Source organism: Sphaerisporangium dianthi (assembly GCF_042654065.1).
Classification (GTDB): domain Bacteria; phylum Actinomycetota; class Actinomycetes; order Streptosporangiales; family Streptosporangiaceae; genus Sphaerisporangium; species Sphaerisporangium dianthi.
The window spans coordinates 1-112,480 of the sequence record NZ_JBHSFP010000002.1; the positions used below are offsets into that span (position 1 = coordinate 1).

Annotated in this window: 110 protein-coding genes and 1 tRNA gene (1 of these 111 cut by a window edge); 67 read left to right on the top strand and 44 right to left on the bottom strand. The window is 70.3% G+C overall.

Features of this window, described 5'->3' with window-relative positions; translation table 11 throughout:
• Window positions 1-497: 497 nt before the first annotated feature.
• The gene (locus ACFO60_RS03005) at window positions 498-1,541 is read left to right on the top strand and encodes an acyltransferase family protein (RefSeq protein ID WP_380836475.1); all 1,044 of its coding nucleotides are present in this window, start codon (window positions 498-500) and stop codon (window positions 1,539-1,541) included.
• Here the strand turns inward: ACFO60_RS03005 and ACFO60_RS03010 are convergent.
• Complete coding sequence (locus ACFO60_RS03010; RefSeq protein ID WP_380836478.1) at window positions 1,520-2,212, bottom strand: polysaccharide deacetylase family protein; 693 nt, start codon at window positions 2,210-2,212, stop codon at window positions 1,520-1,522. The genes ACFO60_RS03005 and ACFO60_RS03010 overlap by 22 nt on opposite strands.
• A gap of 126 nt (window positions 2,213-2,338) precedes the next feature.
• Complete coding sequence (locus ACFO60_RS03015) at window positions 2,339-3,358, bottom strand: acyl-CoA desaturase (protein WP_380836481.1); 1,020 nt, start codon at window positions 3,356-3,358, stop codon at window positions 2,339-2,341.
• 252 nt (window positions 3,359-3,610) lie between these two features.
• On the opposite strand from ACFO60_RS03015, the gene ACFO60_RS03020 reads away from it, so the two are divergent.
• The 4 genes from ACFO60_RS03020 (at window position 3,611) to ACFO60_RS03035 (ending at window position 9,328) form a co-directional block, all read left to right on the top strand.
• Window positions 3,611-4,921 (top strand): cytochrome P450, encoded by a 1,311-nt coding sequence (locus tag ACFO60_RS03020; RefSeq protein ID WP_380836484.1) that lies wholly within the window; start codon window positions 3,611-3,613, stop codon window positions 4,919-4,921.
• Between the two features lie 2 nt (window positions 4,922-4,923).
• Entirely contained in the window at window positions 4,924-6,507 is a 1,584-nt protein-coding gene (locus ACFO60_RS03025; protein WP_380836487.1) for a peroxidase family protein, read from the top strand.
• 248 nt (window positions 6,508-6,755) lie between these two features.
• Window positions 6,756-8,870 (top strand): alpha/beta hydrolase family protein, encoded by a 2,115-nt coding sequence (locus tag ACFO60_RS03030; protein ID WP_380836490.1) that lies wholly within the window; start codon window positions 6,756-6,758, stop codon window positions 8,868-8,870.
• 209 nt (window positions 8,871-9,079) lie between these two features.
• A complete protein-coding gene (locus tag ACFO60_RS03035; protein ID WP_380836493.1) occupies window positions 9,080-9,328 on the top strand; it encodes a hypothetical protein in 249 nt (82 codons plus the stop codon).
• A gap of 69 nt (window positions 9,329-9,397) precedes the next feature.
• Here the strand turns inward: ACFO60_RS03035 and ACFO60_RS03040 are convergent, their stop codons facing one another.
• From ACFO60_RS03040 to ACFO60_RS03050, 3 genes are all read right to left on the bottom strand, one after another.
• Window positions 9,398-9,856, bottom strand: coding sequence for a hypothetical protein (locus tag ACFO60_RS03040; RefSeq protein WP_380836496.1), 459 nt, complete (start codon window positions 9,854-9,856; stop codon window positions 9,398-9,400).
• 185 nt (window positions 9,857-10,041) lie between these two features.
• The gene (locus ACFO60_RS03045) at window positions 10,042-11,154 is read right to left on the bottom strand and encodes a winged helix DNA-binding domain-containing protein (protein WP_380836498.1); all 1,113 of its coding nucleotides are present in this window, start codon (window positions 11,152-11,154) and stop codon (window positions 10,042-10,044) included.
• 181 nt (window positions 11,155-11,335) lie between these two features.
• Window positions 11,336-11,956 (bottom strand): TIGR03086 family metal-binding protein, encoded by a 621-nt coding sequence (locus ACFO60_RS03050; RefSeq protein WP_380836501.1) that lies wholly within the window; start codon window positions 11,954-11,956, stop codon window positions 11,336-11,338.
• Window positions 11,957-12,052: 96 nt separating this feature from the next.
• Between ACFO60_RS03050 and ACFO60_RS03055 the strand changes: the two genes are divergently transcribed.
• The 3 genes from ACFO60_RS03055 to ACFO60_RS03065 all read left to right on the top strand — a co-directional run bounded on the left by ACFO60_RS03055 (window position 12,053) and on the right by ACFO60_RS03065 (window position 16,604).
• Window positions 12,053-13,015, top strand: coding sequence for a helix-turn-helix transcriptional regulator (locus ACFO60_RS03055; protein WP_380836503.1), 963 nt, complete (start codon window positions 12,053-12,055; stop codon window positions 13,013-13,015).
• 899 nt (window positions 13,016-13,914) lie between these two features.
• Entirely contained in the window at window positions 13,915-15,423 is a 1,509-nt protein-coding gene (locus ACFO60_RS03060) for a non-reducing end alpha-L-arabinofuranosidase family hydrolase (protein WP_380836506.1), read from the top strand.
• 833 nt (window positions 15,424-16,256) lie between these two features.
• Window positions 16,257-16,604, top strand: coding sequence for a DUF6221 family protein (locus ACFO60_RS03065; RefSeq protein ID WP_380836509.1), 348 nt, complete (start codon window positions 16,257-16,259; stop codon window positions 16,602-16,604).
• A 619-nt stretch (window positions 16,605-17,223) separates the two neighbouring features.
• Here the strand turns inward: ACFO60_RS03065 and ACFO60_RS03070 are convergent.
• Window positions 17,224-18,468 (bottom strand): XRE family transcriptional regulator, encoded by a 1,245-nt coding sequence (locus ACFO60_RS03070; protein WP_380836512.1) that lies wholly within the window; start codon window positions 18,466-18,468, stop codon window positions 17,224-17,226.
• Between the two features lie 139 nt (window positions 18,469-18,607).
• Here ACFO60_RS03070 and ACFO60_RS03075 point away from each other — a divergent pair, with 139 nt between their 5' ends.
• The 6 genes from ACFO60_RS03075 (at window position 18,608) to ACFO60_RS03100 (ending at window position 23,506) form a co-directional block, all read left to right on the top strand.
• The gene (locus ACFO60_RS03075) at window positions 18,608-18,970 is read left to right on the top strand and encodes a hypothetical protein (RefSeq protein WP_380836515.1); all 363 of its coding nucleotides are present in this window, start codon (window positions 18,608-18,610) and stop codon (window positions 18,968-18,970) included.
• 2,105 nt (window positions 18,971-21,075) lie between these two features.
• Window positions 21,076-21,372, top strand: coding sequence for a replication initiator (locus ACFO60_RS03080; RefSeq protein ID WP_380836518.1), 297 nt, complete (start codon window positions 21,076-21,078; stop codon window positions 21,370-21,372).
• A gap of 163 nt (window positions 21,373-21,535) precedes the next feature.
• The gene (locus tag ACFO60_RS03085; RefSeq protein WP_380836521.1) at window positions 21,536-22,153 is read left to right on the top strand and encodes a replication initiator; all 618 of its coding nucleotides are present in this window, start codon (window positions 21,536-21,538) and stop codon (window positions 22,151-22,153) included.
• Window positions 22,150-22,356: a helix-turn-helix domain-containing protein gene (locus tag ACFO60_RS03090; protein ID WP_380836524.1), complete on the top strand. Its 207-nt coding sequence runs from the start codon at window positions 22,150-22,152 to the stop codon at window positions 22,354-22,356. Before ACFO60_RS03085 ends, ACFO60_RS03090 begins: the two co-directional genes overlap by 4 nt.
• Entirely contained in the window at window positions 22,353-22,778 is a 426-nt protein-coding gene (locus tag ACFO60_RS03095; protein WP_380836526.1) for an Arm DNA-binding domain-containing protein, read from the top strand. Before ACFO60_RS03090 ends, ACFO60_RS03095 begins: the two co-directional genes overlap by 4 nt.
• A 20-nt stretch (window positions 22,779-22,798) precedes the next feature.
• Window positions 22,799-23,506 (top strand): tyrosine-type recombinase/integrase, encoded by a 708-nt coding sequence (locus tag ACFO60_RS03100; protein ID WP_380836528.1) that lies wholly within the window; start codon window positions 22,799-22,801, stop codon window positions 23,504-23,506.
• A gap of 103 nt (window positions 23,507-23,609) precedes the next feature.
• Here ACFO60_RS03100 and ACFO60_RS03105 read toward each other — a convergent pair.
• Window positions 23,610-23,683 (bottom strand) — tRNA-Pro (locus ACFO60_RS03105).
• 89 nt (window positions 23,684-23,772) lie between these two features.
• Window positions 23,773-24,675 (bottom strand): metallophosphoesterase, encoded by a 903-nt coding sequence (locus ACFO60_RS03110; protein ID WP_380836530.1) that lies wholly within the window; start codon window positions 24,673-24,675, stop codon window positions 23,773-23,775.
• Window positions 24,676-24,786: 111 nt separating this feature from the next.
• On the opposite strand from ACFO60_RS03110, the gene ACFO60_RS03115 reads away from it, so the two are divergent.
• On the top strand, window positions 24,787-25,242 hold the full coding sequence (locus ACFO60_RS03115; protein ID WP_380836533.1) for a GatB/YqeY domain-containing protein: 456 nt from the start codon (window positions 24,787-24,789) through the stop codon (window positions 25,240-25,242).
• Between the two features lie 282 nt (window positions 25,243-25,524).
• Here ACFO60_RS03115 and ACFO60_RS03120 read toward each other — a convergent pair whose 3' ends face one another.
• Window positions 25,525-27,804: a transglycosylase domain-containing protein gene (locus ACFO60_RS03120; protein WP_380836535.1), complete on the bottom strand. Its 2,280-nt coding sequence runs from the start codon at window positions 27,802-27,804 to the stop codon at window positions 25,525-25,527.
• A gap of 271 nt (window positions 27,805-28,075) precedes the next feature.
• Here ACFO60_RS03120 and ACFO60_RS03125 point away from each other — a divergent pair, with 271 nt between their 5' ends.
• The gene (locus ACFO60_RS03125) at window positions 28,076-28,372 is read left to right on the top strand and encodes a WhiB family transcriptional regulator (RefSeq protein ID WP_114029663.1); all 297 of its coding nucleotides are present in this window, start codon (window positions 28,076-28,078) and stop codon (window positions 28,370-28,372) included.
• Between the two features lie 125 nt (window positions 28,373-28,497).
• Here ACFO60_RS03125 and bagB read toward each other — a convergent pair whose 3' ends face one another.
• Together bagB and bagA are read right to left on the bottom strand one after the other, a co-directional pair.
• Window positions 28,498-29,670, bottom strand: a complete 1,173-nt coding sequence (gene bagB / locus ACFO60_RS03130) for an ATPase BagB (protein WP_380836538.1) — start codon at window positions 29,668-29,670, stop codon at window positions 28,498-28,500.
• A gap of 58 nt (window positions 29,671-29,728) precedes the next feature.
• Window positions 29,729-30,733, bottom strand: coding sequence for an ATPase BagA (bagA, locus tag ACFO60_RS03135; RefSeq protein ID WP_380836541.1), 1,005 nt, complete (start codon window positions 30,731-30,733; stop codon window positions 29,729-29,731).
• A 184-nt stretch (window positions 30,734-30,917) separates the two neighbouring features.
• Here bagA and ACFO60_RS03140 point away from each other — a divergent pair, with 184 nt between their 5' ends.
• The 4 genes from ACFO60_RS03140 (at window position 30,918) to ACFO60_RS03155 (ending at window position 33,267) form a co-directional block, all read left to right on the top strand.
• The gene (locus tag ACFO60_RS03140) at window positions 30,918-31,073 is read left to right on the top strand and encodes a DUF4177 domain-containing protein (protein WP_248962398.1); all 156 of its coding nucleotides are present in this window, start codon (window positions 30,918-30,920) and stop codon (window positions 31,071-31,073) included.
• A complete protein-coding gene (locus ACFO60_RS03145) occupies window positions 31,070-31,531 on the top strand; it encodes a RidA family protein (protein ID WP_380836544.1) in 462 nt (153 codons plus the stop codon). The genes ACFO60_RS03140 and ACFO60_RS03145 overlap by 4 nt, the downstream gene beginning before the upstream one ends.
• 72 nt (window positions 31,532-31,603) lie before the next feature.
• Window positions 31,604-32,467 carry an NUDIX hydrolase gene (locus tag ACFO60_RS03150; protein WP_380836547.1) on the top strand — a complete coding sequence of 288 codons (864 nt, stop codon included), beginning with the start codon at window positions 31,604-31,606 and terminating at the stop codon, window positions 32,465-32,467.
• Window positions 32,464-33,267 carry an MBL fold metallo-hydrolase gene (locus ACFO60_RS03155; protein WP_380836550.1) on the top strand — a complete coding sequence of 268 codons (804 nt, stop codon included), beginning with the start codon at window positions 32,464-32,466 and terminating at the stop codon, window positions 33,265-33,267. Before ACFO60_RS03150 ends, ACFO60_RS03155 begins: the two co-directional genes overlap by 4 nt.
• 28 nt (window positions 33,268-33,295) lie before the next feature.
• Here the strand turns inward: ACFO60_RS03155 and ACFO60_RS03160 are convergent, their stop codons facing one another.
• The gene (locus tag ACFO60_RS03160; RefSeq protein ID WP_248962393.1) at window positions 33,296-33,976 is read right to left on the bottom strand and encodes a Crp/Fnr family transcriptional regulator; all 681 of its coding nucleotides are present in this window, start codon (window positions 33,974-33,976) and stop codon (window positions 33,296-33,298) included.
• Between the two features lie 192 nt (window positions 33,977-34,168).
• Here ACFO60_RS03160 and nth point away from each other — a divergent pair, with 192 nt between their 5' ends.
• Both nth and ACFO60_RS03170 read left to right on the top strand, forming a co-directional pair.
• Window positions 34,169-34,825: an endonuclease III gene (nth, locus tag ACFO60_RS03165; RefSeq protein ID WP_380838068.1), complete on the top strand. Its 657-nt coding sequence runs from the start codon at window positions 34,169-34,171 to the stop codon at window positions 34,823-34,825.
• Window positions 34,826-35,024: 199 nt separating this feature from the next.
• Window positions 35,025-35,672: an NUDIX hydrolase gene (locus tag ACFO60_RS03170; RefSeq protein WP_380836554.1), complete on the top strand. Its 648-nt coding sequence runs from the start codon at window positions 35,025-35,027 to the stop codon at window positions 35,670-35,672.
• 62 nt (window positions 35,673-35,734) lie between these two features.
• Here ACFO60_RS03170 and ACFO60_RS03175 read toward each other — a convergent pair whose 3' ends face one another.
• Window positions 35,735-36,385 (bottom strand): HEAT repeat domain-containing protein, encoded by a 651-nt coding sequence (locus ACFO60_RS03175; RefSeq protein ID WP_380836557.1) that lies wholly within the window; start codon window positions 36,383-36,385, stop codon window positions 35,735-35,737.
• 61 nt (window positions 36,386-36,446) lie between these two features.
• Between ACFO60_RS03175 and ACFO60_RS03180 the strand changes: the two genes are divergently transcribed.
• Entirely contained in the window at window positions 36,447-37,637 is a 1,191-nt protein-coding gene (locus ACFO60_RS03180) for a MarP family serine protease (RefSeq protein ID WP_380836560.1), read from the top strand.
• Window positions 37,638-37,750: 113 nt separating this feature from the next.
• Here ACFO60_RS03180 and ACFO60_RS03185 read toward each other — a convergent pair whose 3' ends face one another.
• From ACFO60_RS03185 to acs, 4 genes are all read right to left on the bottom strand, one after another.
• Window positions 37,751-38,413: a DUF309 domain-containing protein gene (locus ACFO60_RS03185; protein ID WP_380836563.1), complete on the bottom strand. Its 663-nt coding sequence runs from the start codon at window positions 38,411-38,413 to the stop codon at window positions 37,751-37,753.
• 72 nt (window positions 38,414-38,485) lie between these two features.
• Window positions 38,486-39,412: an alpha/beta fold hydrolase gene (locus tag ACFO60_RS03190; protein WP_380836566.1), complete on the bottom strand. Its 927-nt coding sequence runs from the start codon at window positions 39,410-39,412 to the stop codon at window positions 38,486-38,488.
• A gap of 8 nt (window positions 39,413-39,420) precedes the next feature.
• Complete coding sequence (locus tag ACFO60_RS03195; protein WP_380836569.1) at window positions 39,421-40,020, bottom strand: phage holin family protein; 600 nt, start codon at window positions 40,018-40,020, stop codon at window positions 39,421-39,423.
• A gap of 254 nt (window positions 40,021-40,274) precedes the next feature.
• The gene (gene acs / locus ACFO60_RS03200; RefSeq protein WP_380836572.1) at window positions 40,275-42,251 is read right to left on the bottom strand and encodes an acetate--CoA ligase; all 1,977 of its coding nucleotides are present in this window, start codon (window positions 42,249-42,251) and stop codon (window positions 40,275-40,277) included.
• 409 nt (window positions 42,252-42,660) lie between these two features.
• Here acs and ACFO60_RS03205 point away from each other — a divergent pair, with 409 nt between their 5' ends.
• From ACFO60_RS03205 to ACFO60_RS03240, 8 genes are all read left to right on the top strand, one after another.
• Window positions 42,661-43,596: a Fic family protein gene (locus ACFO60_RS03205; protein WP_380836575.1), complete on the top strand. Its 936-nt coding sequence runs from the start codon at window positions 42,661-42,663 to the stop codon at window positions 43,594-43,596.
• Window positions 43,597-44,671: 1,075 nt separating this feature from the next.
• The gene (gene ssd, locus ACFO60_RS03210) at window positions 44,672-45,712 is read left to right on the top strand and encodes a septum site-determining protein Ssd (protein WP_380836578.1); all 1,041 of its coding nucleotides are present in this window, start codon (window positions 44,672-44,674) and stop codon (window positions 45,710-45,712) included.
• Between the two features lie 292 nt (window positions 45,713-46,004).
• On the top strand, window positions 46,005-47,162 hold the full coding sequence (locus tag ACFO60_RS03215; RefSeq protein ID WP_380836581.1) for a TadA family conjugal transfer-associated ATPase: 1,158 nt from the start codon (window positions 46,005-46,007) through the stop codon (window positions 47,160-47,162).
• Window positions 47,163-47,428: 266 nt separating this feature from the next.
• Entirely contained in the window at window positions 47,429-48,148 is a 720-nt protein-coding gene (locus tag ACFO60_RS03220; RefSeq protein WP_380836584.1) for a type II secretion system F family protein, read from the top strand.
• Window positions 48,149-48,594: 446 nt separating this feature from the next.
• Window positions 48,595-49,164 (top strand): type II secretion system F family protein, encoded by a 570-nt coding sequence (locus ACFO60_RS03225; RefSeq protein WP_380836587.1) that lies wholly within the window; start codon window positions 48,595-48,597, stop codon window positions 49,162-49,164.
• A 355-nt stretch (window positions 49,165-49,519) separates the two neighbouring features.
• Window positions 49,520-49,750, top strand: a complete 231-nt coding sequence (locus ACFO60_RS03230; protein WP_380836590.1) for a DUF4244 domain-containing protein — start codon at window positions 49,520-49,522, stop codon at window positions 49,748-49,750.
• Between the two features lie 340 nt (window positions 49,751-50,090).
• Window positions 50,091-50,474, top strand: coding sequence for a TadE family type IV pilus minor pilin (locus tag ACFO60_RS03235; protein WP_380836593.1), 384 nt, complete (start codon window positions 50,091-50,093; stop codon window positions 50,472-50,474).
• Window positions 50,475-50,594: 120 nt separating this feature from the next.
• Window positions 50,595-50,951: an Rv3654c family TadE-like protein gene (locus ACFO60_RS03240; RefSeq protein WP_380836596.1), complete on the top strand. Its 357-nt coding sequence runs from the start codon at window positions 50,595-50,597 to the stop codon at window positions 50,949-50,951.
• A 50-nt stretch (window positions 50,952-51,001) separates the two neighbouring features.
• Here ACFO60_RS03240 and ACFO60_RS03245 read toward each other — a convergent pair whose 3' ends face one another.
• Complete coding sequence (locus ACFO60_RS03245) at window positions 51,002-53,323, bottom strand: DEAD/DEAH box helicase (RefSeq protein ID WP_380836599.1); 2,322 nt, start codon at window positions 53,321-53,323, stop codon at window positions 51,002-51,004.
• A gap of 155 nt (window positions 53,324-53,478) precedes the next feature.
• Here ACFO60_RS03245 and ACFO60_RS03250 point away from each other — a divergent pair, with 155 nt between their 5' ends.
• From ACFO60_RS03250 to ACFO60_RS03265, 4 genes are all read left to right on the top strand, one after another.
• Window positions 53,479-53,829 carry an STAS domain-containing protein gene (locus ACFO60_RS03250; RefSeq protein WP_114029683.1) on the top strand — a complete coding sequence of 117 codons (351 nt, stop codon included), beginning with the start codon at window positions 53,479-53,481 and terminating at the stop codon, window positions 53,827-53,829.
• A 2-nt stretch (window positions 53,830-53,831) separates the two neighbouring features.
• Window positions 53,832-54,302 carry an ATP-binding protein gene (locus ACFO60_RS03255; RefSeq protein ID WP_380836602.1) on the top strand — a complete coding sequence of 157 codons (471 nt, stop codon included), beginning with the start codon at window positions 53,832-53,834 and terminating at the stop codon, window positions 54,300-54,302.
• A gap of 718 nt (window positions 54,303-55,020) precedes the next feature.
• The gene (locus ACFO60_RS03260; RefSeq protein WP_380836605.1) at window positions 55,021-57,357 is read left to right on the top strand and encodes a sodium-translocating pyrophosphatase; all 2,337 of its coding nucleotides are present in this window, start codon (window positions 55,021-55,023) and stop codon (window positions 57,355-57,357) included.
• Window positions 57,358-57,512: 155 nt separating this feature from the next.
• Window positions 57,513-57,995: a SixA phosphatase family protein gene (locus tag ACFO60_RS03265; RefSeq protein WP_380836608.1), complete on the top strand. Its 483-nt coding sequence runs from the start codon at window positions 57,513-57,515 to the stop codon at window positions 57,993-57,995.
• A gap of 60 nt (window positions 57,996-58,055) precedes the next feature.
• On the opposite strand, the gene serB is transcribed toward ACFO60_RS03265, so the two are convergent.
• Window positions 58,056-59,282: a phosphoserine phosphatase SerB gene (gene serB / locus ACFO60_RS03270; RefSeq protein ID WP_380836611.1), complete on the bottom strand. Its 1,227-nt coding sequence runs from the start codon at window positions 59,280-59,282 to the stop codon at window positions 58,056-58,058.
• 346 nt (window positions 59,283-59,628) lie between these two features.
• Between serB and ACFO60_RS03275 the strand changes: the two genes are divergently transcribed.
• Both ACFO60_RS03275 and ACFO60_RS03280 read left to right on the top strand, forming a co-directional pair.
• Entirely contained in the window at window positions 59,629-60,552 is a 924-nt protein-coding gene (locus tag ACFO60_RS03275; protein WP_380836614.1) for a GNAT family N-acetyltransferase, read from the top strand.
• Window positions 60,549-61,448, top strand: coding sequence for a lysophospholipid acyltransferase family protein (locus tag ACFO60_RS03280; RefSeq protein WP_380836618.1), 900 nt, complete (start codon window positions 60,549-60,551; stop codon window positions 61,446-61,448). The genes ACFO60_RS03275 and ACFO60_RS03280 overlap by 4 nt, the downstream gene beginning before the upstream one ends.
• 378 nt (window positions 61,449-61,826) lie before the next feature.
• On the opposite strand, the gene ACFO60_RS03285 is transcribed toward ACFO60_RS03280, so the two are convergent.
• From ACFO60_RS03285 to ACFO60_RS03295, 3 genes are all read right to left on the bottom strand, one after another.
• Window positions 61,827-62,390, bottom strand: coding sequence for a hypothetical protein (locus tag ACFO60_RS03285; protein ID WP_380836621.1), 564 nt, complete (start codon window positions 62,388-62,390; stop codon window positions 61,827-61,829).
• 74 nt (window positions 62,391-62,464) lie between these two features.
• Window positions 62,465-63,475 (bottom strand): S-adenosylmethionine:tRNA ribosyltransferase-isomerase, encoded by a 1,011-nt coding sequence (locus tag ACFO60_RS03290; protein ID WP_380836624.1) that lies wholly within the window; start codon window positions 63,473-63,475, stop codon window positions 62,465-62,467.
• On the bottom strand, window positions 63,472-64,200 hold the full coding sequence (locus ACFO60_RS03295) for an SDR family NAD(P)-dependent oxidoreductase (protein ID WP_380836627.1): 729 nt from the start codon (window positions 64,198-64,200) through the stop codon (window positions 63,472-63,474). The genes ACFO60_RS03290 and ACFO60_RS03295 overlap by 4 nt, the downstream gene beginning before the upstream one ends.
• Before the next feature lie 124 nt (window positions 64,201-64,324).
• Between ACFO60_RS03295 and ACFO60_RS03300 the strand changes: the two genes are divergently transcribed.
• Entirely contained in the window at window positions 64,325-65,482 is a 1,158-nt protein-coding gene (locus ACFO60_RS03300; RefSeq protein ID WP_380836630.1) for a GAF domain-containing sensor histidine kinase, read from the top strand.
• 23 nt (window positions 65,483-65,505) lie between these two features.
• Complete coding sequence (locus ACFO60_RS03305; protein ID WP_380838070.1) at window positions 65,506-66,150, top strand: response regulator; 645 nt, start codon at window positions 65,506-65,508, stop codon at window positions 66,148-66,150.
• Here the strand turns inward: ACFO60_RS03305 and ACFO60_RS03310 are convergent.
• Window positions 66,135-66,752 carry a hypothetical protein gene (locus ACFO60_RS03310; RefSeq protein ID WP_380836633.1) on the bottom strand — a complete coding sequence of 206 codons (618 nt, stop codon included), beginning with the start codon at window positions 66,750-66,752 and terminating at the stop codon, window positions 66,135-66,137. The genes ACFO60_RS03305 and ACFO60_RS03310 overlap by 16 nt on opposite strands.
• 265 nt (window positions 66,753-67,017) lie before the next feature.
• Between ACFO60_RS03310 and ACFO60_RS03315 the strand changes: the two genes are divergently transcribed.
• From ACFO60_RS03315 to ACFO60_RS03330, 4 genes are all read left to right on the top strand, one after another.
• Window positions 67,018-67,812 (top strand): ABC transporter ATP-binding protein, encoded by a 795-nt coding sequence (locus ACFO60_RS03315; protein WP_380836636.1) that lies wholly within the window; start codon window positions 67,018-67,020, stop codon window positions 67,810-67,812.
• Window positions 67,813-67,956: 144 nt separating this feature from the next.
• Window positions 67,957-68,898: an SPFH domain-containing protein gene (locus tag ACFO60_RS03320; protein ID WP_380836639.1), complete on the top strand. Its 942-nt coding sequence runs from the start codon at window positions 67,957-67,959 to the stop codon at window positions 68,896-68,898.
• A gap of 115 nt (window positions 68,899-69,013) precedes the next feature.
• The gene (locus ACFO60_RS03325) at window positions 69,014-69,769 is read left to right on the top strand and encodes a sulfite exporter TauE/SafE family protein (RefSeq protein WP_380836641.1); all 756 of its coding nucleotides are present in this window, start codon (window positions 69,014-69,016) and stop codon (window positions 69,767-69,769) included.
• A gap of 12 nt (window positions 69,770-69,781) precedes the next feature.
• Window positions 69,782-70,027, top strand: coding sequence for a hypothetical protein (locus ACFO60_RS03330; RefSeq protein WP_380836643.1), 246 nt, complete (start codon window positions 69,782-69,784; stop codon window positions 70,025-70,027).
• An 18-nt stretch (window positions 70,028-70,045) separates the two neighbouring features.
• Here ACFO60_RS03330 and ACFO60_RS03335 read toward each other — a convergent pair whose 3' ends face one another.
• The 5 genes from ACFO60_RS03335 to ACFO60_RS03355 form a co-directional block, all read right to left on the bottom strand.
• Window positions 70,046-70,921, bottom strand: a complete 876-nt coding sequence (locus tag ACFO60_RS03335; protein ID WP_380836646.1) for a Rieske (2Fe-2S) protein — start codon at window positions 70,919-70,921, stop codon at window positions 70,046-70,048.
• Between the two features lie 135 nt (window positions 70,922-71,056).
• The gene (locus tag ACFO60_RS03340) at window positions 71,057-71,668 is read right to left on the bottom strand and encodes an HD domain-containing protein (RefSeq protein ID WP_380836648.1); all 612 of its coding nucleotides are present in this window, start codon (window positions 71,666-71,668) and stop codon (window positions 71,057-71,059) included.
• A 71-nt stretch (window positions 71,669-71,739) separates the two neighbouring features.
• On the bottom strand, window positions 71,740-73,929 hold the full coding sequence (locus tag ACFO60_RS03345; RefSeq protein ID WP_380836651.1) for a molybdopterin-dependent oxidoreductase: 2,190 nt from the start codon (window positions 73,927-73,929) through the stop codon (window positions 71,740-71,742).
• Between the two features lie 256 nt (window positions 73,930-74,185).
• Window positions 74,186-74,890, bottom strand: a complete 705-nt coding sequence (locus ACFO60_RS03350) for a hypothetical protein (RefSeq protein WP_380836654.1) — start codon at window positions 74,888-74,890, stop codon at window positions 74,186-74,188.
• A 4-nt stretch (window positions 74,891-74,894) separates the two neighbouring features.
• Complete coding sequence (locus ACFO60_RS03355) at window positions 74,895-75,146, bottom strand: hypothetical protein (protein WP_380836657.1); 252 nt, start codon at window positions 75,144-75,146, stop codon at window positions 74,895-74,897.
• Window positions 75,147-75,607: 461 nt separating this feature from the next.
• Between ACFO60_RS03355 and ACFO60_RS03360 the strand changes: the two genes are divergently transcribed.
• The 5 genes from ACFO60_RS03360 (at window position 75,608) to ACFO60_RS03380 (ending at window position 78,856) form a co-directional block, all read left to right on the top strand.
• Window positions 75,608-76,465 carry a helix-turn-helix domain-containing protein gene (locus ACFO60_RS03360; protein WP_380836660.1) on the top strand — a complete coding sequence of 286 codons (858 nt, stop codon included), beginning with the start codon at window positions 75,608-75,610 and terminating at the stop codon, window positions 76,463-76,465.
• Between the two features lie 44 nt (window positions 76,466-76,509).
• Entirely contained in the window at window positions 76,510-76,722 is a 213-nt protein-coding gene (locus ACFO60_RS03365; RefSeq protein ID WP_380836663.1) for a DUF397 domain-containing protein, read from the top strand.
• 83 nt (window positions 76,723-76,805) lie between these two features.
• Window positions 76,806-76,997: a DUF397 domain-containing protein gene (locus ACFO60_RS03370; RefSeq protein ID WP_380836666.1), complete on the top strand. Its 192-nt coding sequence runs from the start codon at window positions 76,806-76,808 to the stop codon at window positions 76,995-76,997.
• Between the two features lie 532 nt (window positions 76,998-77,529).
• Window positions 77,530-78,354: a helix-turn-helix domain-containing protein gene (locus ACFO60_RS03375; protein ID WP_380836669.1), complete on the top strand. Its 825-nt coding sequence runs from the start codon at window positions 77,530-77,532 to the stop codon at window positions 78,352-78,354.
• Between the two features lie 109 nt (window positions 78,355-78,463).
• Window positions 78,464-78,856: a hypothetical protein gene (locus ACFO60_RS03380; protein ID WP_380836672.1), complete on the top strand. Its 393-nt coding sequence runs from the start codon at window positions 78,464-78,466 to the stop codon at window positions 78,854-78,856.
• A 95-nt stretch (window positions 78,857-78,951) separates the two neighbouring features.
• Here the strand turns inward: ACFO60_RS03380 and ACFO60_RS03385 are convergent, their stop codons facing one another.
• Window positions 78,952-80,400 carry a catalase gene (locus tag ACFO60_RS03385; RefSeq protein ID WP_380836675.1) on the bottom strand — a complete coding sequence of 483 codons (1,449 nt, stop codon included), beginning with the start codon at window positions 80,398-80,400 and terminating at the stop codon, window positions 78,952-78,954.
• A 75-nt stretch (window positions 80,401-80,475) separates the two neighbouring features.
• Entirely contained in the window at window positions 80,476-80,904 is a 429-nt protein-coding gene (locus tag ACFO60_RS03390) for a Fur family transcriptional regulator (protein ID WP_380836678.1), read from the bottom strand.
• 170 nt (window positions 80,905-81,074) lie between these two features.
• On the opposite strand from ACFO60_RS03390, the gene ACFO60_RS03395 reads away from it, so the two are divergent.
• The 3 genes from ACFO60_RS03395 (at window position 81,075) to ACFO60_RS03405 (ending at window position 83,852) form a co-directional block, all read left to right on the top strand.
• A complete protein-coding gene (locus ACFO60_RS03395; protein ID WP_380836681.1) occupies window positions 81,075-82,172 on the top strand; it encodes a CapA family protein in 1,098 nt (365 codons plus the stop codon).
• Window positions 82,173-82,237: 65 nt separating this feature from the next.
• Window positions 82,238-83,131 carry an SDR family NAD(P)-dependent oxidoreductase gene (locus ACFO60_RS03400; protein ID WP_380836684.1) on the top strand — a complete coding sequence of 298 codons (894 nt, stop codon included), beginning with the start codon at window positions 82,238-82,240 and terminating at the stop codon, window positions 83,129-83,131.
• A 76-nt stretch (window positions 83,132-83,207) separates the two neighbouring features.
• The gene (locus ACFO60_RS03405) at window positions 83,208-83,852 is read left to right on the top strand and encodes a TetR/AcrR family transcriptional regulator (RefSeq protein ID WP_380838072.1); all 645 of its coding nucleotides are present in this window, start codon (window positions 83,208-83,210) and stop codon (window positions 83,850-83,852) included.
• A 24-nt stretch (window positions 83,853-83,876) separates the two neighbouring features.
• Here ACFO60_RS03405 and ACFO60_RS03410 read toward each other — a convergent pair whose 3' ends face one another.
• Window positions 83,877-84,236 carry a hypothetical protein gene (locus ACFO60_RS03410; RefSeq protein WP_380836687.1) on the bottom strand — a complete coding sequence of 120 codons (360 nt, stop codon included), beginning with the start codon at window positions 84,234-84,236 and terminating at the stop codon, window positions 83,877-83,879.
• Between the two features lie 167 nt (window positions 84,237-84,403).
• Between ACFO60_RS03410 and ACFO60_RS03415 the strand changes: the two genes are divergently transcribed.
• Window positions 84,404-84,934 carry a tetratricopeptide repeat protein gene (locus ACFO60_RS03415; protein ID WP_380836690.1) on the top strand — a complete coding sequence of 177 codons (531 nt, stop codon included), beginning with the start codon at window positions 84,404-84,406 and terminating at the stop codon, window positions 84,932-84,934.
• A 156-nt stretch (window positions 84,935-85,090) separates the two neighbouring features.
• On the opposite strand, the gene ACFO60_RS03420 is transcribed toward ACFO60_RS03415, so the two are convergent.
• The 8 genes from ACFO60_RS03420 to ACFO60_RS03455 all read right to left on the bottom strand — a co-directional run bounded on the left by ACFO60_RS03420 (window position 85,091) and on the right by ACFO60_RS03455 (window position 95,006).
• A complete protein-coding gene (locus tag ACFO60_RS03420; protein WP_380836693.1) occupies window positions 85,091-85,690 on the bottom strand; it encodes a hypothetical protein in 600 nt (199 codons plus the stop codon).
• A 98-nt stretch (window positions 85,691-85,788) separates the two neighbouring features.
• A complete protein-coding gene (clpB, locus tag ACFO60_RS03425) occupies window positions 85,789-88,368 on the bottom strand; it encodes an ATP-dependent chaperone ClpB (RefSeq protein WP_380836695.1) in 2,580 nt (859 codons plus the stop codon).
• Window positions 88,369-88,549: 181 nt separating this feature from the next.
• The gene (locus ACFO60_RS03430) at window positions 88,550-88,897 is read right to left on the bottom strand and encodes a heat shock protein transcriptional repressor HspR (protein ID WP_380836698.1); all 348 of its coding nucleotides are present in this window, start codon (window positions 88,895-88,897) and stop codon (window positions 88,550-88,552) included.
• Between the two features lie 21 nt (window positions 88,898-88,918).
• The gene (dnaJ, locus tag ACFO60_RS03435) at window positions 88,919-90,106 is read right to left on the bottom strand and encodes a molecular chaperone DnaJ (RefSeq protein ID WP_380836701.1); all 1,188 of its coding nucleotides are present in this window, start codon (window positions 90,104-90,106) and stop codon (window positions 88,919-88,921) included.
• A gap of 35 nt (window positions 90,107-90,141) precedes the next feature.
• Entirely contained in the window at window positions 90,142-90,780 is a 639-nt protein-coding gene (grpE, locus tag ACFO60_RS03440) for a nucleotide exchange factor GrpE (RefSeq protein ID WP_380836704.1), read from the bottom strand.
• Window positions 90,777-92,660, bottom strand: coding sequence for a molecular chaperone DnaK (dnaK, locus tag ACFO60_RS03445; RefSeq protein ID WP_380836707.1), 1,884 nt, complete (start codon window positions 92,658-92,660; stop codon window positions 90,777-90,779). The genes grpE and dnaK overlap by 4 nt, the downstream gene beginning before the upstream one ends.
• A 183-nt stretch (window positions 92,661-92,843) precedes the next feature.
• Window positions 92,844-93,314 (bottom strand): hypothetical protein, encoded by a 471-nt coding sequence (locus ACFO60_RS03450; RefSeq protein ID WP_380836710.1) that lies wholly within the window; start codon window positions 93,312-93,314, stop codon window positions 92,844-92,846.
• Window positions 93,315-93,443: 129 nt separating this feature from the next.
• Window positions 93,444-95,006, bottom strand: coding sequence for an alpha/beta hydrolase (locus ACFO60_RS03455; protein WP_380836713.1), 1,563 nt, complete (start codon window positions 95,004-95,006; stop codon window positions 93,444-93,446).
• A 218-nt stretch (window positions 95,007-95,224) separates the two neighbouring features.
• On the opposite strand from ACFO60_RS03455, the gene ACFO60_RS03460 reads away from it, so the two are divergent.
• Both ACFO60_RS03460 and proC read left to right on the top strand, forming a co-directional pair.
• Window positions 95,225-96,139 (top strand): proline dehydrogenase family protein, encoded by a 915-nt coding sequence (locus ACFO60_RS03460; protein ID WP_380836716.1) that lies wholly within the window; start codon window positions 95,225-95,227, stop codon window positions 96,137-96,139.
• 58 nt (window positions 96,140-96,197) lie between these two features.
• Window positions 96,198-96,992, top strand: a complete 795-nt coding sequence (gene proC, locus ACFO60_RS03465) for a pyrroline-5-carboxylate reductase (RefSeq protein WP_380836719.1) — start codon at window positions 96,198-96,200, stop codon at window positions 96,990-96,992.
• 7 nt (window positions 96,993-96,999) lie between these two features.
• Here the strand turns inward: proC and ACFO60_RS03470 are convergent, their stop codons facing one another.
• Complete coding sequence (locus ACFO60_RS03470; RefSeq protein ID WP_380836722.1) at window positions 97,000-97,221, bottom strand: EF-hand domain-containing protein; 222 nt, start codon at window positions 97,219-97,221, stop codon at window positions 97,000-97,002.
• A 229-nt stretch (window positions 97,222-97,450) separates the two neighbouring features.
• Here ACFO60_RS03470 and ACFO60_RS03475 point away from each other — a divergent pair, with 229 nt between their 5' ends.
• From ACFO60_RS03475 to ACFO60_RS03530, 12 genes are all read left to right on the top strand, one after another.
• Window positions 97,451-98,686 (top strand): MFS transporter, encoded by a 1,236-nt coding sequence (locus ACFO60_RS03475; protein ID WP_380836725.1) that lies wholly within the window; start codon window positions 97,451-97,453, stop codon window positions 98,684-98,686.
• A 68-nt stretch (window positions 98,687-98,754) separates the two neighbouring features.
• Complete coding sequence (locus tag ACFO60_RS03480) at window positions 98,755-100,164, top strand: efflux RND transporter periplasmic adaptor subunit (RefSeq protein WP_380836728.1); 1,410 nt, start codon at window positions 98,755-98,757, stop codon at window positions 100,162-100,164.
• Entirely contained in the window at window positions 100,164-101,018 is an 855-nt protein-coding gene (locus tag ACFO60_RS03485; RefSeq protein ID WP_380836731.1) for an ABC transporter ATP-binding protein, read from the top strand. Before ACFO60_RS03480 ends, ACFO60_RS03485 begins: the two co-directional genes overlap by 1 nt.
• Window positions 101,015-102,199, top strand: coding sequence for an ABC transporter permease (locus ACFO60_RS03490; protein WP_380836734.1), 1,185 nt, complete (start codon window positions 101,015-101,017; stop codon window positions 102,197-102,199). The genes ACFO60_RS03485 and ACFO60_RS03490 overlap by 4 nt, the downstream gene beginning before the upstream one ends.
• Window positions 102,200-102,257: 58 nt before the next feature.
• Complete coding sequence (locus ACFO60_RS03495; RefSeq protein ID WP_380836737.1) at window positions 102,258-103,421, top strand: acetoin utilization protein AcuC; 1,164 nt, start codon at window positions 102,258-102,260, stop codon at window positions 103,419-103,421.
• Window positions 103,422-103,688: 267 nt separating this feature from the next.
• Window positions 103,689-104,486, top strand: coding sequence for a phosphatase (locus ACFO60_RS03500; RefSeq protein WP_380836740.1), 798 nt, complete (start codon window positions 103,689-103,691; stop codon window positions 104,484-104,486).
• A 320-nt stretch (window positions 104,487-104,806) separates the two neighbouring features.
• Entirely contained in the window at window positions 104,807-105,010 is a 204-nt protein-coding gene (locus tag ACFO60_RS03505; RefSeq protein ID WP_030456159.1) for a helix-turn-helix domain-containing protein, read from the top strand.
• Window positions 105,011-105,345: 335 nt separating this feature from the next.
• Window positions 105,346-105,444: a 30S ribosomal protein bS22 gene (locus ACFO60_RS03510; RefSeq protein ID WP_018654693.1), complete on the top strand. Its 99-nt coding sequence runs from the start codon at window positions 105,346-105,348 to the stop codon at window positions 105,442-105,444.
• Window positions 105,445-105,558: 114 nt separating this feature from the next.
• Window positions 105,559-106,599, top strand: a complete 1,041-nt coding sequence (locus ACFO60_RS03515) for an NAD-dependent epimerase/dehydratase family protein (RefSeq protein ID WP_380836743.1) — start codon at window positions 105,559-105,561, stop codon at window positions 106,597-106,599.
• An 11-nt stretch (window positions 106,600-106,610) separates the two neighbouring features.
• Window positions 106,611-107,549 (top strand): lysophospholipid acyltransferase family protein, encoded by a 939-nt coding sequence (locus tag ACFO60_RS03520; RefSeq protein WP_380836746.1) that lies wholly within the window; start codon window positions 106,611-106,613, stop codon window positions 107,547-107,549.
• 77 nt (window positions 107,550-107,626) lie between these two features.
• Window positions 107,627-107,860 carry a hypothetical protein gene (locus tag ACFO60_RS03525; RefSeq protein WP_380836749.1) on the top strand — a complete coding sequence of 78 codons (234 nt, stop codon included), beginning with the start codon at window positions 107,627-107,629 and terminating at the stop codon, window positions 107,858-107,860.
• Window positions 107,857-108,186 carry a hypothetical protein gene (locus ACFO60_RS03530; protein ID WP_380836752.1) on the top strand — a complete coding sequence of 110 codons (330 nt, stop codon included), beginning with the start codon at window positions 107,857-107,859 and terminating at the stop codon, window positions 108,184-108,186. Before ACFO60_RS03525 ends, ACFO60_RS03530 begins: the two co-directional genes overlap by 4 nt.
• 62 nt (window positions 108,187-108,248) lie before the next feature.
• Here ACFO60_RS03530 and thyX read toward each other — a convergent pair whose 3' ends face one another.
• The 4 genes from thyX to ACFO60_RS03550 all read right to left on the bottom strand — a co-directional run bounded on the left by thyX (window position 108,249) and on the right by ACFO60_RS03550 (window position 111,638).
• On the bottom strand, window positions 108,249-109,034 hold the full coding sequence (gene thyX, locus ACFO60_RS03535; protein ID WP_380836755.1) for an FAD-dependent thymidylate synthase: 786 nt from the start codon (window positions 109,032-109,034) through the stop codon (window positions 108,249-108,251).
• A 155-nt stretch (window positions 109,035-109,189) separates the two neighbouring features.
• Complete coding sequence (locus tag ACFO60_RS03540) at window positions 109,190-110,056, bottom strand: HAD family hydrolase (protein ID WP_380836758.1); 867 nt, start codon at window positions 110,054-110,056, stop codon at window positions 109,190-109,192.
• A gap of 118 nt (window positions 110,057-110,174) precedes the next feature.
• Window positions 110,175-110,864 (bottom strand): DUF5667 domain-containing protein, encoded by a 690-nt coding sequence (locus ACFO60_RS03545; protein ID WP_380836761.1) that lies wholly within the window; start codon window positions 110,862-110,864, stop codon window positions 110,175-110,177.
• Window positions 110,865-110,984: 120 nt separating this feature from the next.
• Window positions 110,985-111,638, bottom strand: coding sequence for a sigma-70 family RNA polymerase sigma factor (locus tag ACFO60_RS03550; RefSeq protein ID WP_380836764.1), 654 nt, complete (start codon window positions 111,636-111,638; stop codon window positions 110,985-110,987).
• Window positions 111,639-111,814: 176 nt separating this feature from the next.
• Here ACFO60_RS03550 and ACFO60_RS03555 point away from each other — a divergent pair, with 176 nt between their 5' ends.
• On the top strand, window positions 111,815-112,480 hold the start of the coding sequence (locus tag ACFO60_RS03555; RefSeq protein ID WP_380836767.1) for a hypothetical protein. It continues 990 nt past the right edge of the window; only the first 666 of its 1,656 coding nucleotides appear in the window; its start codon is at window positions 111,815-111,817; the stop codon falls past the right edge of the window.

Genomic DNA, 112,480 nt, shown 5'->3' on the forward strand with positions numbered 1-112,480 from the left:
GGTTCCGGCTCGGGGCCGGGTGTTTCGGGTCGTCCGGCGGGTGGTTCGGGTTGCCGCTCGCCGGCGACGTCGCTCACAGTAGGAGTGGGGCAAGGGCTCGTTCTGCGTAGCAATGCACACTCACCCCCGAGCGTGCAAAACGCCACACACCAGCACAAGTCACCGGTTGAGCCCCAGGGGAGACGCGCGTCCCGGCCGGAGCCGGACTCCCTGGGACATGGCGCGCCACCGGCACAGCCGGCGTACGGTTCATCCGGTATGCGCGACGGGTCGAGGACGGTGTGCCACTCCTCGTCCCGCCGACGCGGCTCCCGCCGACGCGGTGCTCGGTGCTCGGTGCTCGGCGCGGGCGGTCGCGGGCTGCGGCGCCACCGGATTCGTGCTCTGTCCAGCAGGTGGAGGCCTCAGCGAAGATCTTCGCCGCTATATTTCATGCCATGCTGGCCTCAGCCCCCCAGATTTCCGACTTGCCGGTCATGCCTCCTGACCGGCGACGCTTGCGCGTTCTCGACCTGCTCCGGTTCTGCGCGGCGTTCTCGGTGGTGCTCTTCCACTACGGGCAAACCCGGGCGTGGGGGACCCCCAACGCCTTCCCCGCCCTCAGCGCGGTGACCATGTTCGGCGTCTACGGCGTCCGCATGTTCTTCATGATCAGTGGATTCGTGATCCTGATGAGCGCGTGGGGCAGGACCCCCGGCGAGTTCGCCGCCTCGCGCATCTCCCGGCTCTACCCGGCGTACTGGGCCAGCGTCATCGTCCTCGGGGCGCTGGCGGTCATGGGCTTCATCACCGACCACCGGCCCACCCTGAGCGAACTGCTCGCCAACCTCACCATGCTCCAGCACGGGTTCAGGGTCCGCGACCTGGAGATCGTGTACTGGACGCTCTGGCAGGAACTGATCTTCTACGCGCTCATCGCGGTATTCGCGGCGATCGGCATCACCTACCGTCGCTGCCTGGCCTTCCTCGGGGGCTGGCTGGTGCTCCTGGCCATCGCCGAGCGGGTGAACGCCGACCTGCTCCAGGCGGTCCTGGTCCCGTTCAGCGCCCCCTACTTCATCGCGGGGATGGCCCTGTACCTCGTCCACCGCTTCGGCGGGTCGCTGTTCCCCTGGCTGTTCGTGGGCGCCGGCTGGGCGGTCGCCCTCGTCCAGGTGCTGGGCGCGAACTCCGCGGTCGTGCAGAGGTTCGGCCAGGCGTTCGGATCCGCCCTGCTGGTCGGCGTGATCTCCCTCATCTTTCTAGTGATGATCGTGGTGGCGCTGGGCGCCTTCGACGAGATCGACTGGCGCTGGCTCACCGTGCTAGGTGCGCTGACCTACCCGCTCTACCTGTTCCACCACCACATCGGGTATCTGCTCATCGGCTGGTGGCACGGGCCGCTGGGCAGATGGCCCACCCTGGCCCTGGTCATCGTCGTGGTCCTGGCCCTGTCCTACGCCGTGTACCGGCTGGTGGAGGTGCCCGTGCAGCGCAGGCTGCGGGCCGCCCTCGACCGCTCGCTCCGCGCCGGCGACGGCTACTTGGACCGCGCCGGGTAGACCTCGCCGCCCTCCAGCGCGCGCTCCTCCAGCAGGGTAGTCACCGTCACGAAGTGGTAGCCCTGCTTCTCCAGGGTCTTGAGCACGATCGGCATGGCCTTGACGGTCTGCGGGACGATGTCGTGCAGGAGGATGACCGCGTTGCGCTTGGCGAGCTTGAGCGTCCGCTGGGCGATGACCTTGGTGTCGCGGGCCTGCCAGTCGAGAGTGGACCCGGTCCACAGGATCTGCGGCAGGGCGAGTTCGGCCATCAACCGGCCGACCCGGGCGTCGGTGGCGCCGTTCGGCGGGCGCATCATCGTCGGCCGCTCGCCGATCGCCTGCTCGATGGCGTCGGAGGTCGACGTCATCTCCTCCATGACCTCATCGTCGGACAGCTTGGTCAGGTCCGGATGGTTCCAGGTGTGGTTGCCGACCTCGTGGCCCTCCTGCACGATGCGCTGCGTCAGCTCGGGCCGGTTCACGACCTTCCTGCCGAGGAGGAAGAAGCTGGCCTTGGCCTTGTACTTCTTCAGCGTGTCGAGCAACTCGGGGGTGTAGGGCCAAGGCCCGTCGTCGAAGGTCAGGGCGATGCACTTGTAGCGAGCGCAGTATGGCTTGGGCGGATCGTCCGCCTTCTTCTTCTCCGCATCGGCGGCCGCCGGAGCGACCAGGAGACCTATCGCGCACACGCTGGCAACAAGGAGCCGGACTTTCCACCACATGACACCGCATCTTAGTGAAGGCCCAGACGCGTAGCGATCTATACAGAGATGCTGATATCTCCTCGACACCCTTGAGGGAGGCGCTCGGCCGGGTCATCCGGGAGGGACGCCGCCTTCGCCGCCCTCGGCCGGGCTCCCGGCACTTGGGGGGACCGCCGGGTCCCGGAGGGCTTCGGCGCGGCGGGCGGCCAGGCGTTCGGGGGACGGCCAGCGGACGGCGTACGCCCAGCCCGCCCGCTCGAACCAGCGGATCAGCCGCGCGCTCGGATCGGGCTGGCCTTTCAGCACCCCGTGACGGGCGCAGGCCGGGTCGACATGGTGCCAGTTGTGCCAGCCCTCCCCGAGCGTCAGCAGCGCCACCCAGCGGACGTTCGAGGACCGGTCCCTCGTCCTGAAGGGGCGGTCGCCGAAGGTGTGCGCGATGGAGTTGACCGACCAGGTCACGTGGTGCACCACGGCGTAGCGCACCAGCCCGCCCCAGACCAGGGCGGTCCAGGCGCCCGCCCACGACATCGCCCACAGCCCGCCCACCACGGCGGGCAGCAGGAACGACAGCGCCACGACGGCGGGGTAGGCGGCGTCGAACCGCCGGACGTCCGGATCGGCCAGCAGGTCGGGCACCCAATGCCGCCGGTCGGAGCGACGCCGCGCGGTGTAGAACCAGCCGACGTGGGCGTGCGCCATGCCGCGCAGCAGGGCGGCGCCACCGTCGCCGTACCGCCACGGCGAGTGCGGATCGCCGGGCCGGTCGGCGTACTTGTGGTGGCGGCGGTGCTCGGCCGCCCACAGCGTGACCGGGCCTTCGACCGCCATGCCGCCCGCCAGCATGAGCGCGACGCGCAGCGGCCTCCCGCACTGGAAGGCGCGGTGGGTGAAGTGCCGGTGGTAGCCGACGGCGATGCCGAAGATGCTGATCAGGTACATGACCACGGCGATGAACGCGTCGCGCGGGCCGATGCCCCACCCCCAGGCGGCGGGGATCGCGGCGGCGAGCACCAGCAGGGGCAGCACGACGAGCGCGATCAGATAGGCCGTGCGGCGCCCGGTCGTGACCGCCACCGTCTCGGCGGTGCCCGGCTCCGGCCGGCCTCGCGAGAAGGCGGATGTCGTCATGCTCGCTCCTTGGGGTCGGTGCGGGCCAACGGCCGGCCGCCCATTCGACGGTTTCGGCGGCCGGACGGCCCGGCGGCGGGAGTCGTCGGGAATTGATACATCGATCACGATACGGAGTCAAGCCGATGCGTTGTGTAGTTATCCTGAGAGTCATGCACGGCCGGTCCCGGGTCGCCGTCGCGCATAGCGCCGGCCTGCGGCCCGCCGTGGCTTCGATGACCGGTTCACGCGCGAGACGGAGGGTCCTACGGCATGAGTGCTGTCGATCAGGCGACTGCGGGCGATCATCTCGAGAGGTACGACGCGGCCATGGCCCGCGATCCGATGTCCGCGTTCGCCCTGGTCCGAGAGTGGATGCGCACCGACTGGCGCGCGTTCTTCGCGGTGCTCCGCGACCAGCGCCCGATCTTCGTCACCCCCGCCTTCACCGTGGTGACCCGCTTCGCCGACGTGACCGAGGTGCTCTCGCGAGAGGAGACCTTCACGGTCCGGGCCTTCGGGCCGCGCCTGGACGCCGCCCTGGGCGGCCCGTTCATGCTGGCCAGGGACGCCACGCCGATGAACTGGCGCGAGAAGGGGCTGATGCGGGTCATGCTCGCCCCCGAGGACGCCGCGCACCTGCGGGTGCTGGCGGGACGCGTCGCGGACGAGGCACTGGACGCCGCGTCACGGCGAGGGCGCGTCGAGGCCGTCGGCGAACTGTTCCGGCACGTCGCCCTGCGCGTGTGCGCCGAGTACTTCGGCCTCCCCGGGCCCGCGCCCGAGACCCTGTCGAGATGGACCCGAGCCGTGATCACCGACGGTTTCGCCAACTTCCACGGCGACCCGGCGATCCGGGCCGAGTCCGTCCGCGCGGGTGAAGAGATGATGGCCTACCTGCGCGGCCTGCTCGCCGAGCGCCGGGCCGCCATGGCCGCCGGGCGGGAGCCGCCGCCGCGGGACGTCTTCGCGCGCCTCCTGCGCACCACCCTGGCCGCCGAGGTCGCGCTCGGCGACGACCGCATCCTGATCAACATGGCGGGGCTTCCCCTCGGGTTCGTCGAGAGCGGGCCGGGGGCCATGGTGGAGGCCGTCGAGCAGATAATGCTCCGCCCGCGGGTCCGGGCGGAGGTCGTGGGCGCCGCCGCGGATCCCGACCCCGAGCGTTTCGACCGCTATGTCTGGGAGGCCCTGCGGTTCAGCCCGTTCTTCAAGCTGCTTCCCCGGGTATGCGAGCGCGACCACGTCCTCGCCGCGGGCACCACGCGCCGCACGGTCGTCCCCGCGGGCACCCTTGTGCTCGCCGCGCCGGCGTCCGCGATGTTCGATCGGGACATCGTGGACGAGCCGGACGAGTTCCGTCCCGACCGGCCCGAGCACCACCGGTTGTTCTTCGGCCTCGGGCACCACGCCTGCCTCGGCGTCCACCCCGCCAAGGTCGTGATCTGCGAGGTCGTGCGCCGCCTGTTCCTGCGCCCCGGCCTGCGCGCCCTCCCGAGCCCCGAGGGGGCGGTCGTCCGCGACCACGGCATCTTCCCCGACCGTTACCTGCTCGGGCTCGGCACCGCGGCGAAGGAGGCGTGAGGGTGGCGCCCACGACGAAGGCGAGAAGCATCGCGACCGACGGCGCCGCCAACCGTCTCAGGTTCCTGGCGCTGACCCACGGGCGCCCGCTCTGGGAGCTCGCCCAGCGCCTCGGCCCGGTGCGGCGGCACCTCAACGCCTCGCTGATCGACCACGCGGTCCGCGAGATGCCGCCGAGGCCCGAGCCGCTGAGCACCATGGCCGACTACACGTCGTGGTCCTCCCTGACCGACCGCACGTTCGGCGGACGGCACATGCCGCCGGTGGCCGGCGCCGGCCACGGCAGGCCCACGCCCGAACGCGCCGCCGGCCTCTTCGCCCGCGGCGACACCATGATCCCCTGCCCGCGGTCGACCGTGCTGTTCGCGTACTTCGCCCAGTGGTTCACCGACGGGTTCCTGCGCGGCGACACGAACGTCCCCCGCGACCCGCGCAGGAGCACCTCCAACCACCACATCGACCTGAACCAGCTCTACGGGCTCGACGCCGCGGCGACCGCGGCGCTGCGGACGTTCGAAGGCGGACTGCTCAAGAGCCGGCTCGTCAACGGCGCCGAATTCCCTCCCCGGCTCTGCGAGAACGGCGAGATCAAGCCTGAGTTCTCCGCGCTGAGCGTGATCCGCTTCGCCGAGCTCACCGTCGCGCAGCGCGACACCCTGTTCGCCACGGGCAGCGACCGCGGCAACATCCAGGTCGGCTTCACCATGCTCACGGTGCTGTTCCTGCGCGAGCACAACAGGGTGGCGCGCCTGCTGGCCCGCCACCATCCCGGCTGGGACGACGAGCGCCTGTTCCAGACGGCGCGCAACGTCCTCATCGTGCTTCTGATCAAGCTGGTCGTCGAGGAGTACATCAACCACATCACGCCGTACCACTTCCGCTTCACCCTCGACCCGCGGCTGTCGGCCATGCTGGCCCGCGCGCCATGGCACCGCGAGAACTGGGCCTCGGTCGAGTTCAACCTGGTGTACCGCTGGCACAGCCTGATCCCCTCCACCCTGTCGGTCGGCGGCCGTGAGCTGCCGATGACGGACACGATGATCGGTGGGGCGCTCATCCCCGGGCCTGGGCTCGGCCGGCTCTTCGAGGAGGCGTCCCGGCAGCGCGCGGGCCGCATCGGCCTGTTCAACACCGATCCCGTCCTGCGGGAGGTCGACGTGGCGAGCATCGCCGAGTCGCGCGCGCTGAGGCTGGCCGCCTACAACGACTACCGCGAGCACTGCCGCTTCCCCCGGGTGCGGCGCTTCGACCAGGTCTCCGGCGACCCCAAGGTGATCGAGGCACTGCGCGGGCTGTACCGCGGCGTGGACGACCTCGACCTGTACGTCGGCCTGTTCGCCGAGGAGCCCGGCGCCCCCGACGCCATTCTGCCCCCGCTCCTCACCAAGATCATCGCTATTGACGCCTTCTCGCAGGCGCTGACCAACCCGCTGCTGTCGCCCCGGGTGTTCACCGCGGCGACGTTCTCCCCGACCGGCATGCAGATCATCGCCACCACGCGCACGCTGTCGGAGGTGCTCCAGCGCAACGTCCCCGAAGACCCGCGGCCGCGCTTCGTGAGCATGGCCTGGACGGAGGCGCGATGAACGACGATCCCCACTCCGCCGAGAACGCAGGCACAGCCGAGAACGGGGGCTCCATCGAGAACGCGGGCACAGCCAGGGATGCAGGCCCCGTCGAGAACGCGGACACAGCCAAGGATGCAGGTCCCGTCGAGAACGCGGACACAGCCAAGGATGCAGGCCCCGTCGAGAACGCGGACACAGTCGGTGACGCGAGCTCCGCTGACGATGCGGGCTCCGCCGGTGACCTGGGCTCGGCCGACGCGGCAAGGATGCTGCGCGCCGCGGCGCGTGAGCTGGCCGACGTCGGGGTGACCATACGTGAGACCTCCGTCCACGTCACGGCCGCGCTCACCGACCGCGCCGTCCTGCGCGGGCTGCGGCGCGCGCCGTCGCACGGGTGGCGCGCTCAGCGCGCCCTGCTTCGCGCGGTCACCCGCGGCGAGGGCCTCGGCCACGCCCTCACCGGCGGCCGGCTGGGCGGCGCCGCGTCCATGCTCGGCGGCATGGCGGGGGCCGAGAGCCTGGCCGTCCGAGTGCTGGCGACCTCGCTGCGGCTGCGCATCACCGCCGTGACCCTGGACCACCCAGAGTTGCTCACCGACCCGCTGCTGAGCCGGCTCATCGACGCGGTCGCCGCCGACCGCGACCTCGCGTCACTGCGAGCGCTGCGCGCCCTGATGAAGGACCGCGGCGCGGTACGCGTGCTCAGTGGGCTCGCCCCGGTCTTCGGCGAGGTCCTCGCCCTGCGCGCCCTCCTCGACGAGAACCCTCTGAACGACACCGCCGCGTGGCTGATCGCCACCGGGAAGGGGTATGCCAGCGCCGACCCGATCACCGGGCTGAGCAACCGTGCCATCGCGCGGCTCGACACCGGCGAGGGCGCCGCGCGCCGCACCGGCCTCGACCCCGCCGAGGCCGCGCGGCTGGCCCCTCGAGGGTCCCTGCTCGGCTTTCTTGACAACATCGGCGCCCTCGGCACCACGGGACGGGTGCTCATCCAGAGCGTGTCAGGCCCGGACTGCGTGGTGCGCCACGTCGTCCAGGTTCCCGGCATGAGAGCCGGCCTGCCGGACAACGAGTCCCCGCAGGACCTGCTCGGCGCGTTCAGCAGCGCCGTGCTCGCCGGCGGCCCCTACAGCCGCGCGCTGGTCAAGGCCATCGGCGACTACGGTGTCCCGCCCGGAGCCGAGATCGCGCTGGTCGGGCACAGCGCGGGGGGCGCCGCCATCATGAACCTCGTGCAGGACGCGGCCTTCTGCGCCCGTTTCACCGTCACGCACGCCGTGGCGATCGGATCGCCGATCGACTTCAAACGGCCCGCGGACCCGCGCACCTGGGTCGCCAGCGTCACCAACCAGCACGACATCATCCCGACCCTCGACGGGCAGGGAGCGGGCGGCTGCTTCGACCTGCACCCCGGCTGGTACGTCGTGGACTACTCCGACTCCACCCACCTGTTCCCGATCTGCCACGGCATCGAGCACTACACCGCCAAGATCGCCGACGACCTGCACGAGGCCCGCGAGGTGATCGACGAACGGCTCACGCCCTACAGGGGACCGGTCACCCGCTCACAGGCCTATCTGCTCTTCGACCGCGTCCCCCACCCCCGCGGCTTCCCCTTCCTGACCGTGCCCACCTACCTGGTGACCACATCCCAAGGGGAGATCGAGCTGCCGGTCAGGTGCGAGGACGGCGCGGCCCTCACCGCCTACTTCGCCGCCGACCTGGACGCGGCGGCGGCCCTGCTGGAAGGCACGGGGCTCGGGCCGCCCGTCCGCGTCGCGGGGCGGGCCCTTGTTGCCGTGCACGCCTTCGGCAACCGGCGGACCGGCCTGGGGAGCTATCGCGAGGTCGGCCTCGGCATCGTCGTACACGACCCGTGGCGGCAGCGGCCGTTGCGGGTCTGGCCGGACCTGGCCGCCTCGGCGCGCCGACGGCGCTCCGGCAGCTACCTCGTCGGCTCGGTGGTCGACACCGAGACCGTGGCGGCCGTGGCGCCGGAGATCTGGGGATGCGAACCGTCCGTCGCGGACGTCGGCTTCGCCCTCACGGCGAGGGCCGCCCGCGTCGTGGTGGGCGGCCTGGACGGCGAGTGGCTCGCCCTGCGCGGGCCCCTCGGCCCCGCGATCCCCGCCGCGTCCCCCGACCTGGTGGCCTACACCTCTCGGGGAGGCGCCACGATGCGGTCGTGCGTCGAGACCCGCGGCAGGGGCCGGGCCCATCCGATGCCGCGGGCCCGGCTCACGGTCGGACCCGCGGACCATCCCATGGCGCGGCGCCTGCGGACACTGGGCCTCGACGGGGCCCGCCCCGTGCTGTGCCTGGCCACCCTCGCCCACCAGACCCTCCGAGGCGCCGGTGTCCCCGTGCCGACCACCTGACCGAAGCAGATGCCGGCCATCTGCCCGAAGTGCCGGTATCCCGCTTCCGGTCACCCGGCCGAGGCGCCGGCATCCCGATGCCGGTCACCCGGCCGAGGCGCTGATATCCCGATGCCGGCCATCTGCCAGAGGCGCCGGTGTCCCGACGTCACCACCTGCCCGAAGCGCCGATGTTCCAGTGCGCGCCTTCTGATCGAAGGAGTTTCCAGATGTCCACCGTTCCCGAGGCGGTCGCGGGCCGCGCCGAGGTCCTGCGGGACGACGCCCGCGTGCTCGCCGAGTGCGCTGAACGCCTGCGTGACATCGGAGACCGGATGCGCGCGGAGGGCGCCGCGCCCGAGTGGCTGCGGGACACGTTGGACTCCCACATCAGGGCCTGCCTCACGGCCTCGGGCGATGTCGCCGAGGCCGCGTCCCGCCTGGAGAGCTACGCCGCCCGGTCGCGGGAGCACCTGTGACACTCGCATGGAACAGGCGGCCGACCGCGGTTCGAGGTCGGCGGTCTCGCTGGAAGGGTGGCGCACCGGTCACGGCATGGCCGCTCGGGCGGACGCCCGCGCATACTGTTCGTCGGTCATGCCGCTTGTGGCGCCGGGATGGTTCTGGTGCAGGTCGTGCCGGTCGTCAGCCCACACCTGGTAATCCCGGCGCGCGTCCGGCTCTTCCCGGCCGGTCGCCGTGGCCACCTGCTGCCAGGTCACGCCCGCCTGGAGCGCCCGATCGACGTGGGCGGGGTTCCGGACGCTCCTCGCGATGGACTCTCCGAGCACCAGCAGTTCGACATGCTCGCCCGCGCTCAGCGGCGGGTACTCGTCGGCGTCGCCGTAGCGGCCGGGATCGTAGTCACCCCGGGCCTTCAACGTCGCGATCGCCTGTACGTGCAGGTCACGGCCGGACAGCTCGAGCCAGCGCTCCAACCGCGCCGGGATCGGGACATCGGACAGCTCATGCGGGCCGGTAGGGCTGTCGGGGAGGGGATTGGGCATGTCACTTCTCCTGCGGTGGGCGGGAAAGCGCCGACTCGACACCGCTTCCCACTACGTGCTCCGTACGGCAGTATGTCGCCACCAGCCACCCTGACGCACCTCAGAGCCTTCAGCGGTCCCGGCGCGGGGCGGTGTCGTCGCCCCGCACCGCATCGCCGATCTCGACTGCCGGAAACCGCGGCGGGTCATGGCCAGCGAACCTCCGGGGTGCGTTCCACGAACCGCGCGTACTGCTCGAACGCCCGCTCGACCTCCGCCCGGTCGCGTCCGTGGAGCGGTACGAGCGGCTGAACGGCGATGCGAGCCCGGCTCGTCGCGAGGGTCCGTTTCCAGGTGGCCACGACCCGGCCGGCGCGCACCACGGTGGACTGGAAGATCCCGTTGTTGCCGGGGATGATGGCCGCCTTGTGCTCGTCGGCGACCATGAGCGAGCGGTCCTTGTAGCCCAGCAGGTATTCGTCGAACCCCGGCAGCACGAGCACCTCGTCGTTGCCGGGCGGGGGAGGAGCGGTGTCGAGGAGCGCGGCGTCGAGGTACACCTCCACTCCGTTGACGGTCACGCGGGCCAGGGCGTCGCCGGCGACGGCGATGCCGCGTTTCGCGTCGGCGGCGGTAAGGCCGGTCCAGCCCGCGAAGTCGTGCCGGGTGGTCGGACCGCGTCCGCGGAAGTAACGCAGGGCGATGGTGCCCAGAGCCTCGTCGCGCTCCGGCCGGTGCGGGTCGGGGACCCATTCGTCGAGCAGCACGAAGCTCTGCTCGTTGCCGAGGTTGGGGGCGATGCACAGCAGGCCCCGCTGGCTGGCGTACCACAGCAGGTGGTAGCCGCGCTGACCGCTGGTGTCGATGCCCTTGCCGGCGAGCGCGGCCAGGCATTCCGACCGGCTCAGCCGCCCGCCGCCGGCCAGGGCCGCGCCCAGCACCTCCATGGCCTCGACGGCGGTCTGCTCCGAGAGGCCGAGTTGTTCGCGCCGCCGCGCCGCGCCGTTCAGCACCCGGACGCCCATCAGTTCGAGCATCCAGTGGGCGTCGCGAGACGGGACGAAATGGATGGTGCCGCGCATCGGCCACGTGCGCAGCGCCTCACGCCGCTCCAGCGCGGCGGTGACGTCGGCGGCGGTGTGTCCGGGCAGTCGCGCGCCGAACGACCACAGACCGCTGGCCAGGTCTTGCGCCTGCATCGCCCCGAGCCAGGTCACCACCTCGGACACGCCCGTCGCCCGGCCACCGCCGCCGGGCGACGCTCGTAGCAGCAGGCTGGACATCCGCAGGCCGAGCACCTGTCGCGGGGTGAGTTCCACTGCTGATCGCCTCCTGTCCGTCACCGTAGCCTCCGCCGCCGACAATCCGCCGATGTGGTCGCCCGCTGGTGAGCCGCGGTGGGCCGGGCGCTCAGGACTCCCGGCGAAGCTCAGCGTACGAGGCGACGTCGGCGGATGATCGCGAGCGCCAAGGTCATGAGGGCGTCGTGGGTGTCGATCGTCAGCGCGGGGTGCGGCCGAGGTAGCGGAGCAGGTCGTCGGCGACCGGGGTGGTGGAAGGACCGTCGGCGGCCTCGACCACGGGAGCGTAGGCGCCCCACTGGCGCAGCGGTTCGACGATGCCCCGCGCGGCGGCGAGAAGGTGGCCCGCGAGCTCGTCGTCGAGCGGGGACGGCCGGCCAGTGGCGATCGCGATGTCCCAAGCGTGCACGGCGGCGTCGAGCGCGCACATCACCGCGGCGACCGGAGTGGGCAGGTCACCGTGCGGCAGCGGGGTCGGGACCGTCTCGGTGTCGTCGGCGACCGTCGCCCACGCCGCGGCGGTCTGCTCGATGGCGTCTTTCACCAGCGCCGCCGCGGTGCCGTCGACGGATCCTGAAGGCGAGAAGGGGTCGTAGGCCGGACCGGTTCCGATGCCGAGCACCTTCGCGTAGGCGAGCTGGTCGCCTGCGGCGTGCTGGATCACCTGGGTGACCGTCCATTCCGCGCACGGGGTGGCGTTGTCCCACTGGCCGTCCCGCACACCCGCGACGCTGTTCTCCAGCGCCCGGTACGAGGCGGCCAGCACCTCGCGCCAGACCGGCCGCAGGGAGGTGACGGTGGCGGTGTCGGTCGTGTTCATGGTTTCGCCTTTCGATCTCTTCTTTGCTTGTGACACCAGCCTATGGGCCTATTAGGCTAATTTCGTTCCTAATAATTTCCGGATGGTGAGAATTCGATGGCTCCGACGACAAGCCGAGTGCTGCGCCTGCTGTCCCTGCTGCAGGACCGCTCTCACACCGGCCGCGAGCTCGCCGAGCGCCTCGGCGTCACCGGGCGCACACTGCGGCAGGACATTCAGCGGCTTCGTGAACTCGGCTATCCGGTGCACGCCGCGCGCGGGGCGGTAGGCGGTTACCGGCTCGGACAGGGCACGAAGATGCCCCCGCTGCTGCTCGACGACGACGAGGCGGTGGCCGTGGCGCTGGCCGTCGGCCTGGCCGAGGACGGCTCCACCGGGATCGCGGACATCGACGCCAGCCTCACCCGGGCGCTCGCCAAACTCCAGCAGATCCTCCCGAAACGCCTCCAGCGCAAAGTGACCGCGCTGCGTTCGGCCACCGCGGTCGGACCGGCCACGGTCGGCTCCCGCGAGCCGGACGCCCCGGTGCCCGCCGCCACCCTCACTGTCGTCGCAGGTGCGATCCGCGACGGCGCGACCCTGTTCGTGACCCGCGACGACACCGAAACCGAGGTGGAGCCCTACCGCCTGATCAGCTGGCGCCGCCGCTGGTTCCTGGTGGCCTACGACCTTGGCACGCACGCCTGGCGGGCGCTGCCCGTCGCCGACCTGACCCGTGTCCGGTCCGCGTCCCGGCGCTTCGCCGCCCGCTCCCTGCCCGACGACGACCTCGTCGCCTTCGTCCTGCGCGAAGTCGCGCAGACCGGCTGGAAAGTCCACGCCCGCGTCACCGTCCTCGCCCCCGCCGAAACCGTGATCGCCCGCATCAACCCCGCCGTCGGCGTCGTCGAAGCCGTCGACTCCCAGACCTGCATCCTGGTCACCGGCGCCGACGCCCTGGAGACCATCGCCATCTACCTCAGCATGCTGATGATGGACTTCCGCGTCGACGGCCCACCTGAACTGGTCGCCCACATCCGCACTCTTGCGCGCCGCTACACCGAAGCCCTCGACGGGTAGGCCGGCCGGCATTTCCGCCGACGATCTCCGGTCGAGGCCCGCTTCGACCCCCGCCGTTCCCGGCCGACGCCGGGGCCTCCGGCGAGGCGGCGGACGGGTGACGGAATCCAGGTCGGGAAGGGTTCGCGGCGAACCGGGCCGCGCACGGCAGAAGAGCATCATCAGCACTGAACGTTTCATCACAGAGCCGGTCTCGCTCGGTGCGATCGGATGCCCGTAAGGGCAGATGAAAGCCCACCGAGGGGCGGGAGCACTGGGGAAAGGGCAAGGGACCGTGCCTTGACGCGGATCGGCCGCATCGGATTGGCTCCGCGCACTACCACCTCCCGCCAGAGAAACGGAGCAGTCCGCCAGCGGACTTCTTGTGAGCGCTAACAACAATCGTGGCCCCGCGTGCACGTCTGGGCCGAACCCCCGGGCACGCCATCCGCGGGGGGACGGGACGACGCCGAGCCGGCGCCTCCCCCTCGCCTCGGACACGAGGTCGGCCTCTGGAACCGGCTCGATCACGGATCTTCGCCGTGGAGGTTTTCAGTGTTGACGTGGAATGTTTCACGGCCGCCTGCCGACGCCTCGCCGCGGTGGCACGGCTTCCGCACGCCACCGGGTGCGCGTGCCGCGGCCGCGCGCCGACGCGCCTCGGCCGACCGCGGGACACCGGGCGTCCAAGGCTTGGATCGCTCTCCCACGGGGATGGAGCGCCGCGCCAGGTTAGCGCTCACCCGGCGAATCCAGCGCGACAGGTTCCACCGTGACCGTCCGCGACGCCTCCTGCGACCGCGTCCGCCCGGCGTTCTCCACGACCTTCGGCTTCACCAAGAACGGCAACGCCGCCACATCGCCACCACCACCACTTGCACCAGTCCCTGACAGCTGGACGAAAGATGAGGAGCAGACACATGCGCCTACCCTGGCGAACGCGGACACCGCGCCGCTCCGCCGTCACACCGACGGCGCCGTCCCGATCGGCCGTGCGCCGCGGCTTCACGATCGCCGCGATCCCGATCCTGCTGGCGGGTGCCGGGCTTTTGGCCACGCAGCCCGCGCAGGCGGCCGTCGCCTGCCGGGTCGACTACAGCGTCAGTTCGTCGTGGCCGGGTGGCTTCGGCGCCAGCGTCACCATCAACAACCTCGGTGACGCGGTCAACGGCTGGCGGCTGACCTGGTCCTTCGACGGCGGCCAGCAGATCACCCAGATCTGGAACGCCACCGAGACCCATTCCGGCTCGTCGTTCACCGCGACCAACGTCGCCTACAACGCCTCCATCCCCTCTGGCGGCAGCGTCAACTTCGGGTTCAACGGCTCGTGGAACGGCAGCAACCCGGCGCCCGCGTCGTTCTCCCTGAACGGCGTGGAGTGCACCGGCACTCCTGGCACCCCCACGCCGACTCCCACCCCCACGCCGACCATCACCCCGACGGTCACCCCGACTCCGACGCCGACCCCCACGCCGACGCCGACCCCCACACCGACCCCCACGCCGACGCCGACCGGCACGTGCCCGCTTCCGTCGTCGTACCGCTGGACCTCGACCGGCGCGCTGGCGACCCCGAAGTCGGGCTGGGTCTCGCTCAAGGACTTCACCAACGTCGTCTACAACGGCAAGCACCTGGTCTACGCCACGACGCACGACAACGGATCAAGCTGGGGTTCGATGAACTTCGGCCTGTTCACCAACTGGTCGGACATGGCCTCGGCTCCCCAGACCAAGATGAACTCGGGCACGGTCGCGCCGACGCTGTTCTACTTCGCGCCCAAGAACATCTGGGTGCTGGCCTACCAGTGGGGCGGCACCGCGTTCTCCTACCGCACCTCCAGCGACCCCACCAACGCCAACGGCTGGTCGGCGCAGCAGACCCTGTCCACCGCGAGCATCTCCGGCTCGGGAACCGGGCCCATCGACCAGACGCTCATCGGTGACGGCCAGAACATGTACCTGTTCTTCGCCGGCGACAACGGCAAGATCTACCGGCAGAGCATGCCCATCGGCAACTTCCCGAGCAGCTTCGGCTCGAACTACACGCAGATCATGAGCGACACGACCAACAACCTGTTCGAAGGGGTCGAGGTCTACAAGATCCAGGGCCAGAACCTGTACCTCATGCTCGTGGAGTCGATCGGCTCGCGGGGCCGCTACTTCCGCTCCTACACCTCCACCAGCCTGGGCGGCTCGTGGACTCCGCAGGCCACCAACGAGAACAGCCCCTTCGCCGGCAAGGCCAACAGCGGCGCCACCTGGACCAACGACATCAGCCACGGTGACCTGGTCCGCAGCAACGCAGACCAGACCAAGACCGTCGACCCGTGCAACCTGCAGCTGCTCTACCAGGGTCGTTCCCCCAGCTCCGACGGCGTCGACTACGGCCTGCTGCCCTACCGGCCGGGCGTGCTGACACTGCAGCGCTGACGGCGTGACGCGGGTCCGGCCCGGGTGTCCTGACGTTCGGGGCGAAGGCGTACGCCGAATCGGGTGTCCGCCATCACGGCGAGCGATCAGGACCGGACGGAACTGAAAGGCGGGCTCGGTCTTAGGCCGAGCCCGCCGGGTCACGCGGAGAGCCCCGAACATCCCGCTGTCCGAGCGAGGGAGTTCGCCTAGGCGATCACGACGCGGGCGGGGCTCATAAGCGGCCGTCACCGTACTTCGCCGCCACACGGAGATCAGAAGACCACCCGCGATGAACGCGGGTGGTCTTCTTTCCGGGTTCTTGGGCCGGCGCCAGCGGATTCCTCATGCTCACGTCTAGAGAGTCTCAAAGGCTGACGTTATGTAGTCCTGTCGTCGCGGATAGAGAGCTTTGAAGCCTGAGGTTAGGGTGGCTGGAAGTCCAAGCCGGTCTTGGCGATGAAATGGATCAGTCCGGGTCGGTACTGCATCCGTTCGAGCCGGTTCTTGACCGTGCGGGCGAGTTGGTCGACGGCGTATGGCGTGACCGATTACAAGGTGTACGCGACGAAAGCGGCCCCGGTCCTCCGAAGACTGCCAGGGCCGTGAGCGCCCACGCAGACAGAAGTCGGGGAAGTCCCTTCTCTTGGTAGGAGAAGGGACCGCCCTCTGTCTCTCCCCTCGCAGGGACGATGAGAACCCGGACTTCACCGAGCCCGGCGCCGTCAAGACCGGGTTGCGACCCCTCGAAGGGCGTGCCCAGCCAGTCTGCCCCCCGCCACACCAACACCCGCAACCACCTACCCCACCCAGCCACCGAACCGTACCCTGACCACAACCCTCGAGGAGGACCCGTGGACGACCTGATCGCGTTCCTGCACGCCCGCCTCGACGAAGACGAACACATAGCACGCACCGCAGGCGGGGACGACGAGTGCAGCACCTGGACGCCAACCAGCGACGGCGTGGACTTCGACCAGTACGAGATCGGAGGATTCCACCCGTCGACCGCCGCACACGTCGCGCGCCACCACCCAGCCCGTGTGCTGCGCGACGTTCAAGCCCGGCAGCACACTCTTGTGCGCTGCCAGAAAGAGATGCTGTCCGGCATCCCCCGCTTAGTGCACTTCGCCAAGCGGACTCTTTGGGAGATGGCCCAGCCGTACACCGACCACCCCGACTACCGGCAGAAGTGGAAGTGAACCGCGCCGGGTTTCGTGGAGTGATTCATGTTCCCCGGCTTTCGTGGAGTCACTTTGGTTGAGTTGCATGCCTGGACTCCCAGAAGAGGTCAGCATGCCGAGGAGCTATCCCCCCGAGTTCCGTCGTAAGGTCCTGGACCTGCTCAAACCGGTCGGCCGCCTGTAATCGCACCTGCTCCCGCCGCTGCCGCTCCGCGGCGGTAAGCCCACCGTTATCCGCACACCTCATGCACCGGGCATAGACCCAGACCAGCCACCGGTCAGCCCTCGAAGCAGAGACACTTACGTAACTTCAGCTGTTAAAGCTCTCTACTGCCACCCATGCGATACGTCCCCCGAAGCGGCGGCGGCGCATGGGCAGATCCTCGACGGGTCGTAGGGCGGCGTTGCTGTACTCGCTGCTTTAAGGACAGCAGAAGAGCCACTTGCGGTGATCGCAAGTGGCCCCTTACCTGGGTCGGGGTGGCCGGATTTGAACCCCACGGCCTCTTCGTCCCGAAGCAATCCCGGAGAGATTCCTAGATGCGGTGAAAACCCGCCTGACCTGCGTTTACCGTGTCTCGATGTTCGCGGCCGTCCGGGCTTGTACGGGGTGGTTGTCACTCAGTTCGTCACTCGGCTATCGGGCTGCCGCAAGGGCATCGCGCAAGGTCACGGCGTGCGGCGCGCCTCGGCTGCCGAGTTCGCCGGCGGTCTCGGCGAGTTCCTTGACCGCATGGCGGTTGAGTTGAACGGCGTCGGTCACGACGGGCAGTGCCGTGCTCAAGCTCGCCTCGGCGTCTCCGGCCTTCGCGTGTGCGCGTGCCAGGCATGAGGCGTACCACGCGCGGTCCCGCCGATAGGACTCCGGCAGCCGGACGAGTCCGGAGGCGAGGAGTTCAACCGCCTGCGCCCAGTTGCTCAGGTGCAGCTCGGCCATCCCGCGCTGGAGCGTGAACCACGTCTCGTCGTAGAAGTACATCCATGCGGGCTCGTCTTCACTGTGCTCGGCCGCTCCGCTGATCAGGTTCTCGGCCTCGTCCAACAGGGCGTGTGCTTGGTCGGCGGTGCCGGCGAGTGCGTGTCCTCGCGCTGCCATCTGCGCTGCCATCCCTCGTACACCTGGCGTGACTTGGCCGCTGTGGGAGCGGGCGGCCTCGGCCAGGCCGACGCATCGACGGGCGTTGCCCGCGCTCCATGCCTGGTGAGCCTTCATGCTCAAGGTCGTGGTGGCCATGTTGGCGTCGCCGATCTCCAGTGCCCAGTCGTGTGCGCGGTCGTACCAGGCCAGGGCGGCGGGTTGGTCGTCGATGTCCAGGGACATCCATGCGATGAACTGGGCGTACTGGGCGGCGAGATCGACAATGCGTTCCGCCAGGGGGCCTCTCGCGCTGTTAGCGAAGTCGGCCACAACGCCGAGTTGCTGGCGCACCACGCCGATCAGTGGCCGGCTACCAATGCTGTCCTCGACCTTGCGGTGTTCGGCAAGGCAGGTCGCGAGCCAATCGAGGGTTACGGCGTCCACGCGGGTCGGCTGCTCAACCGCCTTGGTGATCCGCCGGAACAGGTCCGGGTCGGGAGCTATGGACGTCAGCGGGAACGCGGGGACCGGAACAACGGTGGCGTGCTCGGGCGGGAACAGGTCGGCTTCCGTCATCTCCAGCGCTCGGGCGCACAACAGACGGTAACGCTCGCTGGGATAGTGATCACCACGCTCCCACCCTCGGATGGTCCGCGTAAGGTCGGCGAGCGTCGGAAGTTGCACCCCCTGCTCGTGGGCGATGCCCCGCAGTCTTCGAGCCATGTCCGCGACGCTCCCGACGCGAGCTTTGCGCTCGGCACGCAGGATCGCGGCCCACTCAGGCGTACTCGCTGCGGTGCTCATCGGCTACCCCCGGATATTCGCGGATACGACCGTGCCTGCTGCTATCCCCAATTCTCATCCTGCGCCCGCTGATCGCGAGGGGTTAGCTGAAGGTGACACGCATCAGTTACCAACCGTGCACGGAGAGGAACCGGCAACCATGGCCGTCAGCCGAGGCGCCGCCCGCATCGACAAGCACAGCGCACAGCTCGGCGAGCTGGCACGCCACCTCCGGGAGCGTGGCGTGCCCAACCTGGTGAGCAAGCGCATCACGCTCAAGGTCCACACAACACCTCATGGCACGAGATCTTCGGTGAACTACGACTCTCCCGAACTGGCCGTATGGTCCGAGGACGGCACAACCGTCGCCATCGTCGTGGTCGATGACGACCAGAAGGAAACAGCCTTCTCGCTGCGTCCCCCTGGGCAGGCTGCCCAAGTGCTGTGCTCTGTGAATGCTCCCGACGAAGGAGCCGCGATCATCGCGGGGATGGTCCGCCTTGACCCCAGCGGAACATCATGATCTATCCCCACTACGATCCCGCCGACTTACCGGACAGCCGGCGCCACGCTAATCCCGAAACGATCAAGCGCGTTCTCGCGGCAGTGGCGGAGATTCTGGAGAGCGAACGCCGGCGGTGCCAGGCGGCGGGATTGATCCAGACGTGGCAACTATCGCGGGACGATCTCGATAGGGCCGCCGTCTCCTTGGGCCTTCCGCCGATCTCCGACGGGGAATGGAGCGCCATCCAGGCATGGCACATGTGCGCCGCGCTCGCTCCGGTGATCGCTGTCGTCCGCGCGCAGCGCAGCGCCATGAAGGCCGAGTACCACCGTCGTTGTCGTAACCGCAAGAGGAGCCGATCACCACACCGAGGCAGTCTCCCGGGGATGAGACTTCTATGAGGCGGGGCATGACTCGGGTAGATCCTTGTTACGGCCGCAGAAGTAGTACGCCATGGCTATTCGCAAGGTTCGGTCGTGTTCGTTGGTGACATAGTCGACCAGAAAGGCCGAACTGTAACCACTGGCGTCACCCCCCCGGTAGGAAAGCTGTAACACTAGTTCGGTTCGTGGCTGCATCGATGAGTCTGTGGACGAACACACCTGGGTGACTTGACGGTTAGTTTGAGACAGGTTTTTGCGCTGGAGAGTTGTGGAATCTCCGCCGTTTCCGATGGAGTCATCGTTCGACGAACCGTCGTGCGGGATAAGTGCAAATTCTTCGAGGCGTATCCCTCCTCGCGGATTCTCTAGGCGCACACTCTTTACCGTGATCGATCCAGGTCGATCCAAGCATAGACGGAGACCACCGTATAAGTAGGGTCGCCCGGGTATGCTTGTGTGCATACCCTCGCCGGTGATAATCCCTCCATCGCCCAGCCACTTGAGTTCAGGTCCTCCCTGGATAACGTCCGCACAGCCTGACGCTGCGATCAGCGCGATGCATGCCAAGACCGTGCGGACGTTTCCCATGTTCGATAACTCCTGTGGCTGTTCTTCGTGGGTATTATACCGGGGATTCAGTCGTCACGGCTTGTGTCTTCGATCCTCGCGGAGTGGACGACGCCGTTAGGGTTTGACCCGCAGATCTTGGTTTGCGCCTTGATTGTCAGCGTCAGTTTTGATTCGGAAGTATAGCCACTTTGCGCGGATAGGCTGATCCAGAAACGTCGATTCCGACGGCCAAGGTCATATTCTTGGATTGTGACATGGTCACGCTCGAACCATTGCACCGCTCAATGCGTGCGCCAGTCAGGACCGGATGCAGAGCACGCTTGAACTTCTTGATCGGATCCCCAAACTGGTGGGCTTGATCCGCTGGCCTCGGCCGCAGATGTTTTCGAAGCGCGCGTAGTTGACAGTTCCAATCGCCCAGGCGTCCTGTAAGTTACTGATCGAATCTTCGAATGAGCTTGATAGGGACAGTGTGGCGCTTCCACTCGCTGTCCATTTGCCGGAGGCGCTAGACGCCTTAGCTGCGATCCCCACCGTGTGATCCGAGCCCGTCCTTTGAGTGAGAGTTCCCTTAGCAGATTTCCAGTTGTGAAATCCCATGTACTGCTCTTCGCGTCCTGGGAAGCGCTGCCTGAGGAACCAGCCACAAGGGACCCGTTTGGCAGCCGCGGAGACCTGCCCTGCCGACATCTGAGCCGTAGTTATGGTATTGGCTTGCACGGCCTGGTCGACGAAAGAGAAGTCTGTGGTGCGGGGTGCGGTCTCCGATGTCCGCAGAGCCTCGGCCGCCGCAGCACTGATAGGTGCGGCCGGCGCAGGTTCAGTTGTCGCTGGGGGAGGGTCTTGTCCGTCCGGGACCAGTTGCATCTCCTCGCCAGCTGGAGCGGTCATCCAGGTGGAAGGATTGTCGTTGACGTCGTATAGCTTCGGCTGGGTGCCGAGGTCTACGACGAGTTGCTGAGGAGCCGAGGCACCATTTCCATCGGTCTTGGCAGTAGACCAGAGTGGCGTGATGGTTGCCCCGCCTGCGGTGCCCACGAGGATGTTGATGGGAGAGGAACCTGCGGTATATATACCGGCTCACCCAGATCGCATCATTGGTGACGTCTACTCCGCACAGTTCCTCATCCCCTCCGATTGGCGTCGGATATTGGGCCGGTACGGCGGCGGGTGTTCCATCGCACTTCTGCTCGCCCGTGCCGTCCACGTCGGCGCGACAAGCTCTGTGAGCATGGGCGGCCGATCGGCTGCCATATCCGCCACGAACCGCACGATCCCGTGCTCGGTCAACCGGTCTGCCAGGACTGCTACGACTACGTGGGCGCGGTGCTGTGGCAGGCGCACGCGGGCGTGCTGCGGCACCGCTTCACTCTCGAAGTCCGCCGGGAACTGGCCAAGCAAGCGGGCATGAGCCGCCGCGCGTTCGGCAAGATCGTCCGGGTCTCCTTTGCGAAAGTCGCCGAGTAGCAGCGGCGGGGCCTGGTCCACTTTCACGCAGTGGTCGTCTGGACGGCCCCGAGGGTGGCACCGACCTTCCCCCTGACTGGACTGATCACGGCATGCTGGTCCGAGCCATCCCTGCTGCCATCCGGCGTGTGGAGGCCACCTCAGCCAGAAGTGAGCTGGGCCGGTGGCGGTGGTCTGGGGCGATCAGCTCGACCTCCGGCCGATCCTTCTCAGCGCCTCCCTCAATGGGGTCAGCGAACAGGCGGTAGCGGGCTACATCGCCAAGTACGCCACCAAGGGCGCCGAAGCTTCCGGCACCATCGATCACCGTGTCTCCTGCTCGGCCTGCCGGGGCAGGGGACGACTCGGCCCGTCCTCTTCCTGCACACGTTGCCAGGGCACTGGGCTCAAGCCGGGCTTGCTGCTGGACCTGCTGCCGGTGACCGAACATGCACGGTGCATGATCCGCACCTGTTGGGAGTTGGGCTCACGTGGCGAGTACGCGCACCTGAAACTACGGCCCTGGGCGCACATGCTGGGCTTTCGCGGCCACTTCGCGACCAAGTCGCGCCGCTACTCCACCACCATGGGCACACTACGCCAGACGCGCGCCGACCACCGTGCAGCCGAAGCACGCGTCCGCAACGGACTGCCCACACTCGGGGACGGCTCCACCTTCGTGCTCGGCCACTGGCGGTTCGTCGGCAGCGGCCATTCCCCCGGCGAGGCGATCTTGGCTGAGCGCATCCGGCAACAGGTGCAGTCCGCTCGCGCCATCTCCTCCCAGCGGGCGGCCGAATGAGCCCAACTCCGCCATCCGACAGTCTGCGGCTGTACCGCGTCACTGACGCCATGAACCTGCTCAGCCTGAGCCGCACCGTCATCTACGAGCAGATCAGAGCCGGGCGCCTGCGCTCGGTCACCCAAGGCCGTACCCGGCTCATCCCCGCCTCGGCCATCACCGACTACATCGCGCTACTGGAACAGGAAGCGAGCGCAGCATGACCATACGACGCAGCAAAGGAGACGGCGGCCTCCACTGGGACGAAGCACGTCAACGCTGGATCGCCTCGGTAACCGTGGGCTACACCCCCGCCGGAAAGCGCATCGTCAAGAAGGCCAGCGGCAAGACCAAGACGGAAGCCAAGGCCAAGTTGAAAGAGATCATCCGCGATTACGAAGACGGCCTGGCCATCGCGCCGGCGGACTACACGGTTGAACGCGCGGTCAATGACTGGCTGGCCTACGGGCTCAACGGACGCCACAGCGGCACCCTTGCCGCGTGCACCATCCTCTGCAGCACCCACGTCATCCCCTCGGTGCCCGGAAGCTCCGAGACCTCAGCGCGGAAGACGTGGACAAATGGCTCGCCGACAAGGCGAAGACGCTCAGCACTCGCACTCTGCAAGGACTTCACTCGTGCCTGACCCGGGCGATCAAGCGGGCCATGGCACGCGACAAGGTGAAGCGGAACGTGGTGGCACTGTGCTCGGTGCCGCAGGGCAAGGCCGGCCGTCCCTCGAAGGCGCTCACCCTCGTCCAGGCCGAATCCGTGCTCAAGGCGGCGGAGGGCTCACGGATGTACGCCTACATCGTCCTGTCCCTGCTCACCGGTGCCCGGACTGAAGAACTACGGGCCTTAACCTGGGATCACGAGGACTTGCAAGGTGATCCGGACGCGAACCCCTCCGTCCCGCCTCATCTGGCCGTGTGGAGGTCGGTGCGTGCGGGCGGCGACACCAAGACGCGCAAATCCCGGCGCACCCTCGCCCTGTCCAGGCGGTGCCTGGACGCGCTACAGCGGCAGCGAGAGCAACAGGAACGGGAGAGGCAGGCCGCAGGGGCGAAGTGGCAGGAGAACGGCCTCGTGTTCGCGTCCAAGGTCGGCACTCCGCTCGATCCGTCACACGTCCGGCGCGACTTCCGCAACGCCATCAGGGACGCGCAGGGCATCGATCCGTCGCAGTGGACCCCACGAGAACTTCGCCACAGCTTCGTCTCATTGCTCTCGGACAACGGCATCCCGTTGGAGGAGATCTCTCGGCTTGTGGGGCATAGCAGCACGGCGGTTACGGAGGCGGTGTACCGGAAGCAGATCCGGCCGGTGCTTCAGGCGGGCGCCGTCGCTATGGATCAGATCTTCGGGGAGCAGTAGCGCCCCTGTGAGCTTGTCGCGGGTAGTCACTCAGTTAGTCACCCAGCAACGCAGAAGGCCGGGTCCGAAGATCGGAACCGGCCTCTGGGCTGGTCTTACTGGGTCGGGGTGGCGGGATTTGAACCCACGGCCTCTTCGTCCCGAACGAAGCGCGCTGCCAAGCTGCGCTACACCCCGGTGCACAGGCGCTTTGCTTGTGCTCGCACGAGTCTAGCGGACTTTGGTGGTGCTCGCGTCATCCAGCCGAGGGGACAGTGGATCGTGAATCAGGCGGCGCTGGGGCGGCGGGGAACGAGGGTCAGCAGGGTGGCCTCAGGGGGGCAGGAGAAGCGGACCGGAGAGTAGGGAGAGGTGCCGAGGCCGGCGGAGACGTGCAGCCAGGCGGAGTCGTGGCGGTGGAGGCCCTTCACGCGCGCGCGGTCGATGCCGCAGTTGGTCACCAGAGCGCCGTAGAAGGGGATGCAGAGCTGGCCGCCGTGGGTGTGGCCCGCCAGCAGGAGCTGGTAGCCGTCGGCGGCGAAGCGCGACATGTTGGCGGGCTCTGGGGAGTGCATGACGCCCAGGCGCAGATCGGCGTCCGCCGGAGCGGGGCCGGCGATCTCGTCGTACCGGTCGCGGTTGATGTGGGAGTCGTGGATGCCGCCCACGTGGATGTCGAGCTCGCCGACCTTGACCCGCGCCGTGGTGTTGTTCATGTCGAGCCAGCCCGCGGCGGTCATGCCGGCGCCCAGCTCGGTCCACGGAAGGTTGGGGATGGTCTGCGTGGGGCCCTTGGAGGAGCTCCAGAGGTAGCGTGCGGGGTTCTTGGGCCTTGGGGCGTACAAGTCGTTGGATCCGTAGACGAACAGCCCGGGACGGGACAGCAGGGGCTCGACGGCGCGCAGGTAGGCGGGGACCGCGTCGGGGTGGGCGAGGGTGTCGCCGGTGTTCACCACGAGGTCGGGGTTGAGCGCGTCCAGTGACCGCACCCAGTTGATCAGGCGGGTGCGCCCGGGGGTGAGGTGCAGATCGGAGATCTGGAGGATGCGTATCGGCCGCTGGCCGGGGGCGAGCACGGGCACGTCGAAACGACGGAGCCGAAACCAGTTGCGCTCGATCACCGAGGCGTAGCCGAGCCCGGCGACGCCGGCACCGAGCAAGGACAGGGGTATCGCGGCAGCTTTCCTCACCCCTTCATCATGCCCGAGCGCGGAGCCCGCCGCTCGGCCGATGGCCCCGGTGTGGCCTCGCCGGGGGAAATGGCGGTGATCGGGGTGCGGGGACACGGCAAGATGGTGGCCATGAGCGCTTTGAAGGACAAGCTGAAGGCCGACCTCACGACGTCGATGAAGGCCCGTGACGAGGTGCGCACCCGGACGCTGCGCATGGCCCTCGCCGCCGTCAGCACCGAGGAGGTCGCGGGCAGGTCGGCGCGCGAGCTCACCGACGACGAAGTGGTGAAGGTGCTGACCAAGGAGGCCAAGAAGCGCCGGGAGGCGGCGGAGGCGTTCGCCGGCGCGGGGCGGGCCGAGCAGGCGCAGGCCGAGCAGGACGAGCAGGCCGTGCTGGACGAGTACCTTCCCGCGCAGCTGAGCGACGAGGAGCTCGACCGGCTCGTCCGGGAGGCCATCGCCGAGAGCGGCGCCGAAGGCCCGAGGGCGATGGGCCAGGTCATGAAGGTCCTGAACCCGAAGGTCGCCGGGCGGGCGGAAGGCGGCCGCGTGGCGCAGGCGGTCCGTGCCCACCTGTCCGCCTGATCATCTCTGGGCTGGCCGGGGCCGGATTCATCGCCGCCGGGCCTGGAGGCTCTGGCACGGGGTGTGCTCGTGGCCGCCGCGGTCCGGCCGAGGCGCAGATCGCGGGTGTCCTCGCGCGGGGGCGTGAGGTGAGGCGACGGTGGACGCCTGCGACGGCACCGTTCGAGTCGTGTCTCGCGCGCAGAGGCTGAGATGTGAAGTGCCCTCTCCCGAAGTCGGGGAGGGCACTTCTTCGTGGTCCCTTTGGCGGTGGACGGGGGTCAGCTTGGTGGTGGACGGGGGTCAGCGGCCGGGGATGACGGGAGCCACCTTGGTGGTGTCGGCTCCGCGGTCGTTTCCGCCGCGGTTGCCGCGGTTGCCGTTGCCCCGGTTGTTGTCCGGACCTCCGAGGTCTCCGTCCGGGCCGCCGTGATCGTCCGGAACCGGGAAGCCGGTGCCGTCGTTCTCGATCGGGTCCTTGGGAGGCTTGGGCGCGCAGCCGCCGCTGCAGCCGCCGAAGCGGCTCATGTCCGGCGCGGTGAACGACGAGGGGTCGATGCCGGAAAGGGCGTCGAGCATCGTCGCCTTCCAGATCTGACCTGAGATCGTGGCGCCGAACACCTCGCCGTAGTAGCGGCCGCCGATGGTGACGCCGCGCAGCGGGTGGGTGTAGGACCCGCGCGGGTCGCCGAGGCTGACGGCGCCGGCGAGGTCGGGGGTGTAGCCGGCGAACCAGGCGGTCATCGACCCGTCGGTGGTGCCGGTCTTGCCCGCGGCGTCCCGGCCGATGCCGCCGACGCCCCTCATCGTGCCCTTGGTGAACACGCCTTCGAGGATGGCGGACACCGCGTCGGCGACCTTCTCGTCGATGGCCTGCTTGCAGGAGGGCTTGAACTCGGTCGTCTCGCCGTTGCGGTTGGTGATCGAGGTGATCGCCATCGGCTTGCAGTACTTGCCGCGGGCGCCGAACGTCGCGTAGGCGCTGGCAACGGTGACCGGGTCCATCTCGTTGACGCCGAGGGTGAAGGTCTCGACCTCCTGCAGCTTGCGGCCGTCGGAGCGCTTGATGCCGAGGTCCTTGGCGGTCTTGACGACGTCGCAGAGCCCGACCTTGCGCTCGAGAGCGAGGAAGAAGGTGTTGACCGACCCCCAGGTGCCGGTCTGGAGGGTCCTGAAGGCGCCGCTGCCGCCCTCGGAGTTGTGCGCGACGTGGGTGGGGTCGCCGACGTTCTCGCCCTTGCAGTTCTTGAAGTCGCTGTAGCCGCCGGCCTGGAAGCTGCTGCCGGAGTTGAGGCCGTCGCCGAACTTCATGCCCTCCTTGAGCGCCGTCGCGAGGGTGAAGACCTTGAACGTCGATCCGGCCTGGAAACCGGTGCCGCCGCCGTGCGCGGCGTCGGCGACCAGGTTGTAGGTGGACTGGTTCTTCTTCTTGCTCCGCCCGTACTTGCGGCTCGCGGCCATGGCCTTGATCTCGCCGGTGCCCGGCTCGACCAGCGCCTCGGCGGCCACGGGCTTGTCCGAGGCGTGGACCCACTTCTTGATGGCCTTGTCGGCGGCCTTCTGCATCTTGGTGTCGAGCGTGGTCCTGATGGTCAGGCCGCCCCGGTTGAGGAACTCCTCGCGGGCCTTCTGGGTCTTGCCGAACTGCGTGTCGTTGCGGATCTCGTTCTGCACGTACATGCAGAAGTAGGGGTAGTCGCTCTCTTCGCAGCCGCCGGGGATGTCGATGTCCTTGAAGACGAGCTTCTTGGCCTTGGCCTCCGCCGCCTGCTCGGTCGTGATCTTCTTCAGCTCGGCCATGCGGTCGAGCACGGTGTTGCGGCGGGCCAGCAGGGCCGCCTTGTGCCGCTTGCCGAGGTTGGGGTCGGTGGCGTTGGGGTTCTGCACGGCTCCGGCCAGCGTGGCAGCCTCTTCGAGGTTCAGCTTGGACGCCGGCTTGTCGAAGAAGCGCCGGCTCGCGGCCTGGATGCCGTACGCGCTGGCGCCGAAATAGGCGATGTTGAGATAGCGCTCGAGGATGTCGTCCTTGGAGTACTTGTTCTCGATGCCCATGGCGTACCGCAGCTCGTTGAGCTTGCGCGAGACCGTCGGCGCGATGGCCGCCAGTTGTTCTTCCTTGGTCTCCGCCTTGTTCAGCAGGACCTGCTTCACGTACTGCTGGGTGATCGAGGAGCCGCCCTGCGAGACGGCGCCCGACTGGAAGTTCTTCATCATCGCGCGGGCGAAGCCCTCCAGGTCGAGGGCGCCGTGCTCGTAGAAGCGGAAGTCCTCGATGGAGATGATCGCCTGCTGCATGACCGGGGCGACCTTGTCCAGCGGCACCGATTCGCGGTTCTGGTAGTAGAACTGCGCGATCAGTTTGCCCTTGGCGTCCCGGATCTCGGTCTTCTCTGGAAGATCGGGCTCTTTGAGGTCCTCCGGGTTGAGGTTGAGCACGTCAGAGGCGCTCTTGATGCCGACGCCGGCCCCGCCGACGGTGGGCAGCGCGATGGCCGCGGCAAGCACGCCCGCGGCGACGGCGGCCGCGATGAGCCGCACCAGGTTCGCTACTACGGATCCCAGACCCTTGCCTTGAGCTCGCACGAGACCAAGGGTATGTCGAACCGCTGACTCAATAGGTACCCAAAGTCCATTTCGCATTGACTCGCGGACTACCCGCGGAGGGGATGACTAGTCATTCCCGGCCACATGGCCTGACATGACCATGCGGGAAATTGACCCGCCCGGGGTCTGTCGGTGCGAACGTCTGGTTGCGTACGTTCTCCTCTGCGGCAACTGAATAAGAGGAGGCTCGACGCCCGCGCCCGTCGGCCGCCAAGTGACGACTGACCACCTATAGGGGAGTGGGGTCGAAATGTGGATCACGGATTGGACCTCCCGTGCCGCCTGTCGAGGTGCGGATCCTGACGCGTTGTTCGTGCAGGGTGCCGCCCAGAACAGGGCGAAGCTCATCTGCCGAGGATGCCCGGTCCGTACCGAATGCCTCGCGGATGCACTGGACAATCGCATCGAGTTCGGGGTGTGGGGCGGGATGACCGAGCGAGAGCGGCGTGCGCTGCTCAGGCGTCGGCCGGATGTCACCTCTTGGCGTGATCTCCTGGAGGTCGCCAAGGAAGAGTACGAGCGGACCAACGAGTTGATCGCCGGCTGAGTCCGGGGGGCCGAGGCGGTCGCCTCGGGCCCACCAGGCGCCGGGGGGCTGATCACGGCCCCCTGAGTCGTGTCATCAGAGTGAAAGACGCGTCCGGTGGTCGTGAACCGCGCCACCGGGCGAAATCAGGAGGCGAGAAGTTCGCCGATCTCGCGCAGACCGGCGAGATCGTGCACGTCCTCCGGCATGGCGAGCACTTCGGCGATCGGCACAGTGGGGTGGGCCGATGCGAAGTGCTCCTGTTCCCGATGCTCGCGCGCGGCGAGCAGCATACGTCCGGCGTGAAGCCGCAACACGGCGGCCGTGAGCTCATGCTCGCCACGCGCTTCCAGGTCCTCTGCGGCCGCCGTGCTGCGGGCGGCCGAGAGGGCCGGCGCAGGCGAGCGATGAACTCTGTTGATCACCAGACCGGCCAAGGGCATGCTCTCTTCGGCCAGTCGCTCCACGAAGTACGAGGCCTCCCGCATCGCGTCCCTCTCGGGCGCGGCCACGACGAGGAACGCGGTGCCGGGAGCCTGGAGCAGGCGGTAGGTCTGCTCGGCCCGCTGCCTGAACCCTCCGAAGACGGCGTCCAGAGCGGCGACGAAGGTCTGGATGTCCTTGAGGAACTGCGCGCCCAAGATCTTGGTCAGCGCGCCGGCCACCAGACTGAAACCCGCGTTGAGCAGCTTGAACGCGCTCCTGCCCCCGGCTTTGGCGGGCGCCATGAGGATCCTGATGAGGCGTCCGTCGAGGAAGCGGCCGAGCCGCTCAGGGGCGTCGAGGAAGTCCAGCGCCGACCGGGACGGGGGCGTGTCGACGATGATCAGGTCCCAGTCGTCCGACCGGCGGAGCTGGCCGAGCTTCTCCATCGCCATGTACTCCTGCGTGCCGGAGAAACTGGACGACAGCGACTGGTAGAAGGGGTTGGTCAAGATCTGCCGGGCGCGCTCGGGGTCGGCGTGCGCCTCGATGATCTCGTCGAACGTCCGCTTCATGTCGAGCATCATCGCGTGCAACTCGCCCGTGCCCTCCACCCCGTCCACCAGGCGCGGGGTGTTGTCCAGCTCGGTGAGCCCCATCGACTGCGCCAGACGGCGCGCCGGGTCGACGGTGAGGACGACGACGCGCCGGCCGCGCTCGGCCGCCCGCAGGCCGATGGCCGCCGCCGTGGTGGTCTTCCCCACGCCGCCCGAGCCGCAGCACACCACGATGCGCGTGTGCGGGTCGTCCAGGACGGCGTCCATGTGGAGAACCGGTGAGGTGCGGCGCGGGCCGTCCCCGGGATGACCCGCGGTAGCCGTGGCGGAGGCGGTCATGCGAGCGTTTCCCTTGAGCGAGAGTTCGTGTGGCGGGGGCCGTTCACGGGGCGAGATCTCATGCGGCCCCTTGGGAGCGCATCGCCTCGGCCAGCTCGTACAGGCCGGAGAGGTCGGCGCCGTCGGGCAGGAGCGGCAGTTCGTACTGCGGAGTCTTGGCCCGGGCGAGCGACTGCCGCTCGCGGCGCTCAAGGACGGTGCGCCGCGCGTGCTCGGTGATCTCCTCGGCCAGCGCCTCGGCGATCTCGGACGCGCCGGCCGCGCCCTCGGCCAGGCCGGCGGCCTTGAGCCCGAGGGCGAGCTCGCCGGGGTCGAAGCCGCCGTCGACCGCGGCGTCCAGGGCGGCCTCGGGCAGCAGCTCGGGCCGCACCATGTTGATGAAGACGCCGCCGACGGGCAGCTTGGCCTCGTGGAGGCTCTCGATGCCGTCCAGCGTCTCCTGTACCGGCATCTCCTCCAGCAGCGTGACGAAGTGCACGGCGGTCTCGGGCGAGGCGACGACCCCGCGGACCAGGTCGGCGTGGTTCTTCACCGGCCCGATGCGCGCGAGCCCGGCCACCTCGCTGGTGACGTTGAGAAAGCGGGTGATGCGCCCCGTGGGCGGGGCGTCCATGACGACGGCGTCGTAGGCGCGTCTGCCGGCCTTGTCGCGGCGGCGCACGGCCTCGCTGGTCTTGCCGGTGACGAGCACGTCACGCAGGCCCGGGGCGATGGTCGTGGCGAAGTCGACCAGCCCGATCTTGTTGAGGGCCTTGCCGGCCCGGCGCATCCCGTAGAACATCTCGACGTACTCGAGCATGGCCTCTTCGGGGTCGATGGCCAGGGCGTACACGTCGCCGCCGCCCGGCGCCACGGCGATCTTGCGTTCCTCGTACGGCAGGGGCGGGATGTCGAAGACCTGGGCGATGCCTTGGCGTCCCTCCACCTCGACGAGCAGCACTTTCCGGCCGCCCGCCGCGAGGGCGAGGGCCAGCGCGGCGGCCACGGTCGTCTTGCCCGTGCCGCCCTTGCCGGTCACGACGTGGAGTCGTACGCCGTCCCAATCGGTGTCGCGAGCACTCACCCTTCGAAGGCTACCCAACAGTCACTTTCCGATTCGCCGTCCGCCCTCTTCAGAGCGCACCTGGGACGCAGGTCACACCCGCCGCGCGGCCGGTCGTCCACAGGGCGGGGCGTTCGGGACGGAGTTGTCCACAACCGTGGCGGCCGGGCCGCCTGGAGCCGTCCGGCCCGTCTACAGTTCCACCATGAAGCGCTACGAATATGCGACGGTCCCTCTGCTGACCCACGCCACCAAGCAGATCCTCGACAACTGGGGGCAGGACGGCTGGGAGCTCGTCACGGTCATCCCGGGGCCCAACCCCGAGCAGCTCGTCGCCTACATGAAGCGGGAGAAGGCATGAGCTCGCCTGAGGAACGCCTGAAGGAGCTGGGGCTCACTCTGCCCGAGGTCGTCAAGCCGCTGGCCTCGTACGTGCCCGCCGTCCGCACCGGCGACCACGTGTACGTGTCGGGCCAGATCCCGATGGAGAACGGCAAGCTCGGGGCCACGGGCAAGGTCGGCGCCGAGGTGACGCTCGAAGAGGCCAAGCGGCAGGCGAGGGTGTGCGCGCTCAACGGCATCGCCGCCGCCGCCCAGGCCGCGGGCGGCCTGGGGAACATCGTGCGCATCGTCAAGGTCGTCGGCTTCGTGGCGAGCGCCCCCGGGTTCACCGACCAGCCGAAGGTCGTCAACGGGGCCAGCGAGCTGTTCGGCGAGGTCTTCGGCGACGCGGGCATCCACGCGCGCAGCGCCGTCGGGGTGGCCGCCCTCCCGCTGGACGTCCCGGTCGAGGTGGAGCTCATCGCCGAAGTCCGATAGCCCATGACACCATGGTCCGGCCGAGTCCCGTTCGGTTGGACCATGGAGCGGGCCGCGTACCACGGAGGTCGCATGAACGGCATCCCGCTCCCCGGAGCGCTGGGCGTGCGCGCCCGCGAGATCCTCGCCGGGCAGATCGAGCCCGTGCCCGCGAGGGACGCCGCCACCGTGGTGCTCCTTCGCCCGAACGGCCCGGTTCCCGCCGATCCGCCCTCCGGAGCCGCAGGGGTCGAGGTCTACATGCTCCGGCGGGCGGCCAGCATGGCCTTCGCGGCGGGCGCGTACGTCTTCCCGGGCGGGTCGGTGGACCCGCGTGACGCCGACCAGGACGTCGCCTGGGCCGGGCCGCCGCCCGAGATCTGGGGCCGGGTGTTCGGCGCCGACGCCACCACCGCACGCGGCCTGGTCTGCGCGGCCGTGCGCGAGACCTTCGAGGAGTCCGGGGTCCTGCTGGCCGGCCCGAGCCCGGAGACGGTGGTCGCCGACACCACGGGGGACGACTGGGAGGCCGACCGCGAGGGGCTGATCGAGCGGCGCCTGTCTCTGGCGGAGTTCCTGCACAAGCGCGCCCTGGTCCTGCGCGCCGATCTGCTCCGGCCGTGGGCCCACTGGATCACGCCGGACGTCGAGCACAAGCGGTTCGACACGCGCTTCTTCGTGGCCGCGATGCCTCCGGGCCAGCGCACCCGCGACGTGGGAGGCGAGGCCGACGAGGTCGCATGGCTGCGCCCGGCGCAGGCGATCGAGCGGGCCGAGAACGGCGAGATCCTGCTGATGCCCCCGACCTTCCGCACCTTGACCGAATTATCGCAGTATGACGATGTGGGTGCCGTCCTGGCGTGCGAGCGAGAGATCGTGACCTTCAAACCGCACGCCGCCGAGGTGGACGGCGAGATGTGGCTGGTCATACCCGATGAGGATTATCGTCTGCCATGAGCGGTCTCCGAATCCCCGTGGACGGCCTGGACGGAGCCGGTACGGCCCGGGCCACCAACCTCCTGGCGCCCAACGCCTCTCCCATGACGCTCGACGGCACCAACACCTGGGTCATCGGCGAGCCCGGCGCGCGGTCCGTCCTGGTGGTCGATCCCGGCCCTGACGACGAGGGGCACCTGCGGCGGGTGGCCGGTCACCTCGCCGGGCGGCGGGTGGAGGCGATCCTGCTCACCCACGGCCACGACGACCACAGCGGCGGAGCCCGGCGCTTCGCCGAGATGGTGGGCGCGCGCGTACGCGCCCTCGACCCCGGGCACGTCCTCGGGGACGAAGGGCTCGGGGACGGCGACGTCGTCACGGCCGGCGATCTCGAACTGCGGGTCATCGGCACGCCGGGCCACTCGTTCGACTCGCTGTGCTTCTGGCTGCCGGGCGACGAGGCCATGCTGACCGGCGACACCGTCCTCGGCCGGGGCACCACCGTGATCGCGCCCGACGGCGATCTGGGCGATTACCTGCGCAGCCTCGACCGGCTGCGGGCCAGTGCCGAGATCGTGGCGGCGCGGGCGCTGCTGCCCGGCCACGGGCCGCTGCTGCCGGAGCCGATCACCGCGCTGGACGGTTACATCGCCCACAGACGCGAGCGCCTGCATCAGATCAGGCGAGCCCGTGACGAGGGCGCGAGGACTCCGGAGGAGATCGTCAGAGTCGTCTACGCGGAGGTCCCCGAAGATCTGTGGCCGGCGGCCGAGATGTCAGTGCGGGCGCAGCTGTCCTACCTGGACGGCCTGAACGCCTGACCCCCGCAGGGCGCCACGCCGGGCCTGCCTATCGCGAGCGGGCGTAGAGGCGGTCGGCGTCCATGATGACGACGGCTTTGGCCTCGATGCGGAGCCAGCCGCGCTGCGCGAAGTCGGCGAGAGCCTTGTTCACCGTCTCGCGGGAGGCGCCCACGTACTGCGCCAGCTCCTCCTGGGTGAGGTCGTGATGGACCCGCAGGCCCTCCTCGGTGCGCTGGCCGAACCGCTCGGCGAGGTCAAGCAGCGCCTTGCCGACGCGGCCGGGCACGTCGGTGAACACCAGGTCGGCCATGACGTCGTTGGTGCGGCGGAGCCGCTGGGCCAGGGCGCGGAGCAGGTGCAGGGCGACCTCGGGGCGTCCGGTCAGCCAGGGGCGCAGGTCGTCATGCCCCAACCCGGCCAGCCTGACGTCGGTCAGGGCGATGGCGCTCGCCGTGCGGGGCCTTGGGTCGAACAGGGAGAGCTCGCCGAACATTTCGCTCGGCCCGAGCACGCTCAGGAGGTTCTCGCGGCCGTCGGGTGCGGTGCGGATCAGCTTGATCTTGCCGTCCAGCACGACATAGAGCCGGTCACCCGTCTCGCCCTCGCTGAAGAGCGTCTGTCCCTTGTGGAGCTCCACCTCGGAGATGCCCGTGCGGAGTGCGGCGGCGCTCTCACGGTCGAGCGCGGAGAACAAAGGGGCCTTACCCAGCACGTCGTCGGTATTCACGGTGCCTCCTCGTCCAGTGGTCGCGCCACCACGCCTGCGCGCCACATCTGGGGATCGCGCTCGCTGCTAGACATTGTGACGTACTGCATCAAGGGGGTCGCATGGAGCCTGTCCGCGTAGGCTGTCGGGGTGCCTCGCAAAGTGACCTCCGCAGGGGAGTCCCGGCTCGCCCTGGTGCGCCGAGCTCGACGAATGACCCGAATCCTCGCGGAAACGTATCCCGACGCCCACTGCGAGCTCGACTTCGACAACCCGCTTGAGTTGCTGGTCGCGACGATCCTCTCAGCGCAGTGTACGGACAAACGGGTCAATATGGTTACTCCGGTACTCTTTGCCAAATACAGGTCCGCAGTTGACTATGCCGGCGCCGACCGGGCGGAGCTGGAGGAGATCATCCGGTCGACCGGGTTCTTCCGCGCCAAGACCAACAGCATCATCGGCATGGCCCAGGCCGTCTGCGAGCGTTACGGCGGCGAGGTGCCCGGCAAGCTCAAAGACCTCGTCACGCTCCCCGGGGTCGGCAGGAAGACCGCCAACGTGGTCCTCGGCAATGCCTTCAACGTGCCGGGCATCACGGTCGACACCCACTTCCAGCGCCTCACCCGCCGCTTCGCGTGGACCACCGAGACCGACCCGGTGAAGATCGAGCACGCGGTGGGCGAGCTCATCCCCAAGAGCCAGTGGACCGACATGTCGCACTATCTGATCTGGCACGGGCGTCGCATCTGCCACGCCCGCAAGCCCGCGTGCGGCGTGTGCCCGCTGGCGAGCCTCTGCCCGTCCTTCGGCGAGGGCCCGACCGATCCGGAGCAGGCCGCCAAGCTCGTCCGCACCGGCCCCTTCTCCTAGCCTCTCTCCCGTCTTCCCCTAGCCTGTCCGTTCTTGTCCTAAGTCTTCCCCGTTCTCCCGACCTTTCCCGCCGACCCGCGAACCGGCGCCCCTGGCCACGTGCCCGGCGAGCGCTCCGGCTTCCCGCCCGGCGACCGTTCGTCTCAGGCGCGGGAAGCTGCCGGATACGGCCGATGTTGCTCCCCGCAGGAGGTGTGGCATGACTGCTCCCGTGCCCGGCTGGCTGAACGATCTCGCGGCGAACGCCGTCCACCGTCCCGTTCCCGCGGCGTTGCGCCCCCCGGCCGCCGGAGGACGCGCCGCGGCCGTCCTGCTGCTGTTCGGCGAGTCCGAGCAGGGCCCCGACGTCCTGCTGATCCAGCGCAGCGCCAAGGGGCGCAACCACGCCGGGCAGCCCGCCTTCCCCGGCGGAGGCGTGGACCCCGGCGACGGCGGCCCCGTCGGCGCGGCACTGCGCGAGGCCGAGGAGGAGACCGGCCTCGACCCCGGCGGCGTGCGCGTGGTGGGCACGCTCCCTGAGCTTTACGTCTGGCGGAGCGACAACAGGGTCACCCCGGTGCTCGGCTGGTGGCACACGCCATGCGCCGTCCACGCGGCCTCTCCCGACGAGGTCGACGCGGTGGCCCGCGTGCCGGTCGGCGAGTTGGCCGACCCGCGCAACCGCCTGCGGCTGCGCCTCCCCGGCGGCTTCGCGGGGCCGGCGTTCAAGGTGCGCGGCATGCTGGTCTGGGGGTTCACCGCCGGCATCCTGAACGACGTGCTGGCGGCCACCGGGTTCGAGCGGCCCTGGGACGACGAGCGCGTCGAGGAACTGCCCCCCGAGATGCTCCGCCTGGCCCGCCGATAGCGACATACGGCGCACATCCCGACGTCGCGGCCTCTCCGGCTCTGCCGCCCCTCAGCGGGCGATCACGGGAGGATGAGGCCGAGCGCCGCCCAGTCGGCCACGTCCTCGTCCGGGTCGGTGGCCAGCCGGCGCAGCGCCGCGAGGCCGGCCGGGTCCGGAGGGCGGCCGACCACGTGCGACAGCGCGTACGCGGCGCCGTAGCGCACGGTGGGGTCGGGATGCGTGGACAGCTCGATCACCGACGGCAGGGCCCGCTGATCGCGCAGGTGCCCGAAAGCGATCAGCACCGCGTGGAGCACGCGGACGTCGTCGTCCGAGGCGGCGAGATAGCGCAGGACCGAGAGGGTCTTGTCGACGAACGGCCGCTGAGGCGTGCCCAGCTCGCCCAGGATGTCGACGCCCAGGACGCGTTCGGCGCGCGAATCGCTCGCGCACAGCCGCCTGGCCTCGGTGAAGGTCTCGAGATCACCTCGCGCGTGCAGCGCGTCCACGGCCTTCCACCTGGCGGGGCCGTCCGGGTCGTCGTCCTCCAGGGCGACGGCGATCAACTCGCCGACGCCGAGCCTCGCCAACTCGGGGGACACGCCCGCGTCCGCGTGCACCCAGCGGAGGTTGCGTATCCAGGACCGCGGCCTGCCTTCGGGCACGGTGGCACCACCCGTCGCGGGGTTGCCGTCCGCGCGCCCGTCGTTCGACCCCCCGATCGATACCATGCCGCAACGATATCGAGCCAACGAGTGCACGGCTCGTGGCCGCGCTGGATACCGTTGAGGCGTGAGCGGCGATCTCCTCGATTTCATCCTGATTGTTCTCGTGATCGCCTTTGCCGTGTCCGGCTACCGGCAAGGGTTCATCATCGGGGCTTTCAGCTTCCTCGGCTTCGTCGGCGGAGGTGTCCTCGGGGTGCTGATCGCCCCGCCGATCGCCCATGCCGTCGTCAGCGGGTCCACCGAGCAGGCACTGCTCGCCATAGTGATCGTCTTCCTGGCCGCGGTGATCGGGCAGTTCGCCTCCTCCACGATCGGCGCGGTCGTCCGCAGCCACGTCACCTGGGAGCCCGCCCGCACTGTGGACGCGCTCGGCGGCACCTTCACCAGCGCGCTGTCCGTCCTGATCATCGCCTGGCTGATCGGCTCGCTGCTCTCCGTCGCCCCCTTCCCCTGGCTGAGCCAGCAGACCAACGGCTCGCTGCTCCTGCGCACCGTCGACCGGGCGATGCCCGAGAAGGCCAAGGAATGGCAGCTCTCCTTCAAGGAGTTCGTCGACAGCTCCGAGTTCCCGCAGGTGTTCAACGCCATCGGGGGCGGGACGTTCGTCGACGTGCCGCCGCCGGACGCCAGCGTCCTCCAGGAGCCGCAGCTCAAGCGGGCCCGCCGGGCGATCGTCAAGGTCCAGGGGACGGCGCCCGCCTGCCGCAAGCTCATCGAGGGCACCGGCTTCGTCTTCGCCCCGCACCGCATCCTGACCAACGCGCACGTGGTCGCCGGAGTCACCCAGGCGCTGCGGGTCACCGACGACAAGCGCGTCGGGCATGACGCCCAGGTGGTGCTCTACAACCCCGACCGCGACATCGCCGTCCTGTACGTCCCCGACCTTGACGTGACGCCGCTGAAGTTCGACTACACCGCGGAGAGCCAGGACGACGCGATCATCGCCGGGTTCCCCAAGGGCAAGGGCTTCACGACAAGGCCGGCGCGGATCCGCGTCAAGCAGAACGCCAAGGCGTCGGACATCTACTCGCGCAAGACGGTCACCCGCGAGGTGTACGCCATCCGAGGGCTGGTCCAGGCCGGCAACTCCGGCGGCCCGCTGCTCACCCCGACCGGCCAGGTGTACGGCGTGATCTTCGCCGCGGCGACCGACCAGTCGGACGTCGGGTACGCGCTCACCGCCGCCGAGATACGGCCTGACACCGACGAGGGCAGCGCGGCCGTGGCCCGCGTGGACACCCAGGACTGCGACTGATCTCCGCAGGCCGCGCGGTCGTGCGATGCCGCGGCCGGTCTTCCTCGTCCGCGCGGCCATGCGCTGCCTGATCCCCATCGCCTCGCGCTCCGGGCCTCCGTACGCCGCCCGGGTCAGCTCGGGCGTGCGGCCCTGAACGCGTCCGCGACCCGGGCGACGGCCACGGAGGGCGGGGTCGCCGGGTGCTCGGCGAGATCACGGGCGGCGCGAACCGCCGCCGCCACATCGATGGGACGCGCCGCGCCGCCGCTCCCGGCGTCGTACCGGGCGACCCGGTCGGCGCCCCGGCCGAGCAGCGTGGCCGCGCCTCGGGTGTTGCCCCGCTGGAGGTGCGTGAGACCCACGCAGATCTGGGCCAGCCCCTGCCACAGCTCGCGCTCGTCGTCCGGCCCCGTCTTCCACCGCGCCTCCAGCACCTCGTGGGCGTGGAACGGGCGTTCTTCCGCGAGGTAGGCGAGCGCGTCGGCGACGGCCTGCCCGGTGCCTGGAGCGTACTCGTCCGGGACGCGTTCGACGCCCTGCGCTCCCTTGGGGAGGGGACGGCCCAGCGCGTCACGCGGGCGCGCGTTGCGCGGCCGTCCCGCCGGATCGCGGTCCCGTCTCGTCGAATCGGTGCCCCGTCCCGCCGGATCCTGGTCCCGGCCCGCCGGATCGGTGCCCCGGCCCGCCGGATCCTCATCTCTCCGGCGCGGATCCGGATCCCGTCCCGCGGAGGTTCCTGCCCGTCCGGTCCGCTGCCCGTCCTGCCCGTCCTGGCTCGCCTGGTGGCCGCTCATCGTCCGTCCCTCCTGGGTACTCCCATCCTCCTCCAGGCTCGCGACGCCGTGGGCCGGCGGCTGGAGACGTCGTCACCTGTCGGGTTCGGGGTCGCCCAGCCAGCCCAGCAGCTCGGCGTCGAACTGCTCCGGCTGCTCCTCGTGCGGGAAATGCCCGACGCCCTCGAAGAGCCGCCACCGGTACGGCGCGGCGACGTACCTGCTCGACCCCTGCGCGGTGCGCGGCAGCACGCAGGTGTCCAGCGAGCCGTGCAACTGCAACACCGGCATCTCGAGCTCGGTGCGCACGAGCCTGCGGTAGCGCATGCCGTCCGGCCGGAGCTGCGAGCGGACGAACCACCGGTGGTACTCCAGCGCACAGTGGGCGACGGTGGGGATGCTGAAGGCGCCGCGGTAGGTCGCGGCGACATCCTCCTCCAACCCGCCCGGCCCCGACCAGGCGTCGAGCAGCCGCCCCACCTGCGCGGCGCCGTCCTTGGTCAGACGCCGCTCAGGAATCCAGGGAAGCTGGTACCCCAGCATGTGCCCGCTGGCCTTGAGCTGGCCGAACGGGCTGCCGATGATGGCCTGGCGCAGCCGCAGCGGGTGCGCGGCGGACACGATGACCAGGCGCCGCACGACCTTCGGGTCCGTCGCGCCCATGGTCCACGCCACCAGGCCGCCCCAGTCGTGGCCGACGACCACGGCGCTCGTCTCGCCGAGCGCGCGGACCAGGCCGGCCATGCTCCCCGCGAGCGACGGCAGGTCGTACCCCCGGGGCGGCTTGTCGCTCGCCCCGTACCCTCGCAGGTCCACGGCGACGGCCCGGTAGCCGGCGGCCGCCAGGGACTCGAGCTGGTGCCGCCACGTCCACCAGAACTGCGGGAAGCCGTGCAGCAGCAGCACCAGCGGCCCGTCGCCGGCCTCCACGACGTGGAACATGCCGTTTCCCGCATGGACGGACCGGTGGGTCCAGGGCCCGGGGATGTGGGCCAGCGACTCGTCGGGGCGCGCGCTCATGGGGCGGCTCACGGGCTGGGGCTCGTGCGCCCGGAGTCGGGGTCACCGGCGCCCGTGGCCCCGGAGGGACCCGCGGTCGGCCCGCCGGCCGAGCCGGCCGGGGCCGAGGCGGACGAGCCGGCCAGCGGCACGCGGTGGTGGCCGACCTGTCCCGCGGTCGGTCCGCGGTACGGCTCGGGAGCCGGGCGCGGTGAGGGAGTGGGAAGGGCGACGGGCTCCTCCTCACCGGGCCTTGCGACGTCCTTGAGGTTCTTCAGGCTGCGGGCGGTGCGCTTCATCCCGGCGAGCCCTTTGAGGCGGCGGTAGCCGACGAACGCGAGCAGCAGCGCCATGACCAAGTAGAACGCCGTCACGATCGTGAACGCCAGCCACGGCATCATGCCGAGCTGTACCAGGCCGTAGGCGATGGCGAACGAGGCAAGGATCAGGCACAGGTGCAGCATGAACGCGGCCACACCGAACAGCCCGACGGCCGTGCCGACACGTTTGGCGTCGAACTTCAGCTCGGCCTTCGCCAGCTCGATCTCGGAGCGGACCAGAGTCGATATGTGGTGGCTCGCCTGGGCGACGAGTGCGCCGAGCGATTCCTCCTCGGTTGGAGCGGCCATGTGTGCTCTCCTATCGGGTGTTGCGGTCACATTCATCCTGCGTGGTGTCCATCGTTCCGCCTCGCCACCCGGTTCGCCGCATCGGACTCGCGCATCGATGCGGGCGGCCATGCGCCACCGGACATGCCCGGTACTTCTCCGATCAAGGCGGCCGGAACGCCGCGAGTGCGGATCCGGGGCCTCTCCGGCCGGATCCGCACCCTTCAGCGATCACCCGCGGGCGACCCGCGTCCTGGAAGACCTCCAGATCTGGATCAGTCGTCGCTCGACGTGGAGGGGAGCTTCTCGGAGATCAGCGTCATCACGGAGCTGTCGGCCAGGGTGGTGACGTCGCCGATGCTGCGGTTCTCCGCCACGTCGCGGAGCAGGCGGCGCATGATCTTGCCTGACCGGGTCTTCGGCAGCTCCGGGACGACCAGGATCTGACGGGGCTTGGCGATCGGGCCGAGCGCCTTGGACACGTGGTCGCGCAGCTCCTTGGCGATGTCCGTGCCCTCCTCGGCGTTGCCGCGGAGGATCACGAAGGACACGATGGCCTGGCCGGTGATCGGGTCGGTGGCGCCCACGACCGCGGCCTCGGCCACCTTGGGGTGCGACACCAGTGCCGACTCCACCTCGGTGGTGGAGATGTTGTGCCCGGACACCAGCATGACGTCGTCGACCCGGCCGAGCAGCCACAGGTCGCCGTCCTCGTCGCGCTTGGCGCCGTCCCCGGGGAAGTACATGCCCTCGAAGCGCGACCAGTAGGTGTCGGCGTAGCGCTTGTCGTCGCCCCAGATGCCGCGCAGCATGGACGGCCAGGGCTCGCGGACGACGAGGAAACCGCCGCCGCCGTCGGGCACCGACTTGGCCTGGTCGTCGACGACGTCGGCCACGATGCCCGGAAGCGGCCGCATGGCGGCGCCCGGCTTGCCCGACGTCACGCCCGGCAGGGGGCTGATCATGATGGCGCCGGTCTCGGTCTGCCACCAGGTGTCCACGACGGGGCAGCGGTCGCCGCCGATGTGCTCGCGATACCAGACGTAGGCCTCGGGGTTGATCGGCTCGCCGACGGACCCCAGGACCCGCAGGGACGACATGTCGTACTTGGCGGGGATGTCGTCCCCCCACTTCATGAACGTGCGGATCGCGGTGGGCGCGGTGTACAGGATCGTCACGCCGTACTTCTGCACGATCTCCCAGAAGCGGCCTCTGTGCGGAGTGTCCGGCGTGCCCTCGTAGATCACGCTCGTCGCGCCGTTGGCCAGCGGCCCGTACACGATGTAGGAGTGCCCGGTCACCCAGCCGATGTCGGCCGTGCACCAGTAGACGTCCGACTCGGGCTTCAGGTCGAACACCGCGTGGTGGGTCCAGGCGGTCTGGGTCAGGTAGCCGCCCGTGGTGTGCAGGATGCCCTTCGGCTTACCGGTCGTGCCGCTGGTGTACAGGATGTACAGCGGGTGCTCGGCGTCGTGCTGCGCCGGCTTGTGCTCCTCGCTCTGGCGGTCGACGACGTCGTGCCACCAGACGTCCTTGTCGGTCACCTGGACGTCCTGGCCGGTACGGCGGACGACGAGCACGTGCTCGATGCCGGGGCACTCGGCGACGGCCTCGTCCACGGTCGGCTTGAGCGCGCTCGGGGCCCCGCGCCGGTAGCCGCCGTCCGCGGTGATGACCAGCTTCGCGTCGGCGTCCTTGATGCGCCCGCTGAGCGCGGAGGCGGAGAACCCGCCGAAGACGACCGAGTGGACCGCGCCGATGCGCGCGCACGCGAGCATGGCGATCGGCAGCTCGGGGATCATCGGCATGTAGATCGCGACCCGGTCGCCCTCGCCGACGCCCAGCTCGGTCAGGGCGTTGGCCGCCTTGCTCACCTCGCGCTGCAGGTCGGCGTAGGTGAGCGTGCGGGTGTCACCCTCTGGTTCGCCTTCCCAGTGGTAGGCCACCTTGTCGCCTCGGCCGGCCTCGACATGCCGGTCGACGCAGTTGTAGGCGACGTTCAGCGTGCCGCCCAGGAACCACTTGGCGAAGGGCGGGTTCCACTCAAGAGTCGTCTCCCAGCGCCGCCCCCAACTCAGCCGGTCCGCCGCCCGCTCCCAGAAGCCGAGCCGGTCGTTCGCCGCCTCGTCGTAGGCGTCGGCCGTGACGTTCGCAGCCGCGGCGAGATCTTGCGGCGGCGCGAAGCGCCGGCTCTCGCGCAGCAGGTTCGACAGAGTCTCCTGGGTCTCACGACCAGGGGTTTCCGGGGCCACAACGTACTCCTTCACATGGCCTGTCTCGATTGGGCTGGGTCCCACTTCACCAGTCTCGCGGTGGCGGGACAAGGGGGGACCGACCGGTTACGCCCGTCGGCCGTCACATCCGCGGATGTTCACAACGGGCTTTACATGCGGTCACAAAAGCGGCGGATTCGTTGTGGAAATGATATCCAACGATAAAAGCCGCGAGCACAGAAGGCCCATTCGCGGTGTGCTCGTTGAACGGTGTGAACCGCGCGCCGAACGGTGCCTCCATTCCCCGGCCGGTGCGCTCTGGAGGCGTCTTTGGCGACGCGGTGAACCCGCGGCCCGTCCTGCCGGTACGCCCGTGAACTTCTCTTGACCTGCCGTTGAACTCCGCTGCCGTATGTCAGCATCGTACTCGCGGGTAGGGTCTGGAGGCGTGAGCGACCCACTGGCTGTCATCGCCGGGCTTCCCGGCGTTCCGGAGGCCGTCCAGAACGCCCGGGCGGCGGTCGACCGGCTGTACGGGCATCGCGTCCTGCGCCGCCGCGGCCCGGAGGTGTCCGCCGAGTCCGCACTGCGCGGCGCGCGCGCCTCGGCAGCCCTCGAAGGCGCCGACGTCGCGCTGGAGGTGCTGCGGTCAGGGGAGGCGGGGTCGACGGTCGCCGCCGGGGCGCTGCGCGCGTCCGCCGAGATCGGGCGGCTCGGCGTCACCTGGCGCACGGCGCCGAGGCAGGTGCTCGCCCGCCTGCACGCCCTGGCCGCCGCGGGGCTCCTGCCCGGCCCTCTGCTCGGCCGCCCCCGCACGGAGACCCCACTCGGCGACCGGCCGTCGACGGGCGAGGCATCCCGCCGCGGGACGGCCGAGGGGGCCGACCCCGGCCCGCTGGTGACGGCCGAGGGGTCCGAGCCCGGCAGGTCGCCGACGGGCGAGGGGGGCGACGCCGACCTCGGCACCCTCGCCGGAGGGCCCGGCTTCCTCGATCTCGGCCCCGCTCCCGACGCCGCGGCGGCGGCCGTGCGCGTCGCTTCCCTGGTGACGCTGATCACGACGCCGACGAAGGCCCCGGCGCTGGTACTCGCCGCCATCGTGCACGCCGAGCTGATCGCCGTCCGCTCCTTCGGAACCGTGGACGGCGTGGTGGCGCGGGCCGCCGAGCGGCTCACGCTCGTGGAGTTCGGGCTGGACCCCAAATCGCTCGTGGCGGTAGAGGTCGGCCACCATGACCTCGGCGACGCGTACGCGGAGAGCCTGCGGGGGTACCTCAAGGGCACCGGCGAGGGGGTCGCGGGCTGGGTGCGGCACTGCGCCGCCGCCGTCGAACTCGGCGTCCGCGAGGCGACGGCCATCTGCGAGGCCCTGCAACGAGGCTGAGCCCGCGCCTGTGCGGCCGTGACCGCCGCCACGGACCAAAGACGCCGAGATCACGCCGACAGGGGGCCGAACGGGGGCCGGCGCCGTCCGGGAGTGAAAGCCTTGTCCCTGAACGGACACCCTTGAGGGAGATTTACGGTCGGCGCCTCAGGAGTGATATCGGCTCCGGACACAAGCGAACGGCGCCCCTGGTCTGGGGCGCCGTCGCCAGTGCGCCACACCGGGTTACCAAGCGTGCACCTCAAATCGTCGGAGCGGGACAAGCCCGTCTCGACGCGCCTCCCGCGGCTGGTCGCGCGTGGGTACCCGGTGGTCGCACTCGAACACTCAGTCCGTGCAACCTTTCTACGTCGGATCCCGCCTGATGGGAACCCCTTGGAGCAAGACCTTTACCGACTTCTGCGTGTCGCGTGCACCGAACGCTCGCTCGCTCGCATGTCGTCCCTGGGGGCTCCTCGGGCCGCGCTCGGGGCCTTCGCGCGCCTTCTCGGCGATCCTGACAGCCCGGCGTGAACCTCTTTCGATCACCGACGGTGATCGGCCTCCGCGGGGCGTTTTTCGCATACTTGTAGTAGCCGATCCGCTACGGCGGAAAAAAACTCGCGGAAATCAGAGTTTGCTTCTCGACGGAACTTGAGTTCATCGGGCACCATACGTTGGTGTCCACATGACTGTGGCGTTGGTTCCTGGGTAAGATTTTTGCAGACCCTTGCCGCGCCGCAGCGGGCGATGAAGGCTTTCTTCTAAAACGGGACCGGCTCTACCCCCCCGGAGCCGGACCGGTTGGCGACCCCCGCTCTCCCCCCCCCGGCGGGGGTCGCCCTTTTCTCGAAACACCATCCCTGCCGCCGCGCAGACGCACCACCGGGCGACCCGTGATCCTCTCCTGAACGCCACGCCACGCCACGCCAGGCCGCCGAGCCGGCGTACTTCATGGGCGTCGCGTCCCGGCACCCCACGGCCCAGGCCCCCGCCGCCTCCCGTGTCGTCGTTATCCACAGAACGCCGTTCGCCGCCATGGGCCGAGCGGGAGATCGTGCAAGGTGAGGGCTCCCGACGACAGGGAGGCCACCACATGCACCGCCCTCTGGTGATCACTGAAGATCAAGACCTGCTCGACGATCTCCTGCGGGTCGCCGCCGCCGCGGGTGTCGAGATCGACGTCGCGCACGCACCCGCGCACGCCAGGCCCTACTGGCAGCGTGCGCCGCTCGTCGTCGTGGGCGCCGACTCGGCCGATGCCCTCGCCGCGGCCGGGCCACCGCCCCGCCAGGGGGTGCTCCTGGTCACCAGGGCGTCCGATGATCCCGCCGTCTGGCGAAGATGCGTGGCCGTGGGCGCCAAAGCGGTCCTCGAACTGCCGGAGGCCGAAAGGCGACTGGTGGACGAGTTCGCCGAGGCGTCCGAACCGGTGATCAGGGCGGGTGAGACCGTCTGCGTCATCGGAGGCAGCGGCGGCGCCGGGGCGAGTGTGCTCGCGGCGTCCCTGGCCCTCACCGGGGCGCGGCGAGGTCTGCGCACGCTCCTGGTGGACGCCGACCCGCTCGGCGGCGGCATAGACGTCATCCTCGGCCAAGAGCACGCCATCGGGGCACGATGGCCCGACATCGTCGAGCGAGAAGGCCGGGTGAGTTTCACGGCGCTCCAAGCCGCCCTGCCGACGATGGGCGAGCTCACGGTGCTGTCATGGCATCGAGGAGAGTCCCCGCCCATCCCTCCCGAAGCGATGCGGGCCGTTCTCGAGGCGGCGCACAGGGGGTGCGATCTCATCGTCGTCGACTTACCGCGGCACGTCGGCCCCGCGTCGGGCGAGGCCCTTTCGCGGGCGGTCTCCACTCTGCTGCTCGTGCCCGCGGATGTGCGGGGGGTGCTTTCGGCGTCACAGCTGTTGATCGACGTCAGCCGGCACACCTCCGCTCTCGGCGTCGTGGTCCGCGCCGGCGCGCTGCTCCCAGAGGTGATCACGCACTCGCTGGGGGTGCCCTGCGTCGGAGTCCTCGAAGATCAGCGAGGCCTCGCCGACGTCCTCAACCGCGGTGACGCGCCACCACTGGGCGACCGCACGCCGCTCGGCCGCTTCTGCGCCGACTTCCTGGCGACCCTGGAGACCCGATGACCTACCGGCCCCACCACACCCTCACCCTCCCTGCGGCCACGACCACAGCGGCCGTCCGCGCACCAGGTCACAGCACGCCGGCCCCGACCCGTCCCGCCACGTCCCCACGGGGTCCCGCCGCGTCCCCACGGGGTCCCGCCGCGTCCCCACGGGGTCCCGCCGCGTCGCCACGGGGTCCCGCCGCGTCGCCACGGACCTTCGCCGCGCCGAGGGCCGCAGACGCGAGCCGAAGTGTCAGCGCACCCTCGCCGGGCGGACGTTCCTGTCCGCCTCATGGCACGGTGGTTCGCCGATGAACCGCGCCGTGGTGTCCCCTGACCTGGTGGAAGCCGTACGGGTGCGCCTGGCTCGCACCGGCGCCGACCCCTCGGCCGCCCAGGTGGCCGCCGCTCTCCGCGCCGAACGTGCGGTGCTCGGCGACGCCGAGGTCCTCGCCGTCGCCCGTGCCCTGCGCGCCGACCTGATCGGCGCAGGGCCGCTCGAACCCCTGCTGGCCGAGCCAGATGTCACCGATGTGCTGGTCAACGGCGCCCGTGAGGTCTGGGTCGACACCGGCGACGGCCTGAGGCGCACCTCTGTGGTGTTCTCAGGTGACGACGAGGTGCGGCGGCTCGCCCAGAGGCTGGCCGCGGCCGCGGGCAGGCGTCTCGACGACGCCTGCCCCTACGTCGACGCCCGGCTGCCGGGCGGGGTGCGCCTGCACGCGATCCTGCCGCCGGTCGCCTCCGAGGGCACCTGCCTGTCCCTGCGGCTACCACCACGAAGATCCTTCACATTGGACGAACTGGTTCCCGGCCCGGGGGCCGCGGCGGTACGCGCGATGGTCGTCTCACGGCTGGCGTTCCTGGTGACCGGCGGCACAGGCACTGGAAAAACCACACTTTTGTCCGGAATGCTGTCGCTCGCCCACCCAGGTGAGCGGCTGGTCCTCGTGGAGGACTCCTCAGAGCTCCGCCCGATCCATCCGCATGTCGTCCGCCTGGAGACCAGGCCGTCCAACCTGGAAGGGGCCGGCGGGGTGGGACTGCGCGATCTCGTCCGGCAGGCGCTCCGCATGCGACCGGACCGGCTTGTCGTCGGAGAAGTGCGCGGAGCGGAAGTTGTGGACCTCCTGGCCGCTCTCAACACCGGTCACGACGGTGGGTGCGGCACTCTGCACGCGAACAATCCCGCCGACGTGCCCGCACGGCTCGAGGCACTCGCCTGCGCCGCGGGTCTGTCCAGAGAAGCCGTCCACAGCCAGCTCGCCGCGGCGCTCGACGCGGTGATCCATGTGGTCCGCGATCCCGGCGGCGGCCGGCGCAGAGTCGCTGAGATATGCCTCATGGAACGCGAGCCGTCCGGTTTCGTCCGCGTGGTTCCCGCGCTCACCTTCCCCGCCGCCGGTGCACCCCGGCCCGGCCCGGCCCTCCCCGCCCTCCTCGCCAGAGCCCCCGGCGCTCTCCCATGACCCGGGCCCGTGATGGCGAACACGTGATGGCAGGCACGTCCTGACGGTGCGTGGTGGCGGGCACGTGGTGAGGGGCGCGTGGTGGCAGGCGCCCTTGGGGCCCTGCCTCGGTGAGGGTCGCTCACACCGCCGAGGCGGCTCTCGGCGCCTGACCACGCGGGCGGCCGAGAAGCGCCCTGCCACCGGACGGGGCGGATGTAGGTGGACGGTGCGCTATCAGGCGGCCACCGGCCGCGGCCGGGGTTGTGCCCGGGAAGGAGCGTCGAGTGCTGGCCGTTGGTGTGATCTTGATCGCTGTCGCGGCAGGGGTGTGGTCCGGCCCCGATGCCGCGACCGTCCGGCTGGCCGCCTTGACGCGCGCCGAAAATCATGTGCGATGGCCGTTCGTCGATCACTTGTCGCGTGTCGTCCGTCGGCAGAGCCGGGCTCGTCGGGCCGCCGCCTGGCGAAGGGCGTCGATCGAACTGTGCCGGGCCCTCGTCGCCGAGCTGGCGAGCGGGCGGACACCAGGGGACGCCCTGGCGCGAGCCGTGTCGTGTGTCGATCTTCCCGATCCCGCGGTCCTCCGCCCGGTCGTCGCCATCGCCCGCGACGGTGGAGACGTGGCCTCGGCCCTGGAGCGAGCCGCTCCCGAGCATGGAGGTGAGGGCTTGAGGCGCCTCGCGGCCTGCTGGCGTGTCAGCCTGGCCTCGGGCGCGAGTTTGACGGCCTTGGTGGAACGCGTGGGTCGCTCCCTGAGGGAGGCCGAGGCCCACCGCTCCGAGGTGGCGGCCCAGTTGGCAGGGCCTCGTTCGACGGCCCGGTTGCTTGCGGGGCTTCCCCTGCTCGGTGTCCTGCTCGCGGCCGGTCTCGGCCTGCGCCCGCTGCACTTCCTGCTCGGGGGGCCGGCCGGGGTGGTGTGCCTCGGTGCCGGTGTGCTGCTCGATGTGGCCGGTGTCTGGTGGATGAACCGGCTCGTGTCGCACGCTCAAGAGGCAGGCGCGTGAGGCAAGCGGCGCGCGCGGAAGTCGTCGAGGCATGGACGTGAGACCGGCCCCGATGGCAGGCGCGTGAGGTCGAGGCGGCGCCTGCCTCCGTTTCCGTCATGACCTTGCCGGTCTGTCTCGTCCGCGATCCGGGGCGACCGGGCTCGGCCGGTCCGCGAACGAGACGAATGATCGGATGGCTTATGAGCATCCTGCTCGCTGTGGGGTTGGCCGCGCTCTCCGCGTGGCTCTGGTTCACTCCTTGGGACGCGCGAGAACGGCTCGCCAAGATCTCCGTGTTCCGGCTGCCGCTTGAGCCGGATGAACGCCGAGGGTGGCGCGGCTCGGGCTTGCCGGTGCCCGGCCGCAACAGCACCCAACGGTCTCGCGGGCCGGGCCGGCCCGGGCCGGCCCAAGGGGCGGCCGGCCGCAGGCCGTACACGCTTCGGGATGCGATTCCGCCGATCGTGGCGGCAGCGGGTGGCATCGCGCTCATCGGTGGCGTGCCAGGAGTGGTCTGCGGGGCGGGCGCGGGTGGCCTGGTGCTGGTGATCGGCCGTCGCGGACAACCCGGCGAGGTTCGCCGGAGGCAGGCGCGGATCACGGTCGATCTTCCTTTCGCGGCCGACCTCATGGTCGCCTGTCTTCGGGCAGGTCAGCCGGTGGGCGCTGCGGTGCAGGCCGCCGCGGCGGGGGTCGGCGGTCCTCTCGGTGAGCGTCTGACGTGGGTGACCGGCCAGCTGCGGCTCGGCGCGCGCCCTGAGGACGCCTGGTCGGCGCTCGAAGGCGACCGGCCGCTCGCCGCCATGGCGCGCGGCATGCTGCGCGCCGCACTCAGCGGCGCCCCGGTCGCGGATGTGCTGTCCCGGCTCGCCGATGACGCCCGCCAGGACGCTCGGGCCGCCTCCTCCGCCGCGGCACGGCGGGTGGGCGTCCAGGTGGTCGCACCTCTCGGACTGTGTTTCCTGCCGGCGTTCGTGCTCCTGGGGGTCGTCCCGGTGGTCGCGGGCCTGGCAGGCCAGGTCTTCGGCGACTGACATCCATGGATGCATCCGGCACGTCCGGCCAGATCAGCGCGGGCGGCGTCGACGGGTGTCCTCCTCCACGCGTGGTCCACAGGCGTTCGCCGGGCTCGGCGGACCATCCACAGGGACTCGCCGTCATCGGCGAACTGTCCACAGGGACTCGCCGTTCTCGGCGAACTGTCCACAGAACGTCGTTCGGCCAGGAATCGTGCCGCCCTGCTCGGCGAAGCTGTCCTCGCTGGTCAGGGTCGATGCGGGTCACACCCCTCACGGCCACGAAGACGACTCAAGGGGAGGTCCGATGCGCAAGTTGATCCGTCGGTGGGGGCGGCGTGCGCTGCGATCGATGCGGGGCGGGAAGGAGGCGGTGACGCATCGCCGGCCGCAGCGCCTGCGGGCCGGCGTCCAGGCATCCGCGTGGGCGCTCGTCCGGATGGCCCGCCTGAGGGCGCAGGCCGGCATGTCCACCGCGGAGTACGCGGTGGGCACGATCGCCGCGTGTGCCTTCGCCGGGTTGCTCTTCAAGATCGTAAGCAGTCCCGAGGTGAGGAAGATGCTGTCCGACCTCATCGGCCGGGCCCTGAAGATCGCCGGGTGAACCGCCGGCCGCCATGGCAACCCCACCACGAAGACTCCACCGCAAGAAAGGCGTGAACGTGAATGCGGTGGCGGCCGCCGCCGCCCTTGATCCGGTCCCTTCTCATCGCCTTCCTCGGGTGAGCGCCAGGCCGAGCGGCGAGATGACGGGCCGGAGAAGGGCATCGCGCACGACCCCGGGAGAACTGGAGCCCTCCATCTCCGGCGCATGCAAGAGGGCGATCTGCATCCAGCGCAGATCAAGATCCTGCGCTCAGCGCGGTCCAGCCGGTTCGACGTGGTGGCGGAGGTCCATGCGGTGGAGATGGTGTGCACCTCGCCCGCGATCGGAGTCCGGTTCGGTGACGGCCGAGACGGCGGTCGCACTCCCCTCGCTGGCGCTGGTGCTGGGAGCGGCGTTGTGGGCCATCACGGCGGTGGGGGCTCATCTCGAATGTGTCGACGCCGCCCGGGCGGGGGCCAGGGCGGCGGCCCGCGGTGAGGCGCTGGAAGCCGTCCGGCAGGCCGCCGGCAGCGCCGCCCCGCCTGGTGCGGCCGTCTCGGTCACCCTCGACGCACGGCAGAGCCGCGTGACGATCACGGCTTCCATCCGGCCGAGTTGGGCCATCGGAATGCCGCCGGTGCGTGTGGGCGCGTCGGCGGTCTCGGCCACCGAGTGGGGAGTGGAGGCCGCTGTCACGAAGGAGGCGCAGGCATCAGCCGACGGTCTGGCGGGCCGGCCTTGATCACCATGCGAGGAACAGGCATGTACGACGGTCCGGCCGGATGGCCTTGATCGCCCTGGGAGGGGCGGGCATGTGCGACGGTCCGGCCGGATGGCCTTGATCACCGTGGGAGGAGCGGGCATGCACGAGCGAACAGGGGCGCGTGATCGTGGGTCGGGCACCATCTGGGTGGTCGCGTCCATGGCGTTGATCTGGTTCACGGCCGGGACGTTGGTGCTGGCAGGGGCGGCACGCATAGCCCGGCATCGAGCCCGGTCCGCCGCCGATCTCAGCGCTCTGGCAGGGGCGAGCCGTGTCCTTATCGCTCCCGAGACCGCGTGCCGGCACGCCCGCGACCTCGCTGTCGCCAATCACGCCTCGATCACCAGATGCCAGGTCCGGGGAACGGTCGTCGTCGTCCGCGTCGAGGTCCCCCTGCGGCTTCCATGGTTCGGCGATCACCACGCCACCGCTGAAGCGCGTGCGGGTCCCCGATAGCCCGATCCGCGTGTCCTCTAGCCCGATCCGCGTGTTCCTCAGATCCGTCGTCAGGAGGAGGGAAGGAGGGTGGTGAGGAGGTGGATGGCTCCTTGTTTGTCGAGGGGATCGTTGCCGTTGCCGCATTTGGGAGACTGGATGCAGGAAGGGCATCCGCGCTCGCACTCGCAGGAGGCGATCGCCTCGCGGGTGGCCGTGAGCCAGTCGAAGGCGCGGGCGTAGCCGCGTTCGGCGAAGCCCGCTCCGCCCTCGTGGCCGTCGTACACGAAGACCGTGAGCAGGCCGGTGTCGGGGTGCAACTCGGTGGAGACCCCGCCGATGTCCCAGCGGTCGCAGGTGGCGAACAGCGGCAGCAGGCCGATGGAGGCGTGTTCGGCCGCGTGCGCCGCGCCGCCGAGGTCGAGGCCCTCGGCCAGCAGGGGGGCCACGACGGTGCTGGGCAGGGTCCACCACACGGCACGGGTGCGCAGGGTGCGGGGCGGCAGGTCGAGGGGTTCCTCGCCGAGCACCTCGCCCGTCTGGACGCGGCGCTTGAGGAAGGACACGACCTGCCGGGTGACCTCCACCGTCCCGAAATGCAACTCGCCCGGTCCGAAGGCGTGCGACCGCAGCGACTCCAGCACCGAGATGTCGGTGACGTCCCTGGCGAACGTGGAGTAGTCCGGCTCGGCCGCCGACACCAGGGCGACGCCGGCGTCCAGGTCCAGCTCGTCCACGAGGTAGGTGTCGCCCTGGTGGATGTGGACGGCGCCGGTGTGGACGGCGGTGTGGGCCGACGGCTCGTCGACGGTGCCGAGCAGTCGCCCTGTGGAGGACTCCACGACCTCGATCGGAGGCCCGCCGGAGCCTCTGATGTCGGCCAGGTCCGCCGCGCGTTCGCGACGCGTCCAGAACCACCCCTGGGGGCGGCGCCGGAGCATGCCGCGCCGGACGAGGTCGTCGAGCACCTCTTCCGACGCCGGGCCGAACACGGCCAGGTCGGCCTCGGTCAGCGGGATCTCGGCCGCGGCCGCGCACAGGTGCGGGCCGAGGACGTACGGGTTGTCGGGGTCGAGCACGATGGCCTCCACCGGCTGACCGAACAGGGCCTGCGGGTGGTGGACGAGGTAGGTGTCCAGCGGGTCGTCTCGCGCGATCAGCACGGCGAGGGCGTCCTGGCCGTCGCGCCCGGCGCGGCCGGCCTGCTGCCACAGGGAGGCGCGGGTGCCGGGCCATCCCGCGATGAGCACGGCGTCCAGTCCCGACACGTCGATGCCGAGCTCCAGCGCGTTCGTCGTCGCCAGGCCGGTGATCTCACCAGACCGCAGCGCCCGCTCCAGGGCGCGCCTGTCCTCGGCGAGATATCCGGCCCGGTAGGCCGCCACCCTGGCCGGGAGCTCGGGTGAGATCTCCTCCAGGTTCCCCCGGGCGATGAGCGAGATCGTCTCCGCTGCGCGGCGCGAGCGGACGAACGCCAGGGTGCGGACGTCCTCGATGACCAGATCGGTGAGGAGGTCGGCCGCCTCGGCCGTCACCGTGCGCCTGACGGGGGCGCCCCCCTCGCCCCGCAGGTCCGTCAGGGGCGGCTCCCACAGCGCGAAGGTCGTAGAACCCCTGGGAGAGGCGTCGGCGGCCACCTCGGCCATCTCAAGGCCTGTCAGGCGCATCGCGGCCGCGGCGGGGTCGCTCACGGTCGCGGAGACCAGCACGAACACCGGACTGGAGCCGTATTTGCCGCATATCCGGCGAAGGCGCCGCAGGATCTGGGCCACGTGGGACCCGAAGACACCGCGGTACCCATGGCACTCGTCCACGACCACCATCCGCAGCCGCCGCCAGAACGACGACCACGACGCGTGACGCGGCAACATCGACCGGTGGAGCATGTCGGGGTTGGTCAGCACGTAGTTGGCGTGCCGGCGCACCCACTGGCGTTCGTCCGGCGGCGTGTCCCCGTCGTAGGTCGCGGCGCGCACCTGAGCGATCTTGAGGTCACGCACCGACCGCAGCTGGTCGGCGGCGAGGGCCTTGGTCGGCGTCAGGTACAGAACCGAGCCGCCGGACAGGATCTCGGACACGGCCGGCACCAGGTAAGCCAAAGATTTTCCTGAGGCCGTCCCTGTCGCGATGATCACGTTTTGGCCACGATGTGCCAGCTCAGCGGCGGTTGCCTGGTGCTCCCAGAGGCCCTCGACGCCCAGATTTCGCAGACGGCTGACAAGCAACTCGTCGACCCAGGACGGCCATTGGGCCTTACCTGCCTGACGTGCGGGAACGTACTCTACATGTGTGATGCGCTCACGACGCGCGGGTGCGCCGAGCAGGCGAGCGATGATCGGGTCCGCTCGCCGCGAGGATGATGTAGTCGGAGTCACTGGTTTCCAGTTTGGCATCTTGGGGGAGAGTCGCCCGGAGTCGTGATTTCGTATAGACACGAAGACGGGGCGTGGTTGAATGCCGCGCGTCAGGGTATTGCGCGCTGGGACTTGGGGTCCCAGCATGTCAGACCCCTCGTCGTGGACTCAGCAGGCAAGGCGCTGGAGGATCTGTGGATCTGAAGTTGGACCACCACACTGAAGACCGACTCACCATCGTGGAAGTCGAGGGTGAGATCGATGTCTATACCGCGCCGAGGCTGCGAGAGCTGCTGATCGACCTGGTCAACAAGGGGAACTTCCACCTTCTCGTCAACATGGAGAAGGTGGACTTCCTGGACTCCACCGGACTCGGTGTCCTGGTCGGCGGGCTCAAGCGCGTTCGTGCGCACGACGGCTCCCTGGAGCTCGTCTGCACGCAGGAGCGCATCCTGAAGATCTTCCGGATCACCGGTCTGACGAAGGTCTTCGGGATTTACGCCTCGGTCGAAGAGGCCAAGGAAGCTCACGGCCGAGACAAGTAGTCATGGCCACCGTCGAGCTGACGTTCAGTGCACTTCCGGCTCATGTGCGCACCGCGCGGCTGGTCGCAACGGCCATCGCGCGCCGCACCGGAGTCGCGGAGGCCCTGCTGGACGAGGTGCGGCTCGCTGTGGGTGAGGCCTGCTCGCGGGCAGTGGAGGCACATCGCGTCCACTGCCCGGGCGAGCCGATCCGCATCGAGCTGTGCGACGACTCAGGGCGCTTCGAGGTCACTGTCACCGACTCGGCACCGAGCGACGATCTCGAACAGGCATACAAGGACGAGGACGAGTTGCCGACGGCCGTCAACGGCACCGCGTTGGCCAGCCTGCTCCCCGCCGACACGCTGATGTCCGGGTTCGGCATCGCCGTCATCGCCGCGCTGGCCGATGACGTCGAGGTGTATCCGAGTGCCAAAGGACTGCGGATCAGGATGAGCTGGCCCGCCGCCGCCACCGGGTTCGCCACCACCTGAGTGGTGGACCCCGGAGACTGCTTCCCGCTCGTAGCGGCCACCTGAGGCTCCCCTCAGGCGGCCCGCCGGGTGTCTTCCTCCCGGCCGTTCGCCGAGCCGCTCACCCCGCGACCGCGTCCGAGCGTCCGCGCGCCCTTAGCCGGGCGCCGGAGTGTCCTTCGCGCGATCGTGGCCGAGTCCGCGTGCCCTCCCGGTGGTGTCGCCGAGCGTCCGAGCCCCCTTCCCGCGACCGTCGCCGAGCGTCCGCGCGCTCTCAGCCGGGCGTCCGAGCGCCGTTCTCGCGATCGTGGCCGAGTCCGCGCGCCTCCCGGCTTCTGTAGCCGAGCGTCCGAGCACCCTTCCCGCGACCGCCGTTGTTGTGTTCCAGCACGTCGGTGACGGTTTAGGGACATAACAGATGGGCAAGGAATGGCTGTCCGTAATCCGGGCGTCGTACGCTCTGACACAGGGAAAACCACGTTGTTGCTGGGCAAAGCCGCGCAGCTTACTGGACTGGTCCCCAATTGGCTGGCGGAAGAGGCTTCATATCTGGCCTGTGCCTGCGTAGACTCCCGGCACCGGCCAAGGTTTTGTCCCCGCAGATCAACGTCGCCCTGCGGGAAGGTCTGCGGACGCTACCGGAAGCGGCACTGCCAATCCAGCTCGGATTCGCGCCGCCCCCCGACTGACTCGCAGCGCGGTCTGGGCATGGACCTACCCGTCTGGCCGAGGAGGACGGATGTCTAGGCTCAATCTCGCCGCTGACGACGCCGCAGCGGTATCCCTTAGTGGCTCCCATCTCACCATCGTGGTCGTGGTGGCCGCGGTGGCGTTGCTGGCGCTCGCTGTCGCGGGCGGCCTCGTACGCGAGGTGCTCGCCGCAGGTCAAGGCACCGAACGAATGCAGAACATCGCGCGAGCGGTCCAGGAAGGCGCCGCCGCGTATCTAACGCGACAGTTCAGAACGCTTGCGCTGTTTGTAGTGCTCATCCCGTTCCTGCTGCTTCTTCTACCGTCCGCGTCGACCGGCGTCGCCATCGGCCGCTCGGTCTTCTTCGTGGTCGGTGCGGCATTCTCCGCGTTGACCGGATTCATGGGTATGTGGCTGGCCGTGCGAGGCAATGTCCGCGTGGCCGCCGCCGCCCGTGAGGGCGGTGAGAAGCCCGCGATGCGCATCGCGTTCCGCACCGGTGGTGTGGCGGGCATGTTCACCGTCGGGCTCGGCCTGCTGGGCGCCGCGATCGTCGTCTTCGTCTACAAGGGCGACGCCCCCAGCGTTCTGGAGGGCTTCGGCTTCGGCGCCGCGCTCCTCGCGATGTTCATGCGAGTCGGCGGCGGCATCTTCACCAAGGCGGCCGACGTGGGCGCCGACCTGGTCGGCAAGGTCGAGCAGGGCATTCCCGAGGACGACCCGCGCAACGCCGCCACCATCGCCGACAACGTGGGCGACAACGTCGGCGACTGCGCCGGCATGGCGGCCGACCTGTTCGAGTCGTACGCGGTCATGCTGGTCGCGAGCCTCATCCTGGGCAAGGCCGCCTTCGGCACCGAGGGCCTGGTCTTCCCGCTCATCGTGCCCATGATCGGTGTGCTCACCGCGATCATCGGCATCTTCACCACCGCGCCGCGCAGCGGCGACCGCAACGGCATGGCGGCGATCAACCGCGGCTTCTTCATCTCGGCGGCGATCTCCGCCATCTTGGTGGCCGTCGCGGCTTACGTCTACCTGCCCGGTTCGTTCTCGCAGCTCAACGACGTCAGCCCGGCGATCGCCGGCCTCGGCTCCGACCCGCGGCTGATCGCCATCGGCGCCGTCCTCATCGGCCTGGTGCTGGCCAGCGCGATCCAGGTGCTCACCGGCTACTTCACCGAGACCAACCGCCGCCCGGTCAGGGAGATCGGCGAGAGCTCGCTCACCGGTCCGGCCACCGTCATCCTGTCCGGCATCTCCGTCGGCCTCGAGTCGGCGGTCTACTCGGCGCTGCTCATCGGCGGCGCGGTGTACGGGGCGTTCCTGCTGGGCTTCGGCAACGTGACCGTGGCGCTGTTCGCGGTGGCCCTGGCCGGCACCGGCCTGCTCACCACCGTCGGCGTGATCGTGTCCATGGACACCTTCGGCCCGGTCTCCGACAACGCGCAGGGCATCGCCGAGATGTCGGGCGACGTCGAGGGCGAGGGCGCCCGCATCCTCACCTCCCTCGACGCGGTGGGCAACACCACCAAGGCGATCACCAAGGGCATCGCGATCGCGACGGCCGTGCTCGCGGCGACCGCGCTGTTCGGTTCGTTCCGGACGGCGGTCGAAGGCCAGCTCGCCGTGGCGAGCGCGGGCGTCAAGGACGCGCTGGGCTCGTTCAGCTCGTTCAGCCTCAGCGTCGACGCGCCCAACGTGCTCGTCGGCCTGATCATCGGCGCCGCGGTCGTGTTCCTGTTCTCCGGCCTCGCGATCAGCGCCGTCGGCCGCGCGGCGGGACGGGTCGTGTTCGAGGTCCGCGAGCAGTTCCGCACCAAGCCGGGCATCATGACCGGTGAAGAGCTGCCCGACTACGGCCGCGTCGTGGACATCTGCACCCGCGACTCGCTCCGTGAGCTCGCCACGCCGGGTCTGCTCGCCGTCATGACGCCGATCGCGGTCGGCTTCGCCCTCGGGTACGCGCCCCTCGGCGCCTACCTCGCGGGCGCGATCGCCTGCGGCACGCTGATGGCGGTGTTCCTGGCCAACTCCGGTGGCGCCTGGGACAACGCGAAGAAGCTGGTCGAGGACGGCCACCACGGCGGCAAGGGCTCGCCCGCCCACGAGGCGACGATCATCGGTGACACCGTGGGTGACCCGTTCAAGGACACCGCCGGCCCCGCGATCAACCCGTTGATCAAGGTCATGAACCTCGTGGCCCTGCTCATCGCCCCGGCCGTCGTGACCTACGCCGACAACGTGCCGCTGCGCATCGGCGTCACGGTGGTCACCGTCGCGATCGTCGTGGGCGCCATCATCGTCTCCAAGCGGCGTTCGACGAGCATCGCCCCGGCCGGCGGCGCGCCCGCCGAGCAGGTCGAGACCGAGAAGGTGTCGAGCTGACGACCGGCCACGGCGTGACCGCCCGGACCTGATCCGAGGTGTGAGGGCCGAGACATGACCGCCGAGGTGTGACGGTCAAAGTCGTGGCATGACGGAGTACGGCTACCGCCCGAGCAGGGCGGTAGCCGTACGCGTGTAATGGGATAGTTGGGGGAGTGAACACGCTCATCGTCTTGAGACATGCCAAGGCCGCGCACGTGCCTGGGCTGGCCGACCGTGAACGTCCCCTCACCGATCGCGGCGAACGCGACGCCGAGCGGGCCGGCGAGACGCTCAGACAGCTCGGGCTGGCTCCCGAGCTGGTGCTGTGCTCCCCGTCCGCCCGCACCAGGCGCACGGCCGAGCTCGCGCTGGACGGCCTGGCCTCGGAGGCCCCCATCCATGTCGAGAGCGAGATCTACGAGGCGTATCCGGACGAACTGCTGGAGTTGATCGGCCGTACCGACGGCGAGGTGTCCACGCTGCTGCTGGTGGGGCACAACCCGGGGGTGCACGAGCTCGTCCTGAATCTCACGCTGTCGCGTGACGAGGACGGCTTCCCGCCCGGGGCCTTCGCGGTACTGGAAACCGGCCCCTGGGCAGAGGTGGGGCCCGGTGACTGCCGCATGGTGAGCCGCTGGACCCCGAAGGACCGCTGACGGCGGCCCTGCCGTAGCGGGGTGGTGGCCCGAGGACGTCCGGCGGGCCCGATGGGACCGTCAGCCGGTGGGGTGTGGGCCGAGGTCGTCCTCGGCGTCGGCGGCCTCCACCTCCTCGCGAGAGATGCCGAGCAAGTACAAGATCGCGTCCAGATAGGGGACGTTCACCGCCGCGTCGGCCGCCTGCCGGAGCACGGGCTTGGCGTTGAACGCGATGCCCAGGCCGGCGGCGGTGATCATGTCAAGGTCGTTGGCGCCGTCGCCGATGGCCACGGTCTGGCTGATCGGGATGCCCGCCTGCTGGGCGAACCGTTCGAGCGCCCGCGCCTTGCCGGGACGGTCGACGATCTCGCCGACCACGCGCCCGGTGAGCTTGCCGTCCACGACCTCAAGGGTGTTGGCGGCCGAGTAGTCGATGCCCAGATCGGTGACCAGCGAGTCGGTGATCTGGGTGAAGCCGCCGCTGACGATGGCGAAGCGGTAGTCGAGCCGCTTCAGCGTGCGTACCAGCGTGCGGGCGCCGGGAGTGAGCACGACCTCCTTGCGGACCCGCTCGAAGACCTGCTCGGGCAGCCCTTCCAGCAGGGCGACGCGCTCGCGCAGGGAGGCGGCGAAGTCGAGTTCGCCGCGCATGGCCGCAGTGGTGATCTTCTCGACCTCGTCCATGCATCCGGCGTGCGCGGCCAGCAGTTCGATGACCTCGGCCTGGATGAGCGTGGAGTCGACGTCCATGACGATCAGCCGCTTGGCCCTGCGATGCAGGCCGGAACGCTGGACCGCGACGTCCACCTGCTGGAGCACGGCCTCCGCGGTCAGCGCGGTGCGCAGGGCGGCCGGATCGGCCCCCGAGATCGCCAGCTCGATGCAGGTGATCGGCAGGTGCGCGAGCCGTTCGATGCGGTCGATGTTGGCCCCGGCGGCGGCGATGCGGCCCGCGATGCCCGCCAGGGCGGCCGGCTGCAGCGGATTGCCCAGGACGGTGACGTGGAGGCGCCCTCGGCGGCGCTTCTCTTTGAGGTCGGACCCCGTGGTGAGCTCGACCTCCATGCCGAGGTCCTCCGCGACGCGCTCGACGGCGGCCCACATGGCGCCGAGCGTGCCGCCGGTGCCGGTCGGCGGACCGCCGGCGTAGGCGACCAGGACGCCGAGCACCAGCCGGCCTCGGATGACGACCTGCTCGACGTCGGCCACGGTCACGGGGAAGGAGGCCAGCACGGTGAACAACCGGGAGGTCACTCCGGGTCGGTCGGGGCCGGTCAGTGTGATCAAAAGCGTGCGCTGCTTCATCGCGGACAACGCTACCGACCGCTCAGAGTGCGCGTGCAAGCGGTTCACCATACGGACGGCCGATGGCCATCTCCCCATGTCTTCATGGGTCGTGCACAGGAGGAGGCATGCCCATGACCGAGGTGGTCGCCAGTGAGGTCCGTGGCGGAAGCGTCGATGATCCTCTTGTCCGGCCCGGTGCGCGGTCCAGCGCACGGCAGCGGACATCTCTCGCCCACTCCCCGACAGGCGCCGAGCAGCGGGAGGATCCGCTCCTCCACCCCGGCCCTACCGCCGGGCAGGAGGATTCCCTCCTCCACCCCGGCCCTGCCGTCGGACAGAGGGATCCCTCGTCCATCCCGGCCCCGTGACCGGGCAGGCGGGGCCGTTCCTCGATCCCCGCCCGGTCGCCGGCGGGGAGGGCCCGTTCCTCCGGCCCGTCCCCGCCGCGGGGCAGGAGGGGCCGCTCGTCGATCCGCGTTCGGTGGCCGGCCGGGAGGACCGGCTCATCCCGGGACGGCCGGGCGCCCGGCACGGCGACTTTCCGGTGTGGCCCCGGCCGGGCATCGGGCCGGGAGCGCTGACCGACGCGCGCGGCCGCTACACCGTCGAGGTGGCCGCGGACGCCGCGGGCATGCGGGAGGCCCAGAGGCTGCGGTACCAGGTGTTCGCGGAGGAGATGGGCGCCGTGCTGGACTCCCCGATCTCCGGCCTTGACGTCGACCGGCTGGACGCCTACTGCGACCACCTGCTGGTGCGCTCGGGCGACACGGTGGTCGGCACCTACCGCATGCTCGCGCCCGGGCGGGCGGACCGGCTGTACTCCGACGGCGAGTTCGACCTGTCGGCGCTGCGCGGAATCCGCGGCGGAATGGTCGAGGTGGGGCGCACCTGCGTCCACCCCGGCCACCGCAACGGCACCGTGATCGGCCTGATGTGGGCGGGCATCGCGCGGTACATGGTCGCCGGGGGCTTCACCTGGCTGGGCGGGTGCTGCTCGGTGCCGCTGGACGACGGCGGAGCGACGGCCGCGGGCGTGCTGGACGGCGTCGGCCTCGGCCCCGAGCGGTACCGGGTGACGCCGCACACGCCCTGGACGGGCGAGGGCGTGGCCCGGCCGGAGCGGTTCGTGGTGCCGCCGCTGCTGCGCGGCTATCTGAGACTGGGGGCGTGGATCTGCGGCGCGCCGGCCCACGATCCGATGTTCGGGACGGCCGACTTCTTCGTCCTGCTCTCACTGGCCGACATCGACACCCGCTACCTGCGGCACTTCCTCGGAGTGGCGGGGTGAGCGGCGGGTGGCTGCCCGTGGCGCCGTGCACGGTCGCGACGTGCGTCTCGGCTCCGCCGGAGCCCGCCGGGCCGCTGCTGCGCCTGTCACGCCTGCTCGGAGCCGTCGCGGTGGTGCTGGCGGGCCTTCCCTGCGCTCTGGCCGTCCGCGCGCTCGGCGGCACGCGGGCGGACGTCGTGACGATGGTCTGGTGCCGCGTCTTCCTGCGCGTGCTCGGCGTGCGACTGGAGGTCCGTCAGGGATACACCATGCTGGGCGGCGCCGCGTTGACACCGGTGGCGGCGCCGGAGCCCGGGGCCGCGGCCGAACGGGAGCGCCGCGGTGCGGGGGTGCTGCTCGTCGCCAACCACATCTCCTGGCTCGACCCGATCGTGGTCGCGGCGATCACCCCATGCCTGGCGCTGGCCAAGAGTGAGATCGCCGCATGGCCGTTGATCCGCTCTCTGGTGGCGGCGTCCGGCGCGATCTTCATCGACAGGGAGCGCCTGTCGGCTCTGCCCGGCACCGTGCGGGCGTTGGCGGACGCGCTGCGCGCCGGACGGTCCGTCGTGGCCTTCCCCGAGGGCACCACCTGGTGCGGCAGGCGCGGCGGGCCGTTCCGCCGCGCGGTGTTCCAGGCCGCGATCGACGCGGGCGCCCCGGTCAGGCCGGTGGCGCTGCGGTTCCGCGACCGGGCGGGCCAGTTGGCGACCGGCCCGGCGTTCGTCGGCGACGACACCTTGCCGGCCTCCCTGGCCAGGGTGGTCTCGGCCAAGGGGCTCGTCGTCGAGGTGACGGTCTTCCCCGTCATCGCGCACACGGGCGGCCTCACCAGGCGCGCTCTCGCGGGCCTGGCCCAGGCCACGGTGCTGGGCGACCACGTGCGCCAGGACGATCACGTCCCCGTCGCGGCCTAGCCCTGACCGGTCTCGCCACCGGCGCTTCGTCCGCAGGGGTCGTCAACGCAACGCCATCACCGCAGGCGTCGCACGGAACAGGCGTCGCATGGAAGGCGTCGCGCGGAAGGCAAGGGGCGTTCGGACGCGGAACCCCGCGCCGGTCGGTGGGGCGGCCGCCTGGCGCGGGTGATCGATCTTTCCGGACGGGACAGGCCTGCCGAAGGCTCCCGCACGCCCGGCCGGGCGCGGCTCGGGGCCGGCGGCCACTCCCCGCGGCACCGGCGGGCGTTCGCGCGGTACCGGCGGACGTCCCCCGTGGTGCCGACGGATACCGGCGGACGTCCCCCGTAGTGCCGATGGATGTCCGCGTGGTGCCGGCGGACGTTCCTGGTGGTGCTAGCGGATGATCCTGGTCTTGAAGCTGTCGTACCGCAGGTCATCCTGGATGTCGAGCCGCGCGAGCTCGTCCTCGTTGGTGATGTCCACGCCCGGGGGGACGTCGATCGAGTAGCTGCCGAACTGCGCGACGGCGGTGCCCTTGGTGCTGTTCTTCAGCCACACCCGCACCTTGAGGCTGGTGGAGCGGCCGGGCTTGAGCGTGTCGAAGACGCAGAACAGCTCGCGCTTTTCGATGGCGCAGTACGTCGCCGACGCCTTGCTGATCACGCGGACCTTGGCGGCGCCCTTGGGGATGATGCCGAACACGCCCGCGACGTCGGTCGGCCACTCGCCCTTGTTGGTGCTCTTGAGCGAGTAGGTGATCGCGCCGCCGCGGCGCACGGTGCGATTCCAGAGGACCCGGGTGGACAGCGGGGACTGCGGGGCCGCCGCGACGTGCGTGGCGCTGGCAGGAGCGGTGGTGACCGCGACGGTGCCCGCCGTCGCGGGAACGGCGAGTGAGGCGCTTGCCAGGGCCCCTGCGAGCGTGAGGGCGGCAAGTGCGGAGAGGTGCCGGCGCATGGGTGATCTCCCGTTGAAGTGACTGTGATGACGTGGTTCTGCATCGAACTATCGCCTTTAAGCGTCCTTGTGCATCACTTTATGCGGAATTGATACGGCATGATCATGTGCAGGTCACCGAATTCGTGCCACAGATAGCCTTCTCGCAACGCCTCCTCGTACGACCGGGCGAGCAGATCCTCGCCCGCGATGGCCGACAGCATCAGCAGGTGGCTGGAGCGCGGCTCGTGCAGCCCGGTGATCAGCCCGTCCACCGCCCGCACCCCCGTCGCCGGGGTGACGATGTGCGAGGTCCACCCCTCGGCGGCGTGCACCTCGCCCGTGTGGTCGGCCGCCGTCTCCAGGGCCCGCACGACCGTGGTGCCGACCGCGATGACGCGTCCCCCCGCCTGATTGACCAGGCGCGCGGTCGGGGCGGGGACGGCGAAGCGCTCGGGGTAGGGCGGCTCGTCCTTCTCCGGCGAGGCGACCCCGGTGTGCAGGGTGATCGGGGCGACGACGATGCCCCTGCCGACCAGCGCGGTGACCAGCTCGTGGCTGAACGGCCGCCCGGCGCTCGGCATCTCGGCGCTCCCTGGGCGCACCCCGAAGACGGTCTGGTAGTCCGACAGCGGCCAGTCCTGCCCGACGTAGGAGTAGCGGATCGGCATCCCGTGCTCCTGGAGGTAGGCGGGCACGTCGCGGTCGAGCGTCGCCCGCCACAGCCGGGACGTCTCGCGCTCCAGCAGGCGGAGCGTGGCGCCTCCGGGCAGGGGCAGCCACTCGCCTGGACGGCCGCCCGCGTACGGGGTCGTCGTGCCCCGGGTGCGGCTCCGCAGCTCGACCAGCCACGAGCCGTCCTCGCGCTCGGTGGAGAAGTGGACGGCGAGCCGGTCCAGCGGGACGGCCGCGGGCAGCGTCGCCGAGTCGTTGACCACGAGCACGTCGCCGGGCCGGAGAAGGTCCGGCAGGCCGGTGAAGGCGTGGTGGGTGATCGACCCGGTGTCGGTGCCGCTGACCATGAGGCGGACGGCGTCGCGGGCCAGCCCTCGGGCCTCCGGCGGCTCGTGCGCCTCGCGCACCGGGGGGAGGTCGAAGGCGATCACCGGGTCACCCGCCCGCTGCCGGGCCGCCGCTTGACCAGGTCGGCCAGGAACGGCGCCACGGTGGCGGGGTCGGCCGCGTGCGACGCCTCCTCCTCGCCGAGGGCGTCGGCGAGCATGCGCGTGCGCATCTCGCCGGGGTCCACCCACCACACGGCGATGCCGGGTTCCTCGACGGCGAGCACATGGGACAGGTGGTCGAGCGCGGCCTTGGTCAGGCCGTACCCGCCCCAGCCCTCGTAGGCCCCGATCGCCGCGTCCGACGAGATGTTGATCACCGCGCCTCCGCGTTCGCGCAGCCCGCGCAGCGTGGCCTGGATCAGCGCGAGCGGCGCGACGACGTTGGTCGCGAGAGCGTCGGTGAGCGCGTCCAGGGGGTAGGCCGCCAGCGGGGGCAGCGGGACGGCCCCGAGCGTGCTCGCGTTGTTCACCAGCAGGTCCAGGCCGCCGAGCTCGTGCGCGGCCTTGGCCAGGCGGTCGCGGTGGACCGGGTCGGCGACGTCGCCGGCCAGGGCGGTGGCGCCGGTCTGCCGCGCGGCCTCGGCGAGGCCGGCCGCGTCCCTCGCGGTGATGATCAGGCGCCAGCCGTCGGAGGCCAGCGCGCGGGCCAGGGCGAGGCCGAGGCCGCGCGACGCTCCGGTCACCAGGGCGGTGGGCGCGCCACCGGCCGGGCCGGCGGGTACGGCGGCGGTGCTTGGGCGCGTCGTCGTTGCGATGTCGTGTGCCATGAGGGCGACGCTAGGAACGGGCGCCGCGTCCGGCATCGGGCCGCGGACCGGTCTCCCTATGGGCTCATTGGCCTAGGACCATCGGCCGAGCCGCTCCGGCGGCCCGCGCGCTTAGATTGTGGGCGTGACGACGGAACCGGCCATCCCGGGCGACGTGCCGGGCGGCGAACAGCTCGATGCCGTGCTGCAGGCCGTCAGCTCGGCCGTGCTCGCCGTCACGCGGCACCTGTCGGTCCGCGAGGTGCTCCAGGTCATCGTGCGCTCGGCCCGCGCTCTGCTCGGCGCGCGGTACGCCGCTCTGGGCGTGCCCGACGATGACGGCGCGTTCGCGGAGTTCGTCGCCGAGGGCGTCAGCGACAAGCAGTGGGAGGCCATCGGCCCGCTCCCGCGCCAGCACGGCATGCTGGCCGCGATGCTCAAGGACGCCTCGCCGGTGCGGCTGCCCGACATCCGCGAGGATTCGAGGTTCGAGTGGTGGCCGAGCGCCCATCCGGTGCTCAAGGACTTCATCGGGGTGCCGATCCGCGACGGCGACCTGGTGCTCGGCATCATCTTCCTGGCCGACAAGCGCACGCCGGGCGGGTTCACGAGCCAGGACGAGGATCTGCTCACGCTGTTCGCCGCGCACGCGGCGATCGCGCTGACCAACGCCCGCCTGTACGAGCGGAGCCGCGAGCTGACGGTCGTCGAGGAGCGCACGCGCATGGCCCGCGAGCTGCACGACGCCGTGACCCAGAAGCTGTTCTCGCTGCGCCTCACGGCCCAGGCCGCGAGCTCCCTGGTGCGAGCCGATCCCGAGCGGGCGGCGGCCGAGATCGGCCGGGTGCAGCGGCTGGCGGGGGAGGCTCTCACCGAGCTGCGGGCCGCGATCGTCGAGCTGCGCCCGGCCGAGCTCGGCCGCCACGGGCTGGCCGAGACGCTGCGCAAGCACGTGGCCGTGCTCGACCGCCTCCACCCCGTCGCGATCACCTTCGCGTCCCGCGCCCTCGGCGACCTGCCGCCCGAGGCGGAGATGACCGTGCTGCGCGTCGCCCAGGAAGCCCTGCACAACGCCCTCAGGCACGCGGACGCCTCGTCCATCGAGGTGTGCCTCGAAGTGGAGGGAAGGCGCGTCCAGCTGGACGTCAGGGACGACGGGCGCGGTTTCCCGGACGGCGCGCCGGCCTCCCGGGGCCTTGGACTGGTGTCGATGAGAGACCGGGCCGAGTCGGTGGGCGGAACGCTGACGGTGACGTCGGAGCCGGGCGAGGGGACCTTCGTCCGGCTGGAGGTGCCGACGTGAGCCCGGCCGGCGCGGGGACGGCGATGATCAGGGTGCTCATCGCGGACGACCATCCCGTCGTGCGCCAGGGCCTGCGCACGTTCCTCGACCTCCAGGACGATCTGGAGGTCGTCGGGGAGGCCGCGAACGGGGCCGAGGCGGTGGACATGGCAGGGGCCCTCGCGCCGGACGTGCTGCTGCTGGACCTGAAGATGCCCGTGCTGGACGGCCTCGGCGCCCTGCGCGAGATGTCCGCGCTCGGGGTGAGCGTGCGCGCGATCGTGCTGACCTCGGTGAGCGACAAGGAGGACGTGGCGCCCGCGATGCGCGGCGGGGCCTCGGGCTTCCTGTACAAGGACGTCGAGCCGGCCGCCCTCGTGCAGGCCATCCGCTCGGTGCACGGCGGCCAGGTGGTGCTGGCGCCCGACGCGGCCGAGGCCGTGCTGTCAGCGCCGTGCGGCGGAGCCGGCGAGCCCGCCGCGGGGCCCGGGTCGATCGCCGTGCTCACCGACCGCGAGCGGGAGGTGCTCGAGCTGATCGCCTCCGGCCGGTCCAACAGAGAGATCGCCAGGCGGCTCGTCGTGGCCGAGAAGACCGTCAAGACCCACGTCTCGAACGTGCTGATGAAGCTCGGCGTGCAGGACCGCACGCAGGCGGCGCTGTACGCCGTCCGTCACGGCCTGGCCTGAGCGTCGTCCCGCACGTTCCTGGCCTCGATGATGGCGTTGTGAGCGGCCACGCGGGCGCGCCGGACGGCCCGGTCGAGGTCGCGCAGCGCCTGGCCGCGCACGGCGACCTGCTCGGCCGTGAGCCCTCGCTCGTCGGCCAGGCGCAGCACCGAGGCCAGCCGGGCCGTCAGGGCGGCCACCCGGTGGGCGCGGGCGGGATAGCCGGGGGCGAGGCCGTCGTCGGCCGTCCTGATCGACGGCTGGCCTCTGCCGGGGCCGTCGACCCTCGTGAGGGCGTCGGTGGCCGCGCGCATGGCGGAGGTCAGCGCGTGCTCGGCCTCCGCGAGGCCGGGGACGTCCGGCGGGGTGGGCTCGGCCTCCATGACGGTCCAGCGGACGCCTTCGTACGAAGACCCGCGGCGGTCGGGCCCGGGGATCAGGCCGAGGCACCGGCCAGGGAACACGGCGGTGGCGGCCTGCCCGGCCTCGACGGCGGCCATGGTGAACGAGGGCGGCCCGGTCAGCCCGAGGGGGTCGCCGGCCGCGGGCAGGGACAGGCGCAGGGCGCCGACTCCCTCCACGCGCAGGTCGGCGAGGAACCCCCGGAGAGAGACTTCGGTCACTTCGCTCGCCACCACCTGGGGTCCCGCAGCGCGCTCGAGCCGGTCGACAGCCTCGTCCAGGCCGACATGTCCGGCAAGCCAAGCGTTGCCCCATGCGACCAAGGTGGCGGAGATCGGTGAATCGGGGTGCACCGATCCACGATATGCGCTGATGCTGCAATAGGTTTGGTCCGGAGGGACACTGGGCGGACCGACTCGCCCGGTGAAGCCGGGGCGCTCCCGATGAACGGGGCGCTCCGGACGATCATGTCAGGAGGTATCCGGGATGGGTGGTCAGGTGCTTCGGCTCCAGGACGTCGCCGTCCGCAGAGATGGCGCGGCCCTGCTGCGGGGCATCGACTGGACCGTCGAGGAGGACGAGCGCTGGGTGGTCATCGGCCCGAACGGCGCGGGGAAGACGACACTGCTCCAGGTCGCGGCGGCGCTCCTGTACCCGAGCGAAGGCTCGGTCGAGATCCTCGGCGAGCGGATGGGCCAGACCGACGTCTTCGACCTGCGCCCGCGCATCGGCCTCGCCAGCGCGGCGCTCGCCGAGCGGGTGCCCCCGGAGGAGAAGGTCATCGACCTGGTGCTCACCGCCTCCTACGCGATCCTCGGCCGGTGGAACGAAGAGTACGACTCCGGTGACGTCACGCGCGCCGTCGAGCTCATCGACCAGCTCGGCTGCGCCCACCTGATCCGCAGGAAGTTCGGCACGCTCTCGGAGGGCGAGCGCAAGCGCGTGCAGATCGCCCGCGCCCTCATGCCCGACCCCGAGCTGCTGCTGCTGGACGAGCCCGCCGCCGGCCTCGACCTCGGCGGCCGCGAAGATCTCGTGCGCCGGCTGTCCGCGCTGGCCCACGACGCCGCCGCTCCGACGATGGTGCTGGTCACCCACCACGTGGAGGAGGTGCCGAGCGGGTTCACCCATGTGCTGCTGCTGCGGCACGGCTCGGTGGTCGCCCAGGGCCCGATCGAGTACGTCATGACCGCGGACAACCTGTCCCGCACGTTCGGCGTGCCGCTGAGCCTCGAGCGCAGCATGGACGGCCGCTGGTACGCCCGCGCGCTGCCGGGCTGACCGGGCGAACGGGGATATGGCGAACGCGCCTGGGCGATTTGTGATCGATATCGATCGCCCTGCGCGGATGACGGACGCGTAAAGGGAAAACCAAATAGCATTCCGGCGGGGGGCTCATCGGTTTCTTCGGGTCGGAGTTGGCTCATGACACAGCTCGTCGTCGCCATGGTCGTGGTAGCCGTCGCTGGGTTCGCGTTATATCGGACCATCCGCATCGTCCCCCAGGCGCAGGCGTTCATCATTGAGAGACTGGGGCGCTACCACCGCACCCTGACCCCGGGCCTGAACATCGTCGTGCCGTTCATCGACGGGGTGAAGACCATGGTCGACCTGCGCGAACAGGTGGTGTCCTTCCCGCCGCAGCCGGTGATCACCTCCGACAACCTGGTCGTGTCGATCGACACCGTCATCTACTTCCAGGTGACCGACCCGAGGGCCGCCACCTACGAGATCGCCAACTTCCTCACCGGAGTCGAGCAGCTCACCGTCACCACCCTGCGCAACGTGGTCGGCGGCATGGACCTCGAGCGCACGCTGACCTCCCGCGAAGAGATCAACTCCGAGCTGCGCGGCGTGCTGGACGAGGCCACCGGCAAATGGGGCATCCGGGTCAACCGCGTCGAGTTGAAGGCCATCGACCCGCCGGCGTCCATCCAGGACTCGATGGAGAAGCAGATGCGGGCCGACCGCGACAAGCGCGCCTCCATCCTGTCCGCCGAGGGCCAGAAGCAGTCGGCGATCCTGACCGCCGAGGGCGAGCGCCAGGCCGCGGTCCTGAAGGCCCGCGGCGAGGCGGAGGCCGCCGTGCTGCGCGCCCAGGCCGACGCCGAGGCGCAGGCCATGCGCGCCAAGGGCCAGGCCGACGCCATCGCGATGGTGTTCCGCGCCATCCACGAGGGCAATCCCGACCAGCAGTTGCTCGCCTACCAGTACCTGCAGACGCTCCCCGAGATCGCCAAGGGCGACGCCAACAAGGTGTGGATCATCCCGTCCGAGATGGGCAGGGTGCTGGAAGGCCTGGGTGGGCTGTTCACCCCGCCCAGGGACGGTTCGGCCAACCGCAACTCGGCCCGCGAGGCACACTGACCTCTCAGGTCCCAGGCCTTCCCGCGGCGCGGTGAGGAGCGCGCGGTGAGCCCCCGGCGCGGGGTGGGTACGGTTGCCGCCTAACATCGGGCGGAGCCGTACGAAAGGTGGGGTCTTGACACCGTCTGAGGTCGTCGCGGTCCTCGCGGCCGGGGTCGCGGCCGGGGGCATCAACGCCGTCGTCGGGTCGGGTTCGCTGATCACCTTCCCGACGCTGCTGGCGCTGGGCTATCCGCCGATCGTCGCCAACGTGTCCAACAATGTCGGGCTCGTGGCCGGCGGTGTGACGGGCGTGCTCGGGTACCGTGACGAGCTCAAGGGCCAGCGGCGGCGGCTGATGCGGCTCGGCGTGGCCTCGGTGTTCGGTTCGCTGGTGGGCGCCCTGCTGCTGCTCCAGTTGCCCGCCAGGGCCTTCCAGGTGATCGTTCCCGTGCTGATCGCGCTCGCCTGCGTGCTGGTCGTGGTCCAGCCCAGGCTGAACGCCTGGCTGTCCGAGCGGCAGGGCGAGCCTCACCCGGACGGCGGGCCGTGGCTGTGGCTGGGCGTCTTCGGCGCCGGCGTCTACGGCGGGTATTTCGGCGCCGCGCAGGGCGTGGTGCTGATCGGGCTGCTCGGCACCTTCCTCGAAGAGCAGCTGCAACGGGTGAACGCGGCGAAGAACATGCTGTCGCTGCTGGTCAACTCCACGGCGGCCGTCGTGTTCGTGCTGATCGCGCCGGTCGACTGGTGGGCGGCTCTGCTGGTGGCACTGGGCTCCACGCTCGGGGGCTTCCTCGGCGCGCGGGTGGGCCGCCGGCTGCCGGCCCGGGTGCTGCGCGGCGTGATCGTCTGCGTGGGAATCGTGGCGATTGTCAAACTGGTGTACGGGTAATCGTTCGCATAAGTGGGTATTTACCTGGACATGAAGGGTGACCGGGTCGAGATCGTCATAGACGCGGGCGGCACTCCGCGCACGTACGAGGTCGTGGCCACGAAGGCCGGCCGCCGCGTCGACGTCGAGACCCGCAGAGGGCTCGTCGAGGTCAGCGAAGTGACCAGGAGCGGCACGCCGGTGCGCACCGCCCGCTTCATGGCCAGCCGCATCCTGGCGCTCGTCGAGCACCCGGCCGCCGACCGGGAGAAGGACTGAGCCCGCCCGCCGCGCGGCTCAGATCACCTGGCGCGGTCGCACCTGGACGATGCCGTCGCCCCGGACGTTGACCTCGAACGAGGGCTGGGGCGCGGTCGCCGGGCCGTGCACCACCCCGCCGTCCTCCAGGCGGAACGTGCTGCCGTGCCAGGGGCACACGACGCAGGCCTCGTCGTCCTCGAGGATGAGCCGCCCCTGGTGCAGCGGGCCCGCCAGGTGCGAGCAGCGGTCGGCGAGGACCTTGACGTCGGTGCCGTGGCGCAGCACGAACAGATGGATGTAGCCGAGACGGCGGGTCACCGGCCGCCCGTCGGGCAGGTCCCACAGCCGGCACAGGTCGTGCCAGCCGAGCGGCACCAGGTGGGTGGTCTGCTCGGCGTGGCTCGGCCCGGCGGCCATGCGGTAGGCCAGGTGCCCGCCGAGGTTCCCGCCGATGCCCGCCGCGCCCAGACCGGCGAAGGCGAGCGCCCGCGCGGCCTGGTGCCTGCCGGCCAGCCGCAGCAGCAACGACCCTGAGTACAGGCCGAGCGCCGCCATGTTGACCAGCACGTGGACGAGCCCGACCCGCTGCTGCTCCAGGTGCAGCACCGACCAGTCGGTCAACCCGGCGGCGGCGGCCGGGATCGCCGCGGCGATCCCGGTGGCGAGGACGGCCTCAGAGGCGCGGGGGTCCACGTCGATGACGTCGAGCACCGCCGTGGCCGTGAAACAGCCGAGGCTGACCGTGGCCAGTGGAGGATGAAGAGGATGGCCGGTGGGCACGCCGTGCAGAAGGTCTCTGACCGGGCTGCCGAGCGGCAGCCTGCGCCGGATCAGCTTGGCCAGCGGGACGACGACGCGGTCGAGAGATCTCATGTGCTCGATGCGATCGGTGACCCCCACCGGCAGTGACATGCGTGCCAGGCTCAGGGATTCCCGGATCGTGCGACGTCGTGAGTTGATGGACTTAGACGTTTCCTCCACTTTCGCCCCCTCTCGCCCTAGGGAGGACCTACCCCCCTTGGGCCACAGAGAACACCGCGGAGGCGGCTACGCCCGGACGCGGGCCAGATGGCCGCGCACGGCCGACAGTTCGATGATCTCTGTGGCGTAGTCGCCGAGGGCCTGTGACCCCTCGCGGATGATCTCGACCTTCTCCATCACCTGATCCACCGTGACGCCGTGGCGCACCCAGCTGCCGCCCTCGTTGTGATGGTTGGCCATCATCGGGGCGAGCCGGTCGAGCGCCTTGGCGAAGCGGGCCTCGGGAGTGCGGCGCTCCTCGAACTCGTCCCACAGGGCGCGCAGGGCGGCGGTCTGGTCGGCGGGCAGCAGCCCGAAGATGCGGTCGGCCGCGGCCCGCTCGGCCTTCTCCTGCACCTCGACCGCCGTCAGGTCGTACACGAAGGTGTCGCCGGCGTCGATCTCGACGATGTCGTGCACGAGCAGCATGGCGGTGACCCGGTCGAGGTCGGCGCCGGGCGGCGCGTACTCGGCGAAGACCATGGCCAGCATGCCGAGATACCACGAATGCTCGGCGTCGTTCTCCCGGCGGGAGCCGTCCATCAAGGTGTTGCGGCGCAGCACGCGCTTCAGTTTGTCGATTTCGACCGCGAAACCGACCTGGGCCAGCAGACGTTCCTTATCGGGCACGGTGGTCACGCGCCACAGCCTATTACCGGCGACGCCCCGATTGCCCCAGACCCGCGCCTTCCCACTCTGCCTCCAGCGGATCAGACGGGCTTCAGGGTGACCGGCACGCCGTTGAGCACCGCGTTCCCCGACAACGGGTCGACGATCGACTCGTCGGTCAGGGTGTTCGCGCTCACCCCGGCGTGCTTGGCGGCGACCAGCTGCGAGGTGCCCGCGTGGCCCCACCCGTGCGGGAGGCTCACCACCCCGCGCATGATCGTGTCGGTCGGTTCTATCTGGACGGTCAGCTCGCCCACCGCCGACCGGATCACCGCCTGCCCGGCGAGCCCCAGGGCGGCGACGTCCTGCGGGTTGATCTGCAGCGTGCAGCGGTTGCTGCCGCCGACCAGCGGTTCGACGTTGTGCATCCAGCTGTTGTTGGAGCGCAGGTGCCGCCGCCCGATGAGCACGAAGCCCTCCTCCCGCCTGCCGAGCGCCTCGCGCAGCCGCGCGACGTCCGAGACGATCGCCTTCGGGGCCAGCTCGACGACGCCGGACGCCGTGGCGAGGACGCCCGGCAGACGCGGCTCCAGCGGCCCGAGATCGATGCCGTGCGGAGACTCCAGCAACCGCGCCAGTGACAGGCCCTGCGCGCCATCCCCATGCGGCTCGAGGCCGCCCCAATCGCCGTAGGGGCCGAGACGCAGCATCGCGTCCAGGCGCAGCTCGGCGCCGGTGGCGCCGGTGAGCATCGCCCGCAGCTCGGCCGGGTCGCGTCCCTCGACGGGCGACCCTGGCCTGTCCACCGCCTTGCGGAGCGTCTGGTCCAGGATCAGCTCGTCCAGCAGCGCGGGATCGGCGCCCGCGCCCTGCCCGGAGGCGATCATGGCCAGCCGGGCGAAGATCTCCGCCTCGGACGGGCGTCCCGGCTCCAGCGGCAGCACCGGCGGCGAGTAGCGCACGTAGTTGCGCACCGCGAAGTTCAGCAGCAGGAAGTCGAAGTGGCCCGACTGCAGGACGCGGGGCGGCGGCAGGATCACGTGCGCGTGGCGCGTCGTCTCGTTGAGGTAGGGGTCGATGCTGACCATGAACTCAAGGCCGGCGAGCGCCCGGTCGAGCCGCGCGCCGTTCGGCGCCGACAGCACGGGGTTGCCCGCGATCGAGACCAGCGCGCGGACGCGGTCCTCGCCGGGCGTCTCGATCTCGTCGGCCAGCGTCGCCACGGGCAGCTCGCCGTTGGCCTCGGGCAGGCCGCGCACGCGGCTGTGCCAGCGGCCGGTCGCGTACGGCCTGCGCCGCCGCGGGCCCTCGGTCGCCGAACGGGGGAACATGGCTCCGCCGGGCCGGTCGAGGCCGCCGGTCAGCACGTTCACCACGTCGACCAGCCATTGGGCCAGCGTGCCGAACTCGACGGTGCAGGTGCCGATGCGTCCGTAGACGGCGGCGGCGGGCGCGTCGGCCAGCTCGCGCGCCAGCCGGACGATCACCTCCGGCGGCACGCCGCAGGCCGCGGCGCACGCCTCGGGGGTGAAGGCCGCCAGCGCCGCCTCCACCTCGGCGAGTCCGTTCACCGGGACGCGGACGCCGGCGAGGCCCTCGGCGAAGAGGGTGTGGGCGATGCCGGCCAGCAGGAACGCGTCGGCGCCGGGGCGGATGAACACGTGCTCGTCCGCCAGCGCGGCGGTGCGCGTGCGGCGCGGGTCGACGACCACGAGCCGGCCGCCGCGGCGGCGCAGCGCCTTGAGCCGGCCGGGGAAGTCGGGCGCGGTGCACAGCGAGCCGTTGGACTCCAGCGGGTTGGCGCCGAGCATGAGCAGGTAGCCGGTGCGGTCCAGGTCGGGCACCGGGATCCTCATCGGGTCGCCGAACATCAGCCCCGCCGCCACATGCTTGGGCATCTGGTCGACCGTGCCCGCCGAGTACACCTGCCGGGTGCCGATCGCCCGGATCAACGGCGCTCCGTACAGTGCCCCCGCCATCGTGTGCGCGTTCGGATTGCCGAGGTAGACCGCCCGCGCCGGGCCGGGCACGGCCGCGAGTCCTCGCTCGGCGACGGAGAACGCCTCCTCCCACCCGACCTCGCGCCACTCGGCGCCCTCACGGACCAGCGGGCGGCTCAGCCGGTCGGGATCCTCGTCCAGGCGCCCGAGACTGGCCCCCTTGGGACAGATGAACCCCTTGCTGAACGGATCGGCGTCGTCGCCGCGCACGGAGGTCACCCTGCCGTCGCCGTCCAGGGCGATCGACAGGCCGCACACGGCCTCACAGAGCGGACAGGTTCGGTGCGGCATGACGAGCCTCCTGAGTTCGAGGACCGAACCCATCATTACCGCTCCGAGTGCGATCAAGGAAGTGCCCGGGCGGCCCCCTCTGCCGCCCGGGTACGTCATGGGCCTCGGCCCGCGTCCCGGCCCCCTGCTCGCGCGTGCCGCGGGCCCGCGGACCGGGTTCGCGGGGCTGCTCCGCGGACCGGCTTCGCGGAGCAGCTCCGTGGACCGGGTTCGCGGGCTTGCTCCGCGGGCCGTCGGCGCCTGTGGTTCCGCGTGCTCACCGCCCGGCGGTTCTGTGCCAGGCGAAGGCCTCCTCCCGTCGCCCGTCCAGCAGGTCGTCCCAGGGGTCGTCCCCGCGCCGCCCGCCGAAGTCGTCTTGGCGCGGCTCCTCGGTGGGCTCGCCCAGCGGCGGCCAGACGGACGGGTCGGACAGGAGGCGGTCCATGCCGACCGGAGCTCCGACCGGCCGCGGGTGACGGCGCACGATCTCCACCGTGACGAGGGTGGACCACTTGTGGTGCCGGGCCACCCGCGCGGTCACCGCCCCGCAGGCCGAGGCCAGCTCACCGGCGAACGCCTCGAACGTCTCCGCGCAGATCCCCACCCGGCACAGGATGAGCGCCTTCTCGCCCGCCCGTGTCGGGGTGATCCACAGGATCAGCGGGACGCGGCCCCGCGCGGTGTGCAGGGGCGCGTCCAGGAACAGCCGTTGCATGCGATGGCGGGAGTAGACGCACCGCAGGTGCGCCATGATGCGCCCGCGCCCGGCCCTGACCGTCACCGGCGCCGCGACCGCGCCGGTGACCAGCCCGAACCCCCACCAGCCGTGTGCGGCGTACGCGAGCACGCCCAGCGTCAGGACGCCGGCCGCCGCCATGATCTCGCTGCGCCGCCGCCACAGCATCGTGAGGCCGGAGGGGCGGCCGGCCGGCGGGTACGGCCCGGCGGCGTGCCGGTTGTGCCGCGGGTTCCGCGCGTCCACGCGATCACCGCCCCTTCGTCGTACGAACGGGCCCAACCGGCTCACGCCGGGCGTCCAGCGACTCGTCCGAGGCGCGCAGGCGGTCGAACCGGGGATCGCGGTAGCGCCGGGCGCCGAACCCCGTTCGGGTGACCGTCCACCCCCGCGCGTGGGCACGCTTGTCCTGCTCCGCGCAGAGGGATTGGTCGGCCCGATCGGCCAGGCCGGCTAAGAAATCCTTGATTTGCGACAATGGCTTGATAACGTGGAAAGTCATTGAGACTCCCGATCCATGGCTTGAGACGGAGCTCTCGTTCAGCCGGGTCGCAGGTGGCAGCCTACGGCCCGGCTTTGATTCGCCCGGCAGGGCGTGTTTCCCCCGAAGATCAGACAGTGACGTTCCGGCTTTCTCGTTACCGGCCTCCTCCCCGTGGCCGCCGGGCCGCCTCCACACCGCCGCGGGATCCACCGGCGAATGGCCGTGAGATCACCGCTGCCGCCGGACCGATCTCTCTCACGGTCATTCGGCGCCCCCTTCCCGATCATCATTCGGGAAACCTTCTCCCTAAATGCTCTCTCATCGGATATTGCCGTGCAAGGCCAGATGAAACAAAATCTGAAAGTGTCTTTCTGAGATGCTGTGCAATGCAGCGTGCAAGTTGCACTAGGATGGACGGTGCCTGGTGGGGGGCCGCGACTCTCGCGTCCGCCACCTGACGTCTCGACGAGGAGGCCGGGTTGCCTGACCGTGGTAGTCCAACTCTGCGTCGCCAACGGCTCGGCCGGGAACTTCGGCGCTTACGAGAAGGCGCTGACATGATCGGCGACGACGTGGCGGCGCGGCTGGGCTGGTCGGCGGCGAAGGTGAGCCGCGTCGAGACCGCCAAGACGTTCCCCACGCCGAAGGACGTCGAGGATCTACTGGAGCTGTACAGGGCCGATCGTGCTGTACGGCAGCAGTTGCTGGACCTTCGCCGGGGTGCCGCCCAGAAGGGGTGGTGGGAGGAATATCGCGCCGCGTTGCCGCCGACGGCTATGGCTCTCATGGATCGGGAGGCGGAGGCGACGCTGGCTCGCAACTGGGAACCACAGGTGATCCCTGGGCTCTTGCAGACGGCGAACTATTCGCGCGCGCTCATGGCGGCCATGCAGCCGATCGTGCAGATTCCGCACAGTTACATCGATCAACGGGTCGAGGCCCGTATGGCGCGCCAGCAGTACCTGCTGCACGGCTCACGCCCGCTCTCCTTCATGGCGGTCATCGACGAGTCGGTGCTACGCCGCCAATTCGGTGACGCCAAGGTGATGCGGGAGCAGCTCGATCATCTCGTCGAGATCGCAGATCTTGAACATGTCGAGATGAGGATTCTGACCCAGGAGACCCCGCCTCCGACGCCCACGGGTCCGTTTCTCCATCTGAAGTTTCCGGACTTCCCAGACGTGGTGTACCTGGAAGAGTTCTTCGGAGCACGGTTCGTCGAGGACGCCGAGCAGGTGTTCGCCTACGAACGGGCCTTCCAGCACCTTCTGTCCATCTCGCTCGACGAGGCGATGTCGCAGCAGCTGATTCGCTCCATTTCGGAACGCTGGCAGTAGCGCGAACGCTTCATCGGGGGGCGGCGGGATGCCGGCTTCAGGCCGTGAAAGGGAACATGATGGAAAATATCGACAGCCGTATCGGGGAGTGGCGCAAGAGCTCCTACAGCGCCAACGGCAACTGCGTCGAGACGGCGATCGATCGCGCCGGCCGAACCTACCTGCGGGACAGCAAGAATCTCGGCCCGATGATCAGCGTTTCGGCTCGGGAATTCGCGGCTCTCTGCGTGTTCTTGGCGAGAGAGGCCGACCGGTAAGATCGTCATAACCTTGCGCCTCGGGCAATCCACCTCCATGATGAAAAATGCTCCTATGCTGTCGTCTGGGGTGGAGGTCACTAATGTCCGTTACGGACAGCGGGTGCGGGGTGTGGCGGAAAAGCTCCTACAGTACCAACGGTAATTGTGTGGAAGTCGCGTCCAGTGCCAATCCGTGGGTCCTTGTGCGCGACAGCAAAGACACCGGCCGTCCCGCCATCCGCGTCGGCGGGCCCGCCTGGCGCGCGTTCCTGAACACCTACCAGGGCGCCTGACGCCTCGAAGGTCCATGGGGGCTCCATCCATCAGTGGGTGGAGCCCCTGCGCTTTGGCGCTGACACCTGACGCGACACCGATGCCGGTCACGCCGTAGACCCTTGATGGGCCGGCGTTCCTCCGGTGGCCGGCCAGAAGTGGCCGGAAGGCCGTCTCCGAGCGTGGGGGGGTGAACGACGCCGGCTCGGCGGTCCTTGTCGATCAAAGGGAAGGCGACGCCCGCCGGGATCGGGCTGCGAGGCGTGACGGTCCACCGCTCGCGGCATCCCGGTGCTGGTCTGTCGGTATGACACGCGCTGCAACTTTCGTACCGCCATGCATGGCATGCCGTTCTTGACCAGATAATCGCCAGATTCTTGCTCCGAAAGTTGTAATGCCATGTGCATGGGTATAGCTAGCGATAGCTGCATTGCAAACACTGATGCAACTTGCAAGATCGATAATTCCCTCTGCCTGTCGGCGAGATGGGTGATCGACTGAAAGTCCTGGGAGGCTGGAGTGTCGGATCAGGGTAGGCCGTACCTTCGCCGGGTGCGGCTGGGGCGGGAGCTGCGGCGGCTTCGGGAGCAGGCCAGGATGGCCGGTGATGTGGTGGCCGCGCGGCTGGAGTGGTCGGCCGCGAAGGTGAGCCGGATCGAGACGGCCAGGACCTTTCCCTCGCTGGGCGATGTCGAGCGGCTTGTGGAGCTGTACGGGGCCGATGATGCCGTACGGGAGCGGGCCGTCGAACTGCACCGGGATGCCGGGCGGAGGCGGTGGTGGGAGGAGTACCGCGGTGCGGTGCCGGGCGCGGCCCTGGAACTGATGGACCGGGAGGCGGAGGCCCGCCGGGCACGCAACTGGGAGCCGCACATCATGCCCGCGCTGCTGCGGACCTATGACTATGAGCGGGCGGTGATGGCCGCCATTCAGCCTGTCGAGCCCATTCCGGCGACGGCCGTCGCCCGGCGCCTCGAAGCGCTGATGACGCGGCAGAAGCACCTGCTGGACGGTTCGCGGTCGTTCGCCCTCGCGGCCGTCGTCCACGTGACGGCGCTGGTGCGTCCGCTCGGCGACGGCCGGGTGATGCGCGAGCAGCTCGACCATCTCGTCGAGGTCGCCGAACTCGACCATGTGGATGTGCGGATCCTGACCGAGGACACCCCGCATCCGCTGGTCGCCGGTCCGTTCGTGCACCTGGAGTTCCCCGACTTCCCCGGTGTCGTCCACCTGGAGGAGATCATGGGCGCCCGGTTCGTCGAGGACGCCGAGCAGGTGCACGGTTACGAGCGGGCCTTCGACCATCTTCGTTCCATCGCGCTCGACGAGGCCGCGTCCCGGCGGCTGGTCCGTGACACCGCCGAGCGCTGGCGATGAACCCCGCTGACGACCGGAGCGGTGCTGCCGGCGTCGGCGACTTCACCAAACGGTACTCATGAGAGCGGAAACGTTCATGGTGGCTAACGCCCAACCCCCGGGAGCGCCGGTGAACCGCGCGTTCGCGCTCCCATTGCCGCGCAGGAAGATGGCGCGGAGGCATCTGCGATGGATGAGGAACAACCTGCTGGAAGAGGGCTTCACCACGGTCGACGTCGACCACGACGGTCTGCGGGCCAGGGACGCGGTGCGGCACAACAGCGTCGCGATGTCGCTGGAGCCTGGCCTGTTCGGGGCCCAGGTCCACTGTGAGACGCATGGCCCCGACGCCGAGGACCTCAAGGTCTCGATCTTGAGGTGGCACCACGACTTCGTCGCCGGCGCGCTCGCCTGGACGGGCGGCCGGTGGTGGATGCCGCTGCTCCACCTCGCCAGATGGGCCGTCCTGGTGAGCGTGCCGCTGGTGGCAGGGCTCGCCGTCTGGTACATCACCAACCGGTGAGCCGAGGAGCGGACGGGGTCCGTCCCGAAGGAAACGGCGGAACGGACGCGGCCCGCGCCCCTGTGGGGGCGCGGGCCGGTTCGCGTGGGGGTGGGTCAGGCGACGCCGAGGCCCTGGGCGACGCCCTCGCCGAGGTCCTTGTGGACGTTGGTCCAGTACTCGACGACGCGCTTCTTGGTCTCGGAGGTGACCTCGGGCGCCGACGCGTGGCCGACGATGTTGCTCACCAGGTGCGCGCGGTCGGTGTCGGACAGGACGTTCTCCCACAGGGTGCGCGGCTGGCCGAAGTCGTCGTCCTCGGCGTGCCTCTGGTAGGCGCTGCGGATGATCTCGCCGGCGATCTGGTAGCTCTCGCCCGCGAACAGCGACGGGTCGGCCACCGGGCCGCCGGCGGAGTTCGGCGCGTACACCGGGTCACCCGGGTTGCTGTAGCGCATCGCGCCGTCCTTGTTGTAGCTGTGGACGGGCGACTTCGGCCGGTTCACCGGGAGCTGCAGGTAGTTCGCCCCGATGCGGTGGCGGTGGGTGTCGGGGTAGGAGAACAGCCGGCCCTGGAGCATCTTGTCCGGGGAGGCGCCGATGCCCGGCACGAGGTTGGCCGGCTCGAAGGCGGCCTGCTCGACCTCGGCGAAGTAGTTCTCCGGGTTGCGGTTGAGGGTGAACCTGCCGATCGTGATCTCGGGGTAGTCGCCGTGCGGCCACACCTTGGTCAGGTCGAACGGGTTGAAGCGGTAGTCCGCGGCCTCCTCGAACGGCATGATCTGCACGTTCACCGTCCAGGACGGGTGGTCGCCGTTCTTGATCGCGGTGTGCAGGTCGCGGATGTGGAAGTCGGCGTCCTGCGCGATCACGGCGCCGGCCTCGGCGTCGGTGAAGTTCCGGACGCCCTGGTCGGTCTTGAAGTGGTACTTCACCCAGAACTTCTCGCCGGCCGCGTTGTACCACAGGAAGGTGTGCGAGCCGAAGCCGTGCATGTGCCGCCAGCTGGCCGGCGTGCCGCGGTCGGTCATCAGGAAGGTGACCTGGTGGGCGGACTCGGGGGACAGCGTCCAGAAGTCCCACTGCATGTTGTGGTCGCGCAGGTGGGTGTCGGCGCGGCGCTTCTGGCTGTGGATGAAGTCGGAGAACTTCGACGGGTCGCGGATGAAGAAGATCGGCGTGTTGTTGCCGACGAGGTCGTAGTTGCCCTGGTCGGTGTAGAACTTGATCGCGAACCCGCGCGGGTCGCGCTGGGTGTCCGCGCTGCCGAGCTCGCCCGCGACCGTGGAGAAGCGCAGGAAGAGATCGGTCTCCTTGCCCTTCTGGAACAGGCCGGCCTTGGTGAACTGGCTGACGTCCTCGGTGATCTGGAGGATGCCGTAGGCGCCGCCGCCCTTGGCGTGCACCACGCGCTCGGGTACCCGCTCGCGGTTGAACTGGGCCATCTTCTGGATGACGTAGTGGTCCTGCAGCAGCAGGGGGCCATTGGGGCCGACGGAGAGCGAGAACTCGTCGCTCTCCGCCGCAATGCCCGCGTCCGTCGTGGTGGTAGGCCGATCGGTCATCGCGCGGTCCTCCGGTTCGTCGTCGTCATGGAGTACGGCTTGTGCCCGTGGCTCCAAATGGGTTCGATGCGGGAGTCAGTTCTGGGAAGGAAGGCAGCCGGGGCAGGTGCCCCAATAGATCACGTCGGCCTCGTCGACATGGAAACCCGCGGCGTCCACGGGGTCGAGGCAGGGGGCCTCGCCGGTCGCGCAGTCCACGTCGGTCACCCTGCCGCACGTGCGGCAGACGAGGTGGTGGTGGTTGTCGCCCACCCTCGCCTCGTAACGGGCGGGACTGCCCATGGGCTCGATCTTGTGGAGGAGCCCGGCGCGGCGCAGCGCGTGCAGTCCGTCATAGATCGCCTGGAGGGACACGTGGCCGACACGCTCGCGCACACCGCGATAGATGGCGTCCACATCGAGGTGGTCGCCGTCCCTGACGGTATGCAAGATCGCGATGCGGGCCGCCGTCACGCGCAGCCCGGCACCGTGCAGCCGTTCGACATCCCCCACGACCTGCACCATAAGCCGTAAACCTGAATCATTCAAGTAAAGGGACCTTCCCGGTATGGCGATTTTCGATCCGCCACCGGGTGGGCGGTGCCAGATCTGGGCGGAGGTGGCATGCTCTTGGAACGATGAGAACCGAGTCCATACCCGGCGTACTGCCCCATTTGCCAGAGATTTCCCCGCGGATGGCGCGCGTTCGTCGTGCCGCCGCCCTCGCCCTCGCGGGCGCGATCGCGGCGGCGCCGGTCGTGGCCTGCGCGGCCGCGGAGTCCTCCTCGCCCCCGTCCAAGAGCGCCGATGCCTCCGCCGCGCAGCCCGGCGAGGCGGCGTCCGGGCAGCCGGACACCGCGAAGCGGCGGCCGTTCACCATCTCCTTCGGCGGCGACGTCCACTTCGAGGGTGCGCTGAGGAACCGCCTGGCCAACCCGCGCACCGCGCTCGGCCCGATCTCGTCGGTGCTGCGCCGCGCGGACCTGACGATGGTCAACCTGGAGACCGCCATCACCCAGGGCGGCACTCCCGCCCCCGGCAAGCAGTACACCTTCCGGGCGCCGCCGACGGCGTTCGCCGCGCTCAAGGCCGCGGGCGTCGACGTGGCGTCCATGGCCAACAACCACGGCATGGACTACATGCAGGTCGGGCTGCGCGACTCCCTGGCGGCCATCCGCAGCGCCAGATTTCCCGTCGTCGGCATCGGCAAGAACGCCGCCGAGGCGTACCGGCCGTTCCGCAAGGTCGTGAACGGCAACCGGGTGGCCATCATCGGGGCGACCCAGGTGCTCGACAGCCAGTTCATCCAGGCCTGGACCGCGACCGCCACCAAGGGCGGCCTCGCCTCGGCCAAGGACGAGGCGCGGCTGATCCAGGCCGTCCGGCAGGCGCGCCGTACCTCCGACACCGTCATCGTCCATCTCCACTGGGGCACCGAGCTGCAGAAGTGCCCGAACCAGGCCCAGCTCTCGCTGGCCCCCAAGCTGATCGCCGCGGGCGCCGACGTGATCGTGGGCGGCCACGCGCACATCCTGCTCGGCAGCGGTTACCTGCGGGGACGTTACGTCAACTACGGGATGGGCAACTTCGTCTTCTACAACTCCGGCCCGCAGACGGGCGCGACCGGGGTGCTGACCCTGACCATCGAGGGACGGAAGGTGCTCAAGGACCGATGGACGCCGGCGCGGATCAACGGGGGCATCCCGATTCCGCTGACCGGCGCCGCGCGCACCCAGGCCCTGACCGGGTGGCAGTCGCTGCGAGGCTGCGCGGGGCTGCGCGCCACGCCATAACGGTCCTGGCCGCTCTGCCCGTCCTATATTCGGATCGAACGTCCAACGACCGTTCAAGGGGGCGTATGCGGTTCTCCATCGGAAAGGGCGTGGCGGCCTCGCGAGGACCACGGCGAGCCGGGGCGGCCGCGACGCGCACGGCGTTCCGGCACCGGCTGGTGGTCGTGACCGGCGCGGGAAGCGGCATCGGACGCGCGACGGCCCGCGCGTTCGCCGCCCACGGCGCCGAGGTGATCTGCGCCGACATCGACCTCGCGGCCGCCGAGCGCACGGCGCTGGAGATCTCGCGGCGCGGCCTGGGCGCCCATGCCCGCCAGGTGGACGTCTCCCGCGCCGAGGACATGGAGCGGTTCGCCGCGGCGGTGCGTGACGAGCACGGCACGCCGGACATCGTGGTCAACAACGCGGGCGTCGCCGTCGCCGGGCCCTTCCTGGACCACGAGGTGGCCGACTGGCGGCGCGTCCTCGACGTCAACCTGTGGGGCGTCATCCACGGGTGCCGGCTGTTCGGGCGGCAGATGGTCGAGCGCGGCGAGGGCGGGCACATCGTGAACGTCGCCTCGCTCGCGGCCTTCGCCCCGTCGCGGCTGCTGCCCGCCTACTCGACGTCGAAGGCGGCGGTGAAGATGCTGAGCGACTGCCTGCGCGCCGAGTTCGCGGGAAGGGGCATCGGCGTGAGCGTGATCTGCCCGGGGTTCGTCTCCACGCCGATCGCGAGCAACGCGATCTACCGCGAGACCGACCGCTCGCTGGGCGAGAAGGCGCTGCGGCGGCGCGGCTATCCGCCCGAGCGCGTGGCCGCCCACATTCTGCGGGCCCTCCATCGCAACACGGCCGTCGTCCCGGTGAACGCCGAAGGCAAGATCGGATATGCGCTGTCGCGTATTTCTCCGGGGCTATTGCGGGGAATTGCCCGTCTTATGAATTCCGATATGGGACGTCTGGCCGGGAAGGACTGACCGCCGCACCGGAAAAGTGCAAGATGAAGCTGTGTCCGGGCTGCCCACTGACCATTCCCACGACGACGACGACCAGATGCCGCTGCGCCGCAAACCCTCGCAGCGCCGCAGCGCCCGCCGCGTCGAGCGCATGCTCGACGCCTGCGCCGAACTGCTCGACGAGGTCGGCTACGAAGCGCTCTCGACGACCCGCATCGCCGACCGGGCCGACGTCGCCATCGGCTCGGTCTACCAGTTCTTCCCCGACAAACGGGCGATCACCCAGGCGCTGACCCAGCGCAATGTGGAGCTTTTCATCGCCCGGGTCGGCAGGCGTTTCATGACCGAGGACTACACCGGCTGGTGGCACGCGGTCGACGCCATCATCGACGAGTACGTCGACATGAACAGGACCATTCCGGGGTTCCGCTTCCTGCGGTTCGGCGACGCGGTCGACCTCAACCTGCTCGACTCGTCGTCGGAGAACAACACCGTGATCGCCGGTCGGCTGCGCGGCCTGCTCCTCGCCGAGTTCGGGATGGCCGACAGCGAAGAGCTCGACCTGTGTCTCACCGTCGCGGTCGAGGCCGGGGGCGCGGTGCTGACGCTGGCCTTCCGCCGCGACCCGGCGGGGTGGCCGCCGCTGGTGGAGGAGGCCAAGCGGCTGATCCGCGGCTACCTGTCCAGCCAGTTGCGCTCGCACGGCGACGGGCGGCCCGGCCACGATGGGCCGGCCGCCTGACGGACGCGCCGGGAGGCGGCGCCGTCAGGTCCGGGGCGACCCCGGCCGGCCGGAGGATCCGAGGGGCGCGGGGGAGCCGGACGACCTGGAGGATCCGAGGGGCGCGGGGGAGCCGGACGACCTGGAGGATCCGAGGGGCGCGGGGGAGCCGGACGACCTGGAGGAGGAGGCGCCCGCGTCGCCGGTCTCGGCCTCGCAGAAGGAGGAGACCCCGCGCACGAGCTTCCGCGCGGTCTGGACCTCCGCGCGCAGCCGGACGAGTTCCTGGCGTTGCTGGTCGGCGGTCTCGTTGCGGGCGGTGGCGTACCCGAGGGTTCCGGGGACGACGGCGGCGCACAGGGCGGCGCAGGCGAGGACGAAGGTGGTCTGCCAGGACATGTCCATCGCAGCTCCTTCGAAGAGCGGGTGACGTTCCAGGCGCTGCGAATATGCCCTCTCGCTCGGGAGACATGCGGAGGGTAGTCAAACATGTGCAAATCAGGACGTAAGTAATGCCTGCCGTTGTCCCCGCACAGTCGAGCGGCGCTCGGTAATCTCGTCTTGTGGCACATGTGACACGTGGGCAGCTTGATCGACTTCTCGAGCAGGCGCTCCTCGACGACGATCACGGGGCTCTGGCGGGGAGGCTCGACGATCTGGCGCGCGCCTACGGGTCGGGAGAGGTGTCCCGTGCCGCGATCCTCGTGCTCGCCGCCGAAGAGTGGCGGCAGGCCGGCCAGCCGGCGCGGGCCCTCGAGTGCTTCCAGAGAGCGCTGGACGACGGGGGCGAGGTGAGCGTCGACCCACGGGCGGGCATCGCCGACACCCTCTTCGAGCTCGACCGCCCGGACGAGGCCCGTGAACTGGTCGACTCCATCAAGGCCGACGGGCACGTCGATCCGAGTACGGCGCTGAACGTCGCCGAGACCCTGCTGGCCTACGGCGACCCGCGCGCGGCCCACGAGTGGGCCACCGACGGCATCCTCGCCGGCGAGGGCCCCGCGGGCATCCGCGACGCGCTTCTGCGCACCCGCTACCGCATCCGTGTCGACCTCGGCCTGCCCGAGGACGACCTCGACGCGCTGCTCGACGTCTCCCGCTGACCTCGGCGTGAAGGTCGCGCGGGCCGTGACTCCCAGGCGTCACGGCCCGCGCGGTGCGGGGGGCTTGGCGGGCGCCCCGGCAGGCGAGCGCGCCACTCGCCGGCCGGGGCGGCTTCGGACGGCGCCACGAGCCGGCGCCGCGAGCCGGCGCCCGGGTCAGCGGACGCGCAGGCCGGAGATCGTCGTGTCGACGGTGAGCACCCTGCCGATCCGGGCGCCCAGCCCGTGCGGGCCGTTCGCGGCCACCAGGCCGGGCAGGGGCTCCGGCTCGACGGGCATGAGCGGCGCGGGGGCGGCGGCGGGCTCGTCGGAGGCGTACGCGCCGCGCCGCAGAGGCCGGTCGTCCTGCTGCGGCAGGCCCGGAACGGTCACCGTCAGCTTGCGGCTGGTCTGGTAGACCAGCGTGCCCTCGGGGAGGCGGGACAGGGGGCCACGCGCGATCGCGGGCAGCTCGTGCAGGCCGATCACCGCGGCCGTGCGCGACGGCAGGCCCCAGGTGCGCCCGATGTGCTCGAAGCCGACGCTCAGCTCGTCCCGGGTGTGCCGGGCGGTGATGGAGGAGGTGGCCGCCTGCGGCGCCGCCATCGCGTGCAGGGCGTGGCAGGCCGCGGACGCGAAGCCCGGCGACCGCAGGACGGTCACGGCGCTCTGCTCGCAGGACGTGGCGGCGGAGGCGCTGCCGGTCGCCAGACAGGCCGCGCCGGCCGCGATCGCGGCCACCGCGAGGAACCCCCGGATATTGATCGAACTACGCATGAAGACTCCCTGACTACCTTTTCGTGCTCGGACGAGCACTGAAGGTAGTCAATGAGCCTCGCCGTCGGCGGGTCGTTGACCCTATGCTGGCGGATTCCTTACCGAGACGCCTGCACGGTCAGAGTGTCACCGGCGGCGTCGAGGTCGACGACGACCTCGTCACCGTCGCGGATGTCGCCGGCCAGCAGGCGCTTGGCCAGCTTGTCGCCGATCGCCGACTGGACCAGCCGGCGCAGCGGGCGGGCGCCGTACAGCGGGTCGTACCCGGTGAGCGCCAGCCAGTCGCGCGCCGCCGGCGTGACGGTCAGCGTCAGCAGCCGGTCGGCCAGGCGTCGCGCCAGCCGGGTGACCTGCAGGTCGACGATCTGCGACAGCTCCTCCGAGCCGAGCGCGTCGAACAGGATCACGTCGTCCAGCCGGTTGAGGAACTCGGGCTTGAACGAGCCCCGCACCGCCGTCATGACCTTGTCGCGCTTGGCGACGCCGTCGAGCGCAGGGTCGACCAGGTACTGCGAGCCGATGTTGGAGGTCAGGATCAGGATCGTGTTGCGGAAGTCGACGGTGCGGCCCTGCCCGTCGGTGAGGCGGCCGTCGTCGAGCACCTGGAGCAGGATGTCGAAGACCTCGGGGTGGGCCTTCTCGATCTCGTCGAGCAGCACCACGGTGTACGGCCGGCGTCGCACGGCCTCGGTGAGCTGGCCGCCCTCCTCGTAGCCGACGTACCCGGGCGGGGCGCCGACCAGGCGGGCCACGCTGTGCTTCTCGCCGTACTCGCTCATGTCGATGCGGGTCATGGCGCGCTCGTCGTCGAACAGGAACTCCGCGAGGGCCTTGGCCAGCTCGGTCTTGCCGACGCCCGTCGGGCCGAGGAACAGGAACGAGCCGGTCGGCCGGTCGGGGTCGGCGACCCCGGCGCGCGCCCTGCGCACGGCGTCCGACACCGCCTGCACGGCCTCGCGCTGGCCGACGAGCCTGCGCCCGAGCTCGTCCTCCATGCGCAGCAGCTTGGCGGTCTCGCCCTCCAGCAGCCGGCCGGCGGGAATGCCCGTCCACGAGGAGATCACCTGGGCGATGTCGTCGGCGCCGACCTCCTCCTTGACCATCGGGTCCTCGGGCTGGGCCTGCGCGCTCGCCTCTTCGAGCTCCTTCTCAAGGCGCGGCACGTCGCCGTACATCAGCCGGGAGGCCGCCTCGAAGTCGCCGTCACGCTGGGCGCGCTCGGCCACGGACCGGACCTCGTCGAGCTGCTTCTTCAGCTCGCCGACCCGGTTGAGGCCCGCCTTCTCCTTCTGCCAGCGCACCACCAGGGCGTCGAGTTCCTCCTGGCGGTCGCCCAGCTCCTTGTGGAGCTTCTCCAGGCGCTGGATGCTCGCCTCGTCGGTCTCCTTGGCGAGGGCCAGCTCCTCCATCTTGAGCCGGTCGACGGCCCGCTGGAGCTCGTCGATCTCCACCGGACGCGAGTCGATCTCCATGCGCAGGCGGCTGGCGGCCTCGTCGACCAGGTCGATCGCCTTGTCGGGCAGGAACCGGGCGGTGATGTAGCGGTCGGACAGGGTGGCCGCGGCCACCAGGGCGCTGTCGGAGATCTGCACCTTGTGATGCGCCTCGTAACGGCCCTTGAGCCCGCGCAGGATCGCGATCGTGTCCTCGACCGACGGCTCGCCGACGAAGATCTGCTGGAAGCGGCGCTCCAGCGCCGGGTCCTTCTCGATGCGCTCGCGGTACTCGTCCAGGGTTGTCGCGCCGATCATGCGCAGCTCACCCCTGGCCAGCATCGGCTTGAGCATGTTGCCGGCGTCCATCGCGCCTTCGGCCGCGCCCGCGCCGACCATCGTGTGCAGCTCGTCGATGAACGTGACGACCTGGCCGTCGCTCTCTTTGATCTCGGTGAGCACGGCCTTGAGCCGCTCTTCGAACTCGCCGCGGAACTTCGCGCCCGCCACCATCGCGCCGAGGTCCAGGGAGACCAGGCGCTTGCCGCGCAGGCTCTCGGGGACGTCGCCGGCCACGATGCGCTGGGCGAGGCCGTCCACGACGGCGGTCTTGCCGACGCCGGGCTCGCCGATCAGCACCGGGTTGTTCTTGGTGCGCCGGCTGAGCACCTGCACGACGCGGCGGATCTCGTTGTCCCGGCCGATCACCGGGTCGAGCTTGCCGGCCCTGGCCAGCTCGGTGAGGTCGACGCCGTACTTCTCCAGCGCGCGGTAGGTGTCCTCGGGGCTCTCGCTGGTGACCCGGGCGTGGCCGCGGACCTTCTCGAACGCCTCCAGCAGGGCGTTCGCGTTCGCGCCCTGCGCCTTGAGCAGCTCGGCGACGCGGCCGCCGTCGGCGGCCAGGCCGACCAGCAGGTGCTCGGTCGAGACGTACTCGTCCTCCAGCTGCTTGGCCCTGGCCGCGGCCGTGTTCAGCACGACCAGCAGCTGACGGGAGGACGACGGCGCGCTCACCGTCGCGCCCTGGGCCTTCGGGAGCTGCTCGAGCTGCTTCTCGGCCTCGGTGCGCAGGCGCTTCCAGTCGGCGCCGACGGCCTCCAGCAGGTGCACGGCCGTGCCGTCGTTCTGGGAGAGCAGGGCGGTGAACAGGTGAGCCGGGGCGACCTCGGGGTGACCCTCGGCGGCGGCCCGCCGCACGGCGGCCGACAGGGCGTCCTGGCTCTTACGCGTGAGCTTGTAGTCCATGCCTACCTTGCCTTTCTCGCATGGCGGACCGCCCGGCGCCCGCCGGGTGTGCGGCAGTGCTGCGTCGCTCCGCGATATGTGCGCCGTGGCCGAAGGTGCGGAGCCGCACCCGGGCCCGGTGGTGATGCCGCCGCGCGGCCCGGAACGGTGCCGCCGGGCCGTGGCGGGTGTGCGCTCTCGCTCACGCGGGAGGCAGCTGGTACTGGATCAGAGCGCGGATCATCGCCATCTCGCTCCTGAGCCGCCCGATCTCCTCGCGCATGCGGAGGTTCTCGGTCTCCAGGACCAGGATGCGCTTGATGCCCGCCAGGTTGATGCCCTCCTCCTGGGAGAGCCGCTGCACCTCGCGGAGCATCACGATGTCGCGGGTGGAGTACAGGCGGCCCCGTCCGGCCGTCCGGCCGGGGCTGACCAGGCCGAGACGGTCGTACTGGCGGAGCGTCTGCGGGTGGAGCCCGGAAAGCTGAGCGGCCACCGAGATGACGTACACCGGGGTGTCGTCGGACAGGTCGAAGTAATTGGCGTCCATCGGCGTCGCCTCCTTCCGGGGCTACTCGGTACTCGCCTGTCTGAGCAGCTCGGCGCGGGGATCCACGCCGTCGGAAACGGCGCGGAACTCCTCGAGCGCGGCCTTCTCCTTGTCGCCGAGACGCTGGGGGACCACCACCTCGACCGTGACCAGCAGATCACCCTTGGTTCCGTCCTTGCGGGTGACACCCCGGCCGCGCACGCGGAACGTGCGGCCGTTCGGGGTGCCCTCGGGAATCCGCAGGGTCACCGGCATGCCCTGGAGCACCGGCACCCTGATCTCGGCGCCGAGCGCCGCTTCGGCGAACGTCACCGGGACGGTGATGGTCAGGTTGTCGCCCGACCGGCCGAAGATGGCATGCGGTTTCACGTGAATCTGAACATACAGATCACCGGCCGGGCCGCCGTTCTCGCCGGGCGCGCCCTTGCCCTTGAGCCGGATGCGCTGGCCGTCGGCCACGCCGGCGGGGATGCGCGCCTGGAGCGTGCGGGTGCTCTTGCCGCGGCCGCTGCCCTCGCACACCGGGCAGGGGTCGTCGACGAGCAGCCCGCGGCCCTTGCAGTCGCGGCACGGCTCGGAGAAGGCGAAGTTGCCGAGGTTGCGGCTGGCCGCGCCGGTGCCCTCGCAGGTCGGGCAGACCCGCGGGGTCGTGCCGGCCTTGGCGCCGGTGCCGTTGCAGGCCGAGCACGCCGAGGAACTCGTGAGCCTGAGGGCCACCGTGGTGCCGTCCACGGCCTCCATGAACGACAGGGTGACCTCGGACTCGATGTCCTGCCCTCGGCGGGGCCGGCTGGTCGTGGTCGAGGTGCGCGCGCCGCCGCCACGGTTGAACAGGCCGCCGAACAGGTCGCCTATGCGCTCTCCCGTGCCGCCGCCGCTCTGCGACGTGCCTCCGAAGAGGTCGCCGAACTCGAACGGGAAGCCGCCGCCACCGCGGGGGGCGCCGCCCCCCGCGTATCCGCCGAGACCCGACCCGAACAGCGTGCGCGCCTCGTCGTACTCTTTGCGGCGCTTGCTGTCGGACAGGACGTCGTAGGCCTCCGAGACCTGCTTGAACTTGGCCTCGGTCTCGGTGTTGCCCTGGTTGGCGTCAGGGTGGTACTTCCTGGCCAGCCTCCGATATGCCTTCTTGATCTCTTCGGCTGTGGCGGTCTTCGACACACCAAGGACCGCGTAATAGTCCTTTTCCAGGTAGTCCTTGGTGCTCATCTATCGCTTCCTTCGTGGACCAAAGGGGTGATCGCTCAATTGTCCTCGGGATCGGCCGCCGCCGCGCCCGCTCCGTCCGCTTCGGAGGCGGCCTCCGGCTCCTGCGGCTCGGCGACGGCCACCCGCGCCGGGCGCAGGATGCGGTCGCCGATCTGGTAGCCCGGCTGGAGGATCTCCACGCAGGTGGGCTCGGTGACCTCGGCCGAGTAGCTGTGCATCAGGGCCTCGTGCACGGTCGGGTCGAACAGGTCGCCCTTGGCGCCGTAGGTCGAGAGGCCCAGCTTGCCGACGGAGCTCTCGAGCGCCTCGCTCACCTTGGCGAACCCGCCGGTGAGCTCGCCGTGGTCACGGGCCCTGCCGATGTCGTCGAGGACGGGCAGCAGCTCGGTGAGCACGCTGGCGACCGCCTGCTCGCGGACCGTCACCCGGTCGCGCTCGACGCGCTTGCGGTAGTTGGAGTATTCGGCCTGGAGGCGCTGGAGGTCGGCCGTGCGCTCGGCGAGCTGCGAGGCGACGCCGTCGTCCGGCGCCGCCGCCTCGGGCGAGGCGGCGGGGGAAGGCGTGCCGGCCGCCTTCCCCGCCCCCTGGCGCACCTCTCCCGTCTCGGGGTCGATGCGCCGGTTGTCGCGGATCACCAGGCCTTCGTGCTCGCTCCCAGAGTTCGGGGACGTCACGCGGCACCGCCCTCCCGCTTAGGCTCGTCGTCGACGATCTCGGCCTCGACGACGTCGTCGTCGGTCTTGGCGCCGCCGCCCGCGGCACCGGTCGCGCCGGCTCCGGGGGCCCCGTCCTCGGCGCCCGCGGCCTGGGACTGGGCGTAGATCGCCGAACCCATCTTCTGGCTGACGGTGGCGAGCTTCTCGGCGGAGGCCCTGATGGCGGCGGAGTCGCTGCCCTCGAGGGTCTTCTTCAGCTCGCTCAGCGCTTCTTCGACCTCGGTCTTGACGTCGGCCGGGACCTTTTCCTCGTTCTCACGCAGGAACTTCTCGGTCTGGTAGGCCAGGCCGTCGGCGTTGTTGCGCGTCTCGGCGTCCTCGCGGCGCTTCTTGTCGTCCTCGGCGTAGGACTCGGCCTCGCGCATCATGCGCTCGATGTCGTCCTTCGGCAGCGCCGAGCCGCCGGTGATGGTCATCGACTGCTCCTTGCCGGTGCCGAGGTCCTTGGCGGAGACGTTGACGATGCCGTTGGCGTCGATGTCGAAGGTGACCTCGATCTGCGGGATGCCGCGCGGCGCCGGGGCGATGCCGGTCAGCTCGAAGGTGGCCAGCTTCTTGTTGTAGGCCGCGATCTCGCGCTCACCCTGGAAGACCTGGATCTGCACCGACGGCTGGTTGTCCTCGGCCGTGGTGAAGACCTCCGACCGCTTGGTCGGGATCGTGGTGTTACGCTCGATGATCTTGGTGAAGATGCCGCCCTTGGTCTCGATGCCCAGGCTCAGCGGAGTCACGTCCAGCAGCAGGACGTCCTTCACCTCGCCCTTGAGCACGCCGGCCTGGAGTGCGGCGCCGATGGCGACGACCTCGTCGGGGTTGACGCCCTTGTTCGGCTCTTTGCCGCCGGTGAGCTCTTTGACCAGCTCGCTGACGGCGGGCATGCGGGTGGAACCGCCGACGAGCACCACGTGGGCGATGTCGGCGACCTTGATGCCGGCGTCCTTGATGACCTGGTGGAACGGGCCCTTGCAGCGCTCGAGCAGGTCGGCGGTGATGCGCTGGAACTCCGACCGGGTGAGCTTCTCCTCCAGGTGGAGGGGACCCTCGGCCGAGGCGGTGATGTAGGGCAGGTTGATCGAGGTCTCGGTCTGCGCCGACAGCTCGATCTTGGCCTTCTCGGCGGCCTCGCGGAGGCGCTGGAGGGCCATCTTGTCCTTGGACAGGTCGACGCCGTGGGCGTTCTTGAAGCGGGTCGCCAGCTCGTCGACGACGCGCTGGTCCCAGTCGTCGCCGCCCAGGTGGTTGTCACCGCTGGTGGCCTTGACCTCGACGAAGCCGTGGCCGTCCTCCTGGCCGACGTCGAGTAGGGACACGTCGAAGGTGCCGCCGCCGAGGTCGAAGACCAGGATGGTCTGGTCCTTCTCCTTGTCGAGCCCGTACGCCAGCGCGGCCGAGGTCGGCTCGTTGATGATGCGCAGGACGTTGAGGCCCGCGATCTGGCCGGCCTCCTTGGTGGCCTGGCGCTGGGAGTCGTTGAAGTACGCGGGAACGGTGATCACCGCGTCGGTGATCTTCTCGCCGAGGTAGGCCTCGGCGTCCGTCTTGAGCTTCTGCAGGACGAAGGCGCTGATCTGCTGGGGAGAGAACTTCTTGCCGTCGATCTCGACGGACCAGTCGGAGCCCATCTCTCGCTTGACCGAGCGGATGGTCCGGTCGACATTGGTGACGGCCTGCCGCTTGGCGACCTCGCCGACGAGGACCTCGCCGTTCTTGGCGAAGGCCACGACCGACGGAGTCGTGCGCGAGCCCTGCGCGTTGGCGATGACGGTGGGCTCACCGCCCTCGAGGATCGAGACGACGGAGTTGGTCGTCCCAAGGTCGATACCTACCGCACGTGCCATGAGTACGTCCTTGTAGTAAAAGTTGAGTGCGAGTGACTCAATCGTAACTCCGCTCGACCCTTTGTCAAGCGAGTTGAGTCTGTCGGGCTCAACCCTACGCGGCCGGTCACTATTCCGCGCACAAGGGTGGCAAGAACGCGCGTTCCACCCTGGAACCACGGGCCTCCGGCCGCCGCGGGACGGTCAGCGGGGCGCGCCGTCGACGATCTTGCGGTGGCCGAGCGGCTTCTTGAGCTTCACCGTCGTCGACTTCCGCAGGGCGATCTCGATGCACGCGACGTCCCCGGCGTCCGCGGCCAGGCCTTCGTACAGGGTCACGGTCACCCGTTTCGCGGTCTCGCGCACGCTCACCCGGTCGAGCACGTTGCAGGGCTCGACCCCCGACCACCAGGTGATCGTGAGCCGCCGCCCGTCGCGCGAGGGGCGCGCCTTCTCCCACCGCACCTTGCGCGTGTTCACCGTGCCGCCCTTCGGCCTGGTGGGGGAGCCTCCGGCCGCCGGCGTCGTGGCGGTCGCCGAGTTCGCGGGCGCCGTCACCGGCTGGTCGGGGGAAGTGCTCGTGGCGGTGGCCGTGCTCGTGGCCGTGGCCGTGCCCGGCGTGTTGCCGCAGGCCATGGTCAGCAGAAGGGATCCGGTCACCAGTGTCGCCGTCATCGTCCGCATGACCCTTCGACGTATCCGATCTCGCCTGGGTTCGCGAGCGCTGGACGGGCGGACGCGAAAGGGCCCCCGGCCTGGATGGTCGGGGGCCCTTCCGTTGGGGGGCTTCAGTGGTCCGGCGGGTCAGCGCTCGCCGGGCACCCAGTCATCGTCCGCCGAGTTCGGCGCCGACCGCAGGGTCGCCGCCGGCGGCACCGGGTCGGGGAACGGCGCGCAGTGGACGTCAGGGCCGGGCAGGCTCGCCGGCAGCGTGCCGTCGGTCAGGTACGCCTTCCAGATGTCGTCGATGCAGGCGTTGCCGCGGCCGGTGAGGCCGTGGTTGCCGCCGCCGTCCATGACGACCAGGCGCGAGGACGGGAAGCGCTTGTGCATCTCGACGCCGCCCTGGTACGGGGTGGCGGCGTCCTTGGTGTCCTGGAAGAGCAGGGCGTTCTTGATGGCCCGCCCGTCGATGCGCTGCGGGTGGCCGCCGCGCACCGGCCAGGACTGGCACTGGGCGTTGTACCAGAGGTTGCCCATGCTCAGGAACGGCGCGGCGCGGTAGGACGCCCACCAGTCGCGGTGCCAGGTGCCCCAGTCGCGCGGCCAGCGGGCGTCGGTGCACTCCACGGCCGAGTAGACCGCGAAGCTGTTGTCGTCGCCGCTGCTGTCGCCGTAGGTGGCGTACGCGGCCACCAGCGGGGCGGGATCGCCCGCGACGTACTTGGACAGGGCGTTGGCCAGGAGCGGCCAGCGGCTCTTGAGGTAGCCGCCCGAAAGGTAGGTGTCGTCCAGCTCGTCCGGGCCGACCCGGCCCTCGGCGGGGGTGGCCTTCAGCTTCGCGCGGGTCGCGTAGAACGCCTTCTCCACGTCGGCGCCGGCCGTGCCCAGGTGGTAGGTGGCGTCGTACTTGGCGATCCAGGCGAAGAAGTCCTTGGCGCGGACCTCGAAGGCGTGGTTCTGGTCGATGTTGACGTCGTACCAGACCCGCTCGGGGTTCACGATGCTGTCCAGCACCAGGCGGCGGATCTTGGACGGGAACAGAGTGGCGTAGGTGGCGCCCAGGTAGGTGCCGTAGGAGTAGCCGACGTAGCTGATCTGCTTCTGGCCGAGGGCCTTGCGGATCTCGTCCATGTCCTTGGCGGCGTCCACCGTGGTCATGTGCTTCAGCAGCTCGCCGTGGGCGGCGTCACAGGCCTTGGAGTAGCCCTGCATCCGCTTGAGCCAGGCGGCCTCCTCCGCCCAACCGGACGGGACGTAGTCCGGGCGCACCGGGTCGAAGAAGTGCGGGTCGCAGCGCAGCGCCGGCTCGCTCGCGCCGACGCCGCGCGGGTCGAAGCCGATGAGGTCGTACTGCGCGGCCAGGGCCGCGCCCAGCCGGGTCTGCATGACGACCGGGTAGGCCCTGCCGCTGCCGCCGGGGCCGCCGGGGTTGAACAGGATCGCGCCCTGGTAGTGGGCGGTGTCGGTCGCCTTCTTGCGTGTGATGGCGATCTTGATGGTTCTGCCCCACGGGCGGGAGTGGTCGAGCGGCACCGCGACGGACGCGCACTCGATCCCTTCCGGCAGGTCGTCGCACTGCGCCCACTGCGGGGCGGGAGGCGTGTGATCGGGCGCCTGCTGGGTCCCGGCCGTCGCGGGCGTGGCGATCAGTGCTCCGCTCAGACCCAGGCCGGCTGTGGCCAGCGCTATGAGGATCTTCTTCAACGATCTACCCCTTCGGCGCCGGCGGTCCCATCGTTGGACCCGACTTATGGCACCTTCGGTAGATCATGCGTATAAACCCCCTATAAAACGACAGCTGTTTTCGGTTGGTTGTCAAACCGCAACCTGAGGCAGCCTCCCATGATCGACGCCTGAACCGCCGTAGGGTGGGGAGGTCTCTCCCCATTAGCCGTCCATCAGCCGTGCCGGGAAGGGTGCCGATGGTGTTGCGTCAGGTTCTGCTGGCTGCGTCGAGCAGCGACCGCGTCGAGAGCGTCGTCAGGAACACCGGGGTCATCCGGGCGCTGGCGGGCCGCTATGTGGCCGGGGACGGCCCTGAGGACGCCGCCTCGGTCGCGGCGGGGCTCGTCGCGGACGGCCTGCTGGTCACGCTGGACCATCTGGACGGGCAGGCGCGCGACACGGCCCGGGCCGCCCGCGCGGTGGAAGACCGGCTGACCCTGCTCGACGCGCTCGACCGCCGCGGCATCGCCAAGGGCGCCGACCTGTCACTGCGGCTGTCCTCCCTCGGGCTCGGCCTCGACGACGACCTGGCGCGCCGCAACGCCGCCCGCGTCTGCCAGGCCGCCGGCGACGTGGGCGCCACGGTGACGGTCGAGGGGGAGGAGCCCGCGACGGCGGAGGCCGCCCTGCGCGTCCACGCCGCGCTGCTGGAGGAGCACCCCGCCACCGGCGTCACCGTGCAGGCGTGCCTGCGCGGCGCCGAGGAGCACTGCCGCGCGCGGGCCTTCGGCCGCGTCCGGCTCCGCCGCGGCCACGGGGACGGCCCCGTCGCCGTGACCCATCGCGACCCCGCCGCCATCGACCGCTCGTTCGTGCGCTGTCTCAAGGAGCTCATGGCCGGAGAGGGACGCGTGGTGGTCGCCACCCACGACCGGCGGCTCGTCGAGGTGGCCTCGGCGCTCGCCGTGCTGAACGAGCGCGAGCGCGACGGCGTCGAATACGAGATGTCCTACGGCGTGCGGCCGGCCGAGCAGGCCCGGCTCGCGGGTCTCGGCGCCCGCGTGCGCGTGCGCGTCCCCTACGGCGCCGGCTGGTACCCCCACCTGGCCCGCCACCTGGCCCGCCGCCCCGCCGACCTGGGGCTGCTGGCCCGCTCTCTGGCAAGGCTCTGACCGCCCGGCAGTCGGTAGGCTTCGAGCGTTCCCCGACTCCTACACAAGGTGCGCAGAGATGATCGCGATTCTCGGAACCGGCAAGATGGGCGAGGCCCTGCTGTCAGGGCTGCTGCGCGCCGGCGTCAAGCAGGACGAGATCGTGGCGACCGCGCGGCGCCCAGAGCGCGCCCAGGCGCTGCGCGAGCGCCACGGCGTGCGGGTCGTGACCAACAGCGAGGCCGCCGAGCTCGCCGAGACGCTGATCCTGGCCGTCAAGCCGCAGGACATGGCGGCGCTGCTCACCGAGATCGCCCCCCACGTCCCGGCGGGCAAACTCGTGATCACGGTGGCGGCCGGCATCACGACGTCCTTCGTCGAGGCCCGGCTCGGGGACGAGGTCCCCGTCGTGCGGGTCATGTCCAACACCCCGGTGCTGGTCGACGAGGCCATGAGCGTCATCTCGGCCGGCGCCCACGCCGCGGAGACCCATCTCAAGCACGCCGAGGACCTCCTTTCGCCCGTCGGCAAGGTGCTGCGCATCCCCGAGTCGCAGCAGGACGCCGCGACCGCGCTCTCCGGCAGCGGCCCCGCCTACTTCTTCTACCTGGTGGAGGCGATGGTCGACGCCGGCATCCTGCTGGGCATGCCCCGGGCCGCCGCGCTCGACATGGTCACGCAGTCGATCGTCGGCGCGGCCATCATGCTCCGCGACTCCGGCGAGCACCCCGTCATCCTGCGCGAGGCGGTCACCTCGCCCGGCGGGACGACGATCGCCGCCATCGCCGAGCTCGAGCGGCACAGCGTCCGGGCCGCCTTCCTGGCCGCCATCGAGGCCGCCCGCGACCGCAGCGGCCAGCTGGCCGCCGGCTGAGGGCGGGTCAGCCGTTCTCGGTGACGAGCCGGAGGAACTCCTCGAAGGAGATGCGGCCGTCGCCGTCGGCGTCGGCCTCCCGCTCCAGCGCGCCCAGCGCCTCGGCCGGGAGGTGCGGGAAGTGCTCGAGGTACTCGGCGCCGGTGATGAACCCGTCGCCGTCGCTGTCGATGGACGCGAACTGCTCCTTGAGCCGTGCCCATCGGGGGTCCGCGGGTGTCGCCGTCAAGAGATCTGCCTCCGGGGCGAGAAGTTGCAAGGTACGGCGAACACCCTAGTTGCGGCGTTCGCCGGATAGGGCTCTGGACCGCCTTAATTCTCCTGATATCGCCCATCGAGCGTGCGCTCGATGACGGCGCGCGCACCCGGAGGACGGAGCGGGGGTGCGGCAAAGGTAAGGAAAGTTTGCTAATAGAGTGCTCGTGGCCGGTGGAGAGGGGCGCGGGCATGGGGGCACGATGACGGCGGCGACGGGCGCGCGCGAGCGGGCGGCCGAGCCCGCGGTCTGGACGCGCGACTTCCGGCTGTTCTTCACGGCGCGGTCGGTGTCGATGCTCGGCACGGCCATGGTGCCGGTCGCGATGGCGATCGGCGTCCTGCGGGCCGGGTACGGGGCGAGCGGCATCGGCTACACCCTGGCCGCCTCGACGGTGCCGATGGCCGCCCTGGTGCTGTTCGGCGGGGTGTTCGCCGACCGGTTCACCCCACGGCGCATGATGGTCGGCGCCGACCTGGCGCGCCTGGTCTCCCAGTCGCTCACGGCGGTGCTCTTCCTCACGGGCGTCCCCGCCCTGTGGCAGCTCATGGCCATCTCGGCCGTCAACGGCATCGCCGCCGCGATGTTCCAGCCGGGCCTGGCGAGCCTGGTGCCGCGCATCGCCAGGGACGTGCAGCGCGCCGTGGCGACCCAGCGCACCTCCGAATCCCTCATGCTCCTCGCCGGGCCGTCCATCGCCGGCATGCTGGTGGCGTTCGCCGACGTCGGCGTCGTGTTCCTGATCGACGCCGCGGGATTCGGCGTCAGCGCGCTCTGCCTGGCCCTGCTGCGGCTGCGCGGCGCCCCCGTCGCCGCCGCGGAGGGGTCGATATGGGGCAACCTCAAGGAGGGGTGGCGCGAGTTCAGCTCCCGCACCTGGATGTGGGGGGTGATCCTCGTCTGGGCGGCCATGGGCATCGCGGTCTTCGGGCCGGTGACCCCGCTCGGGGCGCTCCTGATCGACGGCGCCTACCACGCCACCGGGTTCGGGTTCGTGACCTCCGCCTACGGGGCCGGCACCATCGTCGGCGGCATCGCCGCCATGCGCGTCAAGCCCGCGCGGCCGCTGGCCGCGGGCGCGACGGCGCTGTTCCTGCTCGCCCTCCAGCCCCTGTCGATCACGCTCGGACTCCCGCTGCCGCTGATGGCCGCCTGCCATCTCCTGGCGGGCACCGGATCTGCCTTCTGGGGGGTCATGTGGATGACGAGCGTGCAGACCCAGGTGGCGCCGGAGGTACTCAACCGCGTCCACGCCTACGAGGTCGCGGGCTCGGTCATGGCGATCCCGGTCGGCCAGGCCCTCAGCGGGCCGGTCGCCTCGCTCATGGGCGCGCGCGAGGTGCTCGCGGTCTCCTCGGCGGTGGCGGTCTCCGGGAGCGTCCTGCTGCTGTCGGTGCCCGCGATCCGCCGCCTGCGCCGCGTCCACCACACCGTCTGAGGCGCCCGCCCGGCGCGATTCGCGGGGGCCCAAGCAGGGCCGGCAATGGCCCTCATACGATGGGCCGGGTGACGATTCGTCGCGGTATCCCCCCGCTTCTCATCGGTCTCAGCCTGCTCGTCTCGGCCTGCTCCCAGGACGAGACGCCCAAGGTGCAGATCGGCGAGGCAAGGCGCGCCCCCGTCAGCGAGGTCGTCGAGGCCCCCGGCACCGTCGGCGCCCGCGCCACGGCCACGATGCGCTCGCCCGCGGCCGGCACGGTCGCCAAACTGTACGTCCACGACGGCGACACGGTGGAGAAGGGGGAGATCCTCGCCCGCATCAGCTCCCCGCAGGCCGAAGAGCAGCTCCGGCAGGCCCGCGGCGCCCAGCGGCAGGCGTCACGGCCGGTGCGGTTCGGCGGCGCGGCGCCGGCGCCGAGCATCCGGCTCGCCGGCCTGAACCTCACCTCCTCCCTGGACCGCAAGGTGGCGCGCGGCTTCGCCAAGGCGCGCTCCGCGGCGCGGAAGATCGGCGACAGGCGGGTCCGGGCGCAGCTCCTCACCGCGATCGACGCCGCCGAGACGCAGCACCGCGCTCAGCGCGCGGCGCTCGACCAGATCACCCAAGGGCTCACCCGGTCGGTCAACCAGACGCTCAGCCAGGTCAGCGGCCAGATCGGCGCGGGCCTGGGCGGGCTCGCGGCCTCCATGTCATCCCTGCAGGCGGCGTCCAAGAGCCAGGCGAAGGCGGCGGTGAAGGTCGCGAACGCGACGGTGAAGGGCCTGACGGTCAAGGCGCCGTTCGACGGGGTGGTCACGCTGGGCGGCGCGTCCGGCGGCGGCGGGCCCGATCTCGGCTCCCTGCTCGGGCAGCTCCCCGCCGGCCTGTCCGGCCAGGCCGGCGCCGCCGCGGGCGCGTCCGGCGCGGCGACCGGCACCTCCGGCGGCACGATCGCGGCCGGGGTGCCGGTCGCGGCGGGCGACGCCATCGCCACCGTGACCGATGTGTCGGAGCTGACGCTGTCCGCCGACGTGGACGAGACCGACGTGCTGCTCGTCACCCGCGGCGTGAAGGCCGAGGCCGAGCTGGACGCCGTCTCGGGGGCCACCTACCGGGCGAAGGTCGCGGGCATCGGCGTGACCCCCAAGGAGGGCACCACGGGCGGGGTCAGCTACCCCGTGCGGCTCACGCTCGGCGAAGGCGCCTACGACGACGGCGGCGAGGCGCCGCCGCCCAAACCCGGCATGAGCGCCGTCGTCCGGCTGACCGTGCGCGAATCGCCCGACGCGGTGGCGGTGCCGGCGGCCAGCATCGTCAGCAGCGGCAAGGAGAGCGTGGTGTGGGTCGTCCGCGGCGACGGCACGGCCGAACGCAGGGTGGTCAAGCTCGGCGCCCAGGGTGACGCCCTGGTCGAGGTGGCCGGGGGCGTCGCGCCGGGTGAACGGGTCGTCGTCAAGGGCGCCGACACCGTGCGGCAGGACCAGAAGCTCACGTGATGGCCCAGGGGCGGGTGCCGGGCGAGGACCACGTCCCCGGGGCGGGCAGCCGCCCAGGGGAGGGCCACGTCCCCGAGGAGGGCCGCCTCCCGGGGGAGGACCACGTTCTTGCGGGAGGCCACGCACCCGAGGCGGGTCGCGTGCCGCAGGACGCGGGCGCGCCGCCGCCGGCCTTCGAGGCCGTCGACCTCGCCCGCTCCTACAGGCTCGAAGGCGTGTCGGTGGACGCGCTGCGCGGGGTGAGCCTGCGCATCGACCATGGCGAGTTCGTCGCCATCGTCGGACCGTCCGGGTCGGGCAAGTCGACGCTCATGCACCTGCTCGGCTGCCTGGACAAGCCGACCTCGGGCACGCTGCGCGTCAACGGCGTGGACGTGTCCACGCTGGACGACACCGGGCTCGCCGAACTGCGCAACCAGGCCGTCGGCTTCGTGTTCCAGTCGTTCCACCTGCTCGGGCGCACCTCGGCGCTGGAGAACGTGGCCCTGCCGCTGGTGTACCGGGGAGTGAGCCGGTCCGAGCGCAGAGAGCGGGCCAGGCGCGCGCTTTCCGCCGTGGGGCTCGCGCACCGCCTGGACCACCGGCCGTCCCAGATGTCCGGCGGCGAGCAGCAGCGCGTGGCGATCGCGCGAGCACTGGTCGGGGACCCCAAGGTGGTGCTGGCCGACGAGCCGACCGGAAACCTCGACTCGCGCAACGGCCAGGAGGTGATGGGCATCCTCGCCGACCTGAACTCCGAGCGCGGAGTGGCGGTGGTCCTGGTCACCCACGAGCGCGAGGTCGCCGGCCTCGCCCGCCGCCGCATCCACGTCCGCGACGGGGTCGTCGAGCTCGACGAGCGGGACGAGTCGTGAGGACCGCGGAGGCCCTGCGGATGGCCCTGGAGGCGCTGAGGGTCAACCGGCTGCGCAGCGCGCTGACCATGTTCGGCGTCGTCATCGGGGTGTCGGCCGTGGTGATCCTGGTCGCCATCGGCACGGGCGCCAAGAACGCGGTCGAGCAGGAGATCGCGGGACTGGGCAGCAACATCATCCTCGTCGTGCCCGGCCAGGTCGGCCTCGGGGCCGCGCCCACCCAGAGCCGCCTGGACCTCGCGGACGTCGCCTACGTCCGCCGCCTGGTCGGCGACCCCGGCAAGGTCACGGTCGCGGTCAACTCCGGTGAGTCGGTGCGGGTGGGCCGTACCGAGGTCTTCGCCACCGTCACCGGCACCGACGAGAACCTGCCGAACATCTTCGAACGGCCGCTGCGCCGCGGCCGGTACCTCAGCGAGACCGACGTGGACACCCGGCGGCGCGTCGCGGTGCTCGGCTCGGAGGTCGCGGCCAAGCTGTTCGGGGACGTCGACCCGATCGGCCGCCAGGTGACGATCTCCGGCGTGCGTTTCCGCGTCATCGGGCTGTACGAGCCGGTGGGCGCGACGTTCGGCGTGGCGCGCGATCAGGAGGTCCACATACCGGTCACGACGGCGCAGCGCCTCATCGGCCTGTCGCGGATCAACGGCATCGCCGTCGGGGCGGCGGGGCCCGACGAGATCGAGCCGCTGCGGCAGCGGGTCCTGCGGGGGCTCGAAGGTCGCTACCCGGGCGAGCGGTTCAGCGCGGTGACCCAGACCCAGCTCCTCGGCACGATCGGCAGCGTGCTCGGCATGCTGACCGGCGTCCTCGCCGCCATCGCCGGCATCTCGCTGCTGGTCGGCGGGGTCGGGGTCTCCAACATCATGCTGGTCAGCGTGCGAGAGCGCACGAGCGAGATCGGCCTTCGCAAGGCGCTCGGCGCCCGGCAGCGCGACGTGCTCGGGCAGTTCCTCATCGAGGCCGTGCTGCTCACCACGATCGGCGGGGTGATCGGCATCCTGCTCGGCGTGGGCGGCTCCCTGCTGATCCAGGCGGTCTCGCCCGTGCCGGCCGCGATCACCTGGTGGTCGGTCGCCCTGGCGTTCGGGGTGTCGGCGGGCGTCGGGGTCTTCTTCGGCGTCGCGCCCGCCCGCCGCGCGGCCAGGCTCGACCCGGTCATCGCCCTGCGTGCCGAATGAACCGATCGGGTGTGCGGTACGGTCGATTCATGTGGTGGCGCGGGAAGCTGGTGATCGAATGAGCCGGTCCGTGCGGGTCGTCTGGGATGACAGGCTGATCTCCTACGACTTCGGGCCGAGCCATCCTCTGGCGCCCGTCCGGGTCGAGCTGACGATGGCCCTGGCGCGCGAGCTCGGGGTGCTCGACAAGGTCGAGCTGGTGGGCTGCTCCCCGGCCACCGACGACGAGCTGGCCCTGGTGCACAGACGTGACTACATCGAGGCCGTCAAGCGGGTCTCGGCGACCGGGCGGCCCGATCTGTCGTGCGGGCTCGGCACGGTCGACAATCCGGCCTTCGCCGGGGTGCACGAGGCGTCCGCGCTGATCACCGGGGCCTCGATCGCGGCCTCCCGGGCGGTGTGGACGGGGCAGGCCGAGCACGCCCTCAACATCGCGGGCGGGCTGCACCACGCGATGCCGGGGCTGGCCAGCGGTTTCTGCGTCTACAACGACCCGGCGGTGGGCATCGCCTGGATGCTGGAGCACGGCGCCCGGCGCGTCGCCTACGTCGACGTCGACGTCCACCACGGCGACGGCGTCCAGGCGATCTTCCACGACGATCCGCGGGTGCTCACGATCAGCCTGCACGAGAGCCCGCGCACGCTGTTCCCCGGCACCGGCTTCCCCAGCGAGACCGGCGTCGAGGGGACGGCGGTCAACGTCGCGCTCCCGGCCGGGTGCGGCGACGCCGGGTGGCTGCGCGCCTTCCACGCGGTCGTGCCGCCGCTGTTGCGCGAGTTCCAGCCCGAGGTGCTCTTCAGCCAGCAGGGCTGCGACACCCACGCCCTGGACCCTCTGGCCCACCTGATGCTGAGCCTGGACGGCCAGCGGCAGGCGTACGCCGCGCTGCACGCACTGGCGCACGAGACGGCCGCCGGCCGGTGGGTGGCGACGGGCGGCGGCGGGTACGAGCTGGTCCAGGTGGTGCCGCGAGCGTGGAGCCACCTGATCGCCGAGGCCGCCGGCGCGCCGATCGACCCCCAGACGGTCACGCCGCAGAGCTGGCGCGAGTTCGTCTCGCTGCGCACGGGCGAGGTGCCGCCGCTGCACATGACCGACGGCCGTACGCCCGAGCATCGCGACTTCTCCGCGGGCTACGACCCGGCCGACTCCGTCGACCGTGCGATCATGGCGACCCGCAAGGCGGTCTTCCCCTTCCACGGCCTGGACCCGATGCCCTGACGCGCCCCCGGTGCCCCCCCGCGCGGCGGGCGGGGCAGACTGGGGAGGAGGGGCCTTTCCCCGGACCGCGGCCCGGCGGTGGAAACCGGAATTGCATCATTTGCCCAAAGGTTACGATCGTGTGGGACCTGCCGATCGAGCGCTCATGGCGACACACGCGGTGATCCGTCGTTCCACGGGGTGACTCAGCGCCGTGGTCCTGCCTGGTCGAGCCGCCGGCGTGATGCCGTGGAACGCCGGCCGGCCGTTGAGCGCACGGAGACAATCATGCAGACCGCGAGCCCTCCCACGAGGAGCGAGCTGAGACAGCACCTGGTGGACACCAAGATCGCCGGGAACATCGCCACGAGCCGGGAGAACAACCTCGACCACTACCGTTCGCTCGCCCTCGGTGATCCGTACTACATGTTCGGCCTCACCTTCGAAAGCGACTGGACCTATCGCGACGTGCTGGCGCTCATGGCCAAGTCCGCCGGGGTGATCGACGATCCCGAGCACCGGGCGGGCCAGGACACCATCGACCCCGAGCGGACCATCGACGCCCTCGACGCGATGGCCGGGCGCATCGCGGCGGCGCTCAGCGGGCCCGATCCGCGCATCCTGATCGCCACCGGCCACCCCACCGGCATCATGACCATCCACCTCGCCCTGGCGCGCTTCGCCGCCGGCCGTGGCGCGACGCTGCTCACCCCGGCGGAGGGCCTGATGATCTCCAGCGGAGGGCTGGGCCGCAAGCGCCGCATCCTGTACTTCGACAACGTCGCGGTCCTGGCCGACGGGGGCGCGCTGGTCCACACCCACGACCCGGCCCCGATGCAGGCCGTGCTCGCCCGGCTCGGCGGCGACGGGCCCGATCTGGTGATCGCCGACCACGGGTGGGCGGGGGCGGCCGGCGAGGCGGGGGTCGAGACGGTCGGATTCGCCGACAGCAACGACCCCGGGCTGTTCGTGGGCGAGGCGGAGGACAAGATCGCCGTGACCGTGCCCCTCGATGACAACGTGTTCCCGCGTCATTACGATGCGTTGACCGCTTATCTGATCTCAAGGGTCGAGAGTGACCTCTGAGGCGACCGCACCTGTTCCGGTCTGTCTCTAATGTGCGTTTCGCGCGCGCATTGACTCGCGGACATCGACCGTTTGCCAACTTTTTTGTGATCCCAAGCGACTCTAATGGGACACGGTTGGACCGAGTGACAGATCGAGATCAAGGCTCGGCCTGGCTGCTGGCCAGCGACTTTTCCCATTCTGGTGGCAGGAGTCTCCGATCACTGATGGAATAGGGGGTTTGCTCGATCGGAGTCGCGTTCTACGCTGACAGCAGTACACGTGCGTGAGCAATGGCACCAGTGGGGATAACCCGGAAACACGTGCGGAAGAGGCGTCCGATGGGTGCAGGCGAAAGACCTCTCAGCGAGGTGAAGTTCCTGACGGTGGCAGAGGTCGCCACCGTCATGCGGGTGTCCAAGATGACGGTGTACCGGCTGGTCCACTCTGGCGAGTTACCGGCCATCCGGGTCGGGCGATCCTTCAGGGTGCCCGAGCAGGCGGTGCACGACTACCTCAGAGATGCGTTCATCGAAGCGGGTTGAATGGATCAGTGACAACGTCACTGATCATCTACTGATCTGCTGATGATGTCCGCATGGTTCGCGGCGACGCGAACCTGACCGGGAAGCGGGGTGGGCGGCCGGCCGCCCGCGTCGCCCGGTCGCCGGTCGTGACCTTCGGCGGCCACGCGGGTTCCCCCCAGGGGGCGATCGACCGCGAATCGCCGGTAGGCTGTTGGCTCGGTGTGCGTCTTGGCGACGCGCGGGCTCGTGGTCGGGGTGTGCTGTGGCAATGGCGCATCCGGGCCCTGAGTGGCGCGCGACTCGCCTTCTCCTGTGCACCGCTGTTGACAAACCTACCTTCACCTGGGGGTCCCGTGGGCTCTGTGATCAAGAAGCGTCGTAAGCGCATGGCTAAGAAGAAGCACCGCAAGCTTCTGAAGAAGACCCGCATCCAGCGGCGTAACAAGAAGTAGTAGCGCGGACCGACAACGCAGAGCGGCGAGCCGGGCGGACGATCTCACGATCGCCATCCCGGTGCGTACCCCGAGCTAAGCGCGACCACTGGTAAGTGATTTTGCGAGGCGCCGATGACACACACCGTGCTCGTCACGGGGGTCTCCCGGCACATCGGTGCCCGGGTGGCGAGCGTTCTCGCGGCGGACCCGGACATCGGCCGGGTCATCGGAGTGGACACCGCGCCGCCGTCCTCGAACGCGCTGGGCGGCGGCGGCGTCACACTGGGTCGCACCGAGTTCGTCCGGGTTGATCTGCGCAGCCCGGACATCGCGCAGGTCATCGCGGCCGCGGACATCGACACCGTCGTGCACATGAGCCTGGTGAGCGCTCCCTCGGGCAGCGCGGGCCGGTCGTCGATGAAAGAGCACAACGTCATCGGCACCATGCAGCTGCTGGCCGCCTGCCAGCGCTCGGCCACCGTGCGCAAGGTCGTCGTCCGCTCGACCACGGCCGTCTACGGCTCCTCCTCTCATGATCCGGCGGTGTTCACCGAGGACGCCGAGCCGATCGAGGTGCCGAACCGCGGCTACGCGAAGGACGCCACCGAGGTCGAGTCCTACGTGCGCGGCTTCGCCCGGCGGCGTCCCGACGTCACCGTGTCCACGTTGCGCTTCGCGAACTTCATGGGTCCCGGCGTCGAGTCGCCGCTGACGCGTTACTTCGAACTCCCCGTCCTGCCGACGGTGTTCGGCTTCGACCCGCGCCTGCAGTTCGTCCACGAGGACGACGGCGTCGAGGTCCTGCGGCGCATGGCCCTGGAAGACCACCCTGGCACCTACAACGTCACGGGCGACGGCGTCCTGCTCCTGTCACAGTGCGTGCGCAGGAGTGGCCGTCCCGCCCTCCCGGTGCCCTCCGCCGCCTTCCGCGCCCTCGGCGACATCGCGCGCGGCGCCGGGCGCGTCGACTTCTCGCCCGAGCAGCTCGGCCTCATGAGCTACGGGCGCGCCGTCGACGCCGGCAGGCTCGCCGCCGAGCTCGACTGGCGGCCCAAGTTCTCCACCGCGTCGGCGTTCGATGACTTCCTCCACTCGCGTGGCTTGTTTGGCGGTATGCCACTCGCTGTGATCGACTGGTTGTCGACAGTGCTGGGTGGGGGTGTGCGACGGTGAAGAAGACAGAGATGCCGCATGACTATCGTGACGAGGAACCCGGCAACGCCCGGGTGATCCCCATCACGGCCGCGCGGCGCCACACCGCCGCGGGCAGGGCGAGCGCCGTCGAAGACCGCCTGGCCGACTTCCTCGACTTCCTGCGCCGGCGCGTCGCCGGAGAGTACGAGGTCGACGAGTTCGGGTTCGACCCCGAGCTGAACGACAAGGTGCTCCTGGAACTGATCCGCCCGCTGTACCGCCACTGGTTCCGCGTCCAGACCACCGGCATGGACAACGTGCCCGGAGAGGCGGGCGCCCTCGTGGTCGCCAACCACTCGGGCACCGTTCCGGTGGACGCCCTGATGCTGCAGGTCGCGCTGCACGACGAGCATCCCGCGCACCGCCCGCTGCGCCTGCTCGGCGCCGACCTGGTCTACCAGCTTCCGGTGCTCGGCCACCTGTCACGCAAGTCGGGGCACACGCTGGCATGCCCGGAGGACGCCGACCGGCTGATGCGCAAGGGTGAGCTGGTCGGGGTGTTCCCCGAGGGCTTCAAGGGCGTCGGCAAGCCGTTCTCCGAGAGGTACAGGCTCCAGCGCTTCGGCCGCGGCGGCTTCGTGGCCTCGGCGATCCGCGCCCAGGTGCCGATCATCCCGTGCGCGATCGTCGGCGCCGAGGAGATCTACCCCAAGATCGGCGACTGGCGGTCGCTCGCGCGGCTGCTCGGCCTGCCGTACGTCCCCATCACGCCGATGTTCCCCTGGCTCGGCCCCCTCGGCCTGGTGCCGCTGCCGTCCAAGTGGATGATCGAGTTCGGCGAACCGGTGCGCACCGACGAGTACGACCCCGAAGAGGCCGACGACCCGATGATCGTCTTCAACCTCACCGACCAGATCCGCGAGCTCGTCCAGCAGCAGCTCAACCGGCTACGCCTCCAACGCGGCCACGCCTTCCCCCCGTTCTTCTGACCCCCCACCGTGCGCTTCTCCCGCTTCGATGTCGCAATCTCGAAGTCACAAAGGTCTTGTAGTCATACCGTTACCCTGTGTTGACTGCCTATCATGAGATCCGAGACCGTATCTACATGCTGGCCCGCGAAAGAGCCGTGCGTGTCGACTGGGCCGAGACGACGCCCCTGTTTCGCCTACTCTTGCTCTACGACCACCGGCAGGTTGTCGTGGCTCGTGCGAGCGTGCCGGTGAAAGGCATCAGCGTTCGCGCGCTGGAGGACCTACAGGCTGATCTTGAGCATGTCTTCGGGAAGGACTGGTTGCGGTGACTACGACCGTCCGCCGGCTGACCTTTCGCGTCAGCCGGGAACGCGCCCTCGATCTCGATGCCGATGTCTGGTACGCGAGCCCCGTGAATGCGGCCATGCGGTCGGGGGTGACCGCCGAGACACTCGCGGACCTGCGGGCGGCCGTCGAGTCGGTGAAGCACTTCGCCCTGGGCGTCTCGGAGGAGACGGCGATCATCGTCGAATACGTCTACGACCTTCCTGGTGTTTCCGCCGAGGTATGGCGGGCGCACCGGGAACTGTGCGACCGGCTGTCGGAGGCGGGACTGTCGGAGAACGATCGCGCCGAATTGCTGCTGTCGGCCTGAGGAAGTCTCCGATCGGGTTCTCGGGCGCCGGGTGTGGATCGGGTAGGCCCGGGAGTCCGGTCTCAGACCTTGCGCCAGCCGGGGGTCCAGGTGCCGTCTTCGACGGTGTAGTCGCCGAAGAGGGCAGGGGCCTCCTTGGCCATCAGCTCGCCGACCTTGCCGAAGACGAGCCTGATCTCCTCCTCGGCGCCCGGCGCGGTGCGGTTCTCGATGACGTGCCGCAGGGTGCGGACGTTCGCCGTCCACACCATGCCGGTGGCCAGGCCCTCGGGCGCGAACCGCCGCATGAACGACGTCTTCGCCTTCTTCTCGCCGAAGGGCACGCCCTGCTCGTCCAGCCCGAAATGGCCGGCCATCCAGTGCTGGAAGGACTCCATCTCCGACAGCAGCGCCGTCGCCCGCTCCATCAGCTCGGGATCTTCCTGGGCCCACTGCGGGAACCAGAACGGCAGGTCGTCCAGGCGGACGAAGCGCAGCGACTCCTGGGAGACCGCCGTGCCCGCCCGATGCCGGACGAGCTCGTGCGTCGCCACCCGGCTGACGTTGTGCAGCACGAAGGAGAAACTGACGTGTTCGAGCACCGACCCGTGCGCGCTGGCCAGGATGTTGCGCAGGTACTCCTCCTGGTCGGTGCGGATGCGGGTGACGTTCGGGTTCAGCCCCGGCTCCCACGAGCGGTAGCAGATGCGCCCGGCGAACTCGGCGAGGTTCTGCGCGTCGTCCATCTCGCCGCGGTCCACCCGCTCCAGCCAGTTGTCCCCGCCCACCTCGGCGAGGTAGCCGGCGACCTCCTCGTAGTCCAGCCGCGGCCGGGCGATGAGACGGACATCAGGTTCGACACGACGCAAGATCATCCTCCGAAGCACTCCGAGATTGAGCCGCCCCGAGTCTGCCACGACCGGCACGCCGACCGGCCGCCGGTCCTCCTGCCGATCGGGAGTACGCGGCGACGCCAGGGCGGACGCGCAGTGTCATGAGGGAATCGCGAGGAGTGGTCGCGTGGTCAGGTGGAGCGGTAGTGCTTTCTGAGGGCTATGGCGGCGGCTATGCCGCCGGCCACGGCTCCGGCTCCGGCGGCGATGGGGAGGCCGACCATGGTGGCCTTGCGGCCGGTGCGGAAGTCCCTGACCGCCCAGTCGTGCTTCTTCGCGTGCTCCAGCAGCAGGCTGTCGGGATTGACGGCGATCGGGTTGCCGACGAGCTGCAGGAGGGGCAGGTCGTTGGCCGAGTCGCTGTAGGCGGTGCAGCGAGACAGGTCCAGGCCCTCCCGCCGGGCCAGCGCCTTGACGGCCTCGGCCTTGGCCGGGCCGTGCAGCAGGTCGCCAACGAGGCGGCCGGTGTAGACGCCGTTCTCGGTCTCGGCGACCGTGCCGAGGGCGCCGGTCAGCCCGAGACGCTGGGCGATCACGCGCGACAGCTCGACGGGGGTGGCGGTCACCAGCCAGACGCGCTGGCCGTTGTCCAGGTGGCTCTGGGCGAGCGCGCGGGTGCCGGCCCAGATGCGGTCGGCCATGACCTCGTCGTAGATCTCCTCGCCGAGACGCACGACGTCGTCGACCTTGAGGCCGACGACGAAGGCGAGGGCGGTCTCTTTCGCCCGGGCGATGTGCTCGGGGTTCTCGTTGCCGCGCACGCGGAACAGCGCCTGGCCGAGCGCGAACTTCACCAGGTCATTGGTGGTGAACAGGCCTCGGGAGGCGAGGCCGCGGGCGAAGTGGTAGATCGAGGCGCCGCGCATCATCGTGTTGTCGACGTCGAAGAAGGCCGCCGCGGCGGGGTCGGGGTCGGCGATGGGCGCCGACACCGCGGCCGCCGCCGCGACCTCCCCGGCCATTTCGGCCTCGGTGTGCCGTCGAAGTAACCGCCTCATAGCACCTCAGCTTAACCGGGAGCCGAGGGTGGAGTCGGTGTACGCGGCGTTAGCGTGGCGTGACGATTCCGGCGCGGGCCGTGGTCCAGGTGGTGTCGGAAGGCCCCGGGACACCCGGTCAGGGCGTCAGGTCGTCGATCATGTCGAGGTAGGCGCTGGCCTTCATGCGGTCATCGCCGCCGAGCTGGGGGATCATCGGTTCCACGACGTCGCGCTGCTCTTTGGTGAAGCGCTTGAGGGCCGGGGCGTGCTTGCCCTCGCGCTTCACGTGGCCGAGCGCGGACAGCGCCGAGCGGGTGGTGGAGGCCATCTCGTCCAGGGTGGGCCCGATGAGCCGTTCGCGCTGGGAGTCCGGGTAGCCGAGCAGCGCGGCGGCCTCGGTCGCACGCGAGTGGGCGGCCGTGAGCTCGCGCTGGGCGCGTTCGACGTCGTCGGTGGTGAGGCTGAGCATGGTGGCCTCGGCCGCCCGCTTGATCGGGTAGAGGCGGTCGCCGGGCACCGAGGCGTAGGTCTGCACGCCGGTGAAGGCCAGCAGGCTCGTCATGGCGACGATCAGCACCCCGGGGCGCAGCCGTGCGAGCCGAGGGGAGGACCGCCGGTGCCGTCCGGTCTCTGTGTCGGGCTCGCCGCCGGTGGCGCGGGCGGCGATGATCTCCTCGCGCAGGCGCGTGCGGAAGTCGGGACGCGGGCCGTGGGACGGCTCGGCGCCTATCTCGCGGAGCCGGGCCGCGAAATGGGGTTGGGGCTGCCGCCGGCTGCCGGCGGACGAACGCCTGTGCAGCCACCGCGTAGGCCCCCACTTGCCCATGAAAGCTCCCTGCCGCGCCCACTACGATGATCCATAGGTGCTACATGCCCAACGATGCGGGGAGCCATCAGGTTACGGCCGCCCGGCGCACTGGAGATCCCTCACGCGGGTCACCCTAGATCAATTGAGATCGTCGGGAAGCGCCCTGGCCAGTGCCCGGACCGCGCGGAACTGCAGGGCCTTGATCGCGCCGCTCTTCTTTCCCATGATCAGCGCCGTCTCGGCCAGGGACATGCCGTGCAGGAAGCGCAGGACGACGCACTCCTGCTGCTCGGGATTGAGGTCGCGGACGGCACGCAGGATGCGCTCGTTGACCATGGTGGCGACCACCGCGTTCTCGGGGATGTGCGAGCCGTCCAGAGGGGTGTCCAGCACCTCGGCGGTGGAGACCTCCATGCGGTGGCGGCCGGACTTGAAGTGATCGGCCACCAGGTTCCTGGCGATGGTGACCAGCCACGCCCCGAAGTCCCTGCCCTGCCAGGTGAAGTCGGCGATGCGGCGCAGCGCCCGCAGGAACGTCTCGCTGGTGAGGTCCTCCGCGAGCGCGTGGCTGCCGACCCGGAAGTACACATAGCGATAGACAAGATCGACGTAACGGTCGTACAGCGCCGCGAAGGCGTCCGCGTCGCCGGTCTTGGCGCGCAGGACGACTCTGCGCAGTTCTTCGACGTCCGGGGAGGGACGTTCGCGCTGCTCGGCGGCGGCGCGCGTGGGGTTCACCGTGTCGGCCGATCCTGGAGGGGAAAGCCCGGCGACCGACCATGAGTTCGACATCCGGTATCCCTGGGGAGCAAAGGGAAGGGCGCGTGCGTGCTCGAACACTCTAGAAATCATCACGAATTTACACAATCCACTTTGCCTCAGTAACTACCACCCGTAACAGGAGTGCGATGGCACTTCGGACACCGGCTACCGGTTTGGAGGTAATGTCCGGCAGAGTTGGGAGCATCATGGAAGCCGTCGTTGCCGTCACAGCCTTCGCAGGTGCGCTGTTCGCCGCCATCACCACTGGCATCCTGGTCGGACGCCTCAGAGACGACCGGAGCGGCTGGCTCATCGCCTGGACCATAACCACCTCGGCCCTGTGCCTGGCCCTGGGGGCCGTCGCCATCGGCCACCTGATGAAGTTCGGGCCCGCGACCTTCAGGGTCTACCAGATCACCGGGGCGTTCCTCGCCCCGTTCTGGCTGGCCATCGGCATGATCCAGATGCTCGCCCGTAAGGCCCCCGCGAGGTTCGCCGCCTGGCTCCTCGGCACCGCCTTCACGCTGATCACCACGGTCATCTTGGTCCTCGACCCGGTGAGCAACCCCGAGAAGTTCGGCACCACCCTGCCGCTCGGGGACACCCACTGGACGATCATCCCGACGACCCTGCTGAACGCCGCGCACGCCCTCACCTATCTGATCCTCATCGGCTGCCTGGTCCTCGCCGTGCTGCGCTGGCGCGGCGGCGACGACGTGGACGCCGACAACATGCACGCCGGCGTGGTGCTGGCGCCGACGGGGCTCGCCCTGGTCGGCGCCGTGCGCTTCGCGATCCCGGGCGTCTTCGCGGCCCTGGTGACCATCCTCATGGTCGGGGCCGTCTGGTACGCCGTCGCACGGCCGCTCGCC

Bases quoted from the DNA above. Each gene is read 5' to 3' on its own strand.
- ACFO60_RS03100 (WP_380836528.1), top strand. From the start codon at position 22,799: ATGGCACGCGACAAGGTGAAGCGGAACGTGGTGGCACTGTGCTCGGTG.
- ACFO60_RS03430 (WP_380836698.1), bottom strand. From the start codon at position 88,897: ATGGACGCCAATTACTTCGACCTGTCCGACGACACCCCGGTGTACGTC.
- dnaK (WP_380836707.1), bottom strand. From the start codon at position 92,660: ATGGCACGTGCGGTAGGTATCGACCTTGGGACGACCAACTCCGTCGTC.
- ACFO60_RS03055 (WP_380836503.1), top strand. From the start codon at position 12,053: ATGGCTCCGACGACAAGCCGAGTGCTGCGCCTGCTGTCCCTGCTGCAG.
- ACFO60_RS03540 (WP_380836758.1), bottom strand. From the start codon at position 110,056: ATGAGGCGGTTACTTCGACGGCACACCGAGGCCGAAATGGCCGGGGAG.
- ACFO60_RS03485 (WP_380836731.1), top strand. From the start codon at position 100,164: ATGGCCCAGGGGCGGGTGCCGGGCGAGGACCACGTCCCCGGGGCGGGC.
- ACFO60_RS03420 (WP_380836693.1), bottom strand. From the start codon at position 85,690: ATGCGTAGTTCGATCAATATCCGGGGGTTCCTCGCGGTGGCCGCGATC.
- ACFO60_RS03155 (WP_380836550.1), top strand. From the start codon at position 32,464: ATGAGCGGTCTCCGAATCCCCGTGGACGGCCTGGACGGAGCCGGTACG.
- ACFO60_RS03410 (WP_380836687.1), bottom strand. From the start codon at position 84,236: ATGGACATGTCCTGGCAGACCACCTTCGTCCTCGCCTGCGCCGCCCTG.
- ACFO60_RS03405 (WP_380838072.1), top strand. From the start codon at position 83,208: ATGCCGCTGCGCCGCAAACCCTCGCAGCGCCGCAGCGCCCGCCGCGTC.
- ACFO60_RS03505 (WP_030456159.1), top strand. From the start codon at position 104,807: ATGGGTGCAGGCGAAAGACCTCTCAGCGAGGTGAAGTTCCTGACGGTG.
- ACFO60_RS03260 (WP_380836605.1), top strand. From the start codon at position 55,021: ATGTCTAGGCTCAATCTCGCCGCTGACGACGCCGCAGCGGTATCCCTT.
- ACFO60_RS03115 (WP_380836533.1), top strand. From the start codon at position 24,787: ATGAGCGCTTTGAAGGACAAGCTGAAGGCCGACCTCACGACGTCGATG.
- ACFO60_RS03545 (WP_380836761.1), bottom strand. From the start codon at position 110,864: ATGGGCAAGTGGGGGCCTACGCGGTGGCTGCACAGGCGTTCGTCCGCC.
- ACFO60_RS03460 (WP_380836716.1), top strand. From the start codon at position 95,225: ATGGTGTTGCGTCAGGTTCTGCTGGCTGCGTCGAGCAGCGACCGCGTC.
- ACFO60_RS03315 (WP_380836636.1), top strand. From the start codon at position 67,018: ATGGGTGGTCAGGTGCTTCGGCTCCAGGACGTCGCCGTCCGCAGAGAT.
- clpB (WP_380836695.1), bottom strand. From the start codon at position 88,368: ATGGACTACAAGCTCACGCGTAAGAGCCAGGACGCCCTGTCGGCCGCC.
- nth (WP_380838068.1), top strand. From the start codon at position 34,169: ATGACCCGAATCCTCGCGGAAACGTATCCCGACGCCCACTGCGAGCTC.
- ACFO60_RS03140 (WP_248962398.1), top strand. From the start codon at position 30,918: ATGAAGCGCTACGAATATGCGACGGTCCCTCTGCTGACCCACGCCACC.
- ACFO60_RS03215 (WP_380836581.1), top strand. From the start codon at position 46,005: ATGAACCGCGCCGTGGTGTCCCCTGACCTGGTGGAAGCCGTACGGGTG.
- ACFO60_RS03035 (WP_380836493.1), top strand. From the start codon at position 9,080: ATGTCCACCGTTCCCGAGGCGGTCGCGGGCCGCGCCGAGGTCCTGCGG.
- ACFO60_RS03050 (WP_380836501.1), bottom strand. From the start codon at position 11,956: ATGAACACGACCGACACCGCCACCGTCACCTCCCTGCGGCCGGTCTGG.
- ssd (WP_380836578.1), top strand. From the start codon at position 44,672: ATGCACCGCCCTCTGGTGATCACTGAAGATCAAGACCTGCTCGACGAT.
- ACFO60_RS03145 (WP_380836544.1), top strand. From the start codon at position 31,070: ATGAGCTCGCCTGAGGAACGCCTGAAGGAGCTGGGGCTCACTCTGCCC.
- ACFO60_RS03015 (WP_380836481.1), bottom strand. From the start codon at position 3,358: ATGACGACATCCGCCTTCTCGCGAGGCCGGCCGGAGCCGGGCACCGCC.
- ACFO60_RS03150 (WP_380836547.1), top strand. From the start codon at position 31,604: ATGAACGGCATCCCGCTCCCCGGAGCGCTGGGCGTGCGCGCCCGCGAG.
- serB (WP_380836611.1), bottom strand. From the start codon at position 59,282: ATGAAGCAGCGCACGCTTTTGATCACACTGACCGGCCCCGACCGACCC.
- ACFO60_RS03040 (WP_380836496.1), bottom strand. From the start codon at position 9,856: ATGCCCAATCCCCTCCCCGACAGCCCTACCGGCCCGCATGAGCTGTCC.
- ACFO60_RS03450 (WP_380836710.1), bottom strand. From the start codon at position 93,314: ATGACGGCGACACTGGTGACCGGATCCCTTCTGCTGACCATGGCCTGC.
- ACFO60_RS03240 (WP_380836596.1), top strand. From the start codon at position 50,595: ATGCACGAGCGAACAGGGGCGCGTGATCGTGGGTCGGGCACCATCTGG.
- ACFO60_RS03500 (WP_380836740.1), top strand. From the start codon at position 103,689: ATGCAGACCGCGAGCCCTCCCACGAGGAGCGAGCTGAGACAGCACCTG.
- ACFO60_RS03190 (WP_380836566.1), bottom strand. From the start codon at position 39,412: ATGAGCGCGCGCCCCGACGAGTCGCTGGCCCACATCCCCGGGCCCTGG.
- ACFO60_RS03185 (WP_380836563.1), bottom strand. From the start codon at position 38,413: ATGAGCGGCCACCAGGCGAGCCAGGACGGGCAGGACGGGCAGCGGACC.
- ACFO60_RS03550 (WP_380836764.1), bottom strand. From the start codon at position 111,638: ATGTCGAACTCATGGTCGGTCGCCGGGCTTTCCCCTCCAGGATCGGCC.
- ACFO60_RS03355 (WP_380836657.1), bottom strand. From the start codon at position 75,146: ATGACTTTCCACGTTATCAAGCCATTGTCGCAAATCAAGGATTTCTTA.
- dnaJ (WP_380836701.1), bottom strand. From the start codon at position 90,106: ATGAGCACCAAGGACTACCTGGAAAAGGACTATTACGCGGTCCTTGGT.
- ACFO60_RS03125 (WP_114029663.1), top strand. From the start codon at position 28,076: ATGTGGATCACGGATTGGACCTCCCGTGCCGCCTGTCGAGGTGCGGAT.
- ACFO60_RS03515 (WP_380836743.1), top strand. From the start codon at position 105,559: ATGACACACACCGTGCTCGTCACGGGGGTCTCCCGGCACATCGGTGCC.
- ACFO60_RS03075 (WP_380836515.1), top strand. From the start codon at position 18,608: ATGGCCGTCAGCCGAGGCGCCGCCCGCATCGACAAGCACAGCGCACAG.
- ACFO60_RS03090 (WP_380836524.1), top strand. From the start codon at position 22,150: ATGAGCCCAACTCCGCCATCCGACAGTCTGCGGCTGTACCGCGTCACT.
- ACFO60_RS03320 (WP_380836639.1), top strand. From the start codon at position 67,957: ATGACACAGCTCGTCGTCGCCATGGTCGTGGTAGCCGTCGCTGGGTTC.
- ACFO60_RS03170 (WP_380836554.1), top strand. From the start codon at position 35,025: ATGACTGCTCCCGTGCCCGGCTGGCTGAACGATCTCGCGGCGAACGCC.
- proC (WP_380836719.1), top strand. From the start codon at position 96,198: ATGATCGCGATTCTCGGAACCGGCAAGATGGGCGAGGCCCTGCTGTCA.
- ACFO60_RS03395 (WP_380836681.1), top strand. From the start codon at position 81,075: ATGGCGCGCGTTCGTCGTGCCGCCGCCCTCGCCCTCGCGGGCGCGATC.
- ACFO60_RS03305 (WP_380838070.1), top strand. From the start codon at position 65,506: ATGATCAGGGTGCTCATCGCGGACGACCATCCCGTCGTGCGCCAGGGC.
- ACFO60_RS03345 (WP_380836651.1), bottom strand. From the start codon at position 73,929: ATGCCGCACCGAACCTGTCCGCTCTGTGAGGCCGTGTGCGGCCTGTCG.
- ACFO60_RS03335 (WP_380836646.1), bottom strand. From the start codon at position 70,921: ATGTCACTGCCGGTGGGGGTCACCGATCGCATCGAGCACATGAGATCT.
- ACFO60_RS03495 (WP_380836737.1), top strand. From the start codon at position 102,258: ATGAGCCGGTCCGTGCGGGTCGTCTGGGATGACAGGCTGATCTCCTAC.
- ACFO60_RS03030 (WP_380836490.1), top strand. From the start codon at position 6,756: ATGCTGCGCGCCGCGGCGCGTGAGCTGGCCGACGTCGGGGTGACCATA.
- ACFO60_RS03175 (WP_380836557.1), bottom strand. From the start codon at position 36,385: ATGGTATCGATCGGGGGGTCGAACGACGGGCGCGCGGACGGCAACCCC.
- ACFO60_RS03070 (WP_380836512.1), bottom strand. From the start codon at position 18,468: ATGAGCACCGCAGCGAGTACGCCTGAGTGGGCCGCGATCCTGCGTGCC.
- ACFO60_RS03060 (WP_380836506.1), top strand. From the start codon at position 13,915: ATGCGCCTACCCTGGCGAACGCGGACACCGCGCCGCTCCGCCGTCACA.
- ACFO60_RS03390 (WP_380836678.1), bottom strand. From the start codon at position 80,904: ATGGTGCAGGTCGTGGGGGATGTCGAACGGCTGCACGGTGCCGGGCTG.
- ACFO60_RS03370 (WP_380836666.1), top strand. From the start codon at position 76,806: ATGTCCGTTACGGACAGCGGGTGCGGGGTGTGGCGGAAAAGCTCCTAC.
- ACFO60_RS03095 (WP_380836526.1), top strand. From the start codon at position 22,353: ATGACCATACGACGCAGCAAAGGAGACGGCGGCCTCCACTGGGACGAA.
- ACFO60_RS03295 (WP_380836627.1), bottom strand. From the start codon at position 64,200: ATGGCACACGACATCGCAACGACGACGCGCCCAAGCACCGCCGCCGTA.
- ACFO60_RS03520 (WP_380836746.1), top strand. From the start codon at position 106,611: ATGCCGCATGACTATCGTGACGAGGAACCCGGCAACGCCCGGGTGATC.
- ACFO60_RS03020 (WP_380836484.1), top strand. From the start codon at position 3,611: ATGAGTGCTGTCGATCAGGCGACTGCGGGCGATCATCTCGAGAGGTAC.
- ACFO60_RS03255 (WP_380836602.1), top strand. From the start codon at position 53,832: ATGGCCACCGTCGAGCTGACGTTCAGTGCACTTCCGGCTCATGTGCGC.
- ACFO60_RS03475 (WP_380836725.1), top strand. From the start codon at position 97,451: ATGACGGCGGCGACGGGCGCGCGCGAGCGGGCGGCCGAGCCCGCGGTC.
- ACFO60_RS03285 (WP_380836621.1), bottom strand. From the start codon at position 62,390: ATGCGCCGGCACCTCTCCGCACTTGCCGCCCTCACGCTCGCAGGGGCC.
- ACFO60_RS03195 (WP_380836569.1), bottom strand. From the start codon at position 40,020: ATGGCCGCTCCAACCGAGGAGGAATCGCTCGGCGCACTCGTCGCCCAG.
- ACFO60_RS03400 (WP_380836684.1), top strand. From the start codon at position 82,238: ATGCGGTTCTCCATCGGAAAGGGCGTGGCGGCCTCGCGAGGACCACGG.
- ACFO60_RS03385 (WP_380836675.1), bottom strand. From the start codon at position 80,400: ATGACCGATCGGCCTACCACCACGACGGACGCGGGCATTGCGGCGGAG.
- bagB (WP_380836538.1), bottom strand. From the start codon at position 29,670: ATGACCGCCTCCGCCACGGCTACCGCGGGTCATCCCGGGGACGGCCCG.
- ACFO60_RS03245 (WP_380836599.1), bottom strand. From the start codon at position 53,323: ATGCCAAACTGGAAACCAGTGACTCCGACTACATCATCCTCGCGGCGA.